This window comes from Bradyrhizobium zhengyangense, from assembly GCF_022012435.1.
Taxonomy (GTDB): Bacteria; Pseudomonadota; Alphaproteobacteria; order Rhizobiales; family Xanthobacteraceae; genus Bradyrhizobium; species Bradyrhizobium zhengyangense.
Genome location: NZ_JAKLUA010000013.1, coordinates 114,141 through 203,571 on the forward strand (window position 1 = coordinate 114,141; position 89,431 = coordinate 203,571).

The 89,431-nt window shown below is 61.7% G+C and carries 78 protein-coding genes and 1 pseudogene (1 of these 79 running past the window's edge); 40 read left to right on the forward strand and 39 right to left on the reverse strand.

All coding sequences use genetic code 11. The features are described 5' to 3' along the window. From L6637_RS30635 to L6637_RS30670, 8 genes are all read left to right on the forward strand, one after another. Positions 1-173, forward strand: partial view of a molybdopterin molybdotransferase MoeA gene (locus tag L6637_RS30635; RefSeq protein WP_237872801.1) — the 3' portion only. 1,084 nt of this gene lie to the left of the window's left edge; only the last 173 of its 1,257 coding nucleotides appear in the window; the start codon falls outside the window, past its left edge; it ends in the stop codon at positions 171-173. 45 nt (positions 174-218) lie between these two features. Further along, positions 219-482 carry a sulfurtransferase TusA family protein gene (locus tag L6637_RS30640; RefSeq protein ID WP_237865354.1) on the forward strand — a complete coding sequence of 88 codons (264 nt, stop codon included), beginning with the start codon at positions 219-221 and terminating at the stop codon, positions 480-482. A 318-nt stretch (positions 483-800) separates the two neighbouring features. Further along, the gene (locus L6637_RS30645; protein WP_237865355.1) at positions 801-2,453 is read left to right on the forward strand and encodes an OFA family MFS transporter; all 1,653 of its coding nucleotides are present in this window, start codon (positions 801-803) and stop codon (positions 2,451-2,453) included. 89 nt (positions 2,454-2,542) lie between these two features. Beyond that, the gene (locus L6637_RS30650; protein WP_237865356.1) at positions 2,543-2,821 is read left to right on the forward strand and encodes a hypothetical protein; all 279 of its coding nucleotides are present in this window, start codon (positions 2,543-2,545) and stop codon (positions 2,819-2,821) included. A 248-nt stretch (positions 2,822-3,069) separates the two neighbouring features. After that, on the forward strand, positions 3,070-4,779 hold the full coding sequence (locus L6637_RS30655; protein ID WP_237865360.1) for an NADH-ubiquinone oxidoreductase-F iron-sulfur binding region domain-containing protein: 1,710 nt from the start codon (positions 3,070-3,072) through the stop codon (positions 4,777-4,779). Further along, entirely contained in the window at positions 4,776-7,544 is a 2,769-nt protein-coding gene (gene fdhF, locus L6637_RS30660; protein ID WP_237865362.1) for a formate dehydrogenase subunit alpha, read from the forward strand. Before L6637_RS30655 ends, fdhF begins: the two co-directional genes overlap by 4 nt. Positions 7,545-7,735: 191 nt before the next feature. Beyond that, positions 7,736-8,209 (forward strand): Cys-tRNA(Pro) deacylase, encoded by a 474-nt coding sequence (ybaK, locus tag L6637_RS30665; protein WP_237865363.1) that lies wholly within the window; start codon positions 7,736-7,738, stop codon positions 8,207-8,209. A 125-nt stretch (positions 8,210-8,334) separates the two neighbouring features. After that, a complete protein-coding gene (locus tag L6637_RS30670; RefSeq protein WP_237872802.1) occupies positions 8,335-9,210 on the forward strand; it encodes an NAD(P)-dependent oxidoreductase in 876 nt (291 codons plus the stop codon). Between the two features lie 6 nt (positions 9,211-9,216). Here the strand turns inward: L6637_RS30670 and L6637_RS30675 are convergent, their stop codons facing one another. Beyond that, positions 9,217-9,900: a GntR family transcriptional regulator gene (locus L6637_RS30675; protein ID WP_237872803.1), complete on the reverse strand. Its 684-nt coding sequence runs from the start codon at positions 9,898-9,900 to the stop codon at positions 9,217-9,219. A 158-nt stretch (positions 9,901-10,058) separates the two neighbouring features. Here L6637_RS30675 and tcuA point away from each other — a divergent pair, with 158 nt between their 5' ends. Beyond that, positions 10,059-11,450: an FAD-dependent tricarballylate dehydrogenase TcuA gene (gene tcuA / locus L6637_RS30680; protein WP_237872804.1), complete on the forward strand. Its 1,392-nt coding sequence runs from the start codon at positions 10,059-10,061 to the stop codon at positions 11,448-11,450. Beyond that, positions 11,437-12,537 (forward strand): tricarballylate utilization 4Fe-4S protein TcuB, encoded by a 1,101-nt coding sequence (tcuB, locus tag L6637_RS30685; RefSeq protein ID WP_237872805.1) that lies wholly within the window; start codon positions 11,437-11,439, stop codon positions 12,535-12,537. The genes tcuA and tcuB overlap by 14 nt, the downstream gene beginning before the upstream one ends. A gap of 3 nt (positions 12,538-12,540) precedes the next feature. Here the strand turns inward: tcuB and L6637_RS30690 are convergent, their stop codons facing one another. The 3 genes from L6637_RS30690 to L6637_RS42630 form a co-directional block, all read right to left on the reverse strand. Beyond that, on the reverse strand, positions 12,541-13,209 hold the full coding sequence (locus L6637_RS30690; RefSeq protein WP_237872806.1) for an esterase/lipase family protein: 669 nt from the start codon (positions 13,207-13,209) through the stop codon (positions 12,541-12,543). A 5-nt stretch (positions 13,210-13,214) separates the two neighbouring features. Beyond that, the gene (locus tag L6637_RS30695) at positions 13,215-16,619 is read right to left on the reverse strand and encodes an acyl-[ACP]--phospholipid O-acyltransferase (protein ID WP_237872807.1); all 3,405 of its coding nucleotides are present in this window, start codon (positions 16,617-16,619) and stop codon (positions 13,215-13,217) included. Between the two features lie 358 nt (positions 16,620-16,977). After that, positions 16,978-17,244 (reverse strand): hypothetical protein, encoded by a 267-nt coding sequence (locus L6637_RS42630; RefSeq protein WP_333909360.1) that lies wholly within the window; start codon positions 17,242-17,244, stop codon positions 16,978-16,980. A 51-nt stretch (positions 17,245-17,295) separates the two neighbouring features. On the opposite strand from L6637_RS42630, the gene L6637_RS30700 reads away from it, so the two are divergent. Next, complete coding sequence (locus L6637_RS30700) at positions 17,296-17,916, forward strand: TetR/AcrR family transcriptional regulator (RefSeq protein WP_237872877.1); 621 nt, start codon at positions 17,296-17,298, stop codon at positions 17,914-17,916. A gap of 15 nt (positions 17,917-17,931) precedes the next feature. Here L6637_RS30700 and L6637_RS30705 read toward each other — a convergent pair whose 3' ends face one another. The 3 genes from L6637_RS30705 to L6637_RS30715 all read right to left on the reverse strand — a co-directional run bounded on the left by L6637_RS30705 (position 17,932) and on the right by L6637_RS30715 (position 21,794). Continuing rightward, the gene (locus L6637_RS30705) at positions 17,932-19,239 is read right to left on the reverse strand and encodes a GGDEF domain-containing protein (RefSeq protein ID WP_237872809.1); all 1,308 of its coding nucleotides are present in this window, start codon (positions 19,237-19,239) and stop codon (positions 17,932-17,934) included. A 233-nt stretch (positions 19,240-19,472) separates the two neighbouring features. Next, the gene (gene pncB / locus L6637_RS30710; RefSeq protein WP_237872811.1) at positions 19,473-20,777 is read right to left on the reverse strand and encodes a nicotinate phosphoribosyltransferase; all 1,305 of its coding nucleotides are present in this window, start codon (positions 20,775-20,777) and stop codon (positions 19,473-19,475) included. 90 nt (positions 20,778-20,867) lie between these two features. Next, entirely contained in the window at positions 20,868-21,794 is a 927-nt protein-coding gene (locus tag L6637_RS30715; RefSeq protein WP_237872812.1) for a LysR family transcriptional regulator, read from the reverse strand. Between the two features lie 97 nt (positions 21,795-21,891). Here L6637_RS30715 and pcaH point away from each other — a divergent pair, with 97 nt between their 5' ends. From pcaH to L6637_RS30730, 3 genes are all read left to right on the forward strand, one after another. Further along, on the forward strand, positions 21,892-22,674 hold the full coding sequence (gene pcaH / locus L6637_RS30720) for a protocatechuate 3,4-dioxygenase subunit beta (RefSeq protein WP_237865379.1): 783 nt from the start codon (positions 21,892-21,894) through the stop codon (positions 22,672-22,674). Between the two features lie 4 nt (positions 22,675-22,678). Continuing rightward, positions 22,679-23,305 (forward strand): protocatechuate 3,4-dioxygenase subunit alpha, encoded by a 627-nt coding sequence (pcaG, locus tag L6637_RS30725; protein WP_237872814.1) that lies wholly within the window; start codon positions 22,679-22,681, stop codon positions 23,303-23,305. Between the two features lie 181 nt (positions 23,306-23,486). Then, a complete protein-coding gene (locus L6637_RS30730) occupies positions 23,487-23,864 on the forward strand; it encodes an SPW repeat protein (RefSeq protein ID WP_237872815.1) in 378 nt (125 codons plus the stop codon). Positions 23,865-23,872: 8 nt separating this feature from the next. On the opposite strand, the gene L6637_RS30735 is transcribed toward L6637_RS30730, so the two are convergent. Beyond that, positions 23,873-24,778 (reverse strand): helix-turn-helix domain-containing protein, encoded by a 906-nt coding sequence (locus L6637_RS30735; RefSeq protein WP_237872817.1) that lies wholly within the window; start codon positions 24,776-24,778, stop codon positions 23,873-23,875. A gap of 50 nt (positions 24,779-24,828) precedes the next feature. On the opposite strand from L6637_RS30735, the gene pobA reads away from it, so the two are divergent. Next, complete coding sequence (pobA, locus tag L6637_RS30740; protein ID WP_237872819.1) at positions 24,829-26,001, forward strand: 4-hydroxybenzoate 3-monooxygenase; 1,173 nt, start codon at positions 24,829-24,831, stop codon at positions 25,999-26,001. Positions 26,002-26,726: 725 nt separating this feature from the next. On the opposite strand, the gene L6637_RS30750 is transcribed toward pobA, so the two are convergent. The 6 genes from L6637_RS30750 to L6637_RS30775 all read right to left on the reverse strand — a co-directional run bounded on the left by L6637_RS30750 (position 26,727) and on the right by L6637_RS30775 (position 33,087). Beyond that, complete coding sequence (locus tag L6637_RS30750) at positions 26,727-27,743, reverse strand: nucleotidyl transferase AbiEii/AbiGii toxin family protein (protein WP_237865393.1); 1,017 nt, start codon at positions 27,741-27,743, stop codon at positions 26,727-26,729. Beyond that, the gene (locus L6637_RS30755) at positions 27,736-28,332 is read right to left on the reverse strand and encodes a DUF6088 family protein (protein ID WP_237865395.1); all 597 of its coding nucleotides are present in this window, start codon (positions 28,330-28,332) and stop codon (positions 27,736-27,738) included. Before L6637_RS30755 ends, L6637_RS30750 begins: the two co-directional genes overlap by 8 nt. Before the next feature lie 276 nt (positions 28,333-28,608). After that, complete coding sequence (locus L6637_RS30760) at positions 28,609-28,779, reverse strand: hypothetical protein (protein ID WP_237872821.1); 171 nt, start codon at positions 28,777-28,779, stop codon at positions 28,609-28,611. 146 nt (positions 28,780-28,925) lie between these two features. Next, the gene (locus L6637_RS30765; protein WP_237865396.1) at positions 28,926-31,076 is read right to left on the reverse strand and encodes an adenylate/guanylate cyclase domain-containing protein; all 2,151 of its coding nucleotides are present in this window, start codon (positions 31,074-31,076) and stop codon (positions 28,926-28,928) included. A 19-nt stretch (positions 31,077-31,095) separates the two neighbouring features. Beyond that, a complete protein-coding gene (locus L6637_RS30770) occupies positions 31,096-31,764 on the reverse strand; it encodes a hypothetical protein (RefSeq protein ID WP_237865397.1) in 669 nt (222 codons plus the stop codon). 183 nt (positions 31,765-31,947) lie between these two features. Then, positions 31,948-33,087, reverse strand: coding sequence for an HD domain-containing phosphohydrolase (locus L6637_RS30775; protein WP_237865398.1), 1,140 nt, complete (start codon positions 33,085-33,087; stop codon positions 31,948-31,950). 275 nt (positions 33,088-33,362) lie between these two features. On the opposite strand from L6637_RS30775, the gene L6637_RS30780 reads away from it, so the two are divergent. The 11 genes from L6637_RS30780 to L6637_RS30830 all read left to right on the forward strand — a co-directional run bounded on the left by L6637_RS30780 (position 33,363) and on the right by L6637_RS30830 (position 45,160). Further along, on the forward strand, positions 33,363-33,686 hold the full coding sequence (locus L6637_RS30780) for an STAS domain-containing protein (protein ID WP_237865513.1): 324 nt from the start codon (positions 33,363-33,365) through the stop codon (positions 33,684-33,686). After that, the gene (locus L6637_RS30785) at positions 33,686-34,051 is read left to right on the forward strand and encodes a response regulator (RefSeq protein WP_128953545.1); all 366 of its coding nucleotides are present in this window, start codon (positions 33,686-33,688) and stop codon (positions 34,049-34,051) included. The genes L6637_RS30780 and L6637_RS30785 overlap by 1 nt, the downstream gene beginning before the upstream one ends. Then, positions 34,048-36,147, forward strand: coding sequence for a chemotaxis protein CheA (locus tag L6637_RS30790; protein ID WP_237865400.1), 2,100 nt, complete (start codon positions 34,048-34,050; stop codon positions 36,145-36,147). The genes L6637_RS30785 and L6637_RS30790 overlap by 4 nt, the downstream gene beginning before the upstream one ends. Further along, the gene (locus L6637_RS30795) at positions 36,147-36,608 is read left to right on the forward strand and encodes a chemotaxis protein CheW (protein ID WP_237865402.1); all 462 of its coding nucleotides are present in this window, start codon (positions 36,147-36,149) and stop codon (positions 36,606-36,608) included. The genes L6637_RS30790 and L6637_RS30795 overlap by 1 nt, the downstream gene beginning before the upstream one ends. A gap of 37 nt (positions 36,609-36,645) precedes the next feature. Further along, positions 36,646-38,343 (forward strand): methyl-accepting chemotaxis protein, encoded by a 1,698-nt coding sequence (locus L6637_RS30800; protein ID WP_237872822.1) that lies wholly within the window; start codon positions 36,646-36,648, stop codon positions 38,341-38,343. A 30-nt stretch (positions 38,344-38,373) separates the two neighbouring features. Continuing rightward, positions 38,374-38,862 carry a chemotaxis protein CheW gene (locus tag L6637_RS30805; protein WP_237865406.1) on the forward strand — a complete coding sequence of 163 codons (489 nt, stop codon included), beginning with the start codon at positions 38,374-38,376 and terminating at the stop codon, positions 38,860-38,862. Positions 38,863-38,931: 69 nt separating this feature from the next. Then, positions 38,932-40,737, forward strand: a complete 1,806-nt coding sequence (locus L6637_RS30810; RefSeq protein WP_237865407.1) for a methyl-accepting chemotaxis protein — start codon at positions 38,932-38,934, stop codon at positions 40,735-40,737. A gap of 128 nt (positions 40,738-40,865) precedes the next feature. Then, the gene (locus L6637_RS30815; protein ID WP_237865408.1) at positions 40,866-41,720 is read left to right on the forward strand and encodes a CheR family methyltransferase; all 855 of its coding nucleotides are present in this window, start codon (positions 40,866-40,868) and stop codon (positions 41,718-41,720) included. Between the two features lie 18 nt (positions 41,721-41,738). Then, a complete protein-coding gene (locus L6637_RS30820; RefSeq protein ID WP_237865409.1) occupies positions 41,739-42,830 on the forward strand; it encodes a protein-glutamate methylesterase/protein-glutamine glutaminase in 1,092 nt (363 codons plus the stop codon). Between the two features lie 5 nt (positions 42,831-42,835). After that, positions 42,836-44,557, forward strand: coding sequence for a methyl-accepting chemotaxis domain-containing protein (locus tag L6637_RS30825; RefSeq protein ID WP_237872823.1), 1,722 nt, complete (start codon positions 42,836-42,838; stop codon positions 44,555-44,557). Between the two features lie 150 nt (positions 44,558-44,707). Continuing rightward, on the forward strand, positions 44,708-45,160 hold the full coding sequence (locus L6637_RS30830; protein ID WP_237872824.1) for a hypothetical protein: 453 nt from the start codon (positions 44,708-44,710) through the stop codon (positions 45,158-45,160). Between the two features lie 5 nt (positions 45,161-45,165). Here the strand turns inward: L6637_RS30830 and galE are convergent, their stop codons facing one another. Further along, positions 45,166-46,152 carry a UDP-glucose 4-epimerase GalE gene (gene galE, locus L6637_RS30835; protein ID WP_237872825.1) on the reverse strand — a complete coding sequence of 329 codons (987 nt, stop codon included), beginning with the start codon at positions 46,150-46,152 and terminating at the stop codon, positions 45,166-45,168. A gap of 288 nt (positions 46,153-46,440) precedes the next feature. Here galE and L6637_RS30840 point away from each other — a divergent pair, with 288 nt between their 5' ends. Together L6637_RS30840 and L6637_RS30845 are read left to right on the forward strand one after the other, a co-directional pair. Next, positions 46,441-46,755 (forward strand): hypothetical protein, encoded by a 315-nt coding sequence (locus L6637_RS30840; RefSeq protein ID WP_237872826.1) that lies wholly within the window; start codon positions 46,441-46,443, stop codon positions 46,753-46,755. 200 nt (positions 46,756-46,955) lie between these two features. Further along, positions 46,956-47,300 (forward strand): annotated as a pseudogene (locus L6637_RS30845) (CHRD domain-containing protein). Between the two features lie 52 nt (positions 47,301-47,352). On the opposite strand, the gene L6637_RS30850 reads toward L6637_RS30845, so the two are convergent. The 4 genes from L6637_RS30850 to L6637_RS30865 all read right to left on the reverse strand — a co-directional run bounded on the left by L6637_RS30850 (position 47,353) and on the right by L6637_RS30865 (position 49,091). Continuing rightward, the gene (locus L6637_RS30850; protein WP_333909359.1) at positions 47,353-47,718 is read right to left on the reverse strand and encodes a VanZ family protein; all 366 of its coding nucleotides are present in this window, start codon (positions 47,716-47,718) and stop codon (positions 47,353-47,355) included. Positions 47,719-47,725: 7 nt separating this feature from the next. Continuing rightward, positions 47,726-48,367 carry a hypothetical protein gene (locus tag L6637_RS30855; protein WP_237872829.1) on the reverse strand — a complete coding sequence of 214 codons (642 nt, stop codon included), beginning with the start codon at positions 48,365-48,367 and terminating at the stop codon, positions 47,726-47,728. 90 nt (positions 48,368-48,457) lie between these two features. Further along, positions 48,458-48,709, reverse strand: coding sequence for a hypothetical protein (locus L6637_RS30860; RefSeq protein WP_237872830.1), 252 nt, complete (start codon positions 48,707-48,709; stop codon positions 48,458-48,460). A gap of 208 nt (positions 48,710-48,917) precedes the next feature. Further along, positions 48,918-49,091, reverse strand: a complete 174-nt coding sequence (locus L6637_RS30865) for a hypothetical protein (RefSeq protein ID WP_237872831.1) — start codon at positions 49,089-49,091, stop codon at positions 48,918-48,920. Between the two features lie 1,204 nt (positions 49,092-50,295). Here L6637_RS30865 and L6637_RS30870 point away from each other — a divergent pair. Continuing rightward, positions 50,296-50,565 (forward strand): hypothetical protein, encoded by a 270-nt coding sequence (locus L6637_RS30870; protein ID WP_237872832.1) that lies wholly within the window; start codon positions 50,296-50,298, stop codon positions 50,563-50,565. A gap of 32 nt (positions 50,566-50,597) precedes the next feature. Here the strand turns inward: L6637_RS30870 and L6637_RS30875 are convergent, their stop codons facing one another. The 3 genes from L6637_RS30875 to rfbA form a co-directional block, all read right to left on the reverse strand. Next, positions 50,598-50,804: a hypothetical protein gene (locus tag L6637_RS30875; RefSeq protein WP_237872833.1), complete on the reverse strand. Its 207-nt coding sequence runs from the start codon at positions 50,802-50,804 to the stop codon at positions 50,598-50,600. 92 nt (positions 50,805-50,896) lie between these two features. Then, the gene (gene rfbB, locus L6637_RS30880) at positions 50,897-51,961 is read right to left on the reverse strand and encodes a dTDP-glucose 4,6-dehydratase (protein WP_237872834.1); all 1,065 of its coding nucleotides are present in this window, start codon (positions 51,959-51,961) and stop codon (positions 50,897-50,899) included. Positions 51,962-51,973: 12 nt separating this feature from the next. Then, positions 51,974-52,855 carry a glucose-1-phosphate thymidylyltransferase RfbA gene (gene rfbA, locus L6637_RS30885; RefSeq protein WP_237872836.1) on the reverse strand — a complete coding sequence of 294 codons (882 nt, stop codon included), beginning with the start codon at positions 52,853-52,855 and terminating at the stop codon, positions 51,974-51,976. 85 nt (positions 52,856-52,940) lie between these two features. Between rfbA and rfbC the strand changes: the two genes are divergently transcribed. The 3 genes from rfbC (at position 52,941) to L6637_RS30900 (ending at position 54,932) form a co-directional block, all read left to right on the forward strand. Next, a complete protein-coding gene (rfbC, locus tag L6637_RS30890) occupies positions 52,941-53,495 on the forward strand; it encodes a dTDP-4-dehydrorhamnose 3,5-epimerase (RefSeq protein ID WP_237872837.1) in 555 nt (184 codons plus the stop codon). A 1-nt stretch (position 53,496) separates the two neighbouring features. After that, a complete protein-coding gene (rfbD, locus tag L6637_RS30895; RefSeq protein ID WP_237872838.1) occupies positions 53,497-54,393 on the forward strand; it encodes a dTDP-4-dehydrorhamnose reductase in 897 nt (298 codons plus the stop codon). 116 nt (positions 54,394-54,509) lie between these two features. Next, the gene (locus L6637_RS30900; protein ID WP_237872839.1) at positions 54,510-54,932 is read left to right on the forward strand and encodes a hypothetical protein; all 423 of its coding nucleotides are present in this window, start codon (positions 54,510-54,512) and stop codon (positions 54,930-54,932) included. Positions 54,933-54,956: 24 nt separating this feature from the next. Here L6637_RS30900 and L6637_RS30905 read toward each other — a convergent pair whose 3' ends face one another. Both L6637_RS30905 and L6637_RS30910 read right to left on the reverse strand, forming a co-directional pair. After that, complete coding sequence (locus tag L6637_RS30905) at positions 54,957-55,691, reverse strand: metallophosphoesterase family protein (protein WP_237872840.1); 735 nt, start codon at positions 55,689-55,691, stop codon at positions 54,957-54,959. Between the two features lie 166 nt (positions 55,692-55,857). Continuing rightward, the gene (locus L6637_RS30910) at positions 55,858-56,136 is read right to left on the reverse strand and encodes a hypothetical protein (protein ID WP_237872841.1); all 279 of its coding nucleotides are present in this window, start codon (positions 56,134-56,136) and stop codon (positions 55,858-55,860) included. Positions 56,137-56,478: 342 nt separating this feature from the next. Between L6637_RS30910 and L6637_RS30915 the strand changes: the two genes are divergently transcribed. Beyond that, entirely contained in the window at positions 56,479-57,897 is a 1,419-nt protein-coding gene (locus L6637_RS30915; RefSeq protein WP_237872842.1) for an undecaprenyl-phosphate glucose phosphotransferase, read from the forward strand. Positions 57,898-58,397: 500 nt separating this feature from the next. On the opposite strand, the gene L6637_RS30920 is transcribed toward L6637_RS30915, so the two are convergent. From L6637_RS30920 to L6637_RS30930, 3 genes are all read right to left on the reverse strand, one after another. Continuing rightward, positions 58,398-60,647: a polysaccharide biosynthesis tyrosine autokinase gene (locus tag L6637_RS30920; protein WP_237872844.1), complete on the reverse strand. Its 2,250-nt coding sequence runs from the start codon at positions 60,645-60,647 to the stop codon at positions 58,398-58,400. A 27-nt stretch (positions 60,648-60,674) separates the two neighbouring features. Then, positions 60,675-61,295 carry a hypothetical protein gene (locus L6637_RS30925; protein WP_237872846.1) on the reverse strand — a complete coding sequence of 207 codons (621 nt, stop codon included), beginning with the start codon at positions 61,293-61,295 and terminating at the stop codon, positions 60,675-60,677. Positions 61,296-61,619: 324 nt separating this feature from the next. Continuing rightward, positions 61,620-62,003 carry a transglutaminase-like cysteine peptidase gene (locus L6637_RS30930; protein WP_237872848.1) on the reverse strand — a complete coding sequence of 128 codons (384 nt, stop codon included), beginning with the start codon at positions 62,001-62,003 and terminating at the stop codon, positions 61,620-61,622. 411 nt (positions 62,004-62,414) lie between these two features. Here L6637_RS30930 and L6637_RS30935 point away from each other — a divergent pair, with 411 nt between their 5' ends. Genes L6637_RS30935 through L6637_RS30950 form a run of 4 tightly spaced genes read left to right on the forward strand, consistent with a single transcriptional unit; the run spans position 62,415 to position 67,233 of the window. Next, positions 62,415-63,635, forward strand: a complete 1,221-nt coding sequence (locus tag L6637_RS30935; protein WP_237872849.1) for an acyltransferase family protein — start codon at positions 62,415-62,417, stop codon at positions 63,633-63,635. Positions 63,636-63,670: 35 nt separating this feature from the next. Further along, positions 63,671-65,011, forward strand: a complete 1,341-nt coding sequence (locus L6637_RS30940) for a hypothetical protein (RefSeq protein ID WP_237872850.1) — start codon at positions 63,671-63,673, stop codon at positions 65,009-65,011. A 24-nt stretch (positions 65,012-65,035) separates the two neighbouring features. Next, on the forward strand, positions 65,036-66,142 hold the full coding sequence (locus tag L6637_RS30945; RefSeq protein WP_237872851.1) for an acyltransferase family protein: 1,107 nt from the start codon (positions 65,036-65,038) through the stop codon (positions 66,140-66,142). Continuing rightward, entirely contained in the window at positions 66,139-67,233 is a 1,095-nt protein-coding gene (locus L6637_RS30950; protein ID WP_271606540.1) for an acyltransferase family protein, read from the forward strand. The genes L6637_RS30945 and L6637_RS30950 overlap by 4 nt, the downstream gene beginning before the upstream one ends. 7 nt (positions 67,234-67,240) lie before the next feature. Here the strand turns inward: L6637_RS30950 and L6637_RS30955 are convergent, their stop codons facing one another. The 4 genes from L6637_RS30955 to L6637_RS30970 form a co-directional block, all read right to left on the reverse strand. Continuing rightward, positions 67,241-68,605 (reverse strand): acyltransferase family protein, encoded by a 1,365-nt coding sequence (locus L6637_RS30955; RefSeq protein WP_237872852.1) that lies wholly within the window; start codon positions 68,603-68,605, stop codon positions 67,241-67,243. Between the two features lie 103 nt (positions 68,606-68,708). After that, entirely contained in the window at positions 68,709-69,806 is a 1,098-nt protein-coding gene (locus tag L6637_RS30960; protein ID WP_249802122.1) for an acyltransferase family protein, read from the reverse strand. A gap of 208 nt (positions 69,807-70,014) precedes the next feature. Continuing rightward, positions 70,015-74,142: a beta strand repeat-containing protein gene (locus tag L6637_RS30965; protein WP_237872854.1), complete on the reverse strand. Its 4,128-nt coding sequence runs from the start codon at positions 74,140-74,142 to the stop codon at positions 70,015-70,017. Positions 74,143-74,421: 279 nt separating this feature from the next. Continuing rightward, positions 74,422-75,549, reverse strand: coding sequence for a glycosyltransferase (locus tag L6637_RS30970; protein ID WP_237872855.1), 1,128 nt, complete (start codon positions 75,547-75,549; stop codon positions 74,422-74,424). Between the two features lie 232 nt (positions 75,550-75,781). Here L6637_RS30970 and L6637_RS30975 point away from each other — a divergent pair, with 232 nt between their 5' ends. Continuing rightward, a complete protein-coding gene (locus tag L6637_RS30975) occupies positions 75,782-76,882 on the forward strand; it encodes a glycosyl hydrolase 53 family protein (protein WP_237872856.1) in 1,101 nt (366 codons plus the stop codon). 33 nt (positions 76,883-76,915) lie between these two features. Here the strand turns inward: L6637_RS30975 and L6637_RS30980 are convergent, their stop codons facing one another. The 8 genes from L6637_RS30980 to L6637_RS31015 form a co-directional block, all read right to left on the reverse strand. Then, positions 76,916-77,662, reverse strand: a complete 747-nt coding sequence (locus tag L6637_RS30980; protein WP_237872857.1) for a hypothetical protein — start codon at positions 77,660-77,662, stop codon at positions 76,916-76,918. 54 nt (positions 77,663-77,716) lie between these two features. Continuing rightward, on the reverse strand, positions 77,717-79,159 hold the full coding sequence (locus L6637_RS30985) for an oligosaccharide flippase family protein (protein WP_237872858.1): 1,443 nt from the start codon (positions 79,157-79,159) through the stop codon (positions 77,717-77,719). A gap of 179 nt (positions 79,160-79,338) precedes the next feature. Further along, complete coding sequence (locus tag L6637_RS30990; protein WP_237872860.1) at positions 79,339-80,751, reverse strand: polysaccharide biosynthesis protein; 1,413 nt, start codon at positions 80,749-80,751, stop codon at positions 79,339-79,341. A 69-nt stretch (positions 80,752-80,820) separates the two neighbouring features. Beyond that, a complete protein-coding gene (locus L6637_RS30995; RefSeq protein WP_237872861.1) occupies positions 80,821-82,020 on the reverse strand; it encodes a glycosyltransferase family 4 protein in 1,200 nt (399 codons plus the stop codon). Between the two features lie 51 nt (positions 82,021-82,071). Then, positions 82,072-83,232, reverse strand: coding sequence for a glycosyltransferase family 4 protein (locus L6637_RS31000; RefSeq protein ID WP_249802134.1), 1,161 nt, complete (start codon positions 83,230-83,232; stop codon positions 82,072-82,074). 260 nt (positions 83,233-83,492) lie between these two features. After that, positions 83,493-84,716, reverse strand: coding sequence for a polysaccharide biosynthesis/export family protein (locus L6637_RS31005; RefSeq protein WP_237872863.1), 1,224 nt, complete (start codon positions 84,714-84,716; stop codon positions 83,493-83,495). A gap of 502 nt (positions 84,717-85,218) precedes the next feature. Beyond that, positions 85,219-86,394: a glycosyltransferase gene (locus L6637_RS31010; protein ID WP_237872864.1), complete on the reverse strand. Its 1,176-nt coding sequence runs from the start codon at positions 86,392-86,394 to the stop codon at positions 85,219-85,221. A 67-nt stretch (positions 86,395-86,461) separates the two neighbouring features. Next, positions 86,462-87,577 carry a glycosyltransferase family 4 protein gene (locus L6637_RS31015; RefSeq protein WP_237872865.1) on the reverse strand — a complete coding sequence of 372 codons (1,116 nt, stop codon included), beginning with the start codon at positions 87,575-87,577 and terminating at the stop codon, positions 86,462-86,464. A 271-nt stretch (positions 87,578-87,848) separates the two neighbouring features. Here L6637_RS31015 and L6637_RS31020 point away from each other — a divergent pair, with 271 nt between their 5' ends. Beyond that, on the forward strand, positions 87,849-88,868 hold the full coding sequence (locus L6637_RS31020) for an NAD-dependent epimerase/dehydratase family protein (protein WP_237872866.1): 1,020 nt from the start codon (positions 87,849-87,851) through the stop codon (positions 88,866-88,868). Between the two features lie 138 nt (positions 88,869-89,006). Further along, positions 89,007-89,431, forward strand: a 425-nt coding sequence (locus tag L6637_RS31025; protein WP_338076864.1) for a 2-dehydropantoate 2-reductase N-terminal domain-containing protein, incomplete at its 3' end; no start/stop codon positions are given.

The window sequence follows — 89,431 nt, forward strand, 5'->3', positions numbered from 1 at the left end:
CCTTGCGCCGCGCCCAGGATGGTGCGCTTGAGGCGGTCAAGTTCCCGCGCGAAGGGGCGGGCCTGCTGTCGTCATTGGTGGAGACCGATGGCCTCATTGAACTCGGCGAAAACATCACCCGCGTCGAACCCGGCGACAGCGTAGGTTTCCTGTCCTACGCCGATCTGCTCTGAGGTCCTCGCGTTGACGCAGTCGATCCCTCCCGCCATGTTGCGCCGATGACCAGAACGACACTTGATCTCACCGGGCTCAAATGCCCGTTGCCAGCCCTAAAGACGCGCAAGGCGCTGAAACCATTGCAGCCGGGCGATCAGCTCGAAGTCCACTGCACCGATCCCTTGTCGGTGATTGACATTCCGAACCTGATCCGCGAGACGGGCGACACGGTGGAGATCACCGAGCGCAATGAGGCGCGCATCGTGTTCTTGATAGAAAAGACGAATGGCTCGATAGCAAGTGCCAATGGTGCGCTGCGTTCTTAGGCGCGTTACCGCGCCGATACCGACCTTTTATCTATCGACATCGATCACGGCTTCTGCCCCAATTGACTTTGTCCGCGCGGGCGCGGAGGTTGAGTCTCGTCCGCGATGCGCGGAGCAGCGGGCCACGCACGAAGCCTGCAAACCGTATCGGGCATAGGGCCCCGGTCGAGGGGTTAACTTTTCAGACACGCGTGACGATCCTGGCGCGCGTCGGGTGATTGTGCGGAGCAGCAGGGACAACAGCTGCGCCGCAATGGGCTGAGGAACAGGATCGTAGCGGCAGTCTCGCTCAGAAGGGCGGCTGCAGGGGAGGTACGCATGACGACAATCGAGAGCGCTGGGAGGATTTCAGGCGCTGGCGCGGGAATTCTCGATCGCGAGCGAACGATCGCGACCGCGGGCTTCAATCGCTGGCTGGTGCCGCCGGCAGCGCTGTGCATCCATCTGTGCATCGGCATGGCCTATGGCTTCTCGGTGTTTTGGTTGCCGCTCTCGCGCGCGATCGGATTGACTGCGCCCAAGGCCTGCCCGGACATGTCGTTGTGGTCGGAGCTGTTCACCACCACCTGCGACTGGAAGGTCGCCAGTCTGGGCTGGATGTTCACGCTGTTCTTCGTCCTGCTTGGCGTCTCCGCCGCAATCTGGGGCGGTTGGCTCGAGCGGGCCGGTCCGCGCAAGGCCGGCTTCGTTGCCGCGCTTTGCTGGGGCGGCGGGCTCCTGGTCGGCGCGCTCGGCATCTACGTCCATCAACTCTGGATCATGTGGCTCGGGGCCGGCGTTATCGGCGGCGTCGGACTTGGCCTCGGCTACATCTCGCCGGTGTCGACGCTGATCAAGTGGTTCCCCGATCGCCGCGGCATGGCGACTGGCATGGCCATTATGGGCTTTGGCGGTGGTGCGATGATCGGCGCGCCGTTCGCCAATCTGCTGATCAACTACTTCAAATCGTCGACCGACGTCGGTGTGTGGCAGACCTTCGTCGTCATGGGCATCGTCTATTTCATCTTCATGACCATCGGTGCCTTCGCTTATCGCGTGACGCCGGCTGGCTGGCAGCCCGAGGGCTGGACGCCGCCGAGCGAAAAGAAGTCGATGATCACCGAGCATCACGTCCACCTCGACAACGCGCACAAGACGCCGCAGTTCTGGCTGATCTGGTGGGTGCTGTGCTTGAACGTGTCGGCCGGTATCGGCGTGATCGGCATGGCTTCGCCGATGCTTCAGGAAATCTTCGCCGGCAAGCTGATCGGGCATCCCGAACTCACCTTCAGCCAGCTCTCGGCCGATCAGAAGACCGTCATCGCCGGCATCGCGGCGGGCTTCGCCGGCCTGCTGTCGCTGTTCAACATTGGCGGTCGTTTCGTCTGGGCGTCGCTGTCGGACTATATCGGCCGCAAGAACACTTACTATACGTTCTTCATCCTCGGCATCGTGCTCTACGCACTGGCGCCGACCTTCGCGGCGATGGGCTCGAAGCTGCTCTTCGTGCTCGGCTTCGGCATCATCCTGTCGATGTATGGCGGCGGCTTCGCCACCGTGCCGGCCTATCTCGCCGACATGTTCGGAACGCAATTCGTTGGCGCCATCCATGGCCGGCTGCTGACGGCATGGTCGACCGCGGGCATCATCGGTCCCGTCGTGGTCAACTACCTCCGCGAGTTCCAGCTCGCGGCGGGCGTGCCGCGTGATCAGTTGTACAACACGACGATGTACATTCTCTGTGCGATGCTGATCGCGGGCATCATCTGCAACTACCTCGTCAAGCCGGTCAATTCGAGGTGGTATATGAGCGAGGCGGAGCTCGCGAAGTTGCAGGCGGCAAAGGCCGGCGCAGGTGCGGTCCAGACCGGCTCGTTCGGAATCGGCACCGGCGGCCTCGACGTCAAGGCCGCGCTGTTCTGGCTCTTCGTCGGCATCCCGCTGGCATGGGGCGTGTACAAGACGCTCGAGAGCGCGGTGAAGATCCTCTGATCGCAAGCCCACGACCGCGGGAGGCTGACGCCAGCCGCCCGCGGTGCTCACCTGACAAGCAATCGAGAATGGGACCTAGGGGGATTCTTATGCTTCGCACCCGTATCTGCCTTGCCGCCATGCTGCTGGCAGCAAGTTTTCATACCGCGTCGGCGCAGACTGCAGCGACACCGGCGCCTGCCGCGGCGACGACCGACGCAAAGCCGCCGGGCAAGATCAAGCTCACCATGCAGAAACTGAAAGAGATGAAGGCCAAGTGGTCGGCCAACAAGCCGAAGCTGAAGGCGTGCCGCTCCGAGGTGAAGGCCAAAGGACTGATCGGCGACGATCGCTGGTTCTACATCCAGGACTGCATGGAGAAGACCTGACGAGGTTCCGCGATCGACTTGCTTAGGGGGGCGTGGCAGGGCGGCTGCCCGCCCCCTAAATGATTATAGAGTCGTTCTAAATTTACTTGGCGTCTGGTATACCAGAGGCTAGAGTCGCCTGGAATGAGGCCTGATCTGCCGGGGTGCCGACGATGCGGTTCCCGATTGTCGGGCCTGGTAATAACGGCGGATCGCGATGGTTATCCAGCCTGAGATCATCGCGCTTTTGAGGAGAACGCGACGTTTCCATGAGCAGCAACGACGACGTTCACAAGGTCAGGGAATTCGAGCATCCGGGCGAAGGGCGCCGGCGCGCCAAGGCTACGCCCAAGGGCAGGCAGGTCGATCCGACCGCCTCGCATGAGATCGAGCAATTGCTCGGCGATCGCCCGCGGCGGCGCGATCTCCTGATTGAATATCTGCACCTGATCCAGGACACATTTCGCCAGATCTCGGCTGCGCATCTTGCAGCCCTTGCCGACGAGATGAAGCTCGCTTTCGCCGAAGTGTTCGAGACCGCGACCTTCTACGCGCATTTCGACGTCGTGAAGGAAGGCGAGCCTGACGTCGCTCCGCTGACGATCCGCGTCTGCGATTCGCTGACCTGCGCGATGCTCGGCGGAGAGAAGCTGCTTGAGGATTTGCAGAGCGCATCTGGCCCCGGCATTCGCGTCGTGCGCGCGCCCTGCGTCGGCCGCTGCGACACCGCGCCTGCCGCCGAAGTCGGGCACAATTTCGTGGATCATGCCACCGTTGCCAATGTAATGGCTGCGGCGAAGTCCGGCGACACGCATGCGCATCTGCCAAAGTATGTCGACTACGATGCCTATGTCGCGGGCGGCGGCTACAAGCTCCTCGGCCGCGTGCGCTCGGGCGAGATGTCGACGGACGATCTTCTGAAGGCGCTCGATGATGCCTCGCTGCGCGGCCTCGGCGGCGCCGGTTTCCCGACAGGGCGCAAATGGCGCGCCGTGTTGGGAGAGCCCGGACCGCGGCTGATGGCGATCAACGGCGACGAGGGCGAGCCCGGGACGTTCAAGGATCGCTATTATCTCGAAACCGATCCGCACCGCTTCATCGAGGGCATGCTGATCGGCGCGCATGTGGTGCAGGCCTCCGACGTTTACATTTATCTGCGCGACGAATATCCGGCCTCGCGCGAGATTCTTGAACGAGAAATCGCCAAGCTCCCCGCAGGCGGCCCGACGCTGCACATGCGCCGCGGTGCTGGTGCTTACATCTGCGGCGAAGAGTCTTCTCTGCTCGAGAGCATCGAGGGCAAGCGCGGCCTGCCCCGGCACAAGCCGCCTTATCCGTTCCAGGTTGGTCTGTTCGGCTTGCCGACGCTGATCAACAACATCGAGACGCTGTGGTGGGTACGCGACATTGTCGAGAAGGGCGCCGACTGGTGGAAGGGTAATGGTCGCCATGAGCGCCATGGCCTGCGCAGCTTCTCGGTCTCCGGCCGCGTCAAGAACCCGGGCATGAAGCTTGCACCCGCGGGCATCACCGTGCGCGAGCTGATCGACGAATATTGCGGCGGCATGGCCGACGGCCATCAGTTCTATGCGTATCTGCCGGGCGGCGCGTCCGGCGGCATCCTGCCGGCGTCGATGGACGACATCCCGCTCGATTTCGGCACGCTGGAGAAATACGGCTGTTTCATTGGCTCGGCCGCGATCGTGATCCTGTCGCAGAAGGACAGCGTGCGCGCAGCGGCACTCAACCTGATGAAGTTCTTTGAGGACGAGAGCTGCGGCCAGTGCACGCCGTGCCGGGTCGGAACCCAGAAGGCAGCGCAGCTGATGCAGAAGCCGGTCTGGAACCGCGCATTGCTGGAAGAATTGAGCCAGGCGATGCGCGATGCCTCGATCTGCGGGCTCGGACAGGCGGCATCGAATCCGCTGTCCTCCGTGATCAAATATTTCCCTGACGAGTTCAAGGAAGCGGCCGAATGACGAAGATTACGTTCGAGCTCGACGGCAAGCAGGTCGAGGCCAAGCCCGGCGAGACGATCTGGCAGGTTGCCAAACGGCAGGGCCGCGAGATTCCGCATCTCTGTTATTCGCCCGCGCCCGACTATCGCCCCGACGGCAATTGCCGCGCCTGCATGGTCGAGATCGAGGGCGAGCGCGTGCTCGCCGCGTCCTGCAAACGCACGCCGTCGGTCGGCATGAAGGTAAAGACGGAATCTTCGCGCGCGACTGCCGCGCAGAAAATGGTGATGGAGCTCTTGGTCGCCGACCAGCCGGCGCGCGAGACCTCGCACGATCCGGATTCCAAATTCTGGCACTGGGCCGAGACGACCGGCGTCACCGAGAGCCGCTTCCCTGCCGCCGAGCGTTGGGAGACCGATGCCAGCCATCCGGCGATGCGCGTCAATCTCGATGCCTGCATCCAGTGTGGCCTCTGCGTGCGCGCTTGCCGCGAGGTCCAGGTCAACGATGTCATCGGCATGGCTTATCGTAATCACGATTCCAAAATCGTGTTCGATTTCGACGATCCCATGGGCGAGTCGACCTGCGTTGCCTGCGGTGAATGCGTGCAGGCCTGCCCGACCGGCGCCTTGATGCCGGCTGTGATGCTCGACGACAAGCAGACCCGCGTGACCTACGCTGACAAGAAGGTGGATTCGCTCTGCCCGTTCTGCGGCGTCGGCTGCCAGGTCACCTATGAGGTCAAGGACGAGAAGGTGATCTACGCCGAGGGCCGCGATGGTCCGGCCAATCACAATCGTCTCTGCGTCAAGGGCCGCTTTGGGTTCGACTACATCCACCATCCGCATCGCCTGACCAAGCCGCTGGTGCGGCTGCCGAATGCGAAGAAGGATTCCAACGATCAGGTCGATCCTGCCAATCCGTTCACGCATTTCCGTGAAGCGAGCTGGGACGAGGCGCTCGACATCGCCGCCAAGGGTCTCCTCAAGATCCGCGATGAGAAGGGCGTGAAGGCGCTCGCCGGTTTCGGTTCGGCCAAGGGTTCGAACGAAGAGGCCTATCTGTTCCAGAAGCTGGTCCGCACCGGCTTCGGGTCAAACAATGTCGACCACTGCACGCGCCTTTGCCACGCCTCGTCGGTCGCCGCGCTGTTCGAAGGCCTGAGCTCGGGCGCGGTGTCGGCGCCGTTCTCCGCGGCGATGGACGCGGAAGTGATCTGGGTGATCGGCGCCAATCCGACGGTCAACCACCCGGTCGCGGCCACCTTCATCAAGAACGCGGTCAAGCAGAACGGCGCAAAGCTGTTCGTGATGGATCCGCGCCGGCAGTCGCTGTCGCGTCACGCCACCAAGCACCTGCAGTTCAAGCCCGGCTCCGACGTCGCCATGCTGAACGCGATGATCAATACGATCATCACCGAAGGCCTGACCGACGATCAGTACATCGCCGGCTACACCGAGGGGTTCGAGGACCTCAAGGAGAAGATCAAGGAGTTCACGCCGGAGAAGATGGAGCCGATCTGCGGCATCCCGGCGCAGACGCTGCGCGAGGTCGCGCGCACCTACGCGCGCGCGAAATCCTCGATCATCTTCTGGGGCATGGGCATCAGCCAGCACGTCCACGGCACCGACAATGCGCGCTGCCTCATTGCGCTGGCGCTGATCACCGGCCAGGTCGGCCGCCCGGGCACCGGCCTGCATCCGCTGCGCGGCCAGAACAACGTGCAGGGCGCCTCCGACGCCGGCCTGATCCCGATGTTCCTGCCGGACTACCAGCCGGTCGGTCGCGACGATCTGCGCGGCAGCTTCGAAAAGCTCTGGCAGCAGGATCTCGATCCCGTGCGCGGCCTGACCGTGGTCGAGATCATGAATGCGATCCACGCCGGCGAGATCAAGGGCATGTATATCGAGGGCGAGAACCCCGCGATGTCCGATCCTGATCTGCAGCATGCGCGCCAGGCGCTCGCGATGCTCGACCATCTCGTGGTGCAGGATCTCTTCGTCACCGAGACCGCGTTCCACGCGGACGTCATCCTGCCGGCCTCGGCCTTTGCCGAGAAGGACGGCTCCTTCACCAACACCGATCGCCGCGTGCAGCTCGCGCGCCAGGTGATCAAGCCGCCCGGCGATGCACGGCAGGATCTCTGGATCATCCAGGAGATCGGCAAGCGCATGGGCCTGCCGTGGAATTATTCCGGTCCGGGCGAGGTCTACACCGAGATGGCGGAGCTGATGCCGTCGCTCAAGAACATCAGCTGGGAGCGGCTGGTGCGCGAAGGCGCCGTCACCTATCCGGCCGATGATCCCAACAAGCCCGGCAACGAGATCATCTTCACCACGGGCTTCCCGACCGCGAGCGGCCGCGGCAAGATCGTGCCGGCCAAGGTCATTCCGCCGGATGAACTGCCGGACGACGAATATCCGATGGTGCTTTCGACCGGCCGCGTGCTGGAGCACTGGCACACCGGCTCAATGACCCGCCGCGCCCAGGTGCTCGACCAGATCGAACCCGAGGCGGTGGCGTTCATGTCACCAAAGGACATGCGCAAGAAGAAGCTCGTGCCCGGCGACTTCATCCGTCTGGAGACCCGCCGCGGCGCGGTCGAGGTCAAGGTGCGGTCGGACCGCGACGTGCCTGAAAACATGGTGTTCATGCCGTTCTGCTACGCTGAAGCGGCTGCGAACCTTTTGACCAACCCGGCACTCGATCCATTCGGCAAGATCCCCGAGTTCAAGTTCTGCGCGGCGAGGGCCGAGCGGGCGGAGATGCGGGACGCGGCGGAATAGGAAGGCCTCGCGGTTGCTGCCGCAGGGTTGCCACACAACGCGCTGTCATGCCCCGCGAAGGCGGGGCATCCAGTACGCCGCGGCCCATCGATTCAGCCACACCGCCTCGGCGTACTGGATCGCCCGGTCAAGCCGGGCGATGACAGTGAGGGTGTGGTGCGAGCCTACCCCATAATGCTACATGTGTTCCCATGTCCAAAGTCACCCCGGCCACCCGCGCGCTCACAGCCGCCGGTGTCGCTTTCACCGTCCACGCCTACGACTACGATCCTGACGCCGAGAGCATTGGCCTGCAGGCGGCCGCCGCGCTCGGTGAAGACCCGGCACGCGTGCTGAAGACGCTGATGGCGCTGGTGGACGGCAAGCCGGTCTGCGTCATCGTCCCGTCCGACCAGGAAGTCTCGATGAAGAAGCTCGCCGCGGCCGCTGGCGGCAGATCGGCGCAGATGATGAAGCCGCCGGAGGCCGAGCGCGTCACTGGCTACAAGGTCGGCGGCATCAGCCCGTTCGGGCAGCGCAAGCAGGTCGGCACGGTGCTCGAGCAGAGCGCGCTCGCACATGACCTCGTCTATCTCAATGGCGGTCAACGCGGGCTGCAGGTGCGGATGAAGCCGACCGATGTGCGGGATGTCGTGAAGGCAGTCGTGGCCGACGTGCTCGCCTGATGTGATCGCCACACCGGCGCGACTCGCAAGGCTGGTCTACGCGCCGTCGCTGGCTGCCGGACCTTGCGGCGGCTAATGCTTGCCCAAACACATGAGCGACACGTGACGTCGGGGAGGGTGCCTGAATGACTGACGCAATCGGATTTATCGGTCTCGGTGTCATGGGCGAGCCCATCTGCCGGAATTTGCTGCGCAAGAGCGGGCGCAAGCTGCTGGCCTTCGACCTCGCCGTGGAGCCGCTGGCGCGGATCGTGGCTGACGGGGCGGTCGCAGCAAATTCCGTGGCCGACGTCGTCGGTGGCAGCGATATCACCTTCCTCTGCCTGCCCAGTGCCAAGCATGTGTTGTCGGCCTTCGAGGGCGGCATTCTGCCGGCCGTCCGGCGCGGCCAGATCGTTGTCGATCTCGGAACGTCCGAGGTCGGGATGACGCGCGAATTTGCCCGCCAACTCGCGGAAAAGGGAGCGCTCTGGATCGACGCACCGATCGCGCGCACGCGTCAGGCCGCGCAGGACGGCACGCTCAGCGTGATGGTCGGCGCCACGTCCGCGCAGTTTTCGCAAGTCGAGCCGCTGATCCGGCATTTCGCCACCGACGTCACCCTGTGCGGCGGCACCGGCGCCGGCCAGATCACAAAGATCCTCAACAACATGGTGCTGTTCGAGACCGTGAATGCGCTGGCGGAGGCCGTCGCGGTCGCAAAGCGTAGCGGTGTCGAACCAAAATTGTTGCTGGAAACGTTGTCGAAAGGCTCGGCCGACAGCTTTGCGCTACGTAACCATGGCATGAAAGCCATTGTTCCGAACGAGTATCCCCTGCGCGCGTTCTCGACCGAATATGCGATGAAGGATCTGACCTACGCGCTTGAACTCGGCAGACAGACCGGCGTCAACATGCGCGGAGCCGCGCTGATCCGTACGATCTTCGAGGAGGCAATCGAGAGCGGGATGGGCGATGCTTACTTCCCCGTCATCGCAAGGCTGCTTGAACCCGGAAAATAACCGGCGCTATTGCTTCTGCAGCAGCTTAAGTCGGCAGCGCAGCGCCTCGCGGATGTGGGCGCGGGCGAGCTGTTCGGCCTTGTCGCCGTCGCGCGCTGCGATGGCCTCGATGATGGCGAGGTGCTCGCCGTGGCTGGTCGAGGGACGCCCCGTCACGATGAAGGTGGTCGGGCCGAGCAGGGCGATCCAGTCCTGCAATTCGCGGGAGGCGTTGTCGAGATAGCGGTTGCGCGCGGCGCGGCAGACCGCCTCGTGGAAGGCGCGGTTGAGCTTCGCCATCTCGGCGGCGTCGGTCTCGGACGCTTCCGCGAATGCCTCTTCGATATCGCTGAGCGCGTCGATCTCCGGTGCCGAGGCGTGCTCGGCGGCAAGGCGCGCGGCGGCCCCCTCCATGATCTCGCGCATGGCGTAGAGCTCGAGCACCTCGGAGATGTCGAGGTTACGCACGATCAGGCCGCGCCCGCCGGCGGGCTCGACGAAGCCGCGCGCCGCAAGCCGGCCAAGCGCTTCACGCACGGGCGTACGGCTGACCTTCAGCCGTTGCGCGACTTCCTCCTCGCGCAGGCGGTCACCGGCGCGGTAGCTGCCGGCCTGGAGTGCCTCGCGCAACGAGCGGAATACGGCTTCGCCCAGCGCCACACCACCGCCACGAGCGATCGATCCGCCTGTCTTTGCCGGGCGTCTGGCCATGAATCCCCGGGTCTGCGATCCGCATCCTGCCCATGCAGAGATGCCGCTTGCCTCCCGTCTGTATATCTTTGTATACAAAGGTACGCAATGGCTGCCAGGATTGACCGCAGCCGTCGGCGGGCAGAATGTCTCCAACTTCGTCGCATCGGGCAGACGGCATGAGCAGCAAATACGACGTGCTGGTGATCGGCGGCGGCAACGCGGCGCTGTGCGCGGCGATCTCGGCGCGCCGCGGCGGTGCCTCGGTGCTCGTGCTCGAGGGCGCGCCAAAGTTCTATCGCGGTGGCAACACCCGCCACACCCGCAACATGCGCTGCGCCCATGACGCGGCGACCGAGATCCTGACCGGCCCCTATACCGAGGATGAGTTCTGGGAGGACCTGCTGCGCGTCACCGGCGGGCAGACCGACGAAGTGCTCGCCCGTCACATGATCCGGGAGTCCAAGGACATCCTGAACTGGATCGTGGAGCAGGGCGTACGCTGGCAGCCCTCGCTCGGCGGCACGCTGAGCCTCGGTCGCACCAACTCCTTCTTCCTCGGCGGTGGCCGCGCCATGCTGAACGCGCTGTATCTGACCGCGGAGCGGCTCGGCGTCGACGTTGAATATGACGCCGAGGTCACCGACCTCGTCATCGAAGACGGCATGTTCCTCGCCGCCCGCCTCAAGCGGCCGATCAACGGCGAGACCGAGATCCGCGCGATCTCGCTGGTCGCTGCCGCCGGCGGGTTCGAGGCCAACATTGAATGGCTGAAGCAATATTGGGGCGAGGCCGCCGACAATTTCCTGATCCGCGGCACCCCCTATAATCGTGGCTCGATCCTGAAGATGCTGCTCGACAAGGGCGTGCAGGAGGTCGGCGACCCCACCCAGTGCCACGCGGTCGCGATCGACGCCCGCGCGCCGAAATTCGATGGCGGCATCATTACGCGCCATGACTCGGTGGTGTTCGGCATCGTCGTCAACAAGCACGCGCAGCGCTTCTATGACGAGGGCGAGGACATCTGGCCGAAGCGCTACGCGATCTGGGGCCGGCTGGTCGCGGCCCAGCCCGACCAGATTGCCTACATCATCTTCGATTCGACCGTCGTGACCAGCTTCATGCCGACCCTGTTCCCGCCGATCGCCGGGCAGACGGTGGCCGAGCTTGCCCGCAAGCTCGAGCTCGATCCGGCCGCGCTGGAAAAGACCGTCACCGAATTCAACGCGGCGGTGCTATCAGGCACGTTCGATCACACCATTCTGGACGACTGCCGCACCGAAGGTATCACGCCGCCCAAGACCCATTGGGCGCGTAAGATCGAGACGCCGCCCTATCTCGCCTATCCCGTGCGGCCCGGCATCACCTTCACCTATCTCGGCACGCGCGTGAACAAGGAGGCGCGGATGCTGATGGCTGATGGCAAGCCGTCCGGCAACATGTTCGCTGCCGGCGAGATCATGGCCGGCAACGTGCTCGGCAAGGGATATGCGGCCGGCATGGGCATGACCATCGGCAGCGTGTTCGGTCGGATCGCAGGACGGGAAGCGGCGAAACATGCACGGAACTAGAATCCTTGATGAAGCCGACCGTCTGATGACGGTCTGCAATTCCTGCCGTTATTGCGAGGGCCTGTGCGCGGTGTTTCCGGCCATGGAGATGCGACGCGCCTTCTCCGACGGCGACCTCAACTATCTCGCCAACCTCTGCCATTCCTGCGGCGCCTGCTATGTCGACTGCCAGTTCTCGCCGCCGCACGAGTTCAACGTCAACGTCCCAAAGACGCTGGCGGTCGCGCGCGCGGAGTCCTACGCCACCTATGCCTGGCCACAGGCACTGTCCGGTGCATTCGCCCGTAACGGCCTCGTCATCGCCATCATCGCTGCGCTCAGCATGGCGGCCTTCATTCTTGGCTTCCTGGCCCTGAATGATGCTAGGGGGCTGTTCGGGGTGCGCACCGGTCCCGGCGCGTTCTACAAGCTGATGCCGCACAACGCGATGGCCGCCTTGTTTGGCGCTGCGTTCCTTTATGCCATCCTCGCGCTGGTCATGAGCGTGCGCGCGTTCTGGCGCGACATCGGCCCGCCGATTGACGGCCGCGCCGATGGCGGCTCGATCTTTCAGGCGATCCGTGATGCCGGCGAGCTGCGCTATCTCCACGGGGGCGGCGTCGGCTGCTACAACGAGGATGACAAGCCGACCGACCGGCGCAAGCTCTTCCATCACCTGACGTTCTACGGCTTCCTGCTGTGCTTTGCCGCAACTTCGGTGGCGACGCTCTATCACTATCTGCTCGGCCGCGAAGCGCCGTATCCGTGGTGGGACCTGCCGGTCGTGCTCGGTACGCTCGGCGGCATCGGCCTCATCGTTGGCTCGATCGGCCTGTTCGTGGCCAAGATGCGGCGCGATCCGGCGCTGCTCGACGAGAACAGCTACGGCATGGATGTCGGCTTCATCGCCATGCTGTTGCTGACCGGGTTCACCGGCATTCTGCTTCTGATCCTGCGCGAGACTGCGGCCATGGGGCCGCTGCTGGCGCTGCATCTCGGCGCGGTGTTCGCACTGTTCATCACCATGCCCTATGGCAAGTTCGTGCACGGCATCTACCGCTTCGTGGCGCTGGTGCGCTATGCGCAGGAACGGCGGACCGCGGCCTAGCCTTCACGCCAGGCTGAATCGGCCGTCCTGAAGAAATGCAATGGTCTGCGCGATCGCAACGCCGTGACGCGGCAGTCCGGTATGGGAAGCGTTCACGACGATATGGTCGGCCATGCCGGCCAGCATCGCGCTTTGCACCGACACGCGTCCGTCATTCGGCTTCGGCAGGACGAAGAGGCCGGCGACGGGATCGATGAAACGATTTCCCGCGATCACGCCGACGGGATAGTCCACAACGGGCAGGACGTTAGACCGGTTCGCTGTCGTGAGCTCAAGCCCGGCCGGCCCGTAGAATGCGCGGTAAAGCCGAGACCCGCTCAGGAGATCGGCGACCTCGCTGCCGCCGTTCGGCGTGCCCAGCATCACGACGCCGCCAAGCCGGTTCGGCCGGTGTTTCGCGAGATAGGCGCGCGTCACGAGACCGCCCATCGAATGCGCGACGAAGTGGAGCGGAGCCTCGCGTTCGGCAAAGCGGGCGATTGCCGGGTGGATATCGTCAGCGAGCGCTGCGATTGGCTTCCCGCGGCTCGCATAGTCGATGTTGAGCGTTGCGAATCCGGCTGCCTGGAGTGACCGCTCAAGCCTCCTCAGCGATGAGGAGCCGCGCGCGATGCCATGAAGCAGAACCACTCCAGGACATCGCGCGCTGCGCATTTCAGGCGCCCCGCGCATCTCTCTTACGCCACCTCCCGCTCCGGCGCGGATGCCTGCTCGCGGGCCATCGTCGTTGCCGTGACGTAGTCGGTCTTGCCGGTGCCAAGCAACGGCACCTTGTCGACCACCATGATCGTCGCGGGCACGGTCAGCTCGGAGGCGCCGACTGCCTTGGCCTGGGCTTGCATTGCGCTGCGCTCGGCATTCTTCTCCGTGGTCAGCAAGACGATGCGCTCGCCCTTGCGCTGGTCGGGGATCGACACGGCGACCGAAGCGGCCTGCGGCCACAGCGTGGTCGCGATGCTCTCGACCGCCGACAGCGAGACCATTTCGCCGGCGATCTTGGCAAAGCGCTTGGCGCGGCCCTTGATGGTGATGAAGCCGGCAGCATCGATCGCCACGATATCGCCGGTGTCGTGCCAGCCCTCGGGCAGCACTTCGAGCACACCAGGGTTTTCAGCCCTGAGGTAACCGAGCATCACGTTCGGTCCGCGCACCGACAGGCGGCCGCCTTCCTCAATGCCGGGAACCGGATCGAGGCGGCTTTCCATCAGTGGCGAGAGACGGCCGACAGTGCCGGGACGGTTGGCCATGGGCGTGTTCATCGCCAGCACCGGCGCCGTCTCGGTGACGCCATAGCCTTCGAGGATGCGGATGCCGTAGCGCTCCATGAACACCTGGCGCGTGCGGTCCTTGACCGCCTCGGCGCCGGCGATCACCAAGCGCAGGGTGCGGAAGTCGTAGGCATGCGCAGAGCGCGCATAGCCGGTGAGGAAGGTGTCGGTGCCGAACAGGATGGTAGCACCGGTTTGGTAGATCAGCTCGGGCACGATGCGGTAGTGCAGCGGCGAGGGATACATGTAGATCGGAATGCCTGCGAGAACAGGCATCATCATTCCGCCCGTGAGTCCGAATGAGTGGAACACCGGCAGCACGTTGAACACCTTGTCATTGGCGTTGGCATCGACACGCGCCAGCGCCTGCGCCGCGTTGGCGAGGATGTTGCGATGGGACAGTACCACGCCCTTGGGGGTGCCTTCCGAGCCCGACGTGAAGAGCACGACGGCGGGATCGTTGGCCTGACGCGTGACGCGTGGTGCAGTGCCGGCGAGCAGTCCCTTGATCTTGTCAGCCGTGCCTATCGAGGCGCGGACGTCCTCGAGATAGACGACGCGCGCCTCGTCGGAGATCGCGGCCATCAGCCTGTCGAGCTTACCCTTCTCGATGAAGGCTTTTGAGGTCAGCACGGTCTTGACCTGCGCAGCTTTCATGGCGGCGAGGACGTTGACCGGGCCGGCCGAGAAATTCAGCATGGCCGGAACGCGACCGATGCTCTGCAGCGCCATGAAGACCACGGCGACGCCCGCGGAGTTCGGCAGCAGCACGCCGACGTTCTCGCCGGCCGTGGTGCCGGTCTCGAGCTTGCGGCTCAGGACCTGCGCGCCGAGGATCAGCTTGCGATAGGTGAGCTTGGTGCCGAGGGCGTCCTCGATGATCACCTTGCCCGTGTCGCGGTCGCGATAGGCGTGTCCGAGCGCCTCGAACAGCGAGTGATCGAGCATGGCGTTCTTGACCAGCGCGTCGATCATGACGTCCTGCAGCGCGGCGCCGGCGGCATTGCGGCGCGCCTTGCCCTTGAGCTGTTCATCGACCGGCAGCTTGACCGGTGGCAGGATCGTCACCGTCACCCGCGGGAACCAGGAGCGCTTGATCTGGCTGGAGTTGAGGTAACTGAGATGCGAGCGCTGCGCACCTTCGATGCGAACCGGCACGACCACGGCGTCGGCCTTGTCCGCGATCATCGCGGTGCCGTCATAGACCTTCATCAGCGACCCGGAGACAGTGATGCGTCCCTCCGGGAAGATCACCACCGGTTCGCCCGCGGCGACGAGCTTGATCAGGTCGCGCGCGGCCAGCGGCTTGGTCGGGTCCATGGTGTAGTGCTTGACCACGCGCAGGAACGGCTTGGCCCACCAGGCCTTGGAGATGCCGGTGTCGACCGCGAAGCTCGCATCGATCGGCAGCACGGCGTGCAGCAGCGGGCCGTCGATCAGGCTGACATGGTTCGGCGCGATCAGCATGCGGGTGCCGGGAGGCGGCAGATTTTCGAGGCCACGGATCTCGGTACGGAATAGCGCGCGGAACAGCAGTCCGCCGAAATCGCGCACGCCTTCCTTGCCCCACTTCGTCAGGACGAACCACACTGCGCCAAAGCTGGCGACGCCGAGGCCGAAGAAGATCCAGCCGACATGCACGCCGCCGGCCTGCAGCAGCGCGACGAACAGCGAGCCGACCACCATGAAGGCAGCCTGCAACACGTTGCCGGCGGCGATGATGCGGGCGCGTTCGTTCGGCGCCGACCAGGCCTGCACCGCGGCGAAGGAGGGAACGACGAACAGGCCGCCGCCGAAGGCGAAGGCGACGAAGTCGACCAGCATGCGTAGGCCCGCGAACGAGGTCGCAAAGTCGATCGCCGCGATGTCCTGGCCCTTGGTCGCCACAGCGATGGCCCAGGCGAGATCGAGGCCGGCGCAGCCCATGATGATGGCGCCGATCGGCACCAGCGCGAGGTTCGGACGAACATGGCTCAGGCTGGCCGCAAACAGAGAACCGATGGCGATGCCGATCGCGAAGATCGCAAGGCACAGCGTCACCACGCCTTCGCTACCACCGACGACGTCCTTCACCAGTGCCGGCAAGAGCGACAGCACGATGGCGCCGACCAGCCAGAACCAGGAGACGATCACGGTGCCATCCCACAGACGGTGGTCGGCATGTAGCGTCTTGAGCAGGCTGAGCGTCGAGGTCCAGGGATTGGCATCGACGGGCAGATCGGGCGCGGAGGGCGTTGTCTGCGGAATGCGGGAGGCAAAGGCCCAGGACAGCAGGGCCAGCACGACCACGGCCGATGCGACCCAGGCCATATGCGCGGAGCCTGCGACGAATTGGCCGCCGGCGACAGTGCCGAGCAGGATCGCCATGAAGGTTGCACCTTCAACCAGCGCGTTGCCGGTGGCGAGCTCACCGAGCTCCAGCTGGTCCGGCAGCATGGAGTATTTCACGGGACCAAACAGCGCGGCGATGATGCCGAACAGTGCAAGCGCGGTGAACAGCAGCGGCACCGAGTGCATGAAGAAACCCGCAGCAGCGAAGCCCGCCGCAAAGATTTCGGCGAACTTCAATCGCCTTGCGACGACCGATTTGACGTATTTGTCGGCAAGCTGGCCGCCGAGCCCGGACAGGATGAAGTAGGGGAAGATGAAGACGGCACCTGCCACCGTCACCAGGGCATCACCGTGGCCCGTTGCGGCGCTGTAAAGCAGGATGATGACGAGTGCGTTCTTGAGCACGTTGTCATTGAGCGCCGAGAAAAATTGCGCCCAGAACAGCGGCGCAAAGCGGCGTGACGACATCAATTTCCTGATCATGACGAGTCCTGTTTTGGAAAGGCAGCCTGAGGTTGTTACGTTGCGGGTCGAACGTCACGACCGGAAGGGTGTGGGGAGCGATTGCAGGCGACGACGCTTGCCGGCCTGTCGTGTCCCCTCGGTCCCTCCGATCCAGTTGGTCTCCAGCTTGTCTCGTTAGGTTCGCAAATATCCGGTCGCGACCGCAACTTCGGGCGGAAATGCCGCGATTATGGGGATATCGCCGGGGCCGATAAGAAAAAGCTGAACGGCATCTCTGACTTTCGCCGAGTCGGCCGGCAGTGTCCGGACATAGTAAGTGCTTTGTTGCGATCGGCGTTCGCATTCGAGTGGAGCCGCACGTGCATCGGCTTGTCCACTAGGTGAGGTGAGCGAGATGGCGAAAGGGATTGAGCCGGCCAAGCAGGCTGACGCGGCGGCCCTCATGGCGGGCGCGGGTGCGGCTGGTCCGCCACATCCGGAAGGTCGCGCGGCGCTCAGCGAGCACGCCGGCGATGTCGCAGGCATTTGCAATCCGATCGATCGGCGCCATCGCGAGCCGCAGGACAGCGCGACCGAAGCCGCTGACGAGGGCCGCGGCGTCATCGATGAAGGTGGAGGCAATATCAACAGCAAGGGTTTGCATTTTGCAGGTCTCCGGGTTAAATTGAACAATGTTCACGTGAGTAGCTTGAAAATGAACAATGTTCAAGAAGAATCGCTGCGGGATCGAAAAAAAAGTCGCCGGCGGCTTCAGATCCTGGAGATCGCCCGCAGCATCATCGCCTCTAAAGGATTGAGATCATTAAAGGTTCGGGATATTGCGGACGCCGCCGGCTGCTCCGTCGGCAGCGTCTATAACGAGTTCGACGACTTCGACGGGGTGATCCTGACCGTCAACAGGGAGACGGTTCAGGCGCTCACGGCGCGGCTGGGCGCGGTTCCGACCGAAGATCCGGTTCGCCAGCTCTATGGATTAGCCAAGACCTATCTCGATTTCTTCGCCGAGAACGCCAATCTGCTGCGCTCGCTGTTCGAGCATCGGATGGAGGATGACCGCCCGTATCCCGACGACATCCTTCAGATGGTGATGGACGCCTTCGCGCTGATGCATCAGCCCCTGGTGCGCGTGCTGCCTGATGCGGATGACGTGAAGATCGCGCTATTGTCGCGCACGCTGTTTTCCGCAGTCCACGGCATCATCTCGCTCGGCCTCGAAGAGCGTATGGTTGCGGTGCCGCCGCAGATGCTGCGCCAGCAGGTCACACAGTTCCTCGACGCGCATCTTCTGGGTCTCGGAGTCTTGCCGGCACGATGATTGCGACGGTCGCCGTCACGCGCGGGCGGCTTCACGTGGCCGTGCTGCGACGACGACGATGTCCGCGTTCCCGTTGTCAACCTGAACCCGGTTGCGCCCCTTCTCCTTGGCGCGATAGCAGGCGGCATCGGCCCGACGCATCGCCTCCTCGAGCGTGGTGTCGCGGTCGGTGATGCAGGCGACGCCGATGCTGCCGGTCACCGCAAAGCTGCGGTCCTCCCAGGCGAAGCTGAACAGCTCGAGTGACCGCCGCAGCCGCTCGGCGATATTGACCGCGTCGTAGGGCGGGCATTGCGGGAGGATCAGAGCGAATTCATCGCCGCCGAGCCGGGCGACCAGATCGCGCGGCCGCCGATCCTGCTGCAACAGCTGCGCGACCTGACACAGCAGCCGATCGCCGGCGAGATGGCCACTGCTGTCGTTGACGTTCTTGAACTGGTCGAGGTCGAGCAGGATCAGACTGAGCCAACCCGCCGCATTATTGTCGAGCTCGCTTTGCATGCGGGCCTCGAAGGCGCGGCGGTTGGTGATGCCCGTGAGCCAGTCGTGCGACGCCTGAAAGGCCAGGCGTTCCTTCTCCGCGTGCAAGGCATCCTCGAATGCCTGTCGCTGCAGCACCAGTCGCCGGGTGTGCCAGATCATAAGCAGGATCAGTGCTGCGGCGGTGACGATGTTGACCAAGGTCAGCGTCACCTTGATGGTGCGAGAGCCTTCGCCGAGAGCGGTCGAGAACCGCTCGGCATGTCCGGTAAACTGCCTGTTCAGTTCCGAAAGCCGCGACGACAGGAATTGCAGGCGATCGACATTGCGGATGGGGCCGTCCTTCAGCTCGCTCCGGATCACTTCACCGAAGATGCTAAGCTCGAGCAGCATCGGATCAGTGGCAGCCCACTCCCGGATCGCCTCCTGGAAGAAGTTGATGCCGCTGAAATAGCGGAACAGCCAGATCATGCCAGGAATATCGTCGGGATGGTTGCCGCCTTGCAGAAGTCCGATACGGGCGGTCTCGACATCTACCGGATCGCGTTCGAGGGCCCACCTTGCATACTCGTCGCCGATCGGGACAGCGATCGAGGACCGATATCGCGCGAACTGGCTGGCTTCGCCCGAATGCAGATAAAGATTGAGGAAATAGACGGCGTTCTTCTGCGAACGCGACCACATCGCCTCGCCGGCGACGTAAGCGCGAACCGACGACATCACTTCCAGACTGAACCCGGCAATCGTCGCCTGGAGCACAACGACCATGACGAATGGCGAGACGAGCTTGATGACATGAAGGAAGCTGCGTTCCTTCGCCGACGTTGCTGTTCTGCGAAACACTGCGTTCCCCAAATCGCTCAACGACCCCAGCGGAGCGTTCCGCTGACAACGCCGATTACGCGAGAACGCTGCTTGGTTCGACCCGAAAAAGTCCCAAGACCATCTCGCAGGGTGAAGGCGTTGTGAAGCCGATGTTGAAAATGCGACCGAGCCGGAACCTCGCGGCATCGGCGCGCCGATGCCGCCGAATCCGGCCTTTGCGACTCACGCGATCGAGGGGATTTGGCCGATTGCTAGACCAGCACCGGCTGGCGCACACGTCCGGCATCGCCGAACACGCGCAAATAGCGCTCGATCTCGGAGGGCATCCCGGTCGCCTTCTCGGGATTGTCGGAGAGCTTGACGGCCGGACGCCCGTCGACCGACGACACCTTGCAGACCAGCGAGATCGGATCGAGATTGAACGAGCCGTCCGGCGCACAGCCGACAAAGTCGTTGGTGAGGTTGGTGCCCCAGCCGAAGGAGAGCCGCACGCGGCCGGTGAAATGGTGATAAGTCTCCTCGATCGAGCCGACGTCCATCGCGTCGGAGAAGACGAGCAGCTTGTCCTTGGGGTTGCGGCCCTTCTTCTGCCACCATGCGACGATCTCTTCGCCGGCCTGGATCGGCGGCGCACTGTCGGGTCGGAAGCCGGTCCAGTCGGCAACCCATTCCGGCGCATCGCGCAGGAAGGCCTTGGTGCCGAAAGCGTCCGGTAGTGCGATCAAGAGATTGCCGCCATAGGTCTGGCGCCACTGATCGAGAATGCGATAGGGCGCCCAGCGCAATTCCTCGTCGTCCTTGGCGAGCGCGGCAGCGACCATCGGCAGCTCGTGTGCATTGGTGCCGATCGCTTCGAGATCGTTGTCCATGGCGAGCAGTACGTTGGACGTTCCGATGAAGGACGGGCCCAGCCCTTCCTTCACCGCCTCCACGCACCAGCGTTGCCAGAGAAAACCGTGGCGGCGGCGGGTGCCGAAGTCGGACAGCCGCAAATTCTCCAGCTTGCGCAGCCGCTCCACCTTGGTCCACAGCTTGGCCTTGGCGCGGGCATAGAGCACATCGAGCTCGAAGCGGCCGCGGCCCTTGAATGCCGCGCGGGAGCGCAACTCGTTGAGGATGGCGAGCGCCGGAATCTCCCACATCGAGGTGTGGGTCCACGGGCCGTGGAAGTGCAGCTCGTACTGGCCCTCGACCTTGCGCAGCTCGTATTCGGGAAGGCGGAATTCGGCGAGCCAGCGGATGAAGTCTGCCGAGAACATGTGGGTCTTGCCGTAGAAGGTGTTACCGGCAAGCCAGATCAGCTCCTTCTTGGAAAAGCGGATGGTGCGGGCATGATCGAGCTGGGCGCGCAGCTCGCCTTCGTCGATGGTCTCGGCAAGCCGCACATGTCGCGAGCGGTTGATGACTGAGAATGTCACCTGCTGATCCGGGTAATCCTCCCGAATCATCTGCAACATCAATAGTTTATAGAAATCGGTATCCAGCAGGCTGCGGATGATGGGATCCAGCCGCCAGCTGTGATTGTAGGTTCGGCTCGCAATGTCGGTCACTGTCATGACCGAATTCTAGCGTGGCCGCCCGCGCGCAACCAGTGGGTTTGGCGAGGGGCGGGCCATCGCTTGGGCAGCCGGCGGGCAACGACCAGTTCAGGCAGAAACCGTCGCCGCCATGAATTCCAGTTGTGTCCTGATCCAGCGGTGCGCCGGGTCCTTCTGATAGCGCTGGTGCCAGACCATGAACATCGGCAACTCGGCCAGCGTGCGCGTGCGCGAGGCCAGAGGAATCCGCGTATGCGCGAAGCCACCCATCACGCCGGAGGCGAGCAGGCTCGGCATGCTCGCCAGCATTTGCGAGCCGCGCAGGAACGCCGGCACGCCGGAGAAGCTCGGCACCGAGATGGCGATGTCGCGGTGGAAGCCGTTCGCGGCGAGCCGGCGGTCGAAGTCGAGGCGTTCATTGTCAGTGTAAACGACAGTGATGTGACGCGCGGCGAGATAGCCGTCGCGGCTGGCCGGAGCCGCGCGCGTCGTGGCATCGTAATAGCAGACGTAATGATCGCTCAGCAGCCGCTTCTGCACGATGTCGACGCCGGATGGTGGCAGCGGCGTGATCATGAGATCGCAGCGATTTTCGCGCAGCATCGCGGGCGAGGGCGATTGCGACGGGATCACGCGCAGGTTCAGGCTCTTCACCTGCGCGGCGACGTGTCCGAAGAAGCCCGGCAGCAGCAGGTCTCGCTGGAAATCATTGGCGGCGATCGTCAGGGAAAGCTGCGCGCTCGCGGGTTCGAAGGTAACGCCGCCGGCAAAGCTGCGCATCTCGTCGATCAGCGTGCGGGCCTTCGTGGCCAGTGCCTGGGCATGGGCGGTCGCGACAATGCCGCGACCGGATTTTGCGAACAGCGGATCGCCGACGATCCGCCGCAGCTTGTTCAGCCCGTGACTGACGGCGGATTGGGTCAGGCCGAGACGCGTCGCGGCTGCTGTCACCGAACCCTCCTCCAGCACCGCGAGGAACAATTCGAGGGCGTGGCCGTCGAGGGCCAAATGATCGATTTTGTTCATGAGACTCATTATAATCGATCTATTTATCTTGAGAATAGGGGGCGGCATTATCGTTCAATAAGCCGCGCACCCGGGCTCCGGGGCGCCCAAGGGAGAGACAACGCCGATGAATGTCCAGGCGCCAGCCTTGCAGGATCCCCGCCTCAACCGCCCCGAGCCGTTCACGCCGCGCGACGGCGGCTTCTTCCAGCGCGACCGTTCGATCCATCCGCCCGCCTATGCGCCCGGCTACAAATCCTCGGTGCTGCGTTCGCCGCGCCAGTCGCTGCTGTCGATCGAGAATTCGGTCTCGGAGATCACGGGGCCGGTGTTCGGCCACAACGATCTCGGGCCGCTCGATAACGATCTGATCCGCAATTACGCAAAGGACGGCGATCCCGTCGGCGAGCGCATCGTCGTCCACGGTCGCGTGCTGGACGAGACCGGTCGCGGCGTGCCGAACACGCTGGTGGAGTTCTGGCAGGCCAATGCCGGCGGCCGCTACCGGCACAAGAAGGATACGTACCTGGCGCCAATCGATCCGAACTTCGGCGGCTGCGGCCGCGCACTGACCGACGACAACGGCTACTATTATTTCCGCACGGTGAAGCCCGGGCCGTATCCTTGGCGCAACTTCGTCAACAGCTGGCGTCCCGCCCACATCCACTTCTCGGTGTTCGGCTCCGGCTTTGCGCAGCGGCTGATCACGCAGATGTACTTTGAGGGCGATCCGCTGATCCCGATCTGCCCGATCCTTACGACGATCCCGGACAAGGACGCGCTCGACCGTCTGGTCGCACCGCTCGACCTCAATGCCTCGACACCGTTCGACTCGCTCGCCTACCGCTTCGACATCGTGCTGCGCGGGCAGCGCTCCACCTATTTCGAAAATCGTCCCGAAGGGAACTGAGCAAATGCCGCAGCCGCTCAACTATCTCAAGGAAACCGCCTCGCAGACCGCCGGGCCCTACGTCCATATTGGCCTGATCCCGGCCATGGCCGGCTTCGACATCTTCGAGAATAACTTCTCCAACGTATTGGTGACGCCGAACACACAAGGCGAGCGCATCACGCTGGAAGGCAAGGTGCTCGACGGCAGCGGCTCGCCGCTGCGCGACGTGCTGCTCGAGATCTGGCAGGCCAACGCGGCCGGCCGCTACAACCATCCGGCCGACCGCTCGGCCGGCGCTCTGGACGCAGACTTCCGCGGCTGGGGCCGCGGCGGCTCCGATTTCGAGAGCGGCCTCGTGACGTTCGAGACCATCAAGCCGGGCGCCATCACCGACAAGGCCGGGCGCAAGTGCGCGCCGCATGTCAACGTCTGGATCGTCGCGCGTGGCATCAATATCGGGCTCAACACGCGACTCTATTTCTCCGACGAGGAAGCCGCCAACGCCGCAGATCCCGTGCTCAACCTGGTCGAGCCGCAGGTGCGTCGCAAAACGCTGATCGCCACGCGCGGCGAACGCGCCGGCAAGGTCGTGTATTCCTTCACGATCAATCTGCAGGGGCCGGACGAGACCGTCTTCTTCGACGTCTGATCGATCTCATCAATGCAGTGGAGCGGCCCCATCCGACGATTGGGCCGCTTCTGTCGCTGTCCGCGAAGCCGCCGCTTCCGCTCCTGAGTGCGACAAAAGTCTAGGCCACGGGCTGCTGCCGGTCGGGAACCAAACCGCCTCCCGATCTTTGCTTCGACAGGTCCCTCGCGGAGGCTTTGCCATGAGCAAGCTGCAAGAGCGCGAAACTGTCCCCGACGTCTACAATCTTTTTCTCGCGGCCGTTCTGTTCATCTCACCATGGCTGTTCAAGCTGACCAACAGCCAGGGTAAGATTGATCTCTGGGTCACCAGCGCGATCATTGTCGTGCTCTCGCTGGCTGCCATCATTGCTTACCGGGACTGGGAGGAATGGATCAACGTGCTGATGGGCGTCTGGCTCATCGCATCGCCCTGGCTGCTCGGATTCCCGCACACGCGGGCGATGCATCTGAGCATCGGCTTCGGTATCGTCATCGTGCTTCTGGCGCTGCTCGATCTCTTCCTGCATTACGAGAAGAGGCACCCTGAGGATGCGCCGGCAGATCAGGCGCACCGATAGCGCGTGGATCAACCCTCATCGCCATGGAGCTGTGCGCGAAAGGCGCGCGGGGACAGTCCGGTGGCCGCTGCATAGACCCGGCTGAAATAGGCGGGGTCTTCGAAGCCGAGGGCGTAGGCGATCGTCGAGATCGGCAGGTTGGTATAGACGAGGTTGCGCCGCGCCTCGCGGATCAACCGGTTCAGGATCAGGTGCGAAGCGGTGTCACCGGTCGCCGCGCGCGTGACGCGGTTGAGATGGGTCGGCGTGATCGCCAGCGACTTCGCATAGTCCGCAACGGTCCAGCGCTTCAGATGATGTTGTTCGAGCAAGGCCTCGAAGCGGCGAAACAGATTTGTCTCGGCATTGCCGCTGCCGCCGCTTTCGCCCGTGAGCGCGCGTGCGACGAGCCCGATCATGGCCGCCGACAGCGCGCGCAGCACGTGGGCGCGGCCGAAATCGCGCGCAGCATGCTCGGCAAAGATCTGTTTCATGGTGGCGCGGATCTGCGGCGTGCCGCGCACAACGGCCGATCGCGACAGCACGCCGCGCAAACCCTCGGCGGCAAGCAGCGCCTCGTCCATGATCTCCGCTGCGATGGTCAGCACCCAACCCTGTGTTCCCGGAATGAAGCGGAAGCCGTGGACATGGCCGACCGGCACGTTGACGATCTGCATCGGCTTCAAGGGCACCACGCGTCCGTCGAGCGTCGCTTCGCCGCCGCCACGCTCGATCAGCAGCACCTGGTGCAACCGGGCATGCCGGTGCACGGCGAGGGTCCAGTCGTGCAGCACCGAGCGGGACGCAATCGTCTCGCAATGGACGACATCCGGCAAGTCGCCGGCTTCGCCGAGCAGGTTGTAGACCCGGATCGCCGGGGCGGGGGCTGCGGTCTTCATGTTCGAATTGTACAAGACAATGGCGAAACCCTCCATCGGTCCGGCCTGCGAAATCTGCAAAAAAGTGCCGACGGGAGGACGTAAAAATGAAAGTTCAGGTCTGCATTATCGGCGGTGGGCCGTCCGGGTTGTTGCTGTCCCAACTCCTGCACCTGAAGGGCATCGACACCGTCGTGCTGGAGAAATACAGCCGCAACCACGTGCTGGCCCGCATCCGCGCCGGCGTGCTCGAGCACGGTTTCGCCAGGCTGATGCGCGAGGCGCAATGCGGCGAGCGGATGGACCGCGAGGGCGAAATCCACAACGGATTCGAGATCGCTCATGACGGCGTGCTCTCCCATATCGATCTGCACAAGCATTCCGGCGGCAATTCGGTGCTGGTCTATGGCCAGACCGAGCTGACGCGCGATCTCTACGAGGCGCGCGACCGGCTCAGTGGCAAGGTCGTGCACAATGCCGAGGACGTGACGCCGCATGATCTGACCTCGGAGCGGCCCTACGTGACCTATCGGTCGAACGGCGAGACCGTGCGCGTCGATTGCGACTACATCGTCGGCGCCGACGGATTTCACGGCGTCAGCCGCAAATCGATCCCGAAGGATGTGCTGCGCGAATATGAGAAGGTCTACCCGTTCGGCTGGCTGGGGGTGCTGTCACGCACCAAGCCGGTGTCGCCGGAGCTGATCTATGTGAAGCACAAACGCGGTTTCGCGCTGTGCTCGCTGCGCTCTCAGGTGCTGAGCCGCTATTACGTCCAGGTGCCGCTGACCGACAAGGTCGAGGATTGGTCGGACGACGCTTTCTGGGCGGAGCTGAAGCGTCGCCTGCCGGACCATGTCGCCGCACGATTGATCACCGGTCCCTCGATCGAGAAGAGCATCGCGCCGCTCCGCAGCTTCGTCGCCGAGCCGATGAGCTATGGCCGCCTGTTCCTCGCCGGCGACGCCGCGCACATCGTGCCACCGACCGGCGCGCGCGGGCTGAACAGCGCGGCGTCCGACATCTATTATCTCTACCACGCGATGCTCGCGCATTATCAGGGCGGTGACGATTCCGGGCTGAAAGGCTATTCCGCCAAGGCGCTGGCGCGGATCTGGAGGGCGCAGCGCTTCTCGTGGTGGATGACGATGATGCTGCATCGTTTCCCCGATCGCTCCGAGTATGAAGACCGGCTCCAGCAGACCGAGCTGGAGTACCTGTTCTCGTCCGAGACGGCACAGCGATTGCTCGCGGAGAACTATGTGGGGCTGCCGTTCTAGCTTTTTCCTTTGGGAGAAGCCACGGCAAGGTGTCCCACCTTACCCGCCAGTGCCTCCGTCGGCTCCTGCGGTCGGCTTTATCAAGTTGGCTCAGATCGCGTGCGACGCTCTCCTCCAACTGGGTGCGCCGCCGCTCCATCGTTCACCCGTGTGAAGTTCTTGTCTCGGTTGTTCACCGCTTTGAACTTGCTGCCGTCGATGGTGACGCTCGACGTGGCGAGCCGGCTCCATCGATGGATCGACCAGCCTCGGCTGTCCGCGTCGTCGTGGCAATAACACCTGATCTTGTGCTTCCAATCCGCTCGCTCCCCAAGCCGCATTAAAGTCAGTGCTCCTTTGAATCTTGGTCACGCAGAGGGCGCGTGATCTGATGACCTCCTGGACCTAGGACACTGGTCGGGTGAACATTCCGCTCAAAATCGGATTGCCTACAATTGGGATCTCGGTCGTCCGGCGTTGATATCGCGCGCCATGGAAAACTGCCCTTTCAGCGTCACGAGGAACTGCCCCCTCACGGATAGGTCAGGAGAGACCGAAGGAAGCAGAAACGCAGCACTGAAGGTTGGCCGTGGAGTGATCCACGGGCAGGTGATGAAGACGCCGCACGAGGTGGCGGAGATGTTGCGCCTGAGGGTGTGCGGGGGGTGCGAAGCGGCAGCTGGAGCTATACGCGGAGCGGTCACTTCGGCTATGAGGGTGCAGAACCGGCCCTCAATCCGCAAGGACTAAGGGACGCCATTGGCGCGCCTCTCAAGTGCCGCGCACCGTTCCAGCAGCACATCGAATTCTTCCGGATCGTCCAGCAATAACCCGTCCTTGATCATATGCTGATAGTCTTGTTCGAGGACGAGCCGTGCCGCTCCTTCAGGAACCAGTCTCAACGAGCCGTTGACGGCCTTTTGATAGTCAATGACCTCGCCGCGACTGTCCTTCGCTGCGAAGAACCATGTTTTGTGTTCGGCCACCGCTTTGGCGAGGTCACGATCAGCAAGGGCAGCGTCTGCAATCTTGGCCTGGTCCAATCTCATTAGATCGTACCAATGGCGTGCGAATCGTTCGCCCCTTAGCTTGCCTTGCGCGCAGAAGACATGGATTGCGGTCGCCTTTTCCCAGAAAGTACGTTCTGCCTTCATAGTTTTCGGCCGCGCAGTCGGAAATTCCAGTCCTGGCAGGTATTCAGCCGCATCGCAGACCACGTTGTGAACGTCACTTGGCTCACCAGTGGACCTGGCACCGAATTCTAGCATTACCTTGGGGCCGACGTATCCGCTGCCTTGCTCGACGGGATCATAGGCGACAAAGAGCTTCTCGCCCTCGACTTTTAGGATTGCACTTAGTCGATCCTCGGCCAAACGCTGCTCGATTGTTGGCAAGGCATGCTCGTTGACCCAGACCGGGAGGCGCTCGTAGACGCGTTCTGTCCAGCGTTTGCCTTGGCTGCGATTTTGCGGCACCGGGTTGCTGTCAGTTGGATTCACGAGGTCGGGGGCCAGCGCGCGAATGTCATAGGTAAGATCGACGTCTTCGGAGAAGCGTCGAATCGCGCCATAGACCTTTGAGAGCGAGGTTCCTCCCTTAAATACGAGATGCTCGCCTAATGGGGAAGTAAAGAGTGCATTCAAGCACCAGACGACCCAGACATCCTTTTCGAGCAGATGCGCGGGGCGTCCCGAGTTTGATGATGCGACGCCAAGCGCATCTTGGCGCTCGGCGTCGCTGAGCTTCAAGAATTGATCAGGCATGGAGGACCAACTCACTCACCGGCTTGGCAAGCCAGGTCGGAAGCGATCCCGCCGCTGACTTAAGTTCGCGAATTTCCTCTGAAGTCAGCTTTTGGCTTACAGAACGCAAGGCTTGCTTCGCCGCGTTTGGACCGACCCAAGCAAGCGCCCGAACGACGGTCCCTGCAGGCCGATAGGCCAAGGTGAGCTGCCACCGCGGCGCATGTCGGAACTCGACAACCTGCTTTCCCAGGCGAAACTCGCGTGAGGGACCAGAGGTCAGATACACCTGACGAACTGGCACCTGCGTTGTCAAACCGAGCTGGTTTGCAGCCGCCGCACCACTGGAGACGATGATTTCGCCACTTCGAGCCTGAGCTTCCTCCACGACTTTTTTCACCGCTGGAGCTCTCTCCCCAAAACGGCTTTCGACCGGACGCAGATAGGTACCTCGCCTGGCACGCAACAGCTTTCCTCGTCTGGCAAGACGTGACAGGGCCTGATCGACAGCGGCTCGATTTCCAAGGTGCAAAAGCGCCTTGGCTGAGATCGGAACGCCTTCGGATAGCCCGTTGGTTTCTTCCAAAATCTGAATACTGAGGCTCTTCATGCCATCCTCCTGTCAGAAACATAATATAATATCTGACACTTCGCAAGACCGGATGCAAAAGCGCTCGCCTCAAATAGGACCGATTCGTACCTATGTAGTCTGTGCAGGAACCGCCGTATTCTGGCGCTCATCTCGGGGGCAAATTTCCGCCCACTTGGACGAGGCCAGTAAGTCCTACCCCCGAGGTGACCGACTCCTGGGGAGGACAGCGCCCGTTCGTAGCGACACCTGTAGCGATACGGGGTTTACGATATGGCTAGTAAGATAGGTTGCGAATTACGCGGTTTCAGCATCCGGCGATTCATCGGGATTGACTCCGCCGTTCAGGCGTTCGATCTGGACGATATCGCTATAATACCCGTACTCAGCCTCGTCCTCCGGGGGATCTCCATCCCCCCAGCAGCCCCGAATCGCCTGCTCCGTTGCAAACGGCTTCTTTTCACTCATGAAATCCTCGTGCTCCTCTAAATGCTATCCGGCCCATTCGGCCCTCGATCCCAGCTAGATGCAACGCAGAGAGGCAAAAAATTAACATATTTTTTCTGCCCCTTATTCCCACCTTGCGGGAGAAGGGTGGCGCCTGGTTCGCGGCCCTACTTCCCTTCAAGCGTATTCACCGGGGTCCAGTCGGCCGGCGGCGGATGGGCCGCTAGGGTCGCCGCGCGCTTGGCAAAATACCGGCATGGCGGATCATCGCCAGCGGCGCTTTCGAACAGCTTGGCCGCTTTGGCGAAATCACGCGCACGCCAGCACGCAAGCGCCTTCGCATAAGTCGCCGTGCGTACGCCTTGCTCCTGCGTCTCCTTGCTCTTCTCGGCGAGCGGCTCGTACACCCTGATCGGCTCGTCGCGTCCCTGCACCCGGACCAGGTCCAGCTCACGCCAAGTATAGGCGCTGCGGCTCTGGTTCACGGTAGCCTCGGACGCCATGATCACGGTGCCATAATATTTGTTGGCGCCTTCGAGCCGCGAAGCCAGGTTCACCGTGTCGCTCATGACGGTGTAGTTGAAGCGCCGGCGAGAGCCGATGTTGCCGACTACGGCTTCGCCGCTGTTCAGCCCCATGCGGTGAGCAAGGCCGCGTCCCCGGAACGCGGGATGGCTGGCGTTGAGCTCCTGGAGGCGATCGCGACATCGCAGCGCGGCCGCGACAGCGTGCCGGGCATGGTCGGGATCGTCGGCCGGCGCGCCAAATATCGCGACGATGGAATCGCCGATATATTTGTCGACATAGCCGCCATGGCTTTCGATGATGTCGGTCATCGCCGACAGATAGTCGTTCATCAATGCGACCAGCTCGCCCGGCGTCATCTTCTCGGCAATCGAAGAGAAGCCTGCCAGGTCCGAGAAAAACATGGTGACGTCACGCATTTCGCCGCCGAGCGCAGGCATCTTGCCGGACGTAACCATGCTGTCGATCACCTCGGGCGCAAGGTAGAAGGCAAAGCTCTTGCGCAGGAAGCGCTCCTCACGGTCGGCGATCACGAAGCGGTAGCCGATCATCATCGCGATGGCGGTCAGGCCTGCGAGCACCGGCTCGGTCAGGGGGAGCGCAAATGCGTGGACGAAGGCGCCGACGGCGACGGCCGTGTAGGCGGCGGACAGCGCCAGCCAGGCGATCAGGGCGCGGCCCGGCGCCAGCATGCAGGCGGCGCAAGCCAGGATCGCTGCGAAGATGATCGCCAGGAGCGAGCGCTGCGCGAAGCCGAGCTCGGTGACGGCATCATGCTCGATCAGGTTTCGCACGACCGTGGCATGGACGAAGACGCCGGCGATCCCGCTGCGGGCCATTTGCTCGGCATTCGCAGGCGCTGGCAAGGCACATCGCGATCCCCGTGTTCCGTCATAATCGCGGGCCAGGCGCATCGAGGTGAGCTTGCGGTCATCGAAGGTGAGGATGCTGCCCAGCAGCACGACCTTGCCGTCGAAGGCGCGGCGGAAGAAGTCCATGTCTCCCTTCTCGACGCAGGCGCGCAAATCGGCGAAGGAATAGGCCGGAATGTCGCGGCCCATGCCGCGAAAGTTGAGCGTCATCGTATTGGGAATTGCGCTCGGAATCGCGTAGCCCGACAAATTCGTCGCGCCACTTGCCCCGGTCTCCGGCTTTGCACCCAGCGCGCGCGAGGCGAGTTCGACGGCCATGGCAGGCACTTGCTGGCCGGCGATGGAAAAGCTCAGCGGCATCCGACGGATCACGTCATCGGGGTCGGTGTAGACATTGAGGGCGCGAACATTGTTCTTCACCGCAAGCCGCTGGGCCGGGAAGGGCGACTCGGGATGGTCGTTGCTGAGGACCTCCCCGAGCACCAGCTTGCCGCTGTCGGACAGCTTGCGCAGCGCGATCAGATAGTCGCGGTCAAATCCTTTCAGGCGCGCACCGACCGGAGCGTCGCCAAAGGGAATGTCCGATTGCTCGATCGAATTCTTGAAGATCACATCGTAGCCGATGACTTTGGCGCCGCCCTCGGTGATGCTGCCGAGCACCCGGCCGACCTCACGCGTCCAGGTCTGCGTCGGGGATCCCTTGAAAGGCGGGGTGTCGTAGGTCTCCCCGTCAATGGCCACGACGACGACCGGCGATGCCGCGGGATCGCGGCTGTCGCCGACCAGCGTCCAGCGCAACGCCGTGAGAATGTCGAGTGAGAGCCCCTTCAGCGCCTGGAGCGGTGGCGAGGTGAACGCCGCGCCCGTGACGAGCGCGATCACGATCGCTGCAACGATGTCCCGCCTGCCGATCCGCCGCATCGTTGCTGTCGCTATCGGTCTATTCGAGCCTCAGCAGACGCCCGATGATCGGCGTCGGTGACGCGGTGGCGCTGGCATCGACCTGGAAAGTGTAGCGCTTGTTGCCGAGTTTCGCGAGATAGCTGCCGCCCGGCGTCAGCGACTTTCCGGCCTTCGAGAGGTCGAAGAATTTTCCGGCGACCATGATGTTGCCCTTGAGCGGCAGGCTGATCTCGGGCTCCTTGCCGTCGGTGCGTTCGATCACCAGCGTGCTGCCGCTCTTGGCCTGGATCATCGGCGCGGTGCCGTAGATGGTCGGCAGCTTCGCCGGCGCGCGATTGGCGTCCGCTCGCATGGTGCGAAACGTGGTCGCCGCGCTCTGGTTCGCCTCGCGCTCGGAGAGCTGCACGGCGTTGGCATCGCACGGCACCTTGACGCGTTGGACATTGCCGAGTTGCACCGTGCTCTGCTCGGCGCCGACCAGCACTACGCCTTCGGTGATGGTCTCGCGCAGGCAGGATTTCAGATAGCTGAGCGTGACGCCGGCCTTGGGGCCGAGCTTGATGATCTTGCCCGGCGCCACGTAGTCCATGAATTCGATGCCGTCGACCTTGCCCTGGACGTCCTCGACGATCGCGGCCGGCGTCTCGGCGACAGCAGGGGCGGCGAGGCAAAATGCGCCGAAGAGCGCGCCGATCAGGGTTCTCATGACTGTCTCTTCCAGTTCGAACGGTGTGTGCTGACCCACGTCCCGGCGCGACCCTAGCAGGGGATGGCCCCGAGCCAAGTGTGATCAGAATCACACTTGGTTGGTGCAGCCTAGCAGGAACGGGTTCAAGCCTGTGATGACAGAAAACGGCGCCGCCGCAAACCGTGACCTGTGGACGGGATATCAGACCGCCGTAGCGGCGTCGGCCGCGCGGTCCTGCGCCGGATGGCTCCCGGTCACTCCTAATACAAAGGGTGAGAGGGCGGTCTCGGATTTCTGCAACGGCAGCGTCGTCTGCCCGGTGGCAATCCCAACCACTCCATCCCAGCGCGACAGGAAAGCCTCGACACAGGCCGGGTCGAACTGCCGCCCCGAGTTCTGGACCAGATAGTCGCGCGCGACGTCCAGCGGCATTGGCTCTTTATAGGGGCGCCGCGTGGTCAGGGCGTCAAAAACGTCGGCGACCGCAACCACGCGCGCCGGGACCGGGATCTCATCTTCCTTCAGGCCGTTTGGATAGCCGGCGCCGTCCCAGCGCTCGTGATGGCCTGCGGCAATTTGTGCGCCGAGCTGGATCAACTCGCAGCTGGAGTCGGCCAGGATCTTCTCGCCGATCGTGGCATGGGTGCGGATGACCGCCATCTCCTCGTCGGTCAGCCTGCCGGGCTTGAGCAGGATGTTGTCGGGAATCGCGACCTTGCCGACGTCGTGCAGGGGAGCCGCGAGATAGATGTCCCGGCAGAGCCGGGCCGGGAGGCCCAGCTGCTCGGCGATGATGCGGCTGTAGCGGGCGACCCGCAGCGCGTGCTCGCCGGTATCGTTGTCGCGATACTCGACTGCGAGCGCGAGCCGCAGGATGATCTCTTCCTCGCGCTCGCCGAGCTTGCGCGTTGCGGCCGCGACTTCGCTCGCCAGATGTGCAGCGCGATCGTTGAGCTTGCGTACGGCTGCACCAAGCTGAATCAAATTCCGCAGACGCACGGTCATCTCGACGCTTTGCGGTGCCTTCGGCAGGAAATCGGTTGCACCCGCCTGCAGCGCTTCCATCTTGACGTCGTCGGTCTGCCGCGACGTAATCATCGCGATCGGGATGTCGGCGCAGCCCGGCAGCGTGCGAAGCGCGCGGATGAAGCTGATGCCGTCCATGTGCGGCATCTCGTAGTCGACCAGCACGAGATCGAATGCGCGTTCGCGCGCGCAAGCCAGCGCTTCGACGGGATCGAGGAAGGTTGTGGCCTCGACGAGGCCTTCCGCTTCGATATGACGTTTCAGAAAATTGAGGACAGAGCGGCTGTCATCAACCAGAAGCGCTTGGGTCAGCATCGGCGGCCGGACTCGTTCGCATGGCGAAGCACGGCCTCAACGAATAGCCCCCGCGATTTAACGTGAAGCAAACATACGAGCTGCCTCGCCCCTGCGCGCAACGCATGAAATTTGTGCGGTGATGCACGCTTGCATGCATACGCGAGATTCTCCGGATTGTGACCCGTAGTTGTACGGGTCACTCTGTTAGGGGTTTGCATACTCTCCGACGCAGATATTCACCATGCGGGATTCGCGCCATGCGTGCAGTGAATCCTGAGGAAATTGGGGGACGAATGTCGTCTGATGCGACCGAGTCGAAGTGGTCCCTGCGGCTGCCCGCCGATTGCAGCATTGCTGCCATCCGCAGCGTTTATGACTTGATCCGCGAAGCGTTCGGTCGGCAGGACCGGCTCGAGATCGACTGCTCCAGCGTCGACAAGGCTGACGTGACCTCGATCCAGCTTCTGCTGTCGGCCGCCAAGACCGGCGATGCTCAAGGCCGCCCGGTGGTCCTGACTTCCTTTTCCCAATCTCTGCGCAACACCCTTCGCCGCGCCGGCTTCGCCAGTGAAGCGATGATCGATCAGCACTTCCCGCAAAAGAAAGATGGCGTCTAATGGCCACGATTCTCACGGTCGACGACTCTCCCAGCATCCGGCAGATGATCAAGGTCGTGCTCGAGCCGGCGGGTCACAACGTGATCGAGGCCGGTGACGGCGCGCAAGGCCTCGCCAAGGCACAGGCCGGCAAGCTCGACCTCGTCATCACCGACCTCAACATGCCCGTCATGAACGGGCTGGAGCTGATCAAGGCGCTACGCAAGCTGCCGAGCGCGGTGGGCATGCCCATCGTGTTCCTGACCACCGAATCCAATGACACGGTGAAGCAGGAGGCCAAGAGCGCCGGCGCGACGGGATGGATCACCAAGCCGTTCAAGCCTGAGCAGCTGCTCGCCGTCGTCGCAAAACTGGTGCGCGCATGAGCGCGGTGGACCCGACCGAGGTCTTCCGCCAGGAAGCCAGCGAGCTGTTCGAGGTCCTGGAAGGGGCCCTGCTCGACCTTGGCCAGCGTCCCGACGACCGCGAGCTGGTCGATTCCGCCTTCCGCGCCCTGCACACGATCAAGGGGTCGGGTGCGATGTTCGGCTTCGACAAGGTCGCTTCCTTCACCCACGAATTCGAGACCGCATTCGATCGCGTCCGCAAGGGCGAGATTAAGCCGACCCAGGAGCTGATCTCGGTCGCGCTCGCCGCGAAGGATTATATCCGCGCGCTGATCGAGGATCCGCAGTCGACCGACGACATCATCGGCGAAGCCATCCTCGACGATCTCAAGCGCTTCGTGTCGTCGGATCAGCCTGCCGCTGCGGTCGCCGAGATCGTTGAAGCGCCGCCGCTCGCGCCCGTCGAGAGCAAGCAGGCCGGCTGGCATCTCTATCTGGAATTCGAATCCCACATCCTGCGTAACGGATCGAATCCGCTCGATCTCTTGGAAGATCTCTGCAAGCTCGGTCCCTGCTTTGTGGTTCCCGTGACCGACGGCATTCCTTTCCTCGACGAGATGGAGCCGGAAGACTGCTATCTCAAATGGGACGTCAAGCTGCACGCGGCTTGCGACAAGGCTGCGATCGACGACGTCTTCATGTTCGTCTCTGACGAGATGAAGCTGACGCTCTTGCCGCTGGAGCACGTCGAAGCGCCCGCGCCAGCGCCGCTGTTCCAGCTGCTCGACGACGAGCCCGCTCCGGCCGTCGAGATGCCCGCACCGGTGGTTGAGGCTGTCGCCGCGCAGGTCGCCGTTGAGCCTGCCGCAAAGGCGGGGCCGAAACCGGTGGCAAAGCCTGAAGCGAAACTCGAATCCAAGCCGGAACCGAAGGCTGAAGCCAAGCGCGACGATCGCGGCATCGCCACGGTCCGCGTCCAGGCCGAGCGCCTCGACGAACTGATGGATCGCGTCGGCGAGCTCGTCATCGCCCAGGCGCGGCTGACCCAGCTCGCGGCCTCCGGTTCCGATCTCTCGATCAAGATGATCGCCGAGGAGATCGAGCGTCTTGCCTCGTCGCTGCGCGATACCACGATGGGCGCGCGCATGGTGCCGATCGGCTCGCTGTTCGGCCGCTTCCGCCGCCTCATCCACGATCTTTCGCGCGATCTGTCGAAGCCGGTCGAGTTCGTCACGACGGGCGAGGACACCGAGCTCGACAAGACCATGATCGAGTGCCTGGCCGATCCGCTGGTGCACCTGATCCGCAACGCCATCGACCACGGTATCGAGGACACTGCGACGCGCGCTGCCAACGGCAAGACCGAGCAGGGCCGCATCGAGCTCGCGGCCGTGCATTCCGGTGCACAGGTCCTTGTCACGGTGAAGGACAACGGCGGCGGCCTCAACACCGCGCGCATCCGCGCCAAGGCCGAAGAGCAGGGCCTGATCGCCGCCGGCGCCGTGCTCTCCGATCACGAGATCCACCAGTTCCTGTTCCATCCGGGCTTCTCGACCGCGCAGACCATCTCGGCGCTGTCAGGTCGCGGCGTCGGCATGGACGTCGTCAAGCGCACCATCGAGAACATGCGCGGCTCGATCGACCTGTCGACGCGGCCGGGCCAGGGCACCACGGTGACGCTCCGCCTGCCGCTGACGCTCGCGATCATCGAAGGCCTTTTGATCCGTGTCGGCGAAGGTCGCTACATCATTCCGCTGTCGGCGGTGGAGGAATGCATCGAGCTGACAACCGAGGACGAGCGCTCGCGCGGTCGCAACTTCCTCAATGTGCGCGGCAATCTGGTGCCCTTCCTGCGCCTGCGCGAGATCATGTCGTCGACTGGTACGCCCGATCGACACCAGAAGACGATCATCATCTCGACCGGTGAGACTCATGTCGGCCTCGTCGCCGACCAGATCATCGGCAACCACCAGACCGTCATCAAGTCGCTCTCCAAGCTGCATTCTGACGTCACCATCTTCTCCGGTGCGACCATCCTGGGTGACGGCACGGCGGCGCTGATCCTCGATGTCGCGCAGCTCGTCACGCTGGCGCAGTCGAAGGTCGAGAAGCAGCATATCAGCGAGGCGGCGTGATGACCGACGGACAGGCAGCCGAACACCAGTCAGGCGCGATGCAGGTCGTCATGATCGGCCTCGGCGAGGAGAAATTCGCGCTCGACGCCGGCCTTGTGCGCGAGATCATCGACCCCGTGCCCGTGACCAAGGTGGCCGGCGCGCGGGCTTTCGTTCCCAGCGTGATCAACGTGCGCGGCAACGTCATTCCGCTTGCGGATTTGCGCATCCGTTTTGGCATGCCCCAGCTCGACGATTCCGCTGATACGCGCATCGTCGTCATCGAGCTCGATCTCGACGGTGAGCCTGTTCTCGTCGGCGTCACCGCCGACAAGGTCTACGAAGTCACGGAGATCTCGCAGACCGACGTGCAGCAGACGCCGCGCGTCGGCATGCACTGGAAGCCTGAGTTCATTCGCTTCATTGCGAAATGGCGTGAAGAGTTCGTCATCGTTCCGAACATGGAACGCATTCTGAATTGAAAGGGTCTCGGGGCGAGACCGGGTTTAAGGGGCTGATATGAGATTTACGGTCAAGGCAAAGCTTGCCAGCGCGTTCGGCCTGGTTATCGTCCTGTCAATGGTTGCCGGCAGCGTGGCCTACAAGAAGCTCGGCGACATGATGGCGACCGCCGACAGTATGGTCCTGCGCGCCAAGCGAATGGAGAAGGCGACCGAAGTCGAGAAGAATATTCTCATTCAGCTTCGCGCGGAAAAGAACGCCATTATCGGCGACGAGAAAGAGGTCGAGATGGCCGCTGCCGACGCGGCAAAGCGTCGCGAGGTCGCCTTGAAGACCAAGGACGAAGTCTACGCGCTGGCGAGCGAGGCCGGCAAGAAGCTGCTCGACGCCTTTGCCGTGACTTACGCCAAGATGAATGCCTATCAGGAAGAGACGATCCGGATCGCTAAGACCGACAAGGCCCAGGCCGCCGAGCGCTCCACCAATGAGGGCCGCAAGATCGTGAACGAAGCGCTCGAGTCGATGGGCGCCTATGTCGAGAACACCAAGAAGCAGATGGCCGAACAGGCCGTCGATTCGAAGGAGGAGGGATATCGGGCGCAGTTGATGCTGATGACTCTTCTGGGCGTCTCGCTGTTGGTAGCGATCGGTGCCGCCTTGTGGATTTCGATCTCGATCAGCCGGTCGCTTGGCCGCGCGGTCGGCCTTGCCGGCGCCGTGGCTCAGGGGGATCTCAACCAGACGATTCCGTCGGCGAGCAACGACGAGATCGGCGATCTTGTCAGATCGCTGAACGCCATGGTCGGAAAGCTCCGGCAGATCGTCCAGGAGGCGCTCACCGCCGCCCAGAACGTCTCCGCCGGCAGCCAGGAGCTTTCCGCAAGCGCCGAGCAGCTCTCGCAGGGCGCGACCGAGCAGGCCTCGTCTGCCGAGGAGGCGTCCTCCTCGATGGAGGAGATGGCTTCGAATGTGAAGCAGAACGCCGACAACGCCAACCAGACCGAGAAGATCGCTGCGCAGTCGGCCAAGGACGCCGAGGCCAGCGGCGTTGCCGTCGGCCGAGCCGTCGAAGCGATGCAGACCATCGCCGAGAAGATCACCATCGTGCAGGAGATTGCGCGCCAGACCGATCTGCTCGCCCTCAACGCCGCGGTCGAGGCCGCGCGCGCCGGCGAGCATGGCAAGGGCTTTGCGGTGGTCGCCTCCGAAGTGCGCAAGCTTGCCGAGCGTAGCCAGGCCGCCGCGGCCGATATCGGCACGTTGTCAAGTGAGACCGTGAAGGTCGCGCAGGAAGCCGGCTCCATGCTGTCGAAGCTCGTGCCCGACATCAAGAAGACCGCCGAGCTGGTGCAGGAAATCACCGCCGCCTGCCGCGAGCAGGACGTCGGCTCCTCCCAGATCAACCAGGCGATCCAGCAGCTCGACAAGGTCGGCCAGCAGAACGCCAGCGCTTCCGAGCAGGTCTCATCCACCTCGGAAGAGCTGGCCTCGCAGGCCGAGCAGCTGCAATCGACCATCTCGTTCTTCCGCATCGAGCAGGCCGGACGTGGCGAGAGCGCCGCGGCCGCGCCGATCGACCGTGCCGTCACCCAGCTCCGCAGCAAGGCAGGGCAGATGCGGGCGGCCGAACGCGGTGCCAAGAAGCCTGTGCCCGCTCGCAAGCCGGCGCGCGCGATGAAGGTCGCCGGTGGTGGCGGTTTCGCTTTCGACATGAACGACGGCGAAGACGATCGCGACGCCGAGTTCCAGCGCTGACAACAACAACCATCTGACCCGGACTTAAGCATGGCCGCAACCTCGCAATATCTGACGCTCGGGCTCGCCGGCGAGACGTTCGGCATCAGCATCCGCAACGTGCGGGAAATCCTGGACATGCGGCCGATCTCGCGTCTGCCGCATGCGCCGAACTTCCTGCTCGGCATGATCGACGTGCGCGGCGCTGGTTATCCGATCGTCGATCTCCGGACCAAGCTCGGGCTGCCGGCCGTGGCGGCCACCGAGGCGACCCGCATCATCATCCTCGACGTGCCGATGAAAGACCGCCTCGTCGGCGTCGGCTTCGTGGCCGACTGCGTGTTCGAGGTCACCGATATCGACGAGCAGGCGATCGAGCCGATCCCCGAGGTGGGGGGCAAATGGCAGTCGGATTACGCCGCCGGCATCGGCCGCAAGGGCGAGAAATTCGTCGTGATCTTCGATCTGGCCAGGTTGATGGCCGCAGACGAGATTCCGGAAGGAAGAGCCACGCAGTTGGATGCATCCTGTGCGGCCTGAATTCGTAATTTGTAGCGCGGGATCGGGCGTAAGCAATTCAATTCAACAATTCGAAGACCGGGGCTAATCATGAGATTTACCGTCAAAGCGAAGCTTGCGAGCGCATTCGGCGTCGTCATTCTGTTGTCGATGATTGCCGGCGGCGTCGCCTATCTGAAGCTCAACGACACCGTTGGGACCACCGAACACCTGTCGGCACGGGCAGCGCGCCTCGCCAAGGTGGCGGAGTTGCAGGAAAATGCGCTGCTTCAGGTGCGCGCCGAGAAGAATGCGATCCTCGCGCCGACCGAAGCGGATCAGGACAAGTTCGTCAGTCTCATCGCCGAGGCGCGCGAGCGCGTGGCGGCGATCAAGAACGAAGCCTATGTCGGTGCGAGCGAAGAGGGCAAGAAGCTGCTCGACAAGTTCGGAGCCGCCTATGTCAGCGCCAATGCGGTGCAGGACCAGACGTTGAAACTGGCCAAGCAGGATAAGGTCAAGGCGGCCGAGAATTCGATGACCGAAGGGCTCAAGGCCATGACGCCCGCGCTCAATGCCGCGAAGGAGTATATCGACTACGTCAAGAAGATGATGGCGGCGGAGAGCGAGCAGGCCAGGGTCGAAGGCAGTCGTGCCGAGATCATGCTGATCAGCCTGATCCTCGCCTCGCTCGTGATCGGCGCGATAGCCGCGACCTGGATCGCGATCGGCATCAGCCGTGCCCTTGCCAGCGCAGTCGGACTGGCTGACGCGGTTGCCATCGGCGATCTCAGCAAGAAGATCGACGTCTCCAGCAACGACGAAATCGGCGATCTCATCGCTTCGCTGAACGCGATGACCAAGAACCTGAACGCGACCGCGGCCGTCGCCAACGAGATCGCGCAGGGCAATCTCACCGTCGAGGCGAAACCTCTGTCGGACAAAGACACCCTCGGCCTCGCGCTCGAACGTATGGTCCAAAAGCTCCGCCAGATCGTGTCGGAAGCTCTCACCGCGGCGCAGAATGTCTCCGCCGGAAGCCAGGAGCTTTCGGCCAGCGCCGAGCAGCTGTCACAAGGCGCAACCGAGCAGGCCTCGTCGGCCGAGGAAGCATCTTCCTCGATGGAGGAGATGGCATCGAACGTGAAGCAGAACGCCGACAACGCCAACCAGACCGAGAAGATTGCAGCGCAGTCGGCCAAGGACGCCGAAGCCAGCGGTGCTGCGGTCGGCCGCGCGGTCAATGCGATGCAGACCATCGCCGAAAAGATCACCATTGTGCAGGAGATCGCGCGCCAGACCGACCTGCTCGCGCTGAACGCCGCGGTCGAAGCCGCGCGCGCCGGCGAGCACGGCAAGGGCTTTGCGGTGGTCGCGTCCGAAGTCCGAAAGCTCGCCGAGCGCAGCCAGGCGGCCGCCGCCGAGATCGGCACGCTGTCGGCCGACACCGTCAAGGTCGCGCAGGAAGCAGGTTCCATGCTGTCCAAGCTCGTTCCTGACATCAAGAAGACGGCGGAGCTGGTCGAGGAAATCACCGCCGCGTGCCGTGAGCAGGACGTCGGCTCGGCGCAAATCAACCAGGCGATCCAGCAGCTCGACAAGGTCGGCCAGCAGAATGCCAGCGCCTCCGAGCAGGTGTCGTCCACCTCGGAAGAGCTGGCTTCGCAGGCCGAGCAGCTGCAGTCGACAATCGCCTATTTCCGCATCGAGCATGGCAGCAAGAGCCAGGCGCTGGCGCCGATCGATCGGGCCGTCACCCAGCTCCGCGCCAAGGCTGCGACCATGGCAGCGGTCGAGCATCCCGCCCGGAAGCCGCAGGCAAGGCCTGCGCGCGCGGTGAAGGCCGCGGGCGGCGGCGGTTTTGCCTTCGACATGCACGACGGTGAGGATGATCGGGACGCTGATTTTCAGCGCTAAGGATTTTGGGGGCGGGTCCACCCTGGAGGTGGGCCTGCCTTCTTTCGTTGTAAACGCGTAGGATTCCAGATGGCCCTGATGGCCCGATATCAATTGCATGCGGGCCTTCGAGGCCGGGGCGGGCGGCCGTGATGCCCGCCTTGCAGGATACGGCTGTGCATCTGTCGGATCGCCATTTCCGCACCATCGCCGAGTTGATCGAGGGCCAGGTCGGCATCAAGCTGCCGCAGGGCAAGCGACTGATGCTGGAGGGGCGCCTGCACAAGCGTGTGCGCGCCCTGAACTTCACCGACCTCAACGAATATGTCGAGAACCTGTTTGAAGCCGATCACTTCGACACCGAGCTCACCCATCTGATCGATGTGGTGACCACCAACAAGACCGACTTCTTTCGCGAGCCGCAGCATTTCACCTTCATGCGGGAGATCGCCATCCCTGCGCTGCTCAAGTCGCACGGCCGCAAGAATGCGAATCTGAAAGTCTGGAGCTCGGCGAGCTCGACCGGCATGGAAGCCTATACGGTCGCCATGGTGCTGGACGACATGACGCGAACCGGATCGCGGTTTCAGTATCGCATCCTGGGAACCGACATCTCGACCGCCGTGCTGCGCCTCGCCAAGACTGCGATCTACACCCGCGACGTGCTGGCGCCGGTGCCCGAACCGTTCGTGAAGCGGTATTTCCTGTCCTCACGCGACAAGTCGCGCGGCGAAGTGCGGGTGGCGCCGGAACTACGACGCATGACGCATTTCATGCGGATGAACCTGATGGATCAGTCCTATCCCGTCGACCGCGACGTCGACATGATTTTCTGCCGCAATGTGCTGATCTATTTCGACAAGCCGACGCAGCGGAAGGTCGTCGAGCAGCTTTGCAGTCATTTGCGGCCCGGCGGGTATTTGCTGGTCGGACATTCCGAGTCGATGGTCCACAGTGCTGTTCCGGGCCTGAAGCAGGTTCAGCCGACCATTTTCCAGGTTTGATCGGGAGCACTTTGCAACATGCCGAGGGAGAAAGTTCGCGTACTGATCGTGGATGATTCGGCGTCGGTGCGCCAAATCCTTCAGACGATCCTCAACGACGACCCCGATATCGAGGTGATGGCGACGGCGTCCGATCCGTTCGTGGCGGCAAAGCGCCTCCAGGACGAAATCCCCGATGTCATGATCCTCGATCTCGAGATGCCGCGCATGGACGGCATGACGTTCCTGCGCAAGATCATGGCGCAGCGTCCGATCCCCGTGATCATCTGCTCCTCGCTGACCGAGGAAGGCTCGCACGTGATCTTCGAGGCGTTCGAGGCCGGCGCCGTCGATATCGTGCCTAAGCCGAAGATCGACACGCGTCAGGCGTTGCTCGAGTGTTCGACGCGCTTGCGGGAGTCGGTGAAGTCGGCGGCGCGTGCGCGCGTGCGGCCGCGCACGGAGCGGCGGGTGATCGAGAAGAAGCTCACGGCTGACGCCATCATCCCTCCGCCGGTGCAGGGCAAGGTTCGGCCGACGACCGAACGCATCGTCTGCATCGGTGCCTCGACGGGCGGAACCGAAGCGCTCAACGACGTGCTTGAGATGTTGCCGGCGAACTGTCCTCCGATTCTTGTCGTCCAGCACATGCCGGCGGGCTTCACTGCCGCGTTCGCCAAGCGCCTCGACAGCATCTGCCAGATCCGCGTCAAGGAGGCGGAGGATCGCGAGCCGGTCTTGCCTGGCTGCGCCTATATTGCTCCGGGCGCCCGCCACATGCTGCTCCAGCGCATCGGCCTGCGCTACCAGGTCGCGATCAAGGACGGGCCGCCGGTGTCGCGGCATCGCCCCTCGGTCGACGTGTTGTTTCGCTCGGCGGCCCAGCATGCCGGCGCCAACGCGCTCGGCGTCATCATGACCGGCATGGGTGACGACGGCGCGCGCGGCATGCTGGAGATGCGCAAGCTCGGCGCCTCGACACGGGCGCAGGATGAAGAAAGCTGCGTGGTGTTCGGCATGCCCAAGGAAGCCATCGCTCACGGCGGTGTCGAGAAAGTGGTCTCACTGAACCATATCCCGCGCGAGATCATGCAGTGGTATCAGGCCGGACACCCAGCGGTGGCGGGTTGATCGCGATGACTGCCATTGCGGCCAGCAATTTGACGGATGCGATTGCCGCGGTCGAAGGCGTCTCGTCGCGTATCGAGGACGTCTTTGCGCGCGTCGGTCACGACCTCGGTCGCGGCCACATCATTTTCAAGGAGCTGAATCAGGGGCTCGCGTCTCTCTCCGGAGAGCTATCCGGCGCCGAGATCGAAGGCGCCGCGACCGCGTTGCGGGAGATCGCGGCGCGATTGAGCGAGCTGTCGCGGGCGCTGCCCGCCGAGAGCGCGCTGCTCGCGATGATCGGCAAGAGCACGACGGAGGCGTCCGCCCTGCTGAAGCCGCTGTTCAAGCATATCCAGATGATCACCATCATCGCACGCAGCGCACGGATCGAGGCGGCATCGCTCGATGGCGATCGCGAGGGCTTTCTGGCCTTCACGCAGGAGGCTTACGATCTGGGCAAGGCCGTGCAGGGTTCGATCGAGGGCTGCGCGCGGGACCAGCAGCGCTTGTCGGAGGCCGTCATCACCGCATCCGGCCGGCAGAAGGAGTTCGAGAAAAGCTACGGTGACCAGCTGGTGGCGGAGAGCGCCGAGCTCGGCGCAGCCTATTCCGGCCTGCGCGACCAGCGCAGCAAGAGTAGCCATCTCGCCGATCTCGCCAGCGGCAGCACGCGGAAGATCGCCGAAGCCGTCGGCAGCGCGATCATATCCTTGCAGGCCGGCGACAGCACGCGGCAGCGCCTCGAACACGTCTGTCACGGCTTGCGCTTGTCGTCCGGCTCAGAGCCGAGCCTTGTTCCCGGGCCTGTCGCCAGCGAAGACGGCGCCCATGCGATCCGCGGGCTGCAGGCGGCTCAGCTCAGGGACGCGCAACGCGAGTTCGGCGGCGATATCAGTCAGATCGTCCGGGCGCTGTCCGCGATCCTGAATGATGCCAGTGGCGTCGTCGGTCACGGCCGCTCGCTGTTCGGCGGCGAGAACGGCTCCTCGTCGTCGTTCCTCGCCCGCATCAAGCAGACGCTGGCCCATGCCTCGACCCTGATTGCGACCTGCGAGAGTGCGGGCCGTTCGGTCGACGAGGCACTGGCGGTCGTCGAGGAGACGCTGGCGAAATTCCGTCAGGCCATCGCAGGTCTCGCCGAAGCCACGGTCGATATCACGCTGATCGGCATGAACGCGGGCCTCAAGGCAAGCCATCTCGGCAGCCGCGGCAGCGCCTTCGTGGTCATTGCCAACGAGCTCAAGGCGACCGCTGACCAGGTCTCGGCAGGCGCCGGACGCTTGCGGCCGGTCCTTGACGGCATCGAGCAGTCGGCGAACGAGCTGAAGGAGCTCCGCGTCCAGGGCGATCCCACCCAGCTCGCCAAGCTCGAGCCGCAGATCCTCCAGGCGCTGCGCGAGGTCGAAGTCGGCAACGAACGGCTCGGCAAGCTGATAACCCGCCTCGTCGACGAAGGCGCCGAGTTCGAAGGCCTGATGAATTCGGCGCAAGGCCTGATGGGCTCGCTCGGCGAGTCCTCTGCAACGCTGCCCGCTGTTGCCGCGCGCCTCGAGACGGCGAGCGCGGGCATGCATCGGCCCGAGCCGCAGGACGAGGCGCTGCTCGACGATCTCTTCGCGCGCTACACGATGGAGCGCGAGCGCGACGTTCATCGGGACTTCTTGCAAGCCCTTGGGCTGTCGTCGAGCGCGGCCACCCGCGGGGTCGACGCAGTCGAGCCTGCGGATGACGGCATAGAACTGTTTTGAGCTTGCTGTCGTTGCGGCGCAGCCCTGCGCCGGCAATTTTAGGAACTGGCTTTGCAGGGCGTTAACCGTGGCGGAACGCGTGCCATATCGGTCATTGTCGCGCCCCAGAGTTACCAGCAAATACGTCTGGATTTTACGACGGATGTTTTCATGCTGAGAGATGGCAAATACGCTGCCTGGTTCAGGACCCCGCGTGGCCAGGGCACGGGCCTAGTCGATTTGACCGAGGGACGAATCTCCGGCAGCGACAGCTTCTTCACCTATGGCGGCTGCTACCAGGTCGATCAGCAACGCTTCACGGCTGTCCTGACCGTGAAGCGCCATACCGAGGGCCCTCCGAGCGTGTTTGGTACGGACGAAGTCGAGGCCAATCTCTGGGGCGATTGCAGCGGCGCGGTAGCGACATGCTGGGGCACGGCAAGGGAGGCGCCTGACGTCAGGTTCGAGTGCACCCTGATCTACAGCCAGCAAGACGTCGTGGCCACCGACGCCAATTGCGCTGTTGTGAAACTCAATGCCGACACGTTGCCAAAGGGGCTGATGAGCAGGTCGCGACCGCGCCGTCCGATCGCACCAGGGGCATTCGGATCAGTACGCGATTAGGCAGCCTATCTCCGCGGATGCGCCTTCTGGTGCCAGGCCCAGGCGGTGCTGATCACGGTTGTCAGGTCGGAATGGCGCGGCACGAAGTCCAGCACCTTTCGCGCAGCCGAGGGATCGGCGACGAGATACGTCGGATCGCCCGCCCGGCGCGGCTTGACGGTGTGAGGCACCTCGCGTCCGGTCTCTTGCCTGATGGCGTTCAGGATCTCGCGCACCGAGAAGCCTGAGCCGGTGCCGAGGTTGAAGCTGCCGCCGGCATGTCCTGCTTCCAGCAGCTTCAGCGCTGCGACGTGAGCTGCAGCGAGGTCTGTGACGTGGATGTAGTCGCGGATTGCGGTGCCGTCGGGTGTGTCGTAATCGTCGCCGAACACGGAAAACTCGACATGGCCCTGCAACGCCATCATGGCGCGCGGAATCAGATGGGTCTCGTTGTCGCGCAATTCGCCGATGCCGCCGGCCGGATCTGCGCCGCTGGCATTGAAATAGCGTAGGCAGAATGCTCCGAAACCGTAAGCCTGGCGATAGTCGGCCAGCATGCGTTCGATCATCCATTTCGAGGCGCCGTAGGGATTGATCGGTGCACAGGGGAAATCCTCGGACAGCGTCTTGGAATCGGCATTGCCATAGACCGCGCCGGTCGAGGAGAAGACGATGCGGTGGCAGCCGGCGTTTCGCATCGCCTTCAGCAGCGACAGCGTGCCCTGGACGTTGTTGATGTAGTATTTCTGCGGGTCGCTCATGGACTCGCCGACGAGGCTCGCTGCCGCAAAATGCATCACGGCCGTCACCTTTTGGTCGGCAAAGGCGCGCGCCAGCGTCGCGCCGTCGAGCAGGTCGCCCGTCACCAGATCTCCGCCGACGAAGCTGCGATGTCCGGTTGTGAGATTGTCATAGACGACGGGCCGATAGCCGGCTGCAGTGAGGGCGCGGCAAGCATGCGAGCCAATATAGCCAGCGCCTCCCGTGACGAGGATAGTCGGTCGGTCAGTCATGTCGTTTACCCAACGCAAATGCAACGGCCCATTCAGGCTGAGGCCGCCGGCAGCAAGTCCACGCAAAGCACAAGTCGCGCCATCGTTATAACCTGTTTGACGATCCTGAAAAGCTGCAAGCCTTGGGCGTTCGCCGTCGCTCCTTTTGGGCACGCGTGCAAATCATGGTTGATTCAGCTTCAATAGACCATCGTGCAGCGAAAATGTCGCCAGATTGCACGCCGGCAGCAACCATAATTTTAGAGCTCGGGTTTAGGGTGAGGTCCATAACAAGGGACGGACAGGGACATGCCTCAAATCTGGATGACATACGACGAACTCGCGACTTTTTGTGAGTGCAGCAGCAGCGAAGCGAGGTTGCGCGCCATCCACCTGTCGCTTGACCGTCGCAGGAGCCGCGATGGGGCAACCCGCGTCAAACTGGATCTGGCGCTGACAGCCAAGTTTTTTGCCTCCGTCCGCGAGTTGGATTTTGACCTCGATAGCGCCATCGAGGCACTCCAGGCCGCCCACCGGCAGATGGCGGAACTGCTGGCGCCGAATGAGGTCAACGGCAGGCGCGGGGTGGCTTTATCGCCTCGTACTGTCCTGAAGAGGTGCTGAGATTCCCGCGATAGTTGTCTCGTATTAGCATTTCGCGTCCGGAATTTTCCGGCTACGGTCGGGTGTTTCAACCGAGTTGGGCGGGAGAGCCCGCAGGAGGGGTGTCATGAGGAAAGCCATTGGGCCTGCGTGAGAGTCTTGGGCGCGGCGCCCCTTGGGGCCGCTGATTATCACAGCTGGCAGCCGCAAGCGCATAGATAGTGAAGCTTCAGGTCGATCCGAAGGGCAGTAACGAGGTGCCTCCGAACACTTCGGCCGGGTCGGGCAAGGCAGAGGCAAGCTGCGATACCGAGACGAAGACGTTGACCTATTCGGTGACCTATAGCCTGTCAGATCCAGCACTGGGCGCTCATTTCTACGGCCACTTCGATGCCGGAAAGAACGGAGGCATCGTGCTTCCGTTCAAGACGGCGTAAAGCCCCATCCAGGGAACCGCGAACGCTAACCGAACTCAGGCAACGGATCTGTTGGCCGGAAAGTGGCACGCGAACAGTCACACGGCCGCGAAGCCCGGTGGTGAGTTGCGCGCTCAGATGATGAAATAGGAGGCGATATCCTGGCGCGTTGACGGCTTCGCCCCGCCAGATTTTCTCGACGTCAGGACGGCGGACGGGGAAGGAAAGCCAGGACCGTCTGGGCAAAGATAACCCCTACGATGCCTCCTGCTGTCTTTTGCAGAACGTCTAGCAGACCGGGATCGCGATCTAGTGTCAGTGCCTGAAGTAGCTCCAGCCCCATCGCGACGGCAACGACAAGTGCGCCCGCCGTGATGAAGCGGCCAGGCAACAAGAAAGAGAGAAGAAATCCCAGCAAGCCATAGGCACTGAAGCGCTCGATGACGACAGCCCAATATGCCTCGTGGTGCCCCATGAGCGCGGGCCGGCCCGCCAGCCGCGCCAAAGTGGCGTAAGCGATGAGGGCAAGGCAGATTGCTGAGGCTGCCATGAGGTGACTTCGGCGCATTGCGGCATCATAGCCGGTCGACCGGCGTCCGCTCCCAAAAGCAGAGAATATCGTTAAAGATTGTAGCTCGCCGATGCAGCGTTCGTGAATGGTGGATCGCGCCGGGACGTATCTGTGCAGACTGCTCGGGGGTCTGTCCGAATTCGAACCAACCGCGCCAGTCGAGCCCCCGGCGCACCTTTACCCTGAGCTTTCGCGGCATCACGCAGCGCCATAAATTCCCTGGACTCGGAAAAGGGTAGCGGCGCGGCGACGAGATATCCCTGTCCGGTCTCGACACCGGACGCGACCAGGGCGCGGATTTGTTCTTCCGTCTCGATTCCTCCGCGACCACCGTCATTCGAAAGTCCTTGGCGAGTGCGACCAGCATCTCGACGATCGTGTGGTCGATGCATCTACATTGATTGTGTCGACGAAGAGCCTGTCGATCGTGATGGTGTTGGCACCAGTCGCGACAGTCCGCTGTGGCCGAGCCCGACGTCGTCGATGACAGTGCGCAAGCCATATTTCGCGCAGCTCGGCGACGACGGCGGCCGCGCCCGAGATCTTTGAGTTCGGTCACCTCGACGATTTCTGTGTTGCAACTTTTTGACGGTACGCCGAAGCCTTTCGACGAAACCGGCGCTGGGCAGATGCTACGGAACGACATCGAGACAGAGCTCGAAAATCCTTATCTGCTTTCAACAGCGGCCCGAGGTCTGACAAGGCTGATTTCAGGATCTGCCAGGTTGCACGGGGTTCAGCGTCGATTGTAGGACCAGCCCTTGTCGATATTGGTCGGGTAGCGGGCCGCGAAAAGCGGATTCTTGAGGCAGTTGCGTGCGGGATCATAGATCCGGTCGGCGCACTCGCGGAAATTCAGGAATCTGCAATCGAAGCCAAACGAACACCAGGGAGCGCCGTTCGGGAACCCGAAACCCACAGGAATCTGCGCTGACGCCACGGAAGGCAGAGCCAGGAGCAAAGCTACGGCGAATGCGCGGCACAACATGGTGCAGTCCTCCAAATGACTACGGATCGGACGCCGAGGCCGCCGAACGATCCATCCTCGGCGAGAAACAACCGACGTTGGATCGGATAGTCTAACATCCGCGTGCGCAGAGATCGAGAGTGTCGAAGCGCACGGAATGCGTCGTTTTGCCGTGCCCCTCGTCAAGCGTTTGCAGGGGCAGGCGCCCACGAATTGTCGCGTAGTCTCGCTAGCTCTTCTTGGCGGCCTTGGATTTCAGTACCAGGCCGAGACGCAAGGCCATGCGCTTGATCGCATTGGGCGAGCGTCCGAGCTGCTTCGCTGCGTCCTCCAGCGACGTCGAAAACTTGGCCAACTCCATGAGCCGGCGGTCTTCCTTGAACGACCAGGGCTTGCGCGCCATATCCGAAACGATCCTCTCACATCGATACAACGACAAAGCCGCCAAGCGGACCCATGTCGCTCGACGGCTTTGCTTGGGTGGGGCCGGGCCTTGGGGCAAGCCCGGTGCGGACATGGATATGCGATCGGTGAGACTTCGCAACAAACAACGCGGGTTAAGCTAACTCCTCAACCTTACCGCGATGAAATAGGCGCGCAGGGCTCCGTATGATTCCGGAGTTTTCTTCAATTCTCGCCAGCCCGCCTATTCCGATCGTCTCTAGCGCCAACGGTTTCGCAGGCACGCTCTCCCGTGGCGGACGTCGTTGGCGGGTGTTGCCGACGTCCCTCTCGAAATCTCCGGCTCTTCGATCGATTTCCTGCCAGAGTTGTAAAAACCCTTGACCCGTTCAAATTTTGCTCGAGCGCTTCCTCGGAAAAATTTTCGTGATCTAATAGGCGTGATGGGTCGATTCAAAAAAAGTATTTAAGCCCGAGTTGGCTATCGCACTTGCATCGGCGGCAACGTCTCTCGCAGTGTTCGTCATGAGATCGTCGAATTCGTGCGGTTATGATTGCGCAAGCGATACGAAGAAGGAAGAAGATCGAGATGCTTCAAAAAATAGTGTCAGTCATGCCTCTTGCGAGATGAGAGAGCGGGCATTCGAAGGAGTATTCTTCGGCATTACGCACGTCGCAATGGCTGTGTGGGTCTATTTCGCCATTCTGTTGTCGGTGGAAGTTATTCTTCCAGCTCACGGGTTGATTTGAACGGTCAGGATGCAGGCGCGCTGCTGCCAAAATTCCCGTCTGTGACAACAAGATCAGCGCCAGCCATCACGATCTCGACACAACTCGAAGGTGACAATGTTCGCTCCCGAAATGAAGGCGGTGGACGCGCAGCAACAGAAAGATCTCCGGATGATATGGGTTTCAATTTCGATCTTCGCCGGCTTCTGCATTGGCTACGCGACGCACGCGTGGCAGGTGTGGAGGGAACGACGGCCGATTGATACTTCTTGGGGCTCTCAGCACGAGCCGGTTGCTAGAGGTCGCCGCGCGTTCTGAGCGGATTTCGGCCGAAAGCCGCGGCGCGAAAGTAACCATGTCGGGTAGGTTCAATTGCGCCGGACATTGTTCCCCGCGCATCGTCTGATTACATTGAGCTCGGTTGCGGGCGTGTCCTGCTGATCCGAGTTGCCCCTGGATCGCAAGCGAGGTGCAGCATGACGAGCGTCAGGAACAATAATGCGCCGCGACGATATTTTGTCGATGCGATCGGCCGGCGCGTCCTGATCGGCCTAACGCTCGAGGAAACCTTTGAGTTCGAACGGCTCGACAGCGAGCCGGATGCCGGTCGAACCGAAGCGATATTAATCGAGCGCAGCTCTCAGCGTATTCCCAGCGAGCAACGCTGGTTGGAGCTGTACAGCAAGCATGAAAACGCATGGAAGGCCTGGATGGCAAGGAGCCGAATCGATTCGCCTTACGTTTAGTCTTCAAGGCCTCGTTTCTCCGGGCGATCTCTTCAGACAGCTTCGTCGGTGCCGCGCGGCGCGGGAAAGAGCTTCGTGAGTCGATCAAGCCCCATTTCGCGCATTCTTGCGTCCAGAATATGCCGGGCCATGACATGCCTGAATTTCCATTCCGGGCCGAAGAACTGGTCTGCGTGCCAGATCTGCGGCATCGGACGACCATCCAGGCCGCGAATCCAAACGAAGTAATATCCATCCATCCTCGCACGATTTCCTCTTGCAGATCGACGCGGTCAAGCTGCCGTCACCTTCATGCGGGACGGCAGCTGTCGCGATAAAAGGGGGCGATCCGCTAACCGAGGCCGATCCGCTTCTGCTGATAGCCGCGATCGAGAATTGCTTGCCACCATTGGCGGTTTTCGAAGAACCAGCGAACCGTCTTAGCCAAGCCGCTTTCGAAATTCTCGTCAGCACGCCAACCGAGCTCGCGCTCGAGTTTTGAAGCATCGATCGCGTAGCGGCGATCGTGACCGGGACGGTCGGCGACGAACGAAATGAGGCTACGTCGAGATCCGGCCGCGTGCGGCGACAATTCGTCGAGCATGTCGCAAATGGTTTCCACCACGTGCAAATTGGTGCGCTCGTTTCTGCCGCCGACATTGTAAGTCTCGCCGATCGCACCGCGCTCGAGCACGAGCGTGAGCGCCTTGGCATGATCCTCGACGTAGAGCCAGTCGCGGACGTTCTGGCCGTCGCCGTAAACCGGCAGCGGCTCTCCGGCGAGTCCTTTGATGATGATGTGGGGAATGAGCTTCTCGGGAAAGTGATAAGGGCCGTAATTGTTCGAGCAGTTCGTCACCATCGTCGGAAGATCGTAGGTCTCGCGCCAGGCGCGGACCAGATGGTCGGACGACGCTTTGCTCGCCGAGTACGGCGAATTGGGTGAATAGGACGTGGTCTCTGTGAAATAGCCGTCCTTGCCGAGCGACCCGAACACCTCGTCGGTCGAGATGTGAAGAAAGCGGAACTGCGCACGGCGGTCTGGGGACAGATCCCTCCAATATCGCAACGCTTCCTGCAGCAGCGTGAAGGTGCCGACAATATTGGTCTGGATGAATTCGCCGGGGCCGTCGATCGAGCGGTCGACGTGGCTCTCGGCGGCCAGGTTCATCACTGCGGTGGGCTGGTACTTCTCGAACAGCTTCCGAAGCGAGGTGGCTTCGCAAATGCATTGCTTCTCGAAAGCATAGCTGGAATTTGCTTCGGCGCCGGGAAGCGAATCCAGGTTCGCAGCATAAGTTAGCTTGTCGATGTTGACGACGCGCGCATGCGTGTCGTGGAGGAGATGACGGACGACGGCGGACCCAATGAAACCTGCACCGCCCGTGACGAAAATTGTGGAGCCTTCGAAACGCATGGATGATCTGCCTCAGTCGTGAGCGGCGAAGGAACGGGCTACTGATTGCAGATACTCGCCGTAGCTGCTTTTGGCGGTCTTCTCTGCGACCTTCTTGAAGGCTTCAAGAGAAATGTAACCGCGTCGCAACGCGATTTCTTCTGGGCACGCGATGCGCAGGCCCTGGCGCTGCTCCAGGATTTGAACGAAATGACTGGCTTCGACCAGCGAAGCATGCGTGCCGGTGTCGAGCCACGCAAAGCCACGACCAAGCACTTCGACGAACAAGTCGCCACGAGCGAGGTAGGCGTTATTCACATCGGTAATTTCGATCTCGCCGCGCGCCGAGGGTTTGATGCCTGCTGCGATGTCAACCACGCTGTTGTCGTAGAAATAGAGGCCGGTCACGGCCACATTCGATTTTGGCTGCCTGGGCTTCTCCTCGATCGAGCGCGCTAGTCCGTCACTGCCGAGCTCGACCACGCCATATTGTTCAGGCGAGTTCACGACGTAGCCGAAGACGGTCGCGCCGCTCTTGCGGCTGGCGGCCTTGGTGAGCATTTCAGGCAGTCCGTGGCCGTAGAAAATGTTGTCGCCAAGAACCAGCGCGACGGAATCCGAGCCGACGAATTCGCGGCCAACGATGAATGCATCGGCAAGACCGCGCGGTGTCTCCTGGGTGGCATACGAGAAATTGACGCCGATCCCAGATCCATCGCCGAGCAAGCGCTGGAACAGCGGCTTGTCCAGCGGTGTCGAGATGATGAGGATGTCGCGGATACCAGCGAGCATCAATGTCGATAGCGGATAGTAGATCATCGGTTTGTCAAAAACCGGAAGCAGTTGCTTCGATACCACCGTCGTGACGGGAAAAAGGCGCGAGCCAGTTCCGCCAGCGAGTATAATTCCCTTCATGTGTCCCTCTGGTTTACCAATTTGAAAATATCAGATAGTGTGCACCGCACAAGATCGTTCTGGGTGCGGAGTTGAAGTCGTTAGAATGAACGTTATCAAGACGGATCTGCCCGAGGTTATGATCATCGAACCGAAGCTATTCGGCGATCAACGCGGCTTTTTCTTGGAGAGCTACCAATTCGAACGTTATGCGCAGAATGGGATTGCGCGGTCGTTCGTTCAGGACAACCTGTCCCGTTCGCGTTATGGCGTTTTGCGCGGGCTACATCTACAAAATCCATTGACGCAGGGCAAACTGGTCACCGCGCTCCGCGGCCGCGTATTGGATGTCGCCGTCGATGTCCGCGTCGGTAGCCCAAATTTTGGGCGTCATGTTGCTGTCGAACTAAGTGAGGATAATCGGCGGCAGTTGTGGGTGCCTCGCGGCTTCGCGCATGGCTTTGCCGTTCTCTCCGAGACGGCCGATTTCTTCTATAAGTGCGACGCTCTCTATAGCCCGAAGGATGAGATCTCAGTGCGATGGGACGACCCGGCGATCGGCATCGACTGGGGCCTCGCACATCCCTCGCTTTCACCCAAAGACGCCGATGCGCCCTTGCTTGCGGACGTGAAGAATCTCCCACGTTACGGGGAGATCTGACATGAAGATCCTTTTGACGGGCACTGCGGGGCAGGTGGGCGGAGCGCTGCTTCCGCTGCTCCACGGACGGGCCGATATCGTTGCGCCCACGCGCGAAGAGTTCGACTTCTCGCGGCCCGGCGAGCTTGCCAGCAAGCTCGATATGATCAAGCCGGACTTAATCATCAACCCTGCCGCCTATACCGCCGTCGATCGCGCGGAAGACGAGCGTGAGCTCGCGTTTCGTATCAACGCGGAATCTCCCAGAGCGATCGCGCGATGGGCCGCGCCCCGCGGCGTGCCGCTGGTGCACTTTTCGACCGACTACGTCTTCGATGGTTTCGGCGATCGTCCTTGGCGTGAGGACAGCACGCCGGGGCCTCTTTCGGTGTACGGCCAGAGCAAGCTTGCCGGCGACCAAGCCATTGCCGAGGCGGGTGCCCTGTATGTGATCGCGCGAACGTCCTGGGTGTATGCTGCAACCGGTACGAATTTCCTCAAGACCATCGTGCGGCTTGCCGGAGAACGCGAGCAGTTGCGCATCGTCGCCGACCAGATCGGCGCGCCAACGACAGCGAATGCCATCTCACAATCTGTGGTTGCAATGCTGCCAACGAACGGCGACGATCTTCGCAAGACGTTCGAGCGGCGCGGCGGCGTCGTCAATCTGGTTTGCACCGGCGAGACCAGTTGGCACGGCTTTGCGACCGCGATCGTTTCGGGGCTGCAAGCGAGGGGCGCCAAATTCGCCGTGAAGGAAATTATTCCGATCCCTTCGGACCAATTTCCGGTCAAGGCGAAGCGGCCATTCAATTCCCGGCTTGATCTCACGCGGCTGCGGGAGCGGTTCGGCATTACGCCGCCGAGTTGGCAGCAGGCGCTCGATCGCGAGCTGGATGCCCTCAAGGCGACGATTTGAACCTCATCCGCTGGACCACAGGGACGTGTCGGAATGCAACCTCCTGTGGCCTTTAAGCTTTGTTAACCATCCAAGGCCCATTTTCCGGTCTGGCGCCTCGAACCGGGAATGCACGCATGTTTCAGCTCTTCTTGCGGGCCCGCACACACAATTTCCTAAAAGACCGTTTCGGCGGTGAGCAGATGTTCCGCGCCCGTTCGCCCGAGCGCGACGCGGACACCGATCGCGCGCGCATCGAAGCCATCATGGTCGCAATCGAGGACGCGTTGCATGCAGCGGAGCGTGAGCAATCAGGCCTGAACCGCCGGGTGGAGGACGTGCTGGCGCGCGCGGCCGTGACCATCGGCAACGGCGACGACGAATATCTCGAGCGCGAAGCGTTAGACAATTACCATCACGATTTGTTCGACAAGGAAATCCTGAATGGTCAGCGCAGGCTCAAGGAGCTCAGCACCTCGATCGCCCATTTCAAGTTCCTGAAGGCTGCGATCCTCAGCCGGTTCCCGGACTACCGGCCGGCGGCCAATCACACCAATTGACGCTTCGCGGGCGCGAAGACCTCATTAGATCGCGAGCATGCTGCTGCCCTGAATCGAGAGCAGCGTCAGGTTGCCGGTGGCGTACGCCCCGGTATCGATATTGGCGCGGTTCTCGAGCAGCTCGGCCTGGCGCACAGGGGTGTGGCCGTGCACGACGTATTTCCCAAAGCGCTTCTTGCTCTGGAGAAATTCGTCCCTAATCCATAGCAGATCCTGCTCGCGCTGATCGGGCAACGGTATTCCTGGACGAACGCCGGCATGGACGAAGAAGAAGTCGCCACAGGTGAATGTCGGCCGCAACTGCCGCAGGAATGCTATGTGCTGCGGTGGCATCGCGGAGGTGAGTTCGCGCACGAGATCGAACAGCTCGTCCTTGCCGAGGTCGGGCGCTACCGAGATTCCATAGGACATCAGGGTCTGGATGCCGCCGAATCGGAACCAGTCGGCGGCGCGCGAGGGGTCGTCCAGTACCGAGGTGAAGTAGGCCTCGTGATTGCCCTTGAGAAAGACTGTGTTGCGGCGGCGGCTGCGGTCGATCAGGAGATCGAGGGTATGACGCGAGTTCGGTCCGCGGTCGATGTAGTCACCGAGGAAGACCTCGATCGCCCGATAGGGGCGGCTGTTCGCCATGTCCGCATCGATCACTGCGAACATCTGTTCGAGCAGATGCGCGCAGCCGTGGATGTCGCTGAGTGCGTAGATGCGCACGCCGTTAGGGAGCTTCGGCCGAGGCCGGTTCTGAGTTGGGGTTGTGACCATGAGGCCCACCTCTTTCAGAGAGGTTCGCTCGAGATGTCAATACGCGATGGACAAATTCGGTCATCCCGAGGGCCTTTTCTCGTCCACGCCGTGTGAGCGTCCGTTCGCGCGGCGGTAGCATCACGTGTGGTTTGATGAGGGGGCTGATTCGACGGGTCCCGGCCCCTCAGCCGAAGCTACGGCTGTCGAACGACGACGCGGGTTTGGTACGATACGGTGTCGCCCGCGGCCGGATCAGAAGCGCGCCGCAGAGATAGCCGAGCTGGAGCACGGCCGCAAAGACAACGATCGTGACGACAATGTGAAGCGCGCCCTGTCCCTCCCAATCGGAGACGGCGCCAATCATCCCTCCACCAAGCACGATCGCCGGTGGCAGGATGACAATCCGGAACCGGCCTCCCAGCAGCGATCCGATCAGCAGACTGAAAACAACAACTGTGCTCACGCTACAACTCCCCCAGATGGTGGGGAGTGTTAATGATGGCGACCTAATGGCGGCTTAAACAACGTGGTTGAATAATGGTTCAAATGCTTTCGAAATATGCGTGAAATAAAATCGTTGTGGCGCGAAACGCGGCGTGATGCTCGCTTAATGTCAAGCTTGTGACAGGACTCTGGGCATTCAGGTCTCCGCGCAACAGCGTTGCAGAAAATAGATTTATCTTTTTGGTGCGGTGCCGCATTCTTGCTTTGTTTAGTTAAGAGATTGCCGACGGTGCATCGCGAATTAAGGTCGACTGCTCAAAGTGAGGCAGTCGAGAGCGCGTGACGAGGCAGCGAGGTCCGGATGGCTGTAGCAACTTATGGTTCGGAAAACTATTATGCGGTTTTGTCGAGCCGTCGAGGTGCCCTCCAACGCCCCCTCCAGATCGCTCTGATCGCGGGTGACTTCGTCGCGCTCCTGCTCAGCTATTTCGTGGCGAGTAATTTGTATCGCCTGCTCGTCGCCGAGCAGGATTCGTCGGTGGGTGCCGGTCTTGTCGTTGCCGCGGTGTTCGTGACGATCTCTTACTTCCAAGGCATCTACGATCATCATCGCCTCCTGAATGCCGTCTGGCAGCTGCGCAAGACACTTGCAATCTGGATCATCTCGCTGACAATTCTTGCGGTTGAGGCATTCCTGCTCAAATCGTCAGCAGATCTGTCGCGCGGAACCACGCTACTATTTGCCGCGACCGGCGGCGTTGCGCTTGGCGGGCTCCGAGTGCTCTGGCGCAGCGCGCTGAACTCGAGCTATGCCAGAGGTCGCCTGGTCGATCGCAAGGTCGTGCTGCTGAGCCTGAAGCCGCTCGATTTCACGTCGAGCCGATTCAAGGATTTGCGCAAGCACGGCTTCAATGTCGTACGCCATTTCGTTCTCAGGCCGTCCGAAGCCGGCTGGGATCACGAGATTCGCGACATCGTGCGTCAGGCACGCGCGGCCGATGTCGAGGAGTATCTCTTGGTCATCGACTGGGATGAGATGCCTCTGCTCCAAAAGGTGAGCCAGCACCTGCGCATGGTACCCCAGCCGATCCGGCTGCTCCCGGACTTTCCGATCGCCGATCTCGTCTCGCGTCCGTTCCAGCCGGTCAGCGGCACGGTTGCCATCGAGATCCAGCGCGCCCCGCTAACCGTGTTCGAGCGAGCGCAGAAGCGCTGCCTCGATGTCGGACTTGCCTCGGTTGCGCTGTTGCTGCTGGCGCCGCTGCTGGCGACGGCTGCGGTCATGATCAAGCTCGACTCGCGCGGGAACGTGATCTTCAAGCAGTCCCGTCGCGGGTTCAACGGCAAGCCGTTCCAAATCTGGAAGTTTCGTTCCATGACGGTGGCAGAAAACGGCCACACCGTGACCCAGGCGACGAAGTCCGACACGCGGGTCACTCGTGTTGGTCGTATGCTGCGCCGGACCAGCATCGACGAGTTGCCGCAGCTCTGGAACGTTCTTCGCGGCGAGATGTCGCTGGTAGGACCGCGGCCACATGCGCTCGCGCATGACAATTATTACGACCAGCTCATCAGCAACTACGTCTATCGGCATCACATGAAGCCGGGGCTGACGGGTTGGGCCCAGGTCAATGGTTTTCGTGGTGAGACGCCGACTATCGATCTGATGGAGAAGCGGGTCGAGTACGATGTCTGGTACGTCAGCAACTGGAGCATCTGGCTCGATATCAGGATCATCCTGAAGACCGCGCTGGCGCTCATCCATCAGGAGGCCTACTGAGCGTCCGCAGCGGTTGGCGCTGGTGAACCGACTGAACGCGAACGCTGCGTCCGGTGTTCAACGCCTCTTAGTTGTCGAGCAGATAGGGCGCAGGTCACAGATCTCATCCACCAGCCTAACTGCGGGCGACTGGAGGAAGAGGGCGGCCGCGCTGCTGACAGACGATCGTAAAACGCGTCGTTGAAATCCAGCAGCGAACTGTCCGTCAGCTCCCGCGAATTGGCCTGGAGCGCTCGAAAAGCGAGCGGCACGCCTACCAGTTGCAGTCAGAGTTCCTGCGGGGCCGAGCCTTAGAGATTGGCCGAGAAGCGCGAGGATTCCCCGCTGTGACCCCCTCCTGGCGTATGCCGGACCAGAATGCCTCCAACCATTCGAGCGGTTAGCTTGGCGCGCGCGCCAGCAGGCTTCTGCTCACCCGCTGCACGGCATCAACGTCCGCATCCGCCCGCGCCAGATCCAGTTCCACTGACGGTCATGTCAGGCGCGAGAAGCGCCTTTCCTTAGGCGCCCTCGACATAATAGGCGTTGTAGTGCGAGCCTTTGTAACCCTCAATGCGCTTCAGCATCTTCGGGTTCGCGCCGTTGAGCACGGCGCCCACTACCTTTTTCTGAATGCCTTCGGAGCTCGACATAGATTCCTGCAGGGCGGTCCGGGTCGTCCGACTCCATTCGATGACGTAGACGAACGCGTCCATGAGATGGCTGATGGCCTTGGCGTCGGTGACCGGCATCACCGGCGCCAGATCGATGACGATGTAATCGTACTCGTTTCGCAGCAATGACAGCAGATCGGCCATCGCCTTCGAGGCCATGATGTCGGCCGAGTTCACCATGCGCGAAACGGCGAACGAAGGCAGGAAATCCAGTCCGGTCTCCGGGCTGCGCCTGATGTGGTGTCCGACCGACTGCGGATCCTTGAGGGCCTCGAGCAATCCGCTCTTGGCGGTCGGGTCGAGCTCCTTGGTCAGCGAACGCGTGTGAAGGTCGCCGTCGATCAGCAGCACGCGCTTTCCGGTAAACGCGGTCAGGTGCGCGAAGTTGGCCGAAACCGTGGTTTTCCCTTCCTTCGGAAGCGAGGACACGATGCCGATGATCTTCACCTCGCGGGAGAGGCGAGCGAGATCGATTGAGACCTTGATGTTGCGCATGGTCTCGGCATAGCGGGAGAAGGGATGATCGATGACGTAACGGGACAATTGGCCGCCGGGTTTGACCGACACGCCTTCAGGCGATCGCCATCCGCGTATCTTCGGCAGACCCATGGCCTTGGCGCCGATGGCGGGAAGCACCCCGAGACATTTGACTCCGATCTCGTCTTCGACTTCGCTGGGAGAGCGCAGCACGTCGCTCAGCATCTCCCGAGCAAACGCGGCGCCTAGGCCGAAGCAAAGACCGCCGAACAGGGCTCCAATGAGAGAGAGCAACGTCTTGGGAGAGCTCTTGCGATCCGGCTTCACCGCGGTGCTGATGATGCGGGCCTCGCTGATCGGGAAGCTCTGGTTTTGCATTGCCTGCTGCTGCTTCTCGAGGAAGCTGTTGTACAGGTTGCGGTAGGTGTCGGCCGCGCTCTCGAGGTCGCGCAGCTTCACCTGCGCCTGCCCGGTGTTGCCGGCCTGGCTGACGAGATTCTTGAGGTTTTGCTCCAGCGAAGTCTCGCGGCTCTTGGCGATTTCGTAGTCACTGCGATAGGCATCGGCGATACGCTTGACTTCGTCTGCGATCGACTTGCGGAGCTCCTCCATGCGATTGGCCAGATTGACCGACGCCTGATGGGTCTTGCCATACTTAGCCGACCAATCGGCATATTGGGCTGAAAGATCGAGATATTGCGCGCGCAGCCGGGTGATCACTGGATTGTTGAGCGCGTCGGTGACCGTCGGTTGGGCAAGGTCTTTGTCTGTGATGCCGTCGATGCGGTCCAGTCGTGCCTTGGCCTCGGCGGTGGCCGCGCGCGCCTGGACGAGCTGGGTGTTTACGTCGGTGAGCTGCTGCTCGTTCATCAGGCCGCGGCTGGTGCCGACGATATTGTTCTGGCTCTTGAACGTCTGCACGGCGCGGTCGCTGGCAGTCGCCTGCTCGCGCAGCTCGGCGCTGCGCTGCTGCAGCCATTCGCTGGCGCGCTTGGTGGATTGGTATTTCGCGTCGAGGGCGCCGATCATATAGGCATCCGCGATCTCATTGGCGATCCGGGCTGCCTTGTCGGGGTCCTTTGAACGGAAGCTGGCCGACAGGACGTATGTCGTGAGAACGCGCTCGACCTTCAAATTGGCCTGCACGGCGCCAACTGTTCCACGTTCGATGCGCTCTTTCGAGGCGGGGCCATCTGATCCGAACAGCGCAATCACCCGACCAATGAACGCCGGAATGAGGCCGGGATCAGAGCCGTTGAACTCGGGATCTTCCGTCAGGTTCATGCGACGGACGACGGAACGTATCAGATCGTCGGAGGTGATGATTTCGACCTGGCTGTCCACAAAGCCGGGATCGATCAGCGCATTGGAGACGCCGGTGTCCTTGTCGAGGACCTGGGTCTGCCGAGTATCCATGAGGATACGAGTATTCGCCGTATACATCGGCGTTGCAGTCAGCAAGTAGACCAAGACCAGCGCGAAGGCGCCGCCGACGACGGCCGTAATCAGTGGCCACTGCCGCCGCAGGATACCGATGACGCGCTCGACGCTCAGCGTCGCTCCCGCCAGATCTAGTGCGGACCTCTCATGGAGCTGAAACTGCTCTCTCGGCTGGTACATCTGAATGTTCATCAAGCTGGCATGAAGTTATTGGGGAAGCGGGGCAGGAGCGAACGGATCGGCGATATCCGTCTGCCATTCACCGGTCATCAAGGTGCTGGCTTTGGCGGCCGGCTTATCGTTTGATGGCGGCCTTGCATCTCCGGCCGGCTGGGAAGCGACCGAGCTCGAGCTGAATTCTACTGCCTCCAACTCCGATGCGTAGCCGGAACTCACGGCAGAGTCCGCCAACTTCTGCACGAAGTTGCTGATCTTCTGCGCAGTTTCAGGCTTACGGGTGAGACAGATCAGCTGTGCCCGGCGCAAGGCCGCGCCGATCGCGTTGCGATCCTCGTTGGCCGACAGGCTGACGAAGTCCCGCACTGCAGGAAGAATGGAGATGTCGGTCGCGATATATGCAGTGAGGCGGCCGGTGAGCTTGCTTCGATCATTGCGGACCTCGCGCATCAGAGATGCGGGCTCCACCTGAAAACCTTGGAGGGCTGCGGTAGGCACGCGGTCCGCCAGATCGACACATTGAGCGTCGCACGGGTTGGCGAAGCACGCAGCGATCAGTAGCGTCGACGCAATCGCCAGACCGAAACAGGCTGCGCCGCGATCCGCAGACCGTCGTCGTCGAGGCAAGACCAAACCATTCTTCACGTTCATTCAAACCGTCGCAGGGCTTCGCTCAAACCAGTGTCGCGCTTAACTATGTCAAATTCTTGTGCAGTGCAAAATATAGTCTGAAACCACAGAAATTTCGCAACGAATTTAGTAGGGCGCGAGTGCGGCATTGTGCACAAACATAACGCAACGCCTGCGGCAAAATCTGAGCGTGTTGACGCATGTTAAGTCTGCTGTGTGTGATGAGGCCGCGGGTCGTCGATCGGTCAGAGCCAAAAGCTCGCAACCTTCGTAAAGCGCTTCTCGCCAAGTTCGTCCGGGATCGCCGATAGTCACCCAGACGGCAGTGCTTGGTTGCATCGAGATTCACTCACAGCCCAGCGCGTTTCCAGGGGCAGCGCTCGATGAAAAATTGTCTAGCACCAGGTCGCCATCCGAAAGCCGCGCAACCGACACACGATGACCCCATCGGCCTTCGATCCGCACAACTGCAAGACGCAGGGCGGCTTGCGGCCATCCCATCGCGATCAATGGGTGTCGATTGGTGACGGCATAGTCGTCGCGGTGAGGAACCGTCCATTTTGCGGCGATCGGATTCATCGGCTCGCGCATCGGTGCGACGGCTTGTTTGACCGACGTGATCACTTGCCGAGCATTGCCATCGCCGCGGCCCGGATCGAGCAGCACAATCCAGATGCAGATCCACACCGTCTCGGCGGAACCGAAGCGGAGCGGGGCCAACGCGAACACGCCGATCGCCGCAATCCGCGAAATACAGTGCAACATCAACTCCTAAAGAGTCGTGGGGCAACTCCGCAATACAGTTTCTGACATCTCGATGTCCTTTTGCCACATTCGTGCCGGATGCATAGGCTAGTTGCGCTGCTTCGCGAACATGCAGGGTGCACAACGTCAGGGCCCCGGGCATCTTGACAAGCCGGCTACGTCGCAGACGGCGCGCTGCTCCTGGTCGGGGCAAGCGATCTCGTCTCTTCTCCATCGCTGACGGGCACGTTGCCTGCGGCAAATGAGCCGTCGTGCTGCCTCTTGCGAGGTGCACGACTGTCCAATCGAAATGCATGCGACGGATGCCGGGCGAACATTGTATTCGCGTCGAATGCTCAGTAGAGATGTTGCACTGCAAAGTGCAAGGAAATGGCCGTGACGGTGCCTGCTCATCGCGAGAAAGCGCATGTCCTTACGCTGGACAGCATTCGAGGAATCGCAGCGGTCACCGTGGTCATTCACCATGTGATCTTGATGCCGACCTTCCTTGCGGCATTTCCGAACCACGCCTGGATCGACTGTGCGTTCTTCCGCAGCGGCGGATTTCTGGTCGACCTGTTCTTTGTGCTCAGCGGCATGGTGATGTCGCTCAGCTACTTACAAACCGATTTCGGGCGCTTCTCGCTGCGCGACTTCATGGTTCGACGGTTCGCGCGGGTCTATCCGCTGCATATTGTTATGCTTCTCGTGCTGTTGCTGTTTCGTCTGGTGCGCATCGGGCTCGGACTAGCGGTGGCGGGTGCCGTCGTCAGCAGCCCCGCGGCGTTTGAAGTCAACAACGGCTATTCGTTTTTTCTGAACATCTTCCTGCTGCATTCGCTCGGCTTCGTTCAGTACCTGAACTGGAATGCGCCGAGCTGGAGTATTAGCGTCGAATTCTACACCTATCTGGTGTTCGGCCTGTTGCTGCTGGCGGCGCAGCGGCTCAATTCACTCGCCTGGTTCTACTTCGCCGCCGCCACTTTGGCGATCGGCAGCTGGTTTGTGCTCACAACCGTGGTCGCGACACCTCAGCTGGACGTCCAGTTCGATTGGGGTCTGCTACGCTGTTTCACCAGCTTCTTTCTCGGCGTGCTCACCGTAAGAGCGGTCAGGGCGCTGCCGCGCGACATCAGTCCTGCTTTGCAGGGCGCCGTCCAGTTTGCAGTCGTGGCTGCGGCCGTGACTCATGTGTCCCTGACTGAAGCCTATCCGTGGATCAGCTATCTCGCGCCCGTGACCTTTGCCGTGCTGCTTGGCTCGCTATTGGCGTTTCCAGGCGCCGCTCTCGTTCCCGCCATGCTCACGATCAAACCGCTGTTATGGCTCGGTCAGCGGTCATACTCGATCTACATGGTCCACGCTTTCGTCGTGCTGCTCGCCGAGTATTTCGTGAAAGCTCTAGGTGCGCGTCCGATCGCTGCACTCGATTCCATCTGTCCAGGCCTGGCCACGACGTTGAATGTCACCATCGTGGTTGCCGCCGTTCTCGTGCTTTCAAACTTAACTTACCGGTATGTTGAGCTTCCGGGCGGCCGCGTCCTTCGGCGTGCCGTCGGCAGGACTCCAGGCTTTTCTTCGTCACAGGCCGCGCCCTCTGCGCGACCTTCCAACTAGGGGTTTTGGTCCGTATGGTTGGTCTCCGGCGCGCTATGCTTCCGGCCTTCGGCTTCAATTTCGAAGCCATCGCGCTCACCGCGTACATCTTCCGCGACGCGTTCGGAGGCGTCGTACGATACTACATCACGATCTTGCACGTCGGAGCGCTATGGTTCGTGCCGGACGTGATCGCGATGTTCTGCATCTTCTTGTTCGTGAACCGCTGCATCATCAGAAATCGAAGTGTTCTGGCGATTCTGGTCCTGCTCCAGATCATCCTGTCACTCGGCATCGGCTACTTCTTCCTGGGGACCGTGAACGCCTTGTCGTCGTCGTTTAAGATGATACTTCCTGTTTTCGTCGGCTTCTCGTTCTGCGATGCCGATCTATCATCGTACAGGAAGCTGCTCGCCATCTTCACGGGCGTGTTCTACGCATCGGTCTTCGGGGTGATCCTGTCCAAGTACTGGACGATGCCCTGGACCGGCTTCAAATATGAATCGTTTGGCGCCGTTCGCGAGGCGGGCCGTCTTTGGTGGGCGGCCGCGGAGGTCCGGCTATCCGGCTTCGCGTCCGACAATACGATGGCGGGCTTCTTTATCTTGACTTGCTTCGTTACGACGTCCATCCGGCGAAGCACTCTTTGGTGCTTGGCTTGCGGGTCCGTCGCGATCTACGCAATCAAATTGACCACGAGCAAGACGACGATGCTGGTGCTCGCCTTTTATCTCATCGTACTCTTGATCGTACGGATGCTACCTGAGCGAATGAAGTTTTCGGCGGTCCGGACACTCGCGCTATGGTCATTTGCCGCGATCCTTGCGCCGGCGACCCTCATCTTGCTTGCGTCGGGCACTGCGGTTGGCAATAAGAGCCTGCTGTTCAGCATCATGGATCGAATTAACAACAGTTGGCAGTTGCCGTTCGTTTATTTGAGCGACCTGATGCCGATCGGTTACATCACTGGTTGCGGTCTAGGGTGCTTCAATTATCCGCAGCAATTGTTTTCGAATCTCGCATCTTATTGGGTGCCGGTGGACAATTTCTATATCGGAACTTACCTGATGTTCGGATTTCCGTTCGTGATCTTCATGTGGATTGTATTTCGTTCTACGTTCTTTGTTACGGACATCTACAAGCTGTCGCTGATCTTTACCGTCAATCTCTTCACGATCACCGTGCTGAACTATGGTCCTGCAACCGGGCTGCTGATGATTGCTCTCAGCTTTAGCGAGGTCTTCTCGCGACGTGTCTCCGTCGCGCTTCAAGAGCCCTCGCGGCGCCCGGGCGCGCGGCGCACGCAGCTGTCGAATGAAGGCCCAAGTCTTGGTCCAAGTCTTGGTCCAAGTCTTGGGCCAAGTCTTGGACCAAATCTGCCGCGACCGGCATCGTGAGCCTGACCGGCAAAGGGAATGAAGATGCACAAACGATTGGCCTTCGTTGATACGCTTCGCGGCATCGCGGTGCTGTCGGTGGTGCTCCAGCACACACTGGAGCAGATCGTGCTCAATCAGCCGACCGGGACGTACTTTTGGGCATTTCACTATGCGCTCGGAGAGTATTTCAACTTCGGCCGCTTTGGAGTGGTGCTGTTCTTCTTTGTCAGCGGCTTCGTGATTCCCTACAGCTTTCCGAACAGCGCCGCTCCCGTTCGAGACTTCGCCATCAGTCGCTTCTTCCGCCTTTATCCGGCGTACTGGCTCTCGATCGTCGTCCTGCTGGTGCTCTCCCCGGCCATCGAGGGTAAAACATTTCTGTCCTCGCACGTCCTGGCCAACATGACCATGTTTCAGATGTTCATGGGCATTCCCAACATCAGGATCGCCTATTGGACGCTGACGGTGGAGCTGATCTTCTACGTCAGCTGCATTTGCCTGTTCGCGACTGGCTTTCTTACACGCCGCCTGACTGCGCTTCAGATCGTCATCGCAACCTGCGTCATCGGCATCGTCGCTTTCCCGGTGGTCAAAAGTCACGCCGTGTGGGGTGTGCTCGAGCTTGCGCTCGATCTGACGGCGATGTTCTTCGGGAAGGTGATCCGCGACACCGTCATGGAAGGCAAGCTCAACTGGCGCCACGTCGGGATCTGCGCCCTTCTTTATGTGATCTTCGCGGCCGGCGTGACCTACAGGCGTTACGGTATCGACTACCAGGAGAACTTCTTCTGCGCTTACGGAATGGGCGCGGCCTACATTGTGGCAGCCTTTGTGTTCATCGGCTTCGCCGCCTTTGGCGAGAAGGCCGCCTGGCGCTTCATGTCCTTCGTCGGAATGATCAGTTATTCGATCTACCTGATGGGGTCGTTCGCGATGATCGTGATCTTCTACTATTCCGGCGCGGGCAGCGGCCCGGTGCAGTGGCTCCTCTTTACGGTCGCCGTGATCGCAGCCTCGATTCTCGTCAGCTGGCTGACCTATCTGGCGGTCGAAAAACCCTCCATCAGATTCGGGCAGCGGTTCCGGTCCCCACGCGCCTTTGCTTCGGTTTCGCTCCAGTCTCCCCTGCGTAGCCAGGTGGCAGAGTGACGGCGCCAACGCACTCGTCTTTCGCCGAGGTCGGGGGCGGTTTCGTACCGTCCATCCAGGGCCTTCGTGGCGTCGCCGCGATGAGCGTCCTGATCGATCATTTTTGCGACATGCCGAAGGGGGGCGTCTACGACATCCCCGCTCCCGGCTTTTTGCCGCCAATCTGGCCGTGGCTGCAATCGGTGATCAACTCCGGTGGGCACGGTGTCGAGCTGTTTTTCATGATCAGCGGTTTTCTGATCCCCGCGAGCCTGGTGCGGCACGGATCGATCGGAAAGTTCATGTACGATCGCCTCCTGCGCATCATGCCGGTCTTCGTCGTGCTGCACCTGGCGCTGTTCGTGGTCGGCCCGATCGTCGGATACAAGTTCTTCCGGGGGATCGATCTGCCGACCTACCTCCAGGTGTTCTTTGCCAATTTATTCTTTGTCCAGGACGCGCTCGGGTTTCCGATCGCGCAGCAGAACGCCTGGACGTTGACCTACGAATGGGCTTTCTACATCCTGTTCGCAACCTGCTTCGGTGCGGTCGTGCGGCTGAAGAGCTGGTGGCTTGCGGCGCCACTGATCCTCCTCGGATTGCTCTGTATCCTGCGCTGGCCGATCACGGCTTTTTTCGTCGTCGGCATGCTGTTCAGCGCGAGCAATCTGCGCTTTCGGATGACGGGCGTCGTGGGCGTTGTTGCGGGGCTCGCCTGCTTTGCCGCCATGTATGTCGCGCTCGATGTCCTGCATCCGTTCGCAGCGCTGCTTCCGGGTTTTCTCCTGTTCGGAATGGTGCTGGCGACGGGATCGGGGATGTCGGGCCTGTTGAGGCTGTCCCCGCTGCAATATCTCGGCAAGATCAGCTACAGCCTCTATCTCGTTCACCCCTTCGTGCTGTTCCCGCTGCAGGTCATCGGGTTGAAGCTGGTCGATCGCGGCGTCGATCGCTGGCTGCTGTGGAGCGGATTCGTGATCTTCGGCCTTGCGCTCGCCCTGATTGCGAGCGCGCTCAGCTACGAGATCATCGAGGTTCGCCTGCGCCGGTTCGTCGACGGGACGCTCAGGCACATCTTTGTGCGGAAAATGGCGCAAAGCCCGGCGGCTTGATCGGCGCTCAAGCCGGCCGTTGATAGAACCGTCGCAGGCGCAGCGCCGGTTTTTCGATCACGTTCCAGGAGAATGACGCAAATCCGAGCGTCAGCACCGCGACGATCGGTAGGATCACCGCCAGCGAAAGCCGGTGGTCCGGCCCCAGAACGCGCTGGGAGATGTCGATCGTCGCCTGGGTGATGGGAAAGCCGTAGAGATAGATGCCGTAGGAGAGGTCCTGGCGAAACAGGCGATCGAATGCCTTGAAGCTCTGCATGCCGACATAGACCGTGCAGTAGGTCAGGAAGATGCCGGCGAGCGGCAGCAGCACGTTGAGCCACATGATTCCCGCGTAGCAGGCGGCGGAGATCGCAAAGATCGCCCAGTGGATCGGTACGTATCTGGCGTTCAGGCGGAACACCATGCCGAAGAAGAACATGAAAACCAGATACCAGCCGGCCAGCCTGGTAGAATCGGATCGGACGCTGAAGGTCGCGGGATCGATGAAATAGGCGAGGAGCTCCGCTACTAGCGCGGCGCCGACCAGAAGCGTGATCCAGCGGACCTTGCGTGTCTCGCTCGAGATCATGTGCGCCAACAGCAGCGCGAAGGCGAAGACGTAGCACCAGAGCTCCCAGGGCAGGGTCCAGAGATTGGCGTTGACCATCTCCGGCCACGGATTGTGCAGGAACAGGCCCGGCAGTTCGAAGGTAACATGACCGACGATGTTGCCGAAGTAGCGGTAGAACTGGTACTCCGATAGGTATTGCGACAGCGGCAATTGCGTCAGCAGCGGTCCGACCAAGAGCGCGCAGAGCGTCACCTCGACGCTGAGCGCCGGGACGATCCGCAGCACGCGGTTGATGAAAAACGTCTTCAGATCCGGGTTCTTGATGGCGCTTCCGGTCACCAGGAAACCGCTCAGCGCGAAAAACATCCCGACGAGCGCAACCAGGCCCGGTCTGAGAAGCTCCTGGATGATCTCGGTGGCCTGCAGATGGCTGAAGGACAGCGCGGTCAATCCGCCCATCTTGTCAAACGCGGCTGCGGCTGGATCCTTCAGCACGAAAACCGCCATTCCCGGTTCATCGAGCTTCTTGATGAAGGCGGCGCCTGCGAACAGCCCGGCAACGGCCACACGACAATGATGTGACAGAATAACCAATGACAGCAGGTGACGCATCATGTTGAAACCCGGTCCAAGCCCGTTGTTCTTGGCCAGAATAGTTTCCGCGGTCTCGTATCGCGCCAGGCCCGTCTGGATCGCGTCGGGCAGCTGCCGGAAGCGCGACGGAGCGGAGGGGCGCTCGCGGCCGACCGAGCCCGGCAACGAAACGGCCGCGAACTCTGCCTCTCGATCCGTTTGCGACATCTTCGTACGGCCTTTCATGCGCCTGTCTGGACGGCATCACCGGATGCCACGGAGTTGAAGCCAATTCATGGCCGCGGCGGCCGCTGCCATAGCGTCGGATCGCGGTTTCCGCCCAGCGCGGCTATGCGACCACCGTGCGGCGCCCCAGCCTGCGGCAATAGCCGATGAGCGGCCGCTCGACATACCAATGGATCAGGATTCCGGCGAGTATCGAGCCGACCACGGCGAGAATCACGAAGAGAGCCGAGGGCAAGGGATTGTGCAGGCGGGCCGAGACCTGAATCAGCACGATCGCGGCCGCGGCGTGGGTGAGATAGATGGAATAGGAGGCATCACCCAGCAGCATGCCGAGCGAATGCAGCGGCCCCGGGCGCTCGGTCGAGGCGATGCCCAGCCAGACCACCAGCGTCGCGAAGAGGGTCCACCACAAGGCTCGAAGCCCGTTGTCTTCCGAAAGGGTCGCGCCGACAATGACGGTCGCCAGGGTGGCGGCACCGATCGTAAGCAGGAAGGCTCCCGGATAGCGGCTGCGGACCAGGGGATGACCTTTCAGCCATAGCAGGCCCAGGGCAAAGCCCATGCCGAACTGGAGGTTGGGCATCATGATGTTGCCGTAACCGACCACTGTCGCGAGTGCGAGGCCCGTATTGTCGGAATGCAGCAGTTCCGGCCACGCCAACAGACGCGCCGCCGCGTACCAAGCCAGCGGCGCAAGGAACCAGGCCACCAGCAGCGGCAGCAGCGGGCGCGGACGCAACATCGTCAAGGCGAACAGGATGTAGAAGATGAACTCGTGCCTGAGCGTCCACACGACGTAGGGCCTCAGTTCCCCGATCGGCCACAGCACCATGGCCTTCAGTGCAAGCGTGGGGTCCGGTTTGGCCGTGCCGGCGAGCGACAACAGGTTGTAACCGATCACGCATACCCACATGAAGGGAATGATGCGCACGAAGCGTCTGAGAAAGAAATCTGCGCGCGCGCTGCGGGTCGGGCCGAATGAGACAATCGTGATGATGAAGCCGCTGATGACGAAGAAGATCGCGACGCCAAACAGGCCGGTTTCGGCGAGCAGGAACGGGCTCTCGCCATAGGAAGGCGGAAGGCTAACCAGCCAGTTGACATGCCAGATCACGACTAGAATTGCTGCAAACCCGCGCAGATATTGAATTCCTGGTACGATCCCGCCCGTGGGAGATCGCGCGCCCTCGATGTCCGTCAATGTCGCCTCAATGCCGCGCTGTTTCCCGATTCTACCGAACGCTTCGCCGAACGGTCAAATCAGAGTTTTTGGGCGCGATGATGGTGGTCGAGGCAAATGTTGTCGTGGCAGGGGACCGCGATGCGAGCGCGCGGCTTGTGCAGAAGGCACGGGCTCACGCTGATGCGTGCGGCGAAGCCGAGCTCCGCCGCACGCATTGGCAGGTCGGTCAGACGAACGCGAAGTCGTTGCTGGTCAGGTTCATGGCGACGACGTTCTTCAGCAGGATCGAGTCGCTCGCCGTGACATGGACCAGGGTGTCGGCTCCGGATTGGCTGATCTGGAGATGACTGTAGTCCGTGGCCATCAGCTTTGAGATCGCGACCGTGTCGTAGCCCGCCGCGGATCCGGCATGGAAGTCATTCACCGTGTCATTGCCGCCGCCGAACGAAATCGTGGTCGAGCCGGCGCCGGCCACCGCGAAGACGTCGTTGCCGGCGCCGCCGGCGAGCGTGATGCCTGCAACCTTGGCCGACGCGTTGTGCGTGCCGTCCGAGTTCAGGATGTCGACATAGGCCAGATTTCCGGCGGTGTTGTAGGAGTCGTGCTCCGTGTTCGTGGCATTGAAGTAGAAGTTGTCGTGCGACGCGTTGGCGTTGTTGACGTACATCTTGGCCTTGACGCCGTCGGTGTAGACCGTCGTCGAGGACGAGCCGTCGGTGTTCTGGGCGAAGTCGCTGGCGATCTTGCCGCTCGAATACGTCTGGGTGTCCTTCGACCCGTCGGCATTGGTGATGTAGACCGACGTCTTGACGCCGCCGCTGTAGTTGGTCGCCGTGGTGTTGCCGCTGGCCTTCTCCACCGTTTGCGTGACGCTGCCGGTGGTGTCGAAGGTGGAGGTCAGGCTGGAGCCGTTGGTGTAGTTCTGCACCTCGGTGGTCTTGTGCCCGGTCGAGTCGTACAGGTCGGTCGTGACGCTGCCGTCCGAATTGACCACCTTGCTGTATTGCAGGCTGCCGTCGGCGTGCAGATCGGTGATCGACGTGACGCTGCCGTCGGCCTTGATCTGCTGGATCTCGGTCGTGTAGGCCTTGCCGGTGACGTTGAAGAAGGTATTGGTATGTGTGCCGTCGGCGTGCGTGTCGTAGGTCGCGGTCTTGATGTCGTTGCTGTAGACCGTGGTTGAGAACGAGCCATCCGGCTTCTGGATCAGCGTGCTGGTGAGGTGGCCGGTCGTATAGAGGTCGGTTTCCGTGGAGCCGTCGGCGTGCGTGATGTAGACCGACGTCTTCACGCCGCTGCTGAAGTTCGTGGTCGTGGAGTCGCCGCCGGCCTTCGCCACGGTCTGCGTGACGCTGCCCGCCGCATTGTAGGTGGAGATCAGCGTGGAGCCGTTGGCGTAGTTGACGATCTCCGTCGTCTTGTGACCCGTGCTGTCGTACTGGTCGGTGGTGGTGCCGCCGTCCGCGTTCAGGACCTTCGTGTACTGCGTCGTGCCGTCGGCATGCAGGTTGGTGAAGGCCGTGATCGTTCCGTCCGCCTTGGTGGTCTGGATCTGCGTTGTGTAGGGCTGGCCGGTGACGTTGTAGAAGGTGTTGGTGTGGGTACCATCGGTGTTGGTGACATACACCTTGGATTTGACGCCGCTTGCGAAGACCGTCATCGATGACGATCCATCAGTTTTTTGAACGAGATCGGCCGTGATGACGCCGGCTGAGTACAGCTTGGTTTCCTTGCTGCCGTCGGCGTTGATGATGTAGATCGAGGTCGGAACACCCGCGCTGAGGTTCGTCGTGGTGGCGTTACCGTTGGCAGCTTTGGCAACCGTCTGCGTTGCGACCCCTGATGTGTTGTAGGTCGTGGTGAGGCTCGAACCGTCCGTGTAGTTCTGCACGACGGTGATTCTCTGGCCGGCGCTGTTGTAGAGGCCGGTGGTCGTGCTGCCGTCCGCGTTGAGGACCTTGGTGTACTGCGTCGTGCCGTCGGCATGCAGGTTGGTGAAGGCCGTGATCGTTCCGTCGGCCTTGGTCGTCTGGATCTGCGTCGTGTAGGCCTGCCCGGTGATGTTGTAGAAGGTGTTGGTGTGGGTGCCGTCGGCGTTGGTGACATACACCTTGGATTTGACGCCGCTCGCATAGACAGTCGTCAACGAAGATCCGTCGGTCTTCTGGACGAAATCGCTGTTGATCACGCCGGCGGTGAACAGCTTGCTTTCCTTGGTTCCGTCGGCGCTGCTGATGTAGATCGAAGCCAGCACGCCAGCGGTGTAGTTCGTCGTCGTGCTGGCACCCCCGGCCTTTGCCACGGTCTGCGTCACCGTGCCGGTGGTGTCGTAGTTCGTGGTCAAGCTCGAACCGTCGGTATAGTTGCGCACCTCCGACGTCTTCTGGCCGGCGCTGTTGTAGAGGTCGGTGGTTGTGCTGCCGTCGGCGTTGAGGATCTTGGTGTACTGCGTCGTGCCGTCTGCGTGCAGTTGGGTGATGGAAGTCATCGTTCCATCGGCCTTGGCGGTCTGGATCTGGGTCGTGTAGGCCTGCCCGGTGATGCCGTAGAACGTGTTGGTATGCGTTCCGTCGGCATTGGTCAGATAGACCTTGGACTTCAGGCCGTTCGCATAAACCGTGGTCGTGACCGACATGTCGGAGCCGACAACCGTCTCGCTGGAGATGCTGCCGTCCGAATTGTAGTTGATGGTTTGCTTGGCGCCGTTTGCGTTGACGATCACTTCCTGCGTCTTCACGCCGTTCGAGTACAGGATGGTGTCGCTGCTCAAGTCGACGTTGACGAGCGACTTGCTGGTGATGACGCCGTTGCTGAAGTTCGAGGTCTGCGTTCCCGTCAACGTGCAGGAGGCGTTGAAGAACTTGGTCTCGCTCCAGCTCGTCGTGGAGGTGGTGACGGAGAAGGAGTAGCCGCCCTGGATCGCCGCAAGGGCGTGGCCGTAGTGCGAGATGATGTAGCTCATCGTCGATGCGGAGGCGACAGGGAGCACATGCGTATCGGTCAGCGTGATCGATTGCAGGACGGTCGAGGCGGAGAGGTCGGCCAATTCTGCGACGATCTGGGCGGCGGTGCCGGTGACATCGGCCGTCTGGGTCGGATTCGAGGGAACCGCGGGCGTCCCGTCGATCTCGATGATGATCGGGTGATCGCTTACGGGGATCGTGAACGAGCTGACATTGCTGTAGGTCGCGATCGGGTCGGTTCCGCCGGTCGGATCGTAGACCTTGATCGACTGATGTACGGCGCCGAGTTGGACCGCGACGGTCTGGCTCGGATTGCTGATCTCCGAGTTCGTCGTCTGATCCCAGACCCTCGGTTCGGCCCAAACGACGAGATCGTAGGCGCCGTTGCTCTTGCCGAGCACCATGCTGTTGCCGGAGTCCGGCATGTTGCTGAGCGTATAGTTCAGCGGGCTCGTCGGCTGCCCGCTGCCTTTCCCGTCGTCGTTGAGAATCGTCGTCAGGTTATGGACCGCAGTGGCCGCGAGCTTGGGCGTGCCGTCGTCGTAGAACAGCCCGAAATGGCTCTGTGCATTGGTGTCGCTGCTGGACGAGTTGCGATCGAGCAGCTCGTAGAGATAGGTCGTGCCGACGCCGTCCTTGAAGGCGTCCATCACCGTGTTGAGGATGGACTTGGCCTGAACCGCCTCGTTGACGCCGAGGAACGGCGTGGTGCTCAGCGTCGTGTAGCCGGTTTCGGTGATGACCGAAGGATCGCCGGGAGACACCGAGCTAGCGAGATTAAGCGCCGACGACAGAGCCACCGCCGGCGTGGTGCCGGTGCTGACATAAGCGTGCGAGTTGGCGTAATCTGAGTATGCGCCGAGATTGCCGAGCTTCGCGAAGTCGGCGGGATCGTTGTAGCCGAGAGTGAGGTTGTAGACCGGAAGATTGGCGAGCGACGCGTCGGCCTTGATCGAGGCGTAGTACGCTTGCTGAAATTGCGCGGCGGCTTCGATCGTCGAACTGCCGTTGTAGCTGAACGCCTGGAGGTTGACTTCGTTCAGGCCCTCCAGTGCGATGATGCTGCTGGGGTGCGCGGCCTGGAACGCGTCGAGCGCGTCGATGTATTGCTGCAGGCCCGCTGCGCCCGATGCCGGGATCGACGATGAAACGCCGAAATCGAACTTGTAGCCCGCGCTTGCCAGACCATCGAGCACCGGCTGTGCCGCCGGGATATTCGTCAAGCCATCACGAAGCGAAGTGACGCCGAGATATTTCAGATCTGCTTCGACGAGTGCGAGATTGTTGTAGCCGCCCCACGCATAAGACACGTGAGTGTTGACGCCGATGGAACTCGTGAAAGCGCTTGCCGAAAGGACAGTCTGATTGGTGCTGCTGATAGTCGTCGTCATGATCTTCTCTGGTGATGCCCGCTGTTGTTCTTCGGATAGCGGCAGAGTTTGTCAGTGACGTTAGAAAGAAGGCTAAAGATGTAGGTAACGACGGCTTTTCGCAGAACGAACTGCAAGTATTTTCAGCACATTGCGAGGGACTGCTTGTTCCGTGCTGGAACTTGCACGCATCGCGCGATGAGCATCTATCAGCGATGCGTTTCATTGCACCAACTTCCGCGACGACGAGATGAAATGCAGTGCAAGCGAAGGATGATTCGTCGCCCGCATGCCGCGCATTTAATGCATGTGCGTGGTGCTCGATACGGATGCGCCGGGCAGTCGATACTCGGTTCGCCATCCCAGTCGCTGTGCGTCGCCATCGGCGATGGCTTCGAGCAGCGGTCGAAGCGCGTTTCGTGCGCCATGGAACCTGCGATGAGCCAGCATTGCCTCGATCGCGAGGATGCCGACGTAGCTCATCCGGTTGATGCGGTAGATAACCGGGGAGGTTGTATACCGTTTCTCAATCAAGATCCGGTTCCGGCAGGCATAATACAGCCGCCACGCCGGCGCCTCAGGGCTGACCAGGGCGCTGCGCGCGCTGGTGCTCGGCTTGTCCCAGGACTCCTCGGCGTCGTTGATGCAGCCGACATCAGTCAGATAGATGGCTACGCCTGCATCCATCAGGCGCAGCGAGTAGTCATGGTCGTCGCTATAAAGCACGAACTCCTTGTTCGGAGGTGACACCCTTCTGACGGCCGCCATCGACAGCAGCAGTCCGCCATAAGGCGCGGTCTCGATCCGGCGTAGGTGAAATTCCCCGTGATTCTCCGGAGAATGGCTGGCCGAGCGTGTGAACCGTCGCCACAGCTTCGATGGAAGCGAGGCGAGATGAAAGTTAAGAAACGAGTTGTTGCGGATCGCCACCGCGGTCTGGTCGGCGAGAAGGGTCGGATAGATGCCCCGGTGCCGGCGCAACGCGCAAAGGCCGATATCGTCGCTCGCGCCGAGCGCCGTATGCAGCGCGAGCAGGCGCTCCAGGAACCCGTCCTCGCCGACATTGTCGTCGTCCAGGATCAGGACGAACCGCAGGTCCTTGTCCAGGAGGCGCTGAGCCGCGGTGATGCCGGCGTGAAATCCTCCGGCCGATCCCAGGTTTGAATCGAGCCTGATGATGTCGACCGGCGGTTGCCGCGCGAAATCGTCCGGGGCCACCGGGCGGTTGCATCCGTTGTCGACGACAATCACACGCCCGACCGCTGGGCTGGCCTGGACCGCCTCAACTGTCCGTCTCACCAATTGCTCGCGGCGGCCGTAGGTCACGATGACACATGCAACCGAGCGTCCCGCGACCGTCGAGCGGTCGAGGGCGATTTGCGACGTCAGTTCGAGGGGGGCGTTCATCAATTCAGTCTCGCTCGTCATTCGGTCGTTCCGTTCAGGCGACATTATAGATACTCAGTGGAATTGGAACGGCAATTCCAGCGGCAACGTTCGCCGCAAAACCGTGCAATCGTTTTGCGCGGGCCCTGTAGGCGCACTGCGCTGCCTCTTTCGTTGCGAGCGTATTGTGATCACATTGTGAAGGCAGTCTTGGCGCGTGGTCCGATGCCGGATCGGATCGCATGCATAGAGTTCTCGAGCGCGTGGAGGCGCAATGTTCCTGGTGGTGAAGAGATTGTTTCTGGTGGCGCTGTTGCCGGTGCTCGGCCTGGTGGCATCCGTCGGGAATGCCAACGCAGGTCCGCTGACATGGGGGGTCGACGGGCCCGATGGCCGGCGCGCAGACCTGAAGGCGATCTTTGAAGTCATGCGCGCGCGCGGGCTTACGCAATACAGGGTCAGCGCAAATCTCGCGCGGGATACCGATCCTTACGAGGTCCAGATGTACCGGGATATGCTGGCGCTCGCCAAGACGTACGGCATCACGCTGAAACCGATATTGGCGACCCCGTTTGCCTGGGGCGATCGGACCGACGGCGGCAAGTACCCGGCCGGCGATTGGAGTGCGCTGTATCAGCAGGCCTATTCGAGAACTTATACCTTCGTGGTCAATTTTAAGGACCAGATCAACGATTGGGAGATGGGCAACGAGATCAACCTTCTTGCGCTGGATTCCAGCGGCAAGAAGCTCTTCGGCCACGGCTGGACCGCCGAGGAATTCGACATACCGGTCATGAACGATTGGGTCGCGGTCCTCAAGGGCATGTCGGACGCGATCGACAAGATCAATCACGAGTACGGCTTGCACTTGCGACGCGTGCTCAACACCACGTCAACCATGTTCGGCTTCCTCGACTTCATGGCGTCAAAGGGCGTCGGATTCGACGTCATCTCCTATCATTATTATGAATCCCTCAATCAGAATCCGAACCGCGCATGGGGTGGCAGCAGGCAGCCCTACAATCTTTTCAAGAAACTCGCGTCCTACGGCAAGCCGGTCGTTTTCAATGAGGTCAATTGCGCGGAGATCTACAAGCCCACGTACGAGAATGAAGCCGGCAAGCCCATGACAGAGGCGTGTTACAAGAGCCTATATGCAACCCTTAGTTTTATCACGCATCAGGCCGACGCCAACGTCGAGAGCGTGTTGATCTACGAGATGCTGGACGAGCCGGCCAAGGCTCCCCCGGAAAACCGCTTCGGCCTGATGTATGACATCCATACGCCGAAGGTGCCGCTCTACATGCTGTCGCGCTTTGCCGGAAAGGCGCTTGCGCCCCATGAAGCGGAGGAACTGAGTAAGCGGGGAATGTAGGCGCGGTGGGCGCCGGCTGGTGCGGGATCCCACCTATATCCAGAGCCACGGGCAGACGCGGTCCAGTGCCACTCGGATATAAAACTTCCAGATATTGTCTGTCGCATATCCCTTGTTGTCGAGTCCGCGAATTCCGCTCACGAGCGGAACCGTCTGGAACCGGGGAACGAACTTCGATGTCTTCGGCGCGGCGCTGAAATCGTCGCGCAGCGCCTTCTCGGGGAATGCGGCCGCGGAGGTCTCCTCGTAAAGCTTGCATTTACCCTGGAGATATTGCCGATAGCCTGCCTTGGTCCACGCCATCATGTACATGTCGACCACCCGCTTCGGATAGTTCCGCATGTTGACGTAGAAGGCGAATTCTTTCGGGCGCCTCTGGATCAGCTTGGCAAGATTCAGGACGACGTACCGGCCCGTCACCTTCCAGATCGGCGTGTCGGCCTCGCATTCCTTGATGAAGCGCGAATTCTCCATCGCGTGGTCGAGGAGGAACAGTTCGCCATAGCCGCGGCCGTACATCTGCGGATAGTCCAGCCCCGCAAAGGAAATGAACTCGATCTTGTCGCTGATGTTCAATTGCTCGGCGATGGCCTTGAGGCTGGACAGGTCGGATTCCGAGTTCTCGACGAAGACGATGCGGTCGATGCACTGCCCAACCTGCCTGCCGTAAAACCACAGCGCCTCTTCATAATCCTTGCGGCGGAGGGCGGGATCCTTACGGCCGAGGCTGCGCACGTCGGCTTTCGGCGTGATGGTCGCCGTCATGATCAGAATGTTCATGGGTCCTTTCGATTTCATCTTATCGATCTTCTGCGGTCCGGCGCGCGCCGGCGGCTAGGTGGCGGGGACGCGCTCCTTGCTCAGTTCGAGATCGCGCAGACCAAGCAGACTCCGTACCAGCTGGCGATGAAACAGCAGATAACAGATCGCGATCGTCACGATGTAAGCGGTCGTGCCAAGCAGCCAGGCTGACGCCGGGGAGGCCGGAATTTCCATTGCGCGATTTGCGGCGATGAGGCCGAGGATCGTGGCGACAGTTGCGGGCGCGAGTGCCCTGACCAGATTGGCGATGGGCAGATTGGTCTCCCAGGAGGTGATCAGCATTGTGGCGATGGAGACGATCAGCGTCACCGCGAGGTAGATCTTGATGATCCCGATCAGCCCAAACCTGAGCCCGACGACGAAGGCCACGATCGTCGAAAGGCTGTTGGCAGTCGAGACCCAGAATTGAAGCTGCGCCTTGCCTCGCGACAGCAGCATGGCGCCGCTGTAGGCGGTGATCGACTGCGCCGCCCCGGCAATCGCCATCAGTCCGACCAGTGGAATGATGCCGGTCCATTTGGCGGGAAAGAATGCTGTGAACAGGTAGTCGGCGCCGAACGAGAGATAAAGCATGCTGGGAAAGACCACGGCTGCTGTCAGCGACAGCACGCCGCAAATGATCTCGTTGCGCTGCTTCAGCGATCCTGTCACCGCCTGACGGCTGAGCGTCGCCATCAGGACGCCGCTGCCGGGCCATGTGATGACCATCAGCGGCAGGATCATGATCTGATAGGCGAGCCCGTACAAGCCGACGGCAGCCGCGCCCACGGCGCCGCCGATCAGCAGGTTGCCGACGGCGCGGCCGGCAAAGTTGAGCAGATTGCTGGCAAGCACCCAGCCGCCGAAGGTCAGGATCGAGCGCACGCGGCTCCACTGAAAGTTAAGCCGGACGTCTCTTTGCGCAATGATTGCGAAAGCCGCAGCTCGAACGACCTGCACCACCACGTAGTAGCTCACCAGTGCCCAGACACCCCAGCCCCGAAAGGCGCCCGCCACGCATGTGATGACCGAAACGACGACAGCGACGATCTCCACGGTCGCCACGGTCTGATAACGCAGATGCCGTTCAAGCACGGCGCGCGGGCCCAGCGCTGCGATGGAAAGCACCACCGAGATCGACAAGGTGGCCAGAACGCTGCCCAATCCCTCCATCTCGAGGCCGCTGGCGAGCGGCGCGGCGATGGCCGCCAGGATCACGGCGCAGACCAGGCCGATAGCGCAGATCAGCGTGATCGCCGCGCCGGCTTCATCCCTATCGAGCGTACGTCGCTGAACCATCGCACTCGACATGCCGAGATCGGTCAACAGCGCGATGAATCCGACGAAGGGCAGCGAGAACGTCACGAGGCCGAATTCGGCGGGCGCCGCGAAATACGTCATCATCACGGTCATCGCGAACTGCAGACCGGACTTGAGAACGTTCATGCCGGACATCGACAGCAGGTTTTTCAGCATTCCGTCGATCTCCGGGTGCCACGGCGTGACACCCACTCAGGTTCCAATGACCCAGCCCTGTTACCGCGCGTTTATCTCGCACATGCACAACTGGCAAGACAAGCAGCGAAGTTATGAAATGTGTTGCCGCGTCGTTGGGCAAAGTGCTTCTCATCTCGCATCGAGATGTCACGCCATCGTTACACCACCGAGCGCGATGCGCCGGAGGCCTCCAAGAAACGTCCCTTCCACGCTAGCAGTGCGACGATCGCGGCGGCGATCGCGATTTTCAGCATCAGCCAAACCACGGACGGCGAGGAAATGGCCGAAAATGTGGCTATGAACGTGCCGGCGGCAACGGATGCCGCGACAAGGCCCCATCGCGGCGCTGCGCCGAACCGCAACATCGGCCCGCTCGCGAGCACAATGACCACTCCGGTTGCGAGGATCGCGCTGACGAGGACGTAGGTCGGCGCTGCCGTCATGGCCTGCGTCGGCACGGCGACGGCGAGGACCAACACCACTTGGCAGAGAGCGACGACGACGAGGCGCATTGCCGATTTCGTCAGGTGGGGAACGATCGCGAGCGTGGATTGCAGGTGACAGTGCATGAAATAGAAACAGGCTGCGGCGGCCGAGGTCTGCAGGAAGCTCGCCAGAATGGACGATGGAACGAATAAATGTCCCGCATCGGGAAGAAAGCCGATGAGCCCGCCGAGCATCACCAGGGTGGCGCACATGATGAAATCGAGAAGGTGCGCCACGGCAGCGCGGGCCTCGTTGGCACTGCCGCGCTCGAATTGATGGACCACTTCCGGATAGTTGACAGTATGAATGGCGGCGACCAGCACCGCGAACGGCCGCTGCAGGAGGTCGATGGCCATCGAAAATCCGGCTGTGACTGCGGGTGCGGCATCACCCAGGACCGACACGACGACGAAGCGGATCGAGACGGGAACCGAAAGGTGTAGCACCGAGGCGCCGGCGGCAAGCATCCCGTAGCGGGCAAAGCCGCTCCAGTCCTCGAGCAGGGCGGAGCGCGCCACGCTGCGTAGGACGTGGGGATGCAATAATTGGCCGGCGAACAGGCTGGCGATCTGGGCGGCCAGCATGCCCACGAGCGCGGCATTGGCCGTGCCGTAGAGCCATGCGCCCGCGGATGCGCCGCCCACCATCAACGTGGCCCTGAGGATGAGCAGAAAGGCGGCTGCACCGAGCCGGTGCGAGACACGGACCACCATGAAGTGAAGATCCGTTGCGCCCTGGGCGACGGCGAGTGCGAGGCCGACGAGCCCCACGCTGGCGGAAATCAGCGTCACGACCGCGGCCGCGAGGCCCCCGATCACCAGCAGCACAATTGCGCTGGCGAGCGCGGCGCCGAACAGGGATGATCTTAGCCGTGCGGCGTCTTCTTCCCCGGCCGCAGCCAAAAAGCGCACGCCGGCCAGTTGCAGCCACTCGAACATCAGCACGCTGAGCAGCTGGCTCGAAGCGAGCGTGAGCGAAAATTTGGCGTAGGCGAGCGGCGAGAGCACGCGGCCCAGCAGAAAGATGAGAATGATCGCCGCCGCGCTCTGGTAGACCACGCCGACGAGTGCGAACAGACGGGTCATGGGGCGTTCAAGCTGCGGGGCAGGGCGCAGGAAAGTCCAGACGCGTTGCGCAAAATAGCCATCCCAGGATTATCGCGGGTGCCGGCTCAAGAGCGCGAAGGCGTCGCGATATTCGTCGATGACATCGGCAAAGGTGCGATGATCGTTCTTGTTGGCAAGTCTTTCGAACATCTTGGCCAGCTCCTGCGGATTGGCGATGATCCGCAGGATACTGTCAGCAAGGGATTTCGGATCAGGCGCGGTCAACCAGCCGACTGCGCCGCGTTTCACCGCCTCCGGAATTCCTCCAAACCTCGTCCCCAGAAACGGCTTGCGTGCCGCCTGGGCATCGGCCACGACCAGCGGGCCCGGCTCCTCCCAGATCGGCGGGATCACGACGACGTCGATCTGGCGATAGAATTGTTCGGGCTCGACGAATCCCAGGAACTCGATATGCGCCTTCGGCGCCATTGCCCTGAGCTCGTGCTGGATTTCGGCGCCTGCGACCCCTGCGATGACGAGCCGCACGCGGTCGCGCGGTAGGTCCGCGAAAGCCTTGACGAGGTTATAGATGCCTTTCTCCTCGGTGAGACGGCCGATGAAGCCGAATGTCAGCGGCGGGCCGGCCGGGCCTTTCGTGGGCGCGGAGACCGGCATCGTAGATGCATGCGCAATCACCCTGCGCAGCTCGGTGTCGGCGAAAAGACCGGTCTCGAGATGGATGTCGAGAATGCGCTGGCTGACGCCGACCACGCCGCGCAGATATCTGGTCGCCTTGCGGCGGTTGATCGTCAGCAAAGTACAGCTCATGCAGGTGTGCTCGCACGTCTTTCCGTCGGAAAAGCGCGAGCATCGCGGGCAGGTCAGATAGTAGTCGTGCAACGTGTGCAGAACCGGTACGCCGAGCTCGGCTGCGACCTTCCACACCGCCGGGGTGAGGCCCGAAAGGTTGTTGGAATGGAGCACGTCCGGCCTGAAGGCCTTTATTCTGCTGGCGACAAGGTCGGCGCTTCGACTCCAGTCCTCCATCGCATGCCACAAACCCCTCGCCGGCGCGCTTCGCTGTCCGGTGAAGGGCCGGTAGATATTCCTGACCGGGGCCGAATACACCTCGATACCGCCGCTCGTCTCCATCGGCTGTTCGGGAAGCGAGGCAGCCCGAACGACCTCGACGGTGTCGCCGCTCTGGAGCAGGCCTTCGGCAATGCGGCGCACGAATATCTCGGCGCCGCCGATCACCTTCGGCGCGCCCGGTGTCGGGTACAGTGACGATGTGATCAAAATCCTCATGCCAAGAATCTCATCCAATATGCAGCTTTGAACGACCCCCGAGAGTCCTTCTCATTTGTCTCCATCGGTGTTCAAAGTGCCTTCCAAATAGACGTCGAGATATTGTCGGGTGACAGCTTCTGGCGTGAAGCTGGCAGAAAATTCAGGCCGTGGTGGAAAAGCCTTCTTCCAATTGGGCGCCTCGCTGATTGCCTGCTTCATCAGTTCGGCCAGTCCGTGGAAGTCACTTGGTTCGTACGAGCCGAGTGTCGTCGAGAAATGAGAGATCTCCGGTATTCCGCCGGCGGTGGAGCAGATCGTTGCCCGGCCCGCGTTGATGCTTTCTATCAGGGTGCGCGGCAACGGCTCCGGCCAGACCGAGCTGATGAGACAGATATCCACGGTGGAGTAGAACTCCGTGGACTTTACGAAACCCAGCCATTTGATTTTCGGATTATCATATCTTCTCCTCAAGTCTCGTTCGTAAGCTTCGAGGCCCTTTCCGGCGATTTTGAGTTGCCAGCCATGCTCCGGGAGCAGAGAGACCGCCTTGAGCACGACGTCGATGCCTTTTTCCGGCTCGATGCGGCCGATGAAGCCGAACGTCACGTCGGCGTCGGAGGCCGGCGGCGCCGGCCGGACGCTGGAGTCCGCGATGTTGTAGATCACCTTGTGCGGAACGTTCGGAAAGAAGCCGAGTTTCAGATGCCGGTCGAGGACGTACTGGCTGTTGGAGACCACGGCATCGACCATCCGGGATGCGTAGAGGTGCGGCATGGTCATCGTCGAGCATGAAAGGCAGCGCTGCTCGCAAGTGGCGCCTTTGCTGAACAGCGTCGATCGCTTGCAGATTAGCGAATAGTCGCGCAGCGTATGGACGATCCGGATGTTGCGGCGCTTGGCCGCTGCCCACAGGGACACGGAAAATCCGGTCAGGTTGTTGGTGTGAACGACATCCGGCTTCTCGGTGTCGAGAATCGCGCCAAATCGCGTGGCTGCGCGCCTGTTCCAGGTATCCCGCAGATGCCATCGCAAGCGATCGATCCGAGGCGGCTTGCGGTCCTGTCCAAACGGCCAGTACGCGTTATCGATCTGCACCCTGTAGGTGCGAATGCCGTTGCGATCCCCGACCGAGATGTCGCCTGCCTTCTGCAGGCAGACCACGGTGACCTGATGGCCGTTGCGCTTGAAAGCTTCGGCGAGCAGCGACACTGACACCTCGGCTCCGCCCATGATGTCGGGAGGGTAGAGGGAGTTCACGATGAGTATCTTCAACGATCGCCTCGTACGTTGATCGATGACGGGAGCGCACCTCGCTTGCCACGCAAAACCTGGATCTGCAATCGCATTCGAGCCCAAAACGGCGTGAACGATCACGCCGGAATGAGACCGAAATAGTCACACAATATTCAAGAAGCGGGCCATGACATCCTGCCCGAACCTCCGCCGATAGTGAGATCCGTCCGGGCAGGCACGAGTATCGAGCGCAGTCGTTACTTGGAGTTGACTACGACGCTGGAGATGTTCGACGCATTAGTCGAGGCCGCGTCGAGCGGGGCCATGAGCTTGATGAACTCGGTCGATGGCGATTCCGCGACGGAGATCACATCGTGATCGCGCATCCGGAACGTGTCAGCTTGGAACCAGCCGTCCGGCTTGCTCATATCGAACTTATAGACGGCGGGGACGGAGATAGTCGGGAATTGCGATGCGTCGATACCAACCTGCTGGAGTAGCGGCTTCGGCTCGAAACGATAGACGTAGATGTTTTTGGAATCCGCCCGCCCTCCGTCGAGGCCGCCGGCCTTTGCGAGCGCCTCGGCGAGCGACATGTTGTCGTTCTCGAAGGTGAAGCGGCGGTTGTTGGTTCCACCGATCGATCCGGGCGACGGCGTCGAGCCGAATGCCATGTAGACGCGGGGAATGCGTGTGAGGAAGACGACGTCGCCCGGCGCGAGTAGCACGTCCTCGCTCGGGTGATGCACCACTGACGACATCGACTCGTTGTAGGTGCGTCCTTCGCGCTTGATCGTGATTGTGCTCTCGTAGGACGGGTACTTGGGGCCGCCGGCGCGCGCGATCGCGCTCATCAGGCGAATGCCGCCCGGGTCGATCGGAAAGCGCTGGGGCGAATTGACTTCGCCGAGAACGCTGATCTGGTTGCCGCGCTGTTCTGCAACGCTCACGACTATCTGCGGGTCGATGGCACGATCCTTGAGGCGCTCGCGGATGATGTTGGAGACGGCACGCGGCGTCAGTCCGGAGACCTTGACCGATCCTGCGTAGGGGATGTTGATATTGCCAGACTGGTCGACCTGCTGGCGCGGAATGTCGACGAAGTTGCCCGGTCTGACGCCGGCTTCACGCGGAATGAATAGGCCGCCCGCCTGGGCTTCGTACACGGTCACGGTGACGATGTCGCCGACGCCGATCGTGACGTCGCGGTAATTGCCGCCGGGGAGATGGGAGAAGATCAGTCCGGATGAATCTGTAAGTGCGTTGGTCGCCTGGAGCACTGCCGGATTGACGGGCATGAGCGCATAGGCAAGTGGCGCGCTCGGTTCGGTGATCAGTGCGGCATGAGTATGCGTTGCGGCGGCATCGGGAGCGTCCAGGGGAATGAAGCCCGCGCAGCCAGTCAAGCAGATGCTGATCGCTGCGACGGCCAGAATCCGGCTAGTCCCGAAATTCGAATGAGCCTGTTCGGTCTTAGCCAATGTTGGTCCCTCGCACATACTTAACACCTGAAATACCGTAGCAACTGTCCGGCTAGTGAGTCACTGCTGCGTCTTCGCGATCATGGTGAAGCACTCATGCCTGTGACCTTATTGCAACTCGCGAAGCGATACACGAGTGAGAACTGCAGTCTGAGCGTCGAACAGAGGTCTGCTGCCATTCTGTGCAATTTGCAAAATAGACAGGTGAGTGTCGGATCGATGTCGTGATTGAGGCGATTTGTGGCAAGTATGCGAGGGCGGAACCTGGACAATGTGGAAGCCCTCATGATGAGCGTGCCTCCGCAAGGCGGCAAGACGATCTTCACGTTGTTGGTCAACCCATAGGGAAGGCGAAGATAAATTGTGCAACCCGGGTCGTTTGCGGCCGGCTTCTATATGCGCGCGATGGTGGTCATGTTGGCGATCGCGTGGTCGCTGTCGGCTCAATGCGTCATCGACGCCGATCACACTTGTCGCGATGCTAGCTGCTGATCGTCTATCGCTAAGGTCTCAGATTGTTTGAGAAATCTGACTGCAGATTGGCCGGCTGTCCGGCTTCATTCTCGCCCATGTGCAGGACGTCGGCATACACCTGACCGAGCGTCCGGTGGGTCTGCTCGATGTCGTAGAGGCGGACGAAACGTTCATAGCCGGCCCGGCCGACCGCAGCGAGATCCAGTCGGCTCGCGCGCTGAAATCCGTCAATCAGCTTTTCGGGCGTGACCTCATCGCAGAGCACGCCGGTGACGTCGTCCTCGACGATTTCCGGTAGTGCGCCGATGCGAAATGCGATGATCGGTTTGGCAGCCCTCATCGCCTCGATCGCGACCAGGCCAAACGCTTCCCAGCGCGAGGGAATCGCGACCAGGTCTGCCTCGTCCAACTGGGCCTCGATCTGGTTGCGATCCATCCAGCCCAGCAGCGAGACATTAGCCGGCAGGTCGCTCATGTTGAACTTGCTGACGACGGAGGCGCCGATGATACGGACATCGAGCGTTTCTCCCAACTCACGCGCCGCCTTGATAAGAAGATCACATCCCTTTTGGCGATCCAGACGTCCGATAAAGAGGACCTTGATCTTGTCCGAGCGCCATATCTTCTCCGATGCCGATGCGCTCTCTTGATTAAGCGCGGGGCGCTGTTTGGAAATCCCGTTGTGCACAAGAACTAGGCGTTTCGTCGCAATTCCGACCCGCGTGGCATCGAGTTGTTCGCTCCTTGAGATGCAGACGATCCGGTGGGTCAACTTCGACAACGCAAGTTCTGTGAATTGCGTGATTGCGCGACTAACACGACCGGTCTCGCGGCCGAACGCCCATCCATGCGGGCAGTAGACAATACGTGAATGCCGATAAGTTAGCCACAGCATCGGACGCACCACGAGCCCGGCGAACGACGAGTGAAGGTGAATGATGTCCGGCCGTAACTGGCGAACCGCGCGCATGGTCGCCGATAACATGGCGAACAGGCCCATAGCGTTGCGGCCGTCGCGCGGGAAGGTGGTGATGGCGTCATCCTCGATGCTGACCAGGTCATCGCGATGGTCAGACGGAACGACATAGCTGACATTTCCGCGCCCGAAGCTCGCGCTCTGATGCGGATGAAGCTCGTTGAGGTAGGTCGCGATGCCGCCTCTCACCGTTTCGGCGACGTGCAGAACCTTAAGGCCGCTGGACAACGGTCGATCCTTCCTTGTCTTGGAGGCAGCACATCTAGCGCCTGTAAGCAGCAAAATTTGGGCCGAGTCATCGCGCTGATCCGCCGGAGATGGCTCGCGGCGTCGATTGGGCGAGGACCTCGAGTATGGCTGCGGCCGACTTGGTCCACGAATAGGTCGCTAGCCGCCCCTGCTGCTTCTGTTGTTCGGCTGCAGAGATCCTGCCCAGATCGATTCTTTCGCGCATTCTTGCGGATAGCTCGTCAGGGTTGAGTGGATCGAAATAGACGGCCGCATCGCCGCAGGTCTCGCGTATGGCTGCAGCGGAACTCGCAATGACGGGGCAGGCGAAGTACATCGCTTCCAACGGAGGAATGCCGAAGCCCTCGTAAAGGCTCGGAAAAACGAACGCCGCAGCGCGGGCGAAGAGTGCGGCGACCTCCTCGTCCTTCAGGCGCCCCGCGACGATGAACCCGGCGCTTGATTTGGTGACGCCGCCGCCAAAGACTTTGCTGTTGTCGCCGCCCACCACGACCAGCGGAAAATCCGCGCGACCGAGCCGTTCGGCCGCACGAATGGCGGTGTCGACATTCTTGTTTTTCGTCATCGAGCCGACGAAGAGGAAGAACCGGTAGGGCTCGAGACGCAGCGATTCGATGATCGAGAAATCGGGCTCAATCGAGGCGAAGTGCTCTGCGCTGTTGGGAATAATCGGAATGGACCCGGGATCCAGCGAAAGAGCGTCGGCAAGTTCGTTGCGTGAAAACGTTGAAACCGTTGCAATGGTTGCCGTGCGTGCCAGCAAATGACCGAGCGATCGATGCAAGGCGAGGTAGCGCCAGCTGAAAAAGTCCGGCCGTTTGAAGACTTGCGCGTCGTGAATTACGACGAGATGGTCGCGGTGAAGCACAGGGCCGGAGTTGGCGAGACTGACGAGGCGCGTGCCCGCCGCCGCGCGCGCCAGATCCAGCTGATCCCAGGCGTGACCCTGCAGCGATCCCACCCGTTTGATCTTGATACGACAAAGGCCGCCAAGGGTTTGCGCATTCGGTGGCGCGAGAATCTGCCAGTCTGCATCCAAAAGTGGCGATGGGGCATTCCCGCTCGCTAGCAGGCGGTCCATCGCTTTGACGATTTCGGCGGCATAGCGTTGCACGCCCGTAAGCGATTGTGACAGGAACCTGCCGTTGATGGAGAGTTTCAAAGCCGATCTGTTTCTTTTGCGCGTGTCTTGCGCGAACGATGCCTCAAGACTGGGCAACCGCGCCGAATGTACGGTCTATGATCTCTAGCACATGCAGCGCTATCGTCCGAGCATGCTCGCAGGCGGGTAGCATGCGAGGATGCATGGCGCCATCATGTTTCCTACACATTTCGATGCGCCTACATGGAGCGGCTTGGCGCGACGATCGTCGTCGTTGAAAACTTGGCTTTGATATGACCGGTCTGGCATTGCTTCGCGGAACGAGAAGAGAATGACATCTTTGCGGCCAGTAATCGTAACCGGCGCAGCCGGCTTTATCGGAATGCACGTCTGTGAACGGCTGTTGGCGCGTGGCGAACAGATTGTTGGGATCGATGCATTCACGCCCTATTACGATCCCGCGCTGAAACGGGCGCGGCTCGAAAAACTCAAGTCTCGTCCTGGCTTCAGCTTCCATGAGATCGACCTTGCTGATTTTGCCGCGGTGAAGCGCGTTTTCGATGAAGTCTCGCCCGATCGCGTCGTCCATCTCGCGGCTCAGCCCGGTGTGCGCGCGTCGATCGACGATCCCATCACCAGCATCCGTGCCAATTGTGACGGCTTTGTCACAGTGCTCGAGGCCGGCCGGCGCTGCGAGCTCTCGCATCTCGTCTACGCCTCGTCGAGCTCGGTCTATGGCGCCAACCGCACCTTGCCGTACTCGACCGAGCAATCGGTAAACCATCCCGTGAGCCTTTATGCCGCAAGCAAGAAGGCCAACGAGCTGATGGCGCACACGTTTGCGCATGTTCACAAGTTGCCGGTGACCGGCCTGCGCTTCTTCACCGTTTACGGTCCGTGGGGCCGGCCCGACATGGCCGCCTATCTATTCACGCGCGCGATTTTCGCGAATGAGCCGATCAAGATTTTCAATAATGGCGATATGTGGCGCGACTTCACCTATGTCGACGACATCGTCGAAGGCGTGATCCGCACTCTCGACCGGCCCGCAGCGCCAAACCCCTCGTGGAATGCGGAAGCGCCGGAAAATTCGACGAGCTATGCGCCGTATCGCATCTATAACATCGGCAATAACAGGTCAGTCAGGTTGGTTGAGTTTGTCGATACCCTTGAGAAGATCATCGGCAGGCCCGCGATCCGCAAGCTGCTGCCGATGCAGGCCGGTGACGTCCTGGAGACGCGCGCCGACATTTCCGCTCTTCAGCGCGACGTCGGTTTCGCGCCGTCGACGACGATCGCCGAGGGCCTTGCCCGCTTCGTCGAATGGTATCGCGCGTACCACGGCGTTTGATATCTCGCGATCGACGGCACTGTGTCGTCGTATGCCCTCAGTTCGATACAGCTTGTCCTATTGTTGGGCGAGCGGCCGAATAGAGAAATCGTCTAGGGTGTTCAATGGAACATCCATCTTCAACGGAAAGAGTTTTTCATGCGAATCGCGATGATCGGCACGGGTTATGTGGGGCTGGTGTCTGGGGCCTGCTTTGCGGATTTCGGTCACGACGTCACCTGCGTCGACAAGGACGAGAAGAAGATCGCAGCGCTCCATCGCGGCGAGATCCCGATCTACGAGCCTGGGCTGGACGAGCTGGTCGCCAATAACGTCAAGGCCAAACGGCTGGGTTTTACCACCGATCTGTCCAAGCCCGTTGCGGATGCCGATGCCGTGTTCATCGCGGTCGGCACGCCCTCGCGCCGCGGCGACGGTCATGCCGATCTCTCCTATGTCTACGCCGCCGCGAAAGAGATCGCGCAGTCGCTCTCCGGCTTCACCGTGGTGGTGACGAAGTCGACCGTGCCTGTCGGCACCGGCGACGAGGTCGAGCGCATCATCCGCGAGACCAATCCGTCGGC

Coding starts and splice junctions, on each gene's coding strand:
- L6637_RS30670 (WP_237872802.1), top strand. CDS start 8,335: ATGACTGACGCAATCGGATTTATCGGTCTCGGTGTCATGGGCGAGCCC.
- L6637_RS30645 (WP_237865355.1), top strand. CDS start 801: ATGACGACAATCGAGAGCGCTGGGAGGATTTCAGGCGCTGGCGCGGGA.
- L6637_RS30770 (WP_237865397.1), bottom strand. CDS start 31,764: ATGAGAACCCTGATCGGCGCGCTCTTCGGCGCATTTTGCCTCGCCGCC.
- L6637_RS30970 (WP_237872855.1), bottom strand. CDS start 75,549: ATGACGAGCGAGACTGAATTGATGAACGCCCCCCTCGAACTGACGTCG.
- L6637_RS30730 (WP_237872815.1), top strand. CDS start 23,487: ATGAGCAAGCTGCAAGAGCGCGAAACTGTCCCCGACGTCTACAATCTT.
- fdhF (WP_237865362.1), top strand. CDS start 4,776: ATGACGAAGATTACGTTCGAGCTCGACGGCAAGCAGGTCGAGGCCAAG.
- L6637_RS30865 (WP_237872831.1), bottom strand. CDS start 49,091: ATGGCGCGCAAGCCCTGGTCGTTCAAGGAAGACCGCCGGCTCATGGAG.
- L6637_RS30940 (WP_237872850.1), top strand. CDS start 63,671: ATGCTTCCGGCCTTCGGCTTCAATTTCGAAGCCATCGCGCTCACCGCG.
- L6637_RS30870 (WP_237872832.1), top strand. CDS start 50,296: ATGACGAGCGTCAGGAACAATAATGCGCCGCGACGATATTTTGTCGAT.
- L6637_RS30695 (WP_237872807.1), bottom strand. CDS start 16,619: ATGATCAGGAAATTGATGTCGTCACGCCGCTTTGCGCCGCTGTTCTGG.
- rfbC (WP_237872837.1), top strand. CDS start 52,941: ATGAACGTTATCAAGACGGATCTGCCCGAGGTTATGATCATCGAACCG.
- L6637_RS30925 (WP_237872846.1), bottom strand. CDS start 61,295: ATGAACGTGAAGAATGGTTTGGTCTTGCCTCGACGACGACGGTCTGCG.
- L6637_RS30700 (WP_237872877.1), top strand. CDS start 17,296: ATGAACAATGTTCAAGAAGAATCGCTGCGGGATCGAAAAAAAAGTCGC.
- L6637_RS30855 (WP_237872829.1), bottom strand. CDS start 48,367: ATGTCGTTCCGTAGCATCTGCCCAGCGCCGGTTTCGTCGAAAGGCTTC.
- L6637_RS30775 (WP_237865398.1), bottom strand. CDS start 33,087: ATGCTGACCCAAGCGCTTCTGGTTGATGACAGCCGCTCTGTCCTCAAT.
- L6637_RS30830 (WP_237872824.1), top strand. CDS start 44,708: ATGCTGAGAGATGGCAAATACGCTGCCTGGTTCAGGACCCCGCGTGGC.
- L6637_RS30980 (WP_237872857.1), bottom strand. CDS start 77,662: ATGAACATTCTGATCATGACGGCGACCATCACGCCGAAAGCCGACGTG.
- L6637_RS30965 (WP_237872854.1), bottom strand. CDS start 74,142: ATGACGACGACTATCAGCAGCACCAATCAGACTGTCCTTTCGGCAAGC.
- L6637_RS30675 (WP_237872803.1), bottom strand. CDS start 9,900: ATGGCCAGACGCCCGGCAAAGACAGGCGGATCGATCGCTCGTGGCGGT.
- L6637_RS30755 (WP_237865395.1), bottom strand. CDS start 28,332: ATGAAGAGCCTCAGTATTCAGATTTTGGAAGAAACCAACGGGCTATCC.
- L6637_RS30905 (WP_237872840.1), bottom strand. CDS start 55,691: ATGGTCACAACCCCAACTCAGAACCGGCCTCGGCCGAAGCTCCCTAAC.
- L6637_RS30820 (WP_237865409.1), top strand. CDS start 41,739: ATGCCGAGGGAGAAAGTTCGCGTACTGATCGTGGATGATTCGGCGTCG.
- L6637_RS31000 (WP_249802134.1), bottom strand. CDS start 83,232: ATGGGCGGAGCCGAGGTGTCAGTGTCGCTGCTCGCCGAAGCTTTCAAG.
- rfbD (WP_237872838.1), top strand. CDS start 53,497: ATGAAGATCCTTTTGACGGGCACTGCGGGGCAGGTGGGCGGAGCGCTG.
- L6637_RS30790 (WP_237865400.1), top strand. CDS start 34,048: ATGAGCGCGGTGGACCCGACCGAGGTCTTCCGCCAGGAAGCCAGCGAG.
- L6637_RS30985 (WP_237872858.1), bottom strand. CDS start 79,159: ATGCTGAAAAACCTGCTGTCGATGTCCGGCATGAACGTTCTCAAGTCC.
- L6637_RS30765 (WP_237865396.1), bottom strand. CDS start 31,076: ATGCGGCGGATCGGCAGGCGGGACATCGTTGCAGCGATCGTGATCGCG.
- rfbB (WP_237872834.1), bottom strand. CDS start 51,961: ATGCGTTTCGAAGGCTCCACAATTTTCGTCACGGGCGGTGCAGGTTTC.
- L6637_RS30995 (WP_237872861.1), bottom strand. CDS start 82,020: ATGAGGATTTTGATCACATCGTCACTGTACCCGACACCGGGCGCGCCG.
- pcaH (WP_237865379.1), top strand. CDS start 21,892: ATGAATGTCCAGGCGCCAGCCTTGCAGGATCCCCGCCTCAACCGCCCC.
- L6637_RS30825 (WP_237872823.1), top strand. CDS start 42,836: ATGACTGCCATTGCGGCCAGCAATTTGACGGATGCGATTGCCGCGGTC.
- L6637_RS30850 (WP_333909359.1), bottom strand. CDS start 47,718: ATGCGCCGAAGTCACCTCATGGCAGCCTCAGCAATCTGCCTTGCCCTC.
- tcuB (WP_237872805.1), top strand. CDS start 11,437: ATGCACGGAACTAGAATCCTTGATGAAGCCGACCGTCTGATGACGGTC.
- L6637_RS30945 (WP_237872851.1), top strand. CDS start 65,036: ATGCACAAACGATTGGCCTTCGTTGATACGCTTCGCGGCATCGCGGTG.
- L6637_RS30875 (WP_237872833.1), bottom strand. CDS start 50,804: ATGGATGGATATTACTTCGTTTGGATTCGCGGCCTGGATGGTCGTCCG.
- pncB (WP_237872811.1), bottom strand. CDS start 20,777: ATGACAGTGACCGACATTGCGAGCCGAACCTACAATCACAGCTGGCGG.
- L6637_RS30785 (WP_128953545.1), top strand. CDS start 33,686: ATGGCCACGATTCTCACGGTCGACGACTCTCCCAGCATCCGGCAGATG.
- L6637_RS30840 (WP_237872826.1), top strand. CDS start 46,441: ATGCCTCAAATCTGGATGACATACGACGAACTCGCGACTTTTTGTGAG.
- L6637_RS30800 (WP_237872822.1), top strand. CDS start 36,646: ATGAGATTTACGGTCAAGGCAAAGCTTGCCAGCGCGTTCGGCCTGGTT.
- L6637_RS30920 (WP_237872844.1), bottom strand. CDS start 60,647: ATGTACCAGCCGAGAGAGCAGTTTCAGCTCCATGAGAGGTCCGCACTA.
- L6637_RS30640 (WP_237865354.1), top strand. CDS start 219: ATGACCAGAACGACACTTGATCTCACCGGGCTCAAATGCCCGTTGCCA.
- L6637_RS30795 (WP_237865402.1), top strand. CDS start 36,147: ATGACCGACGGACAGGCAGCCGAACACCAGTCAGGCGCGATGCAGGTC.
- L6637_RS30750 (WP_237865393.1), bottom strand. CDS start 27,743: ATGCCTGATCAATTCTTGAAGCTCAGCGACGCCGAGCGCCAAGATGCG.
- ybaK (WP_237865363.1), top strand. CDS start 7,736: ATGTCCAAAGTCACCCCGGCCACCCGCGCGCTCACAGCCGCCGGTGTC.
- L6637_RS30860 (WP_237872830.1), bottom strand. CDS start 48,709: ATGTTGTGCCGCGCATTCGCCGTAGCTTTGCTCCTGGCTCTGCCTTCC.
- L6637_RS42630 (WP_333909360.1), bottom strand. CDS start 17,244: ATGCAAACCCTTGCTGTTGATATTGCCTCCACCTTCATCGATGACGCC.
- L6637_RS30780 (WP_237865513.1), top strand. CDS start 33,363: ATGTCGTCTGATGCGACCGAGTCGAAGTGGTCCCTGCGGCTGCCCGCC.
- rfbA (WP_237872836.1), bottom strand. CDS start 52,855: ATGAAGGGAATTATACTCGCTGGCGGAACTGGCTCGCGCCTTTTTCCC.
- L6637_RS30760 (WP_237872821.1), bottom strand. CDS start 28,779: ATGAGTGAAAAGAAGCCGTTTGCAACGGAGCAGGCGATTCGGGGCTGC.
- L6637_RS30990 (WP_237872860.1), bottom strand. CDS start 80,751: ATGACCCGTCTGTTCGCACTCGTCGGCGTGGTCTACCAGAGCGCGGCG.
- L6637_RS31020 (WP_237872866.1), top strand. CDS start 87,849: ATGACATCTTTGCGGCCAGTAATCGTAACCGGCGCAGCCGGCTTTATC.
- L6637_RS30650 (WP_237865356.1), top strand. CDS start 2,543: ATGCTTCGCACCCGTATCTGCCTTGCCGCCATGCTGCTGGCAGCAAGT.
- L6637_RS30735 (WP_237872817.1), bottom strand. CDS start 24,778: ATGGAGGGTTTCGCCATTGTCTTGTACAATTCGAACATGAAGACCGCA.
- pcaG (WP_237872814.1), top strand. CDS start 22,679: ATGCCGCAGCCGCTCAACTATCTCAAGGAAACCGCCTCGCAGACCGCC.
- L6637_RS30655 (WP_237865360.1), top strand. CDS start 3,070: ATGAGCAGCAACGACGACGTTCACAAGGTCAGGGAATTCGAGCATCCG.
- tcuA (WP_237872804.1), top strand. CDS start 10,059: ATGAGCAGCAAATACGACGTGCTGGTGATCGGCGGCGGCAACGCGGCG.
- L6637_RS30810 (WP_237865407.1), top strand. CDS start 38,932: ATGAGATTTACCGTCAAAGCGAAGCTTGCGAGCGCATTCGGCGTCGTC.
- L6637_RS30715 (WP_237872812.1), bottom strand. CDS start 21,794: ATGAGTCTCATGAACAAAATCGATCATTTGGCCCTCGACGGCCACGCC.
- pobA (WP_237872819.1), top strand. CDS start 24,829: ATGAAAGTTCAGGTCTGCATTATCGGCGGTGGGCCGTCCGGGTTGTTG.
- galE (WP_237872825.1), bottom strand. CDS start 46,152: ATGACTGACCGACCGACTATCCTCGTCACGGGAGGCGCTGGCTATATT.
- L6637_RS30955 (WP_237872852.1), bottom strand. CDS start 68,605: ATGAAAGGCCGTACGAAGATGTCGCAAACGGATCGAGAGGCAGAGTTC.
- L6637_RS30690 (WP_237872806.1), bottom strand. CDS start 13,209: ATGCGCGGGGCGCCTGAAATGCGCAGCGCGCGATGTCCTGGAGTGGTT.
- L6637_RS30915 (WP_237872842.1), top strand. CDS start 56,479: ATGGCTGTAGCAACTTATGGTTCGGAAAACTATTATGCGGTTTTGTCG.
- L6637_RS30805 (WP_237865406.1), top strand. CDS start 38,374: ATGGCCGCAACCTCGCAATATCTGACGCTCGGGCTCGCCGGCGAGACG.
- L6637_RS30975 (WP_237872856.1), top strand. CDS start 75,782: ATGTTCCTGGTGGTGAAGAGATTGTTTCTGGTGGCGCTGTTGCCGGTG.
- L6637_RS30900 (WP_237872839.1), top strand. CDS start 54,510: ATGTTTCAGCTCTTCTTGCGGGCCCGCACACACAATTTCCTAAAAGAC.